Origin of the sequence: Mycobacterium sp. SMC-15, assembly GCF_045310925.1 — a bacterium.
Taxonomy (GTDB): domain Bacteria; phylum Actinomycetota; class Actinomycetes; order Mycobacteriales; family Mycobacteriaceae; genus Mycobacterium.
Window position 1 is genome coordinate 169,435 of sequence record NZ_JBJIAJ010000003.1, and the last position, 113,577, is coordinate 283,011.

Below are 113,577 nucleotides of genomic sequence, written 5' to 3' on the forward strand. Positions count from 1 at the left end.
AATCCCTGCTCGGGGTCGCCTACCCCGTCGTCCAGGCCCCGATGACCTACATCGCGCGCGCCGAACTCGCTGCGGCGGTGTCCGAGGCAGGCGGGCTCGGCGTGATCGAGACGCTGACCCCCGAAGGGCGGGCCGATCTGCAGCGAGTGCGTGAGCTCACCGACAAACCGGTGGCGGCCAACCTCATGATCCAAGGCTGGAAGAGCGACCCGTCGATCGTCGACGCCCTGGCTGAAGCCGGCGTGCGCCATGTCTTCACCTCCGCCGGTGACCCGGCGCTGTTCACCAAACTGCTGCACGATGCCGACATGACGGTGGTCCACGTTGTCGGCTCGCTCAAGGGCGCGCTCAAAGCCGCCGACGCCGGTGTCGATGCACTGGTGGTCGAGGGTGTGGAAGGCGGCGGTTTCAAGTCATTGCTGGGCGCCTCAACCATGGTGCTGCTACCGCTGGTCGCCGAGAACGTGGACCTGCCGATCATCGCCGCCGGCGGTATCTGCGATGCGCGGTCGGCTGCGGCATCGCTGGTGTTGGGCGCCGAGGGCGTGCAGATGGGCACTCGGATGCTGGCCAGCCATGAGGCCGCGGTGCACGCGAACTTCAAGGACGCAATCGTGGCCGCAAACGATTCCGGCACAGTGCTTCTCGATGTTCCCGGCAACCCCACGATGCGGGTTCTGCGGACCGGGCTGGCCGCCCGGGTTGCCGCACACGACCCGGATTCACGGCTGCTGGGCAAGATTACCGAGCTGTACTTCGACGGCGACATGGAGGCCAGCGTCGCCAACACCGGTCAAGTGTCATCCCGGATCGTCGATCTTCTGCCGGTGGCCGAGATCATTCGTCGCACGTGGGGCGAGATCGATGCGGTGCTGGACGGAGCACGAGCGCGAACCGAAAGTTTGTGAACCGCGCCCGGAGATGAGCTCGGAACGTCCATGATCATCCAATGGTTCGCCATGGTCGGATGGACGACGCGTGACCCTGCCCGATTCGGGGCCTGAATCCGGGCAGGATGCGCAGCGCCGCTCGAAGTTCTCACCCCTGCATCTGTTCGCCGTGCTCGGTGTCATCGCCGTCCCCGCGTTCGGCTGGTTCGGTCAACATTGGTCGGGCGCGACGACCGTGGTCGTGTACTGGTTCGAGAACGTCACGACGTGCCTGCTCGTGATGGCCCGCATCGCCGTGCACCAACGCCTGAACCCCAAGTACGGGCACTTCCGCTACCGGGGCCCAGGAACCGGTGGCCCGTCGAATTCTTCGTTCTTGAGCGGCTTCGCCCTCATCAGCCTGGCGTTCTGCGCTGCCCACGGAGTCTTCCTGGCGGCCATCCTCGCGCTGCTGATCCACAACCGTGCGCCCGAGCTTGCGATGATCGATCTGAACTGGCGCAGCGTTGGATGGGGATGCCTGGGCGTCTTGATGTTCCTGACGCTGGAATTCCTCACCGATCTGGTCGATCTGCGCCGATGGTCGTTCCGCGATATCGAGACCGCGGCCAACGTCGGCCTGGGCCGCGTCATGGTCGTGCACATGACCCTGCTGCTCGGATTCGCCGGGATCGCCGCGACGAACGCTCCCGGTGCGCTGTTCACGGTGTTCGTCGTGCTCAAGAGTCTTGCGGCACTCAGCGCAGTGGTTCCCCAATGGGAGCCGGCGAGGCCCCCACGCGCACTCAGCAGGCTGATGGATCGACTGCCGAACGTGCATCCCGGTGAACGATTCGAGGATTTCTGGGTGAAGGACCAAGCCAACGAGCGGGAGCGGCAACGGCGCAACGAGCAGCCCTGGAAGACCGCCAGGACCTAACGGAGTACGGCCGGGTTCGTCGCATCGGCATGGCCGGCCGCGCCGAACATGGCGACGGCCACCGCGCCCACGACCGCGGTGCAAAAGCCCAACGCCACTAACCAGCCCAGCCCGGCCCGCGCGGTATCCCCGAGCAGCGTCACCCCGACGATGCCGGGCATCACCGTCTCGCCGACGACCAGAGCCGCAACGGCGCCGTTGGCCGAACCCAGCTGCAACGCAACGGTAAACAGGTAGAAGCCACCGGCGCCGGCGATACCGATCGCCCAGAACGCCGGGTCCGTCAGCAGCACCGGCAATCGCAGCGGATCGACGCCGTCGATCACCCGAACCGCGATGGCCATCACTCCGTAGAGGCCACCGGAGACCAAGCCGGCTGCGACGGCGGCACGGGCTCCCAGCAGGCGAATGAGACCAACGCCCAGGGCGGCGATCAGCACCGCCAGCAACACCAGCGCCCAGTGCAGCCCCGATCCCGAAGTGTCGGTACCTGCCCCACCAGCGCTGAGCCCCAACACGCACAGCGACACAATCACCGTAGCGATCGCCACCCAATCGCGGCGGTGCAGACGAACGCCGAGCACAGCGATGCCCAGCACCGCGGTAACGATCAGATTGGCGCTGATGATGGTCTGCGACAGAAACAGCGGTATCAGCCGTGCCGAGACGACGCTGCCGGCGAAACCGATGACGTCGAGGGCCATCCCGGCGATGAACGCCGAGGTCAGCACCGCGTTGGCGGTCGAGCGCAGGGTCGGTCGGCCGTCCGCGGTGATGAGCGCCTCCTCCCCCTGGCCGGCGGCAGCAGAACTACGCGCGCCATAGGCCTGCAGGACCGTGGCCACCCCGTAGCCGAAACACGCCAACAGCGCGGCGGCCACCCCGATCAGCACGCCACCGACCTCATCGGTCCTGGATCGTGCGCGGCCCGGCCGAAATCCGCTGGGCGATCTCGCCGTATCGCTCGAAGCGCTCGGGATCGCCGAGTGCGTTGTACAGGACCAGCCGCGTCGCAACTCCCCCGTACTTGCCGATCAGATTGTCTGCCAACGCATCCCACGTCGACTCGGTGGCGAACGCGGCCAAGTGCTCGTCGCTGATCTGCGCCGCCATCCCAGCGAAGTCGCCCGCCTTCTGCTTCTCACGGATTCGGGCGGTGGTGCCGTCGAACCCGGCCTCATCCCAGATGAAGGCGTAATTGGGTGTGCTTCCGTAGAAGCTCAGGCTGGCCCGCGCGAACTCTCGTTCCTGGTGCCGCTCTGCATCGCTGTCGCCGACGATCGTCATCGCGGGCACGATGACGGCGACCTCCGGCGGGGAACGGCCTGCCCTCTCGGCTCCTTCGGCCAACTTCGGCACCACGTGACGCGCCAGGTAGCCGGGCTCGCCGAGCGGATGAACGTGCACACCGTCAGCCACCTCGCCGGCCATCCGCAACATCCATGGATTCACCGCCGCGACATCGACCTTGGGATCGGGCGCATCGATCGGGCCGGCACTCCACTGCGGGGTGATGAAATCCAGGTCGTAGAAGTCTCCGTGATGATCCAGCTTTCCCGTTCGGAAGGCGGCAAAACACGCCTTGACCGCGAGCACGTAGTCGCGCAGCCGAGGCCCGGGTTGGTCGAACGTCGCGCCGTAGCGCCGCACCACATGAGTACGTACCTGGGTGCCGAGACCGAGCCGGAACCTGCCACCGGTGGCCTCCTGCAGTTCCCACGCGGTGGCCGCCGTGACAAACGGACTGCGGGGAAAAGCAACCGCGACACCGGTCGACAGCTCCAGACCAGGCGCGGCCTGAGATGCGATGGCAGCGTTGAGATACGCGGTACGCCCCGCTTCGGTGAACAACAGACCGGAGAAACCCGCGGCCTGGGTGTTGCGGGCCAGTTCGCCGGCCTTCCCCAACGGCTGCGGTAGGGCCATGACGTCAATGTGCACCTGGGTGAGACTACGTGCCGAGTCCCGGCTGACGGGTCATCTTTACGTCTGTAACGTGGCGGTGGTGAAACCCACTCGGATGCATTCATTCGTTGCTGTTGCGGCCAGTCTCACGGCAATCGTCCTGCCCTTCGCGGCGGCAGGCACGGCGTCGGCCGCCGACACCTGCCCCACCGCCGCGCCGGCCGGCGGCGCGCCGGAATGGACGCTGACCGGGGCCACCGGCAGCGTCGCGGTCACCGGATCGACCGAAACGGCCGCGCCCCGGGTGGATGTGTCGACGCCGTTCAGCGTGACCTCGACCCAGGTACACACGTTGCAGGCCGGCAGCGGCCCGGTGGTTTCGAACACGGCCAAGGTGTCCGTCTGCTACATGGGCGTCAACGGACGCGACGGGTCGGTGTTCGACAGCAGCTACAAGCGCGGCGCCCCGGTGGACTTCCCGCTCGACGGCGTCATCCCCGGATTCCAGAAGGCGATCGCCGGCCAGAATGTCGGATCGACGGTTGCGGTGGCCATGACCTCCGCCGACGGCTACCCCGACGGCCAGCCCAGCGCCGGCATCCGGCAGGGCGACACCCTCATCTTCGCGATCAAGATCCTGGGCGCCTCAGGCTGATCCACGGTGGCGCTCGCCGAGGATATCGAGGCCGAGCGGGCGGAACTCACGAACTCGTTGAGCGCCGCCGGCGCCTCGGCGCGCGCCGGGTGCGGGTCATGGACCGCGCGAGATCTGGCGGCCCACCTGGCGGCCGAGGAACGCTTTGGCGGCATCTCGACGTTCATCGCGCGGTCGCTGGTGGCGCGCGGAATCGCTGTCCCGGCGCCTCCGAGAATGGTGGAGTTCGCGATTCGGCGTGAGCATCGCTACGGCTTCACCGACTTGATCGACCGGCTGCGGCGCCCACTGCCGCGACTGCTGCTCCGGTCGCGGGTGGCGCCACTCACGCTGTTCGAGTACTGGACCCATCACGATGACCTCGCCGCTGCCGACGGCGCCGACCACCCGGCGCCGGCAACACTGCGACAGGCCATCGCCCCACTGCTGCGCTATCAGCACGCAAGACTGCCCGCCGGTGCTGCGATGAGAGTCAGCACCGACGACGGCCAAGTTTTGGCATCCCTAGGCCCCCAGACGGATCAGGCGGTGCTGGTGCAGGGAACGCCGGCAAACCTGGTTCGCTGGTTGGCCGGGCGCCAGACGCGAGCCGACGTCGACCTGAGCGGTCCCGCAGCCCACGTGCAGGCACTACGAACGTTCACAGGCAACATATGAGGACCTGTTGCGTTGTCCCCCAACTGATTTAACGACCATTGCCAGGGTCCGCTGCATCCGGTAGCGTGCGCTCATGACCGATCGCAATCGTCGCTTCCTTCTCCGCGAACGCCCATCCGGCCGCATTGGGCCGGACACCTTCGAACTCAGCGAGCAGGCGGTGCCGGAGATCGGCGACGGCGAGGCGCTGGTGCGTGTCGACTGGATCTCGCTGGACCCGACCAACCGGATGTGGATCAACGAGACTCCGTCGTACCTGCCGCCGGTCGGCATCGGCGAGGTGATGCGCGCCGCCGGCCTCGGTGTGGTGGTCGCGTCGAAGAACCCGAACTATTCGGTCGGCCAGACCGTGCAGGGCCTGACCGGCTGGCAGGACTACGTGGTCGTCTCCGACACCATGCCGTTGTTCCCTGTCGACGTCGCGGACGGCGTCTCGCCCAGCGCTTACCTGGGCGCGCTCGGCATGACCGGGCTCACCGCCTGGATCGGGATCCGCGACATCGGCAAGCCGCAACCGGGCGAGACCGTCGTCGTCTCGGCCGCAGCCGGCGCGGTCGGTTCGGTGGCCGGTCAGCTCGCCAAGGCCGCCGGCGCCCGGGTGGTCGGGATCGCGGGCGGACCGGAGAAGTGTGCCCTGCTCACCGATCAACTCGGTTTCGACGCGGCGGTGGACTACCGCGCCGACGACTGGGCCCGCCAGCTTGCCGCCGCGACGCCCAACGGCATCGACGTCGACTTCGAGAACGTCGGCGGCGACATCATGGACGCGATCTTTGCGCGCGTGAACGTCGGTGCGCGGATCGCGCTCTGCGGGCTGATCTCGGGCTACAACGAGACCAACCCGCCGCCGGGGCCGCGCGCATTCGGCAACCTGCTGATCCAGCGCGCCACCCTGAAGGGCTTCATCGTCCTCGATCACTTCCTACGGGCACCGGAGGCCAACAGCGAGATCTCCGAGCTGATCGCCGCCGGCAAGCTCACCCCGCTCGAAACCGTCGTCGAGGGCTTCGAGCAGCTGCCGACCGCGATCAACATGCTGTTCGACGGCAAGAATGTCGGCAAGCTCGTGGTGAAGATCTCCGGATAGCGACACCGGGGCCACCCGGCCGGGCCGGGCTGTAGCGTTGCCAAGGTGAATTCGCGTATGCCTCGGTTCGTCACACTCGCCGTCGGTGTCACCTCGTTGGCGGCGGCGCTCGCCGGTTGTGGCGGTTCGGACAGCACCTCTTCGTCGAAAACGTCGTCGGTCACCGACCTGTTCCTGCCCCCGGGTGGCGAAACCGTCACCGCCTGCCCCGCCAAGCCGCCGGCGGAAGGCGTTGCGGCCGACTGGACCTTGAAGGGAGCCACCGGCAGCATCGCGGTGACCGGCTCCACGAACTCCGCCGCACCGAGCGTCGTCGTGACCGGGCCGTTCAAGGTCACCCAGACCGAGGTGCACACGTTGCACGCCGGCGACGGCCGCGTCGTCGGGGACCACGCAACGGTGTCGGTCTGCTACATGGGTGTCAACGGACGCGACGGGTCGGTGTTCGACAGCAGCTACGAACGAGGCAAGCCGGTCGATTTCGGTCTGGACCGCGTGGTCCCGGGATTCCAGAAGGCCATTGCGGGTCAGAAGGTCGGGTCGACGGTGGCGGTCGCGATGGTCCCGGCCGACGGTTATCCCGACGGGCAGCCGGCCGCCGGAATCCTGCCCGGCGACACGCTCGTCTTCGCGATCAAGATCCTCAACGCCTCCCGCTGAGCCTGGGCCGCCATGGAATCGAGCCGGGTGGATCGGTGGCTGTGGGCGGTGCGGATCACCAAAACCCGGCCGGACGCCGCCGCCGCGTGCCGCGGCGGACACGTGCGGGTCAACAACCGCCCGGCGAAGCCGGCGACGACAGTGTCGCCCGGTGACGTGGTGAGTGCCCTGGTGGGCGATCGCACCCGCATCGTCGAAGTGCTGCGGGTGATTCAGAAGCGGGTGGGCGCGGCCGACGCGGTGACCTGCTACCTGGACCGAACACCACCGCCCCCACCGGCATCCGCCACGGCGATGGCCACTCGGGACCGCGGCGCGGGACGGCCGACCAAACGGGATCGGCGGGTGCTGGACAAATGGCGGGCCCAACAGCGCTGAAGGTCACTGCGGATGCGTGGCCAGATACTCCCCCACCGGAATCCGCGACGACGAGACGTACCCGATCGGCAGCAGCAGATCACCGGCGGTGGTCCGGTAGTAGGTGTCCCAGCGGTAGTAGCTGGCGAACCCGGCCGGGTCGCCGCCCATCACCGCGGCGTAGTCGTTGACCGCCCGCACGTAGTAGTCGGAATGGTTGTATCCCCAGATCGCCTTGTCGCGATTGGTAGCAAAACCGTTGGCGGCCAACAGGCGACCGGCCGCCATGATGGCATCGCGCGGCGAGTGGATGTCGCCCCCGTTGCCGTAGGCCGCGAACGTCGACGGCAGGAACTGCATCGGCCCCTGGGCGGCGTCATCGCTGACGCCATTGATGCGGCCGAAGCCGGTCTCGACGAAGTTGATCGCCGCCAGGTAGTTCCACGGCACCCCGGACGCGGCCTCGGCCGCGCGGTAGCTGGCCATCAACTCGTTCGCCGGCACCGGCGGCACCACCCGCCACGGCGGCATGGTGTCTTTCGGGTCGGTGAGCGCCATGAGTGCACGACGCGCGTCGATGTTGCGGTCGTAGACCGCTTGCAGCGCCGCCGGGATCTGCGCGCGAGCGATCGCATCCCACTCGGGGTGCGCGCCCAGGGTGCGGTAGGCGACCTGTTGCCGACGGGCCGCGGCGGCCAGCACCTGCTCCGGCGACGAGGTGTTCCGCAACGCCTGATCGGCTGCGACCAGGTCAGCGGCCAGCGCGGCGGGATCCACGCCCGGTGCCGCGCCGGCGGGGAGCGCCGCCGTCATCGCGCAGCCGACGGCGATAACCAGGGAGGCGACCAAACGCCACAACCGTGCAACCATGCCGTTCATCTTCTCCCGTGAGCCGTCCCGAACCGCGCAGGGCGCCTGATCGGAGCGTCCCCGGATATCTAGAACACGTTTCGCTTTGCTCGTAGACCGACCAATCACCGCTGGTCACTTCCGCAAGCAGAGGACTAGCGACTGTTACATTGATGGCCGTTCAGCTCACGTCGTCAAGGGAGAGCGCATGACCACCACCAGCGTGACGACCGACGTTCTGGTCGTCGGGTACGGCGCGGCCGGTACCTCCGCCGCGATCACCGCCCGCGAACTGGGCGCCGAGGTCATCGCGGTCGACCGTGCCAACGGCGGCGGTGCCACCGCGATCTCCGGGGGCATCATCTATGCGGGCGGCGGCACATCGGTCCAGAAAGAAGCCGGTGTGCATGACACCGCCGAGCAGATGCTGGACTACCTGCGCCTGGAGGTCGGCGACGCGGTCCGGCCCGACACACTGCAGCGCTTCGTCGACGGCAGCCCGGAGATGATCGACTGGTTGCAGTCGCACGGGGTGCCGTTCAACTCCGGCCTGTGCCCCTACAAGACGTCTTTTCCCAACAATCGCTACTACCTGTACCACTCGGGCAGTGAGAACGCCGGAGCATTCCGCGCCCACACCCCGCCGGTGCAGCGCGGCCACCGCGCCTACGGCAAGGGCACCTCCGGCAAGAAGATCTACGCGCCGCTGGCCGAATCGGCCCGCAAGCTCGGCGTGGACTTCCGCCCGCACACCACCGTCACCGACCTGCTGCAGGACCCGTCGGGCCGGGTGGTCGGCGTGCGGGCCACCACCATGGGGCAGGCGCCCCGCCGCATCCAGCGCCGCTACGCCCGCCTGGCTGCGCTCTCGTCGAAACCCGGTGTCTACTACCCGCCGCTCCGCGCCGCGATGGACCGCCGCCTGGAGAAACTGCAACGGCGCTACGGCAAAACGATCGAGATCATCGCGCGCCGCGGGGTGATCATCTGCGCCGGCGGTTTCATCGCCAACACCGAATGGCGCAAGCGCTACGCACCGGAATTCAACGGTGGCCTGCCCCTGGGCACCAGCGGCGACGACGGGAGCGGCATCGCGCTGGCCCAGAGCGTCGGCGCGGTACCCGATCGCATGGACAACGTCTCGGTGTGGAAGTTCATCACGCCCCCCAGTGCCTTCATCTCGGCGATCATCGTCGACGCCGACGGCCGACGGGTGATCGACGAGTCCCGCTACGGCGCCGCCGTCGGACAGGCCATGGTGAAAAACCATGGCAGCCAGGGCTGGATCCTGGCCGACGCCCGCCTCATGTCGGAGGCCCGCCGCCAACTGCTCACCCAGACGTTGTGGTTCCAACGCGCCCAGGGCGCCGCGCTGATCTTCACCGGCGCCGTGCGCGGTGCCACGCTGGCCGAGGCGGCTCGGGCAGCAGGCATCGATGCCGAGGGCTTGGCAGCCACAGTCGCCGCCCACAACGACGCGATCGACTCCGGCACCGTCGACCCGGCCGGTAAACCCGCCGACTTCTGCCGGCGCATCGATCAGGGACCATTCACGCTGATGGACATCTCGGTGCGGCCCAACGTCTTACGCCCCACCCCCATGCTCACCCTGGGTGGCGTCCGGGTCTCCGAAGACACCGGCGCGGTGGTCGACGCCAACGACAATCCGATTCCGGGGCTCTACAGTGCCGGCCGCACCGCCATCGGCATCGCCTCGAAGTCCTACGTCAGCGGACTGTCGATCGCCGACTGCGTGTTTGCCGGACGCCGCGCCGGGGCCACCGCCGCTGCTCAACCCAGTTAGGCGGTCAGCCCAGCCGCCGAAGCGACGATCCAGGCCAGCTCCGGATAGAAGATGTCGCTGTGCGCGCCGGACGGCGGACCGCCCTTGATCACTATCGCCGAGGAGTCCACATTGAGGATGGCGCCCTTGGCAAAGGAATACGGGGTCCGCACTGCGCCGATGGGCTCGGTCGGTGCCTGGTAGGCGCCCAGCGAACCGATAGCGCGCCACCGGCCCAGCGGATCATCGTCAATGCCGGCACTGTCATCGCCGGCAGCGGCCGAGGCCAGCGGGTACATCACGCCCAGGGCCATGTCGTGGCTGGAATAACAGACAGTCAGCGGTCCGTCGACGCGGGATAGGCGCCCGGCCAGCGCGCCACTGGGGTGCGGGGACGAGAACGGAAGCTCATCGAGAAAAGCGAATCGGGAGAAGGCGCCCTCAAGCAGCGTGACCGACTTGACCGGGGACGGCGTGGAAGTTGGTCCGCCGGCCAGCGCGAAGGACACCACCCGGGCGCCGAAACTGTGGCCCACCAAGTGGATTCGCAAGGTGGGGAACCTGGCGGCGATAACTACCAGCAGTGGTCCGACGCCACGTTCCCCGACGACCCCGGCGCGGTTCTTCATCTGCCAGTAGGTCAGCTGACGCAGCGCCTGCTTGGCGCCGATCCACAGCTTCCTTATGCTGTCGCCGAGGCCCGCGCCACCGCCCCCGCCACCATCGCTGAGGTCGACGCCCGCGTCGGTCAGCGCGTCGGCGAAGCTCTCGAAGACGTCGTCAGCGCGTTTGTCGTCGTCCAACATGCCGGGCCGGGTGGGGTCGGCAGTCTCAGCCTCGCCATCGTCGAACCCGGCCCGCACCTTGTCGCTGAATTTGCGCATGGCCGTCAACATTTCGCCGCGCTGTTCCTGGTCAGGCTCCGTCGCCAGCAGTGTGGTGAGGTGGCGGAGCTCGGCGGCCCCCGACGGGAACAGGGAGACGAGGTCAGCCAACTGTTGTGGGCTCAGGCTTGGGTCGGCATCGAACGTCGTGGCGGTGTCATCCAACCCGGCAGCACCGGGTACCGCGCCACCGGGCGTGGGATCGAAGTCCGGAATGGGTTCGTCGCGCCACATCGCCGAAGGCCATCGGATTCCCAGAAAGCCGATGGTGCGGCCAGGGCCGAGTTGGTCATCGAGCAAGGCGGACCATCGCTGGTACAGCGAGGCGGCCGTCGCCTCGTCGTTGTTCCAGCCGTGGCTGAAGATCACCAGGTCAGCGACCTTGGCGGCCTCGAGTTGCTTCAGGAATTGCCTTTCACCGTCCTGGTCGACATCTCCTTTGGCATCGAATGACAGCGCCCAGGGTGTGGTGGTGCGTGTGGTCATGGTGGTGCCCCTTCGCCGATGTCACGGTGTTTGCAGTGCGCGCATGAGATCGACCAGACCTGCGCCTTGGAAACTCGGGTCACGATTGAGCGACGTCGCCGACGAGGTGAAGATTCGCTTGACCTCGTCGGGCTTCCCCACGAATTCGCGCTGTACCGAGAGAAATGCCGCGACGGCACCCGACACGTGCGGAGCGGCCATGCTCGTACCGCTGTCCTGGATGTACACCGCTGCGCCGTCGAACCCGTCGAGTTTGGCTTGCTGGATTCTGGTGAGGTTCTTGCCGGCAGCAGCCGAAGTGATCAGTTCGCCGGGCGCCACCAGGTCGGGTTTGGGCCGGCCGTCCCCGGTCGGCCCGCGCGAGGAGAAGTAGGAAATCCCGTTGGTGTGTGGCGAATCCCGGTGTGTCGAGCCAACCGTGATGGCTAAGTCGGCATTGCCCGGATCGTTGATCGTGATGGCGGCGCTGAATTGGTTGACATCGGACTTCTGAACATTGAGTTTGACGTAGCCAGAGTTTCCGGCCGCGACTACCACGACGACGCCGGTACGCACCAACCGGTTCACTTCCAGGCATAGCGGGCTCTGTCCGCAGGCGAACCACTCAGCGAGGAAGTCGTAGCCCAGGCTGAGATTGACGCCGTGGATTCTGCTCAGCTTGCCGGTGTCGCCGTTCTTCTCGCGGACGTAAGCCAGCGCATTGATCACCCTGGCAGTCCGCGCCGTGAGGTCACCGAGGCCGCCGAGTACCTTCAGGCTGACCAATTTTGCGTGCGGTGCAACGCCGTTGAGTTGTTCGAGGTCCACCGGACGCGGCGAGAGGATCGGGTCGGCACCCGCAACTGCCCCGTTGTTCCGTCGCCTCTCGACGGCGATCGCGTGGGGCTCGCCACTGTCAGGCTTCCACCGGGCCAGGCCGCCGGCGATGATGCCGGCCACATGGGTTCCGTGCCCGTCGTCATCGACGAGAGCTGCGGCAGGATCGCTGCTGCCGGAAACGAAGTCATGATGTAGGTCTGCCACCGACGGGTCACTGAGCGTGTGTTCACCCTGGAAGTGCGGGTGGGTGCCGTCGATACCGGAATCGATCACCGCCCACACGATGCCGTCACCGAAGGCTGCGAACGAACGTTGCGCGGGCACCGCCTTGACCGTCGTGGTGGAGACGTCGATCTGGCGGTGCACCTCGAAGTCGGGCCAGATGCGGAAGATGGCCCGGTATGGCCAGTCGCCGGCAGCCGAATCTGCCGTCGCGATGTTCTGCATCTGCGCCGGCGTCAGGTCACCAGACAGGTATTGATCGGCGATCACGGTCGGTTCACCCTGCGCACCAACAAATTTCCACAGGTTCTGGACTCGGGCGATCGCCCCGGCCAAGCCACCGGCGATGGCTGGGTCTGCGCCAAGCCCGTAGCGCAGATTCAGCTCGATCATGATCGGTTCAGGTTCATCCGCCGGCTGTTCATCGTCGACGAAGCCTGGCCCGGCGTCCCGGAACGACGACCTGAATGAATGCGTCGCTCGGAAGAGATCGAGATTTGCGGCGTGTTCTACAGCTGGCCGAAGCTTCCGTTGCAGTGGTGCGGTGACGACCCCGGGTTGCAACAGATCAGACGGAGGAGGCGCTTCTTCTCCGGTCGGTGCGGGAGCCGCCGCGACCAGAGCGCCGATCTGACATGCGGTGGCGTAGTGCTGACGACCCGCAGCGGTGGTACGTACCGCGCCCTTGAGTCGCCGCAGGTATTTCTGCTTTGTCAGCGCTTTGATGGCCTCGTCGACCCACCGCTCCCACGACGGCCGGGCACCGTCATAGAGCCGGTCCCCGGGCAAGAACGACGCCGCGAATTTGGCACCCACCATCTCCTTGACCCGGGTTGCGGTGGGCGGGGTGTCGGTTGTCTCTAACTCCAGCACTGCGCACATCACCCTTGCCGCCCAGGATATTTCGGGCGGCGGTGGATCCAGTTCACTGAATTCTGCGTGATCAGTCATGACGAGATCTACGCCGAGTGGCATCACCGCGGCGGTTCATCAGTGACGATCCGCAGACTGCCATGTCCCAACCCCATGTGATGCTGAGTGCTACGCAGGCGATACAGCTACCGTGCAAGCAACTTACTCCGCCACCATGCCCGTACACCGAGCATTCGCGGATTCACGACCCCGCCGCAAGCGCGGACAGCTATCGCTGCGCCTCGACGAAGTAGCCGCGCGGCACGTCGGGTCCAGCCGCTGCCGTCACCGACGGAAACCAGCGGTTCCACCGGTTACCCGGCCCCGCCACATCGGTCACCACGGCCGACCAACCGAATCGTTCGACGAGCTCCCCGGGCTCGTCCGTACCGAACAGCCACGGTGAACCCTGCTGTGCCATGGACTGCAGCAACGGCGCCATCGACGGCGCTTCCAGCAGCGTCTTGCCGACCACGTCATACAGCAGCACCGAGCCGGGCGCCGACAGCGCGTCGACACGGGCGAACAGGGCACGCACTGCGGACTCGTCGAGGTACTGCAGCAGACCCTCGATGAGCCAGACGCTGGGCGCGGCCGCGTCGAAACCCGCGGCCTCCAAGGCGGCAGGCCAGTCCTCGGCTAGGTCGATACCGAGCGGCACCCGCCGGCAACGCGGCTCATCGCCGGCGAGCAGCTCGGCTTTGGCCGCGATGACCGCTGGTTGATCGACTTCGTAGACGGTGCTGTGTTCCGGCCAGGGCAGCCGGTATGCCCGGGCGTCCATGCCGGCCGCCAGGATGACCACCTGGGTGACGCCGGCCCTCAGTAGGGCCTCGTCCCAGAAGCGGGTACGGACGACGATCTGCCAGGTCGACTGCTCACCCGAGTTGGCGATGGCCGCGTCCAGCATCCGCCGGCCATCCTCCCCCGCCAGCTTGTCGGCGAACGGATCGGTGAACAGGGCGTCATCGCGGGCGGATTCCTTGGCGCGGATCGCGGCGACGAGGATCCCGGTGCTGGCGACGGCTTCTCGGGTGCGGTACATGACCCCATCATCTGGGACGGCGGTGGCGGTTGGCTTGGATATTTTTGCCGCCGCTCACCCGCGCGGCGTCGTCGGCGAATCCTCGATCAGGTCAACGTGCCCGGCCAACCACGAACGACGCCGCAGGTACTGGGTGGGGGTGGTCGCGGTGAACGCGCGAAACTCCCGCACGAAGTGCGCCTGATCGAAGTACCCCAGCTCTGCTGCCAGGGCAGCACCCCGCGCCGCCCCACTGTCGAGGCGCGTGAGGGCGGCCTGCAGTCGCCGCACCCGCAGGTAGGCCTTGGGCGTAAGACCGACCTGGGCGCGAAACATGTTGATCAGCCGTTTGGGCGACGAGCCGGTGAGTGCGACCGCATCACCGACACGCATCGACGGATTGCGTTCCGCGCTGTCCAACACCGCGGTCACGTCACCGTGCAGAGCGAATTGCTTGTCCTGCAACCGATTCATGAGAAACGCTTCGAGCAGCATGACGCGTGCGGCAGCCGAGGAGGCTTCTGCCAACCGCTGGCGCAGCGTCACCGCCGCGCGCCCCCACAGCTCGCCCAGCCCGACGCAGGCATCCGTCAACTCCCCCTGCGCGATGCCGACGAACGGCCACGCGCCGCCGGAGCGAAAGTGCACGGTGATGACGGTCTGTGCCGTGTCGATCTGTGTCACGTAGGACGCGGTGCCGGCGCCGATGAAGAACGCGGGTGGCACGCTCACCCGGGTGCACGCATCGGCGCCGAAGAAGTCCACCTCCGGCCGCTCGCCGATATCGATGACGATGGTCGCCGCTCCGCGCGGCAAGGCGCGGCTCCGGTGCGGACCACCCGCACGGCGATCCCAGTACCCGAAGTAAGCGATGCTCTCCGACAGCGGCGGTCGGGGCCGAAACAGCTGCGGCTCCATCACCCCTCCTCGATGAGCCTGCGGAAACGTGCCGCCGGGAAAGTGGCCGCGCCCGCCGTGGTGACTCGCTCCACCAGGGCAAGGTCCGAGGTCGCCACGGTGATGTCCTGCGGTCGGTCGTCGGCCCGGACCAGCCGCGCAATCTCGTCGTCGGCGGAGTTGGCGCCTGGTCGTGGCGCCGCCGTGATCGTGACGGCGTCCGAGTCGATGGGCGGCGACGGCGGCTTTTCGAAGACCACCGTGACTTCCTGGCCGTGCGCTGCTGCCCAGACCTCGAGCTGTCGGGTCAACCGCACCATCGCGGCGTGGCGGTCCTTCCACCAGCCGTCAGGACGCGCACCGATCACGTTCATCGCGTCCACGATCCACCGCACCACTCCGACGGTACGGTGCAGCCATGAGCCTGCGCCACGACGATGCAGAGCGAAGCGATGAGGAGGAGTGGCGCCATGAGCCTGGTCAACTATGAGTGCCACGACCACGTCGCGACCATCACCTTGAACCGGCCCGAGGCCCGCAACGCCATCAACGGGGCGATGCGCGAGGACCTCAACGCCGCCTGGGACCGGTTCCGCGCCGAGGAGGACGCCTGGGTCGGGATTCTCACGGCCGAAGGCGACGTGTTCTGCGCCGGCGCCGATCTCAAGGACTCGGCGGGCGCGGTCGGCACCTTTCCCGGCACGTTCTGGGAGAAGCCCACGATCAACTCGTTCGAATCGGGCATGGAACTCTTCAAGCCGACGATCGCCGCCGTGCACGGCCCGTGTGTGGGCTACGGCCTCACCGGATTGTTGTTCTGCGACTTCATCATCGCCAGCACCGATGCGGTGTTCCGCTTCCCCGAAGTGTCCCTGGGAGTGCCCACCATCGTCGGGGCGATCCGGCTGCCGCAGCGGGTGGGCTGGGCCAACGCGATGGAGCTGTTGTTGACCGGGGAGCCGATCAGCGCGCAACGCGCCAAGGACATCGGCCTGGTGTGGAAACTCGTCGAGCCCGACGCGCTGCAAGACACCGCCCGAGCCTGGGCACACACCCTCACCAAGGCCGCTCCCCTGGCGCAGCGCGCCACCAAGGAAGTGGCGTGGCGCGGCACCGACATGAGCTGGATCGACGCCGTGCGGTTCGGCGAAACGATGCGCAAGGTGGCCGCAGCGACCGAGGACGTCGCCGAGGGACTACAAGCGTGGCGAGAGCAGCGGCCACCGCAGTGGCGGGGCCGCTGACTCCCGAACGGCCAGTGGGGCCTAGGCCCCGGCCAGTGCTGCCAGCGCGGCGTCGTAGTTCGGCTCCTGGCCGATCTCCGGCACCAGCTCGGTGTAGGCGACGTTGCCGTCTGCGCCGATCACCACGATCGCCCGGCCCAGCAGTCCGGCCAGCGGACCATCGGCGATGGTGATCCCGTAGTCGGCACCGAAGCTGTCCCGGAAGCCCGAGGCGCTGGTGACATTCTCGATGTCCTCGGCACCGCAGAACCGCTTCTGCGCGAACGGCAGGTCGTTGGAGACACACAGCACGGCCCCACCCGCGGCCGCCCGCTCGTTGAAGGTCCGCACGCTGGTCGCACAGACCGGGGTGTCGACCGACGGGAAGATGTTCAGCAGAACCGGCTTACCGGCGAACTGCCCACTGTCCACCACGCTCAGGTCGGTTCCGGTCAAGCTGAACGCCGGTGCTGCCGAACCGACGGCCGGCAACTCGCCTACGGTGTTGATCTGGTTTCCCTTTAACGTGATCTGCGCCATGGCAACAGTCTGCCAAGCGCGTCAACCTGCGTCCACGGCGGGCCGCTGTCGCCGCGCTCAGCGCCCGGCGGCCACCGGCTCAGGCTTCTCGTGGGGCTCCAAGATCGGCGGGACCGTCGCGGCGGCCACCACACTCAAATAAGCCACCGCAAAGCACAGCACCACGTACCAGAGACATCCCACCGGGTCGCCGTTAGCGGTCAGCCCGCCCGACGCATCCAGGTAGGCCGGCAGGGCCGTCAGCCACAGCACCGTCATGACCGACAGATACACCGCGGCGTAGCGGACCATCAGCGGGTTGTCGTAGCGACCGGCGGCAAACAGATTCAGCCGCAAGCGGCGCCACTGGATGATCAGGATCGGGATGGCCACCGCGGTCATGATGAGAAGTTCAGCGGCATAGGCGATCCCGGTCAGCCTCCCGTCAGTGGCGGCACCGAGCAGGGTCGCCGGCAGCGGCAGGATGCCGGTGCCGAGCGAGGCCAGCACGCCGATGACGATCGTCCGCCACAACACCTGCAGCCCACCGAATCTCCGGCCGTGATCGACCTGACGACCGACCAACAGTTGGACACAGAACGCCAGCGACGCCGGCCACAGCGCCGCGAACACCACCACGCTGCCCATCGGCACCGAGGTGAACATGGGTTGGTTCAGCGGGTTGTCCACCGACCATTCCCACCAGCGCAGCTGCGGGCCGAGGTGGTCGAAGATCTCATAGAAGGCGTGGTGGACAAAGCCCACGCAGATCGCGCCGACGATGACACCGTAGCGCCGGAACACGCCCAGGATCCGGACGATCTCGAAGGAGATGGTGGCCATCATCGGGTAGATCGCGACGATGTACAGCGGGAGGCGCCCCCACAGGAATTCGACGGTGAACACGTTGTGCGCGAACATCGTGTCGACTTGATCGGCGATGCCGAACGCCCCGGGAAAATAGAGCGGCGGTTCGATGATCAGCAGATAGGCGATCGCCCCGAACCACAGTGCCAAGTTGGTGGCATCGCCGCGGCGGTACCGGATGATCGCGTAGATCAGTGCCAGCACGGCACCGGTGATCACGGTGATCTCCAGGACCGGCAGCGTCCAGTTCTCCAGCTGCAGGGGGTTGCGGAATTCCAGCAGTCCCCCGGCCTCGCCGCAGGAGAAGCCCAGCGACTCGGCGAGGCGCTCGAATGTCGGGGCACACAAGTCGGGCATCAGGCGCTCTTCTCCTCTGCGGTGTACCACTTGGTCACGTCGTAGCCGTCGTCATAGCGGGCGAACCACTCATTGGCCAGGACCGGGATCTTTTCGTGAGCCGGTTTGTGATTGGGCAGCTGGCTGCGGATGATACCGGCTACCGCGGTGGCCATTTCGCGCTTTGGCAGATGTTTGAAGGCGTCGGCGACAGGACCCTCGTCCGCGGGCCAGCCGAACGGGACCCGCCGCCTCCACGCCTGCTTGGCGCGGTAGGTACTGAACAGTGACAGGGCGTCAACCTTGCGGTCCGCCAAGGGAACGTGCCGATTGAAGCCCTCGCACGCCACCTTGATCACGCTCATCACGTGCTTGAAGATCGACGGCGCCATCCGCATCCGGTACCACGGGTCGTTGATGACATGGTCGTAGATGATCAGCGCGGAGCTGCGGTGCTCGACTTCCTCGACGAAGTGCCACAAGAACAGTGACGCCACCCGGTCGTCGCCCGGAGCGAACAGGGTGTTGTCGTGGTCGAGCATCAGCTTGAAGACCGGGGTGAAGGTGGCCTCGAGGTCGGCGGTGTAGGCCAGCCGGTAGTCCAGTGATTTTTCGGCGGCCATCTTGTCGAACATGGCGTTGCACTCATCGACGGTCTCCTTGAGACCCGGGTAGGCCCTGACCAATGCCTTGGCATGGCCGCGGTGGGCCATGGAGTGCTGACCCTCCTGACGCACGAAGGCGTCGGCCTCTTCGGCGACCACCGGGTCGGTGATCAGCGGCATCGCCTCGGCGATCATGCCGCCGATCATCTTCTCGAAGCCGATCGCCAGCAGCGAGACAGCGTTGGCCATCGACGAGAACGCCGGGTTGGCTTCGTTCCACAAAAACGGCACGGGGTACTCGGCGAACGCGAACCGCAGTTTGCGCACGATCAGGTCGGTCATCACTACCTCAGCTCAAAACATACAACTGGACATCTTCGCGTATGATTGTTCGATGCACCAAGCTTGTCAAGCAGGCCACTGATGGCACGCCGACGGGGCTGGGGAGGCAACCCGCCACACACCGACGAAGAAGCCGGCCGGCGAATCATCGCCGCGGCCGTCGAGCTGGTCGCCGAGACCGGGTCGGCGGTGTCGCTGGCCGACGTCGCCACGTCACTCGGGGTGATCCGCCAGACGGTGTATCGCTACTTCCCCACCGCCGATGCGCTGATGCGCGCCGTGGCCATCGCCTCCGTCGACGACTTCCTCGACCGGCTCACCGAGCACGTGCACGGCATTCACGGCCCCGCCGACGCGCTCGCCGAAGGCGCCGTCTACACCCTCGATGCCGTAGCCCGCTCCCCACACCTGGGCGCCATGTTGTCGTCATCGTCGGCGCACAACCGAGAGATGGCCTCGCAAGAGGCCCGCGACTTCGGCATGCGGATGATCGAGCGCTTCGACGTCGACTGGAAGCGACACGGCTACGACGAAGCGGCGCTGCGCGAACTCGTGGAGTTCACCCTGCGGATCATGCTCTCGTTCGTCGTGGCCCCCAACGATCCGGATCGCTCCCCCGATGAGCTGCGCCGATTCCTGCGCCGCTGGCTCGGCGAAGCCGTCGCCGCCCAGCCGCGGCACGCCATCGACTGACCCGCCTCCCCATACCCCCTAGGGTTCTTCGGGAATATTCGTATACCCTACGGGGTATAGTATTCACGGAGAGTCCGAGTGGAGGGAATCGAGAGCTGATGGGTATGCGCGCGATCGTGAGCCGAGCCTGGGTCCCCGTCGTGGTCGCGTCGGCGGCAGTCGTCGGAACACTGGCCGTCATCAACCTGCGTGGCGCGTTCGGCGCCGACGAGATCTTCCGCTGGGACGGCAGCGGTTCGCAGGTGATCAACTCGATCAACGAAAAGCAGGTCCGCTACGAGGTTTTCGGGTCTGACACCGTGGCCGGCTCGGTGAGCTATCTGAACCCCGAGGCCCAGCCCGCGCAGGCGACGTTCACCGGCTTGCCCTGGAGCCACACCATGACCACCACAAGTCCATCTGTCATCGGCAATCTGGTCGCCCAAGGTGATGGCGACCAGATCGGCTGCCGCATCACGGTCAACGGCGCCGTCAAAGACGAGCAGCTGGCCACCGGGCACCACGCCCAGGTGTTCTGTCTGGTCAAAGGCGCATGAGCGGGCACGGCACCCCTCGCCCGGGGTATATGCGGGCGGTTCGCCGGCTGGCCTGGCCGCTGGTGATCTTCTGGCTGCTACTGACCGTCGGTCTCAACGTGCTGGTTCCGCCGATCGAGTCGGTGGCGCGCGAGAACGCGGTCACGATGTCGCCCCAGGACGCGCCGTCGATGATCGCGGCCAAGCACATCGGCGCCACGTTCGACGAATTCGACTCCGATGCCATGGTGATGCTGGTGCTCGAAGGCGAGACCGAGCTGGGTCCCGAGGCGCATCGCTATTACGACACCGTGATCGCCAAACTGGCGGCCGATCACGAACACGTCCAGCACATCGCGGACCTGTGGGGCGACCCGATCACCGCCGCCGGAGTGCAAAGCACCGACGGCAAAGCCGCCTACGCGCAGATCAACACCGCGGGTGATCAGGGCAGCACCCTGGGCAACGAGTCGGTCGACGCGGTTCGCAAGATCGTCGGCTCGGTCCCAACACCGGACGGTGTGAAGACCTATGTCACCGGCCAGGCCGCTCTGACCACCGATATGAACGAAGCCGCCGACAAGAGCATGCTCAAGATGATGGGCGTGACCGGAGTGGTCATCATCGTCATGCTAGCCATCGTCTACCGTTCCGCCGCCACCGTGGCGCTCGCGCTGGCGATGGTGGGCTTCGAGATGGGCAGTGCGCGTGGGCTCGTCGCACTCCTCGGGCACCATGGCCTACTGGGCTTCTCGACGTTCGTGGTCGCGATGCTGTCGTCGCTGGCGATCGCGGCCGGGACCGACTACGCGATCTTCCTGATCGGGCGTTACCACGAAGCCCGCAATGCCGGCGAAGACCCCGAGACCGCCTGGTACTCGATGTTTCGCGGCACCTGGCATGTCATCTTGGGCTCGGGACTGACGATCGCGGGCGCGTCACTGTGTCTGCATTTCGCCCGGCTGTCCTACTTCAAAGCCCTGGGCATCCCGTCGGCCCTGGGTCTGCTGGTGGTCATCGCCGGTGCGCTCACCGTGGCCCCGGCCATCGTCGCGATCGCCACCCGGCACGGTCTGCTGGAGCCCAAGCGGGTCGAGGGCCGCGGCTGGCGGCGGATCGGAACCGCCAATGTCCGCTGGCCCGGTGCGGTTTTCGTGGCGGCGCTATTGGTCACCCTGGCCGGGATACTGGCGGTGCCCAGCATGAAGATCAGCTTCAACGACCGTCACTACATCCCGGCTAGCCTGCCCGCGAACGTCGGATACGACGCAGCCGAACGTCATTTCAGCGCCGCCCGGATGAACCCCGACGTCCTGATGGTCGAAAGCGACCACGATCTTCGCAATCCTGCCGACATGATCATCTTGGACCGCATTGCCAAGAACATGTTTGCCACCCGCGGAGTGGAACGGGTGCAGAGCATCACCCGGCCGTTGGGCAGCCCGATCGACCACACCTCGATACCGTTTCAGGTCAGCATGCAGGCCGTCCCGATCCAGGAGAACCTGCAGTTCATGACCGACCGGCTGTCAGACATGGTCAAGATGAGCGACGACCTGGGCGCCACCGTCGACTCCATGGTGCGACTGCGCGACCTGGTCAACCAGATGAACAGCACCACCGACAAGATGAGCGTCGACATGGCCACGGTGACCGCGACCGTCGACGAGATCCGCGACCACATCGCAGATTTCGATGATGTAGTGCGCCCGATCCGCAACTACTTCTACTGGGAGCAGCACTGTTTCAACATCCCGGCGTGTGATGCGATCCGGTCGGTCTTCGACGCCTACGACGGCATGGACAAATTCAGCGAGGACATGCGGCCGCTGCTGGCCGACATGGCCGAGGTGAACACGGTGATGCCGCAGCTGGTCGGGCAGTTCGACCCGATGATCGCAGTGGCGAAATCCATGCAGGGCAGCCTGCTCGCGATGCATTCGAGCTTCTCCGGGTTGGTGACCCAGATGTCGAGGATGACCGACACGGCCACCGAGATGGGCCGGGCCTTCGACGCCTCCAAGGCGGACGACTACTTCTATCTGCCCCCGGAGGCCCTCGACAACCCCGACTTCCAGAAGGGCCTCAAGCTGTTCTTGTCCCCGGACGGTAAGGCGGCGCGGTTCATCGTCACCTACGACGCCGACCCGGCCACCCCCAAGGGCATCTCATTCGTCGAGCCGATGCTGGCCGCCGCTCACGACGCGGTGAAGGGAACACCGCTGACCGGCGCCAAGTTCTACCTCACCGGAACCGCGGCGGTGTACAACGACATTCAGACCGGCTCGACCTACGACATCCTTATTGTCGGGGCGGCGGCGGTGACGCTGATCTTCATCGTGATGCTGCTGATCACCCGGGCGCTGGTCGCCTCCGCGGTGATCGTCGGGACGGTGCTGCTGTCGCTGGGTGCGGCATTCGGCCTGACCGTGGTGGTGTGGCAGCACATCCTCGGGCTCCCCTTGAACTGGATCGCACCGGTGTTCGGGGTGATCATCCTGCTGGCGGTGGGCTCGGACTACAACTTGCTGCTGGTCTCCCGGTTCTCCGAGGAGATCGGCGCCGGGATCAAGACCGGGATCATCCGTTCGATCGGCGGAACCGGATCGGTGGTCACCGCCGCGGGCCTGGTGTTCGCCTTCACGATGATGTCGATGGCGGTCAGCGACCTGTATTCGATCGGTCAGGCCGGCAGCACCATAGGGCTCGGTCTGTTGTTCGACACCCTGATCGTGCGCTCGTTCCTGACGCCCTCGATCGCGGCGCTGCTGGGCCGGTGGTTCTGGTGGCCGCAAAACATCCAGAACACCCGACGAATCCGGATGGCGCCGACCCGGTCCCCCGCTGAAAGCGGCGCGCCCACTACCCCGCTGCCGGTGACCGCGGGATCACCGTAGGCCGAAAGTCGTACTGGGTGGCCGCGCCGCCGATCCCACCCCGTGCGGCCAGGCTGCCGAACGGCACCATCGGCGGCACCGCGGCCGCGTTGCCCATCCCCGCCGCCGGGGCCGCTACCCCGCCGACGGACGGCAGCGTCGTGGCCACCGGAGAGCTGGCCACACCCAGTCCGGTCCAGGCCGGCGGCACCGACAACGCGCCGATCGAAGCGGCTCGGCCCAACCCCGCGGTGGCCGCCGTTCCGCCGGAGAAGCCGGTCAGCGTCACGGTGGTCGCCGCGCCACCGGCGGAGCTGAGCAGGCCCGAGGCCGCCCCACCGGCGGCCGCCACACCCGCCGCGGCGCCCTTGGCCCCGTTGGAGCCGCCCATCAGCATCCGCATCAGCATGCTCATCGGCATCATGGCCATGCGCATCGGCATCATCAGCGAGTTCAGGCTCGACATCGAGGACGACATCGACCCGCCCGTCGAAGCCTCCTCGGTGGGTGCGGCCAGTGCTTGTAGGGCCGTCGGGGTCGTCGAGAGCAGTTGCGGCCCTTGCGACATCAATGCCTCGGTGTCGGTACCGGTGGTGGCGGCGGCCGACTGCGCGACGGAGGCCACCTGGCCCGCCTGCCGGGACGGGTCGGTGGTCTGCGGCGGCGAGGCGAACGGCGTGACCTGGGTGGCGACCGCCGACGCTCCGGCGTAGCCGTACATGGCCGCGGCGTCCTGTGCCCACATCTGAAGGTACTGCGCCTCGGTCGTGGCGATCGCCGCGGTGTTCTGCCCCAGGAGATTGGTGGCGATCAGCGTCTCCTGCAGGGTGCGGTTGGCGGCGATCAGCGGCGGCGGAACCGTTGCCGCGTGGGCGGATTCGTAGGCCGTGACGGCGGCGGCCAGTTGGGCGCCGGCCTGCTCGGCCTGTGCCCCGGTGGCACTGAGCCAGGTCACGTAGGGGCTTGCCGCGGCCGCCATCGTCACCGCCGAGGCGCCCAGCCAGGAACCACTCGTCAGACCCGCGATCACCGAACCGTAGGACGCGGCGGCGGAGTTCAGTTCGGCGGCCAAGTCCTGCCAGGCGGCCGCAGAGGCCAGCAACGAAGCCGGGCCGGGGCCGGCGTACATGCGCGCCGAATTGATCTCCGGCGGCAGGGCTCCGTAGTCCATTGCCTCCCCTTGTCTCTTGGCCGGCAATCGATCCGGCAAGATGCTTTAGGAAGGCTAGCTAGCTATTTTTGGCGCCCGACAGGTCTGCGCTGTGCGCCCGCTGTGCGCGCCCGCGGTGCTGTAGCAGCCACCTCAGCGCGCACCGAGCGTGCCCGCCACATACTGTTCGCGGCACGCGGTGCGGCCGAGTTTTCCGCTGGTGGTGCGTGGGATTGCCCCGGCAGGGACGAATCGGACATCGGCGGCCTTCACCCCGTGCACCCGCTGCACCTCCGCGCGGATTGCCTCGATCGCCGGCCTGGGGTCCTTGCGGCCGGTGCCGGTCGCGCGCTCGGCGACGATCACCAGCTGATCGGCGATCTCCACCGGCGCGGCGAATGCGACCACGTAGCCGCCACGCACCATCGGTGAGGCCGCCGCCACGGTGGCCTCGATGTCCTGGGGATAGTGGCCGCGTCCCCCAAGGGTCATCAGATCCACCGTGCGGCCGGTCACGTAGAGCTCACCGCCGGAATAGAAGCCCAGGTCGCCGGTGCGCAGCCATCCGCCGTCGGCCGGTGTCGGCCCGGTATGGCTGCCGTGGTCAAGCCGAGACCGCAGGCGGGCACCGAATGCGTGCCGGGTCTCATCGGGCCTGCCCCAGTAGCCGGCGGTGACGTTGTCACCCTGCAGCCAGATCTCACCGATGTGGCCGTCGGGCAATTCCGCGCCGGCCTCGGCGTCGACGATCACCGCCGACAGGCTGCGGGCGACCTGACCGCACGAGACCTGGGCCACCGCGCCCGGGGCATCGGCGGCCACCGGCGCCGCGCGGCCGGCACCGAGTTGATCACGGTCCACGTACAACACACTCGCCTGAGCGTCGGGAGCGATGGTGGCCACGAACAGCGTGGCCTCGGCGATCCCGTAGGACGGCTTGATGGCGGTGGACGGCAACCCATACGGTGCGAACGCCGCGTTGAAGGCGGTGATCGCCGCCATGTTCACCGGTTCGGATCCGATGATCATCACCACGTTGGCCAGGTCGACATCGGCACCCGGCGCTGGTAGGCCCCGCGCCGCGGTCAGCTCATAGGCGAAGTTGGGTGCGGCGGTGACCACCCGGCCCCGCCGCGATGCTTCCGACAGCGCGTTGATCCAGCGCTGCGGTCGGCGGATGAATGCCGTCGGCGATATCAGCGTGGAGTGCCCCCCGTAGACCGCCGGAAATCCGATCATCGACAGGCCCATGTCGTGATAGAGCGGTAACCAGCTGAGGCCGTGCGTGTTTCGGTCCAGCATGTCGATCGACAGGATCATCTGCAGCAGGTTGGTGGCAACCGAGCGGTGGGTGACCTGCACGCCGATCGGTGGCCGCGTGGTGCCCGAGGTGTACTGCAGATGCGAGACGTCGTCGACATCGATGTCGACGGGCACGAAGTCCTCCCCCGCCGAGTCCGGTATCTCATCGATGACCACCACACGGGGCTGCAACTGCTGGGGCAGCCTGCCCAGAAATTCGTCGACGATGCGCCGCACCGCAGCTGTCGTCAGGACCACGGCCGGAGTGGAATCCCGCAAGGCGGTGTCCAGTCGCTCGGCGTGCCCCGGGAGTTCGGGAGCGAACAGGGGCACCGCGACGGTTGCGCATTTGACGGCGGCATAGAACCCGGTGACGTAGTCCAGTCCCTGCGGCGCCAGGATCGCGACGCGGTCACCGGGGGCCGTGAGGCCTTGCAGGCGGGCGCCAACAGCGCGCAATCGCTCGCCGAGTTGTGTCCAGGTCAGCTCCACCGCCTGGCCCTCGACCTGGCCGGCATAGTCGAGGTAGCGGAATGCCATCGCGTCCCCCACATTGGCGATATTGCGATCGATCAGCGAGATCAGGGTTTCGCCCGGCGGCAGAACGATGCCGCCGTTGGAGTCCAGGCACTCCTCGATCTGGACCAGTCCTTTGCGGGCCGTCGGGCGCGGCATCTGCGTCATGCCCGCAGTCTAAGTCCCAGCTCTTTGGGCGAAGCCTGCTTCGAACGTCAAAGGACCTCCACCACAATGGAGTTGGTGCAGTGACCGATCACATAGCCGGTTCGCGCAGCGCCAGACTGATGAAGAGATAGCCCATGCAGATCAGCAGATTGAGCGAAGCGATCATCAGGCCGGCCACGATGAGCGCGTTCGTCAGTCGCCGCCGGTTGCGCCGTGCCCGGGCCAGTCGCTGCTCATGCTTCATCTCCGTGGCGGCAAGCGCGAACGCATAGTCGACCGATTCCGCCGACGCCAGCGGTGCACCGACCGCCATCTCACGAAGCCGAGCGGGCGGAATGCGGACGCCCACGCCGGCGAAGCGCCGGCTCATCCGACGGGCCGCCCAGCGGCCGACCACCACGGGCTGCGGCGCCTGCTCCCAGTGTTCTGCCCACCGGTCCGACCGGTACGTCATAAACCTTGAGTTTAGCCACTTCGGGCCACGAATCCGATGCCTTCGCGGCAGTTCTGCGGCATCAGCGGCGCCGTGCTGAAGATGTAGGCAAAACCGAACTATCGCTCAGCGTACGGCGGCACAATACGGGGAGGAAGCAAGCTGGGACCGCCGCATTGATCCGGTGAAAAGGGAGCGAAATTTCCATGACGACGATCGAGACGAACTCAACGGCGAGCACACCGGTCGAACGCGATGTCGACGCCGACGTCGCAGCTGTGCAGAAGTACTTCGACAGCCCTCGATTCGAAGGCATCACCCGTCTCTACAGCGCTCGTCAAGTCGTCGAGCAGCGCGGCACCATCCCCGCCGACTATCCGGTCGCTCGGGAGGCAGCCACCGCGTTCTACGCCCGGCTGCGTGAGCTGTTCGCCGCCAAGAAGAGCATCACCACCTTCGGGCCGTATTCGCCTGGCCAGGCGGTGGTGATGAAGCGGGTTGGCATCGAGGGCATCTACCTCGGCGGCTGGGCGACCTCGGCGAAGGGCTCCATCACCGAGGACCCGGGCCCCGACCTGGCCAGCTACCCGCTCAGTCAGGTACCCGACGAGGCGGCCGGGCTGGTGCGTGCCCTGCTCACCGCCGACCGCAACCAGCAGTACCTACGCCTGCAGATGACCGCGGAGCAGCGCGCCGCCACTCCCGCCGTGGATTATCGGCCGTTCATCATCGCCGACGCCGACACAGGCCACGGCGGTGATCCGCACGTGCGCAACCTGATCCGGCGCTTCGTCGAATCCGGTGTCCCCGGCTATCACATCGAGGACCAGCGGCCCGGCACCAAGAAGTGTGGGCACCAGGGCGGCAAGGTGCTGGTGCCCTCCGACGAGCAGATCAAGCGGCTCAACACCGCCCGCTTCCAGCTGGACATGATGGGCGTGCCGGGCATCATCGTGGCGCGCACCGACGCCGAGGCGGCCAACCTGGTCGAGAGCCGCTCCGACGAGCGCGACCAGCCGTTCATCCTGGGCACCACCAACCTGAAGATCCCGTCCTACAAGGCGTGTTTCCTAGCGATGACGCGGCGGTTCTACGACTCGGGCATCAAAGAGATCAACGGCCACCTGCTCTACGCCCTGCCCGAGGGCGAGTACGCCGAGGCGGACACGTGGCTGGAACGCCAGGGCATCACCGAGCTGATCACCACGGCCGCGAAGGGCTGGAGCAGCGACGGAAGTCAGTCGGTGGACACCCTCTTCGACGAGATCGAGTCGAAGTTCGTGGAGGCCTGGCAGTACGACGCCGGGCTGATGACGTTCGCCGATGCGGTCGCCGAGATGCTGGACTTCGCCGAGCGAGAGGGTGAGCCCAAGGAGATGACCGCCGCGCAGTGGCGCGAATTCTCTTTCCGCGCGCCGCTGTACACCGCGCGGGCGAAAGCTGCCGAGCTCAACGCCGACCCGGGCTGGGACTGCGACCGGGCCAAGACTCCCGAAGGCTACTTCCAGGTGCGCGGCGGCATCCCGTATGCGATCGCCAAGTCGCTGGCTGCGGCGCCGTTCGCCGACATTCTGTGGATGGAGACCAAGACCGCCGATCTCGCCGAGGCCCGCGAGTTCGCCGAGGCGATCCACGCGGTGTATCCCGACCAGATGCTGGCCTACAACCTGTCCCCGTCGTTCAACTGGGACACCACCGGCATGACCGACGACCAGATGCGGGCATTCCCCGCCGAGATCGGCAAGTTGGGCTTCGTCTTCAACTTCATCACCTACGGCGGCCACCAGGTCGACGGCGTGGCCTCCGAGGAGTTCGCGGCCACCCTGTTGCAGGACGGCATGCTGGCGCTGGCCCGTCTGCAGCGCAAGATGCGGCTGGTGGAGTCGCCGTACCGCACACCGCAGACGCTGGTCGGCGGGCCGCGCAGCGACGCTGCGCTGGCCGCGTCGTCGGGCCGCACCGCCACCACCAAGGCGATGGGCGCCGGGTCCACCCAACATCAGCATTTGGTGCAGACCGAGGTGCCCAAGAAGCTGCTGGAGGATTGGCTGGCGTTGTGGGCCGAGCACTATCAGCTCGGCGAGAAGCTGCGTGCGCAACTGCGGCCCACCCGTCCCGGATCCGACGTGCTGGAACTGGGGATCTACGGCGAGGGCGACGAGAAGCTCGCCAACGTGATCGTCGACCCGATCAAGGACCGGCACGGTCGCAGCATCTTGACGGTGCGCGACCAGAACACCTTCGCCGAGAAGCTCCGCCAGAAGCGGCTGATGGACCTGGCCCACCTGTGGCTGATCCACCGGTTCAAGGCTGCGGCGGTGCACTACGTCACGCCCACCCAGGACAACCTGTATCAGACGGAGAAGATGATGGAGCACGGCATCTTCAGCAGCGTCAACCAGGAGGTCGGCGAGATCATCGTCGCCGATGTCAACCAGCCGCGCATCGACGAGCTGCTGGCATCGGACCGGGCGGCGCTGGGCAAGCTGATCAGCAAAGAGGGCTAGCGCCGCCCCTCGGTAATGCGGTTGCCGGCACTAGTCCGGCCAAGCGTTGCCGAGAATCGTCTCGACGAAATCGCCGCGGACAAAGGACGGGTCGAAGTGCGCGAGTACGTCGGCGTTCACCGTGCCGAAAGTGCTGTCTGGGCGGTGCCGGACACCTTCGGTGAAAGCATGCAGGATCCGGCGTTTGAAGTCCGGCCGCGGGTGCGCGTCGGTCACCGCGTCGAGTAGGTGTGCCGGCAGCTCGGCGCGGCCGATCCCGAGCACATCGGTTTCGACGCCGGCGGTGACCAGAGCGATCTCCGGGTCCAGAAACTCCGGCACACCCGGGGTGGTGTGCAACGCGATCCCCAACCAGACCTTGCGAGCATCGGATTCGTTGATACCTGCCTGGCGCAGAAAGTCGCGGGCAGCGTTCGCGCTGTCCACCTCGAAGCGCAGCTGCGAACCGTGATAGCGCTCGGTCAACCCCAGGTCGTGAAACATCGCCCCCACATACAGCAGTTCCAAGTCGGGCGTCAGACCGCGTAGGCGCCCGTGCAGCGCTCCGAAGAGGAAAACCCGGCGAGAATGATGAAACAACAAATCGCTTTCGACATCGCGGATGTACTCGGTGGTTTCCCGCACCAGCGCGGTGTCGGGAATCGCAACGCCTGCGATGGTGTCAACTGCTCTGGTCATTGGTCTGACTCCTTTGGTTTCGAAACTGCTGTCTTCTAACGGCCGACGCTTCCGCCACCGTCCACCCGGATGATCTGCCCGGTGATGTACCCGGCGTCCTCGTGCAGCAGGAAGCAGATCGCGTGCGCGATCTCCGATGGCTTTCCGACGCGACCCATCGGGATGCTCTGCAGGAAAAGGCTTTCCCGCTCGGACCCGATCGGGCTTCGCTCCCGGTACATCTCCGTTTCAGTGGGGCCAGGCGCAACGGCATTCACGGTGATCCCCGTGGCGGCCAACTCGACGGCCCAAATCCGGGTACAAGCGTCTAGGGCCGCCTTGGCGGCGGCATAGGGCGTGCGTTCGGGGGTACCCAATGCCGTCAGGCTTGTGACGTTGACAATGCGGCCCCAGCCCCGAGTAAGCATTCCCGGCAACACGCTTTGGACGACCTGCACAGCCGTGCGCACGTTGAGGTCATAGGTGTCGAACAAGTCCTCGAGATCGACCGAACCGATTCGGCCGAACCGCGCGAAACCGACGTTGTTGACCACCGCATCGACAGGACCGTCGGCGAGGATCGCATCCAGAGTCGTTGCGGTCGCCGCGCGGTCGGCGAGGTCCACCGCGTAGAACTTGCCCGGGAAATCCTGGGGTGCGGTGCGGGCGATACCGATCGGCTCGACGCCGGCGTCGGCCAGGCGGTCTGCGACTGCCCGACCGATGCCCTTAGACGCACCGGTGATCAATATTCGCCGTGTCGGCGCGGTCTGGGACATCGGGGCTCCTCTCCTGCGGCGTGCTGTCTTCCAATCTTGGTCGTGGAACTGACAGATCAGCCATGGCTGATCGGCCGCGGATCCCACAGAATGCGACAGGGTCTAGTCCCGGCACGTGTGTCGGATTCTGTGGGTTTGACGGCGGAAATGACCGTCCAGTCCCGCCATCCTGCCCCGCAGACTGACTCAGAGCTCCTGGCAATGATCCGTCGATCAACCGGACCATCGGGTGAGAGGAGAACAAGATGCGCCTAGTCGTCGCGATGACCGGAGCAACAGGCGCCACCTTGGGTATCCGCCTGTTGGAAACGCTCGGAGAGCTGGGTGTGGAGACGCACCTGGTCCTCAGCGAGTGGGCACGAGCAACGATCAAGATCGAGACCGATACCACCGTCACCGATGTCCGAGCACTGGCCACCCACAGCTACAGCGCTAGGGATCTCGCAGCAGCCATTTCCAGTGGATCCTTCCGCACTGACGGCATGGTTGTGTGCCCGTGCAGCATGAAGACGTTGAGCGCCATCCGAATCGGCTTCAGCGACAACCTGATCACCCGCGCCGCCGATGTGACGCTCAAGGAGCGACGCAAGCTGGTTCTGGTTGCTCGGGAAGCGCCACTGAGCGAGATTCACCTGGAAAACATGCACTACCTGGCCCGTGCCGGCGCGGTGATTTTCCCGCCGACCATCGCCTATTACAGCCGGCCCAGCTCCGTCGACGAGGTGACCGACTACGTGGTCGGCCGCATCATCGATCAGCTCGGAATCGAACACTCGCTGATCAATCGTTGGAAAGACGATCCTGCAGCTCGGCTGGAGATCGTGAGGAGAGCGAAATGACTTCCGCAACAGGCATTCCCCGCCGCACCGCCGTCACTGAGCAAGTCGATACCGGTCCGGATATGCGTAGCTGGCTCGCCACCCTGGAGGCCGCGGACCAGTTGCGCCGCATTACCGTTCCGGTCGACTGGAACGAAGAGATCGGCGCTATTACCCGCGCCAACCTTTCCCTGGGCGGGCCCGCATTGCTGTTCGAGAACATCATCGGCCACAACAACACCCGATGCACCAAGCTGGTGACGTCGGCACTTGGGAGTCGGCGCCAAATCCTGCTGATGTTGGGGCTGCCCGAGGGCACCAGCGATTCACAGATCGTCGCACACCTTCGAGATACCTTCAGAAAGCCCATTTCGCCGCGCGTGGTCCAGACCGGTCCGGTCAAGGAGAACGTCGTCGAGGGCGCCGCCATAGACCTGAATGAGCTGCCAGTACCGAAGTGGCATGGCGAAGACGGCGGCCGTTACATCGACACCTACTGCGGTGTGGTCACCCAAGACAAAGGGACGGGCCGTGACAACATCGGCCTTTACCGGGGCATGATCATCGACCGCGACAAGATCGCCAAACTCCTGGTGCCGAGTCAGGGCTGGGGCGGTCATATGGCGGAGTACAAGCCGGAGCCGATGCCGGTTGCCGTCGTCTACGGTTGGCACGACGTGCTGCCGTTCTGCGCCGGCAGCCCCTTCCCGAAAAGCATCTGCGAATGGGACATGATGGGCGCCTTACTTGATCGTCCGGTCGATTTGGTTGCCTGCGAGTCAGTTCCACTACACGTACCGGCGTCCGCGGAGATCGTGGTCGAAGGGTTTATCGATCCGGACCCCGCCACTTTTGCTATGGAGGGCCCGTTCGCGGAGTACCCGGGTTTCATCGGCGATGCGGCGCCGGCGCCGGTCCTGCGCGTCACCTGCATCACCCACCGCAACGATCCGGTGCTACGTGGAACCCTCGAGGGCATTCGGCCCGGGATGTTGAACGAGGACAGCATCGTCAACTTCGCGCGATCGGCGATCACCTGGAACGCGCTTGACGATCTAGGGATCGGTGGCATCACCGACCTATGGATGACAGAGGTCACCAACGGTCAGAACACCCTGGTGCAGATCCAAAAGCGATACCGCGGTCATGCGCAACAGATCGCCGCGGCGCTATGGGGAACCGGCGGCGCAGTCTGGTTCCACAAGAACGTCGTGGTTGTCGAGGAAGACATCGATCTCCATGACCCGGCGGCGCTGGACTGGGCCTTGTCATACCGAGTCAACGCCGGCCTAGGCGACATCGCCTTCTTCGGACCGGGTTTCGGGTCATCACTGGATCCATCGACTCCGCCGGAGCACAACGACGCCAACAAGTACGGCGCCGGGGAATGGACCCGGGTCCTCGTCGATGCCACCCGCAGCTGGGAGGTCGCGCCCCGGGAGGTGTGGGGTGGGCGCCGCTTCCCGCCGACTGATCGGCTCGCTCCCGAACTGGAATCTCGTATCGCCGGCCGGTGGGCAGAATATGGGATCGGTATCCCCTACCTTGATGACGCGGGGCGCGAAATGCTGACTCTGGAGAAGCTGAGCAAGCGGTTTCCGGCGGTGTGAGCCCGTGGCAGCATTGGCCCCACGGTCTCAGCGGACCGTCGTGCGGAACCGATCCCGGTAGGCCTTCGGCGACACGCCTAAGTGGTCGGTGAATACCCGACGGAGAGTTTCGGGGCTGCCGAAACCTGCTCGGTGCGCGGATTCGGTGACGCTGTGGCCGGCATCGAGCGCGGCGCGGGCGGCATCGATACGTACCGTTTCGACGTAGCGTGCCGGGGTGGTCCCGAGCTCGGCCTGAAACAGCCTCGTCAGTTGACGGCTGCTCAAGGCGGCTCGCCGGGCGAGCGCATTCACGCTGTGGTCGGCGGCCGGGTCGGCCGCGACCGCATCGGTGACCCTGCGCAGCGCAGACTCCGGGGGCGGATCGGCCTCGACCAGCGTCGAGAATTGTGACTGTCCGCCTGCGCGTTTCAGATAGACCACCAACCATCGCGCGACCTCGCGAACCAACTTGCTGCCGTGATCCATTTCGACCAACGCCAACGCGAGGTCGATACCGGCTGACACGCCGGCCGAGGTGTAGACATCGCCATCACGTACGAAGATGGCGTCCGGCTCGACCGAGATGTCGGGGAATGCCCGCGCGAGCAGCCGGGCGTCGTGCCAGTGGGTGGTGGCACGACGGCCGCTGAGCATGCCGGCCTGAGCCAGGATGAACGACCCGGTGCAAATGGACGCCAAGCGCCGTGTTCGGCCAGCCAGCGATTTGACGGCTTCAACAAGTGCGGGGTCGATGGGGCGTCGGGGCAGATAATCACCGCCGGCGACCAAGACGGTGTCGGCGGAACCGATGGCGGCAAGGCTGTCGGTGACACCCAACCGTGCGCCGATCGAGGTTGTCACATCGCGGCCATCCACCGAGGCGATCTTGACCACGTAGTTCGCGCCAAACCGAGTGGCTTCGACGAAGACTTCTGCTGCCCCTGCGACATCGAGCATCGTCACCTCATCGAAGACGACGATCACCACCAGCCGCGACCCGGCACCGACGTCAGTCACGCAGCCATTATGTCGCGACTACGTCAAGCGGCGGATTCTGGCGGCTTTCAACGCCGGTATGAAGCATGGGCCGCAGAGCACCTTCGGCACCATGAACGCCGATGTCCTCGCTCATTTCGACCCCGAGTTCATGCCCGTCAACTTCGCCGAACTGATCCTCAACAACCCCTGGCCCGAGTAGGCCCCGAGAACGCGGCTAACCGCGGATCCCCGCAATGGTGTCGGCCAGTGTTTCCCGAGGGGTTCGGAACACGATGCCGAGCTCACGCTCGGCAGGGGTGTCATCGGATTCGGGCATCTGGGTGTAGTACTGCATCCCGGCCTCGGTGAACGGAGTCGAGATCGGCAGCACCTGCTCGACTTGATCCAAGACGCGGCCCGCCCAGCGCAGCGCGACGTCCGGTATCGGCAGCGCGACCATGGGCGAACCCGACAGCTCTTGCAGCAGGCTCGCCAACTCTCCCGGCGGTACCCGCTGGCCACCGGCCATGTAGCGGCGCGGGCCCCGGCCCGGCTCCAGCAGCGCGAGATGCATTGCCGCGAGGTCACGAACGTCGATCACCATCCAGGCACTGCCGCGCCCGGGGATGACATGCATCTGCAGCGCGGCGCGTACACCTTCGCCGGCCTCCCCCAGCCGGTCTCCGACCGGCGGCCCGAGCACCATGCCCGGATAGGTGATGTTGACGGGGGCACCTGCGTCCTGCAGTCCGCGCGCGTAGAGGTCTTCACGGGCTTTCGACTGTCCATATCCGTCAGCGCCCCCGGCCACCGGCAGGTCAGCCCGCAGCATCGTCAGTCCCGGGTGAAACAGCGCAGTGAAACTGGAGACGTGAATGATCGGGTCCAGCCCCAGCTCGACCGCTCCGCCGAGCACGTTGTGGGCGCCGGCCGAGTTCGTGGCCAGCATCTGCGCCGTCTGGCGTGGATCGGTGGCCACCACGGCGGCAGCGTGTATGACCGCATCGCAGCCGCGCAGAGCCTCGCGCACCGAGTCCGCGTCGGTGATGTCACCGACGACGTAGTCGGACACATCGACACCCAGCCGCTCCACGCTGCTGTGCAGCCCCGCGGGGTTTCGGACCAGGAACCGCACCCGGTGCCCGGCATCGGCGATCGCCTTGGCGGTCCAGCCTCCTACGAATCCAGTGCCACCGGTGATCAGTACGCGCATGGTGTCCATTCGCCAATACTGCTGAGGACAGCCCGATTTCGTCCGGTTTTGCGCTAAGTCCGTTTCGGCAGCTGTCCCGCGATCAACGGTGCGATCTTGTCGGCCATGTAGGCGTGACCGGCGTCGGTGGGGTGTACACCGTCCGGACCGATCAGGTCGGGCAGGCCGACGAACCACCGCTCGGCGAGCGGATCGACGAACTCCGCACCGACCACGCGCGCCTCGGTACTGAGGACATCGCGGATCCGCCACACGTTGCCCGGGACGTCGGCGGTGGGCCACGGCGGCCCGATCACCAGCATCCGCGCCCCCGGCGCGGTCCGGCGGGCCAAGCCCAGGGTGTCGGCGATCAGTCGGCCCAACTCGCCCGGATCGACGTCCTGGTCGTTACGCGAGCCGAAGAACACCACCAGCGCGTCGTCGGGTTGCACCGCGCGGCGGGTCAGGTCGCCGTACAGGGCGCCGCGGTTGCCGCGCACGCCGTAACCCGCACCGCCCTCGGCGGCCACGTCGGCACTGACGTACACCCCGCGGCCGGCCAGGTTCTGCCATGCCCGCTCGGTCCAGTTCGCCGCACCGCGGCCGGTGTCCTCGTAGCCGGCGGTGTAGGAGTCACCGACCACCGCAATCCGATTCGGGGAGGCACTCAGCGGCACCGTCTCGTAGTGGCGCGGCGACTCGTGATCGCGCGTCAGGTAACCGGTCCCTGCCACCACCGCGACGACTCCGGCCACCATCACGACGGCGAACGCCATCACCCGACTCACGGCTACCTCCCCCAATCAACTTCAGCGAAGACTAGCCGGAACCGCGACCTTGGGTTCGCCTAGGACACCGTCGTCCGAGTCGTTCGAATCGTCCAGGTCATCCAAGCCGTCCGGCTCCACCGGTTCGACCGCCAGGGGATCTTCGGTCGGTGTCACCTGGGCCGACTCGGGCCGGGCGCCGATCATCTTGCGCATCCAGTGCCGACCGGGCTCTTCAACAGCGTGGAACAGCAGCATCGAGAGCAGCGTCGCCGCCACCAGCAAGCCGCACACCATCCACTTGGCCGCGGTCGCCCCCTCGTCGAGCACAATCTCGAATTGCTGTGCCGCCCAATTCCAGGACGTGTGCACCAGCTCGTGGACCATGTACAGGCAGAACGAGATCTGCCCGCCGTAGACCATCACGCGGGTGGACAACAGCGCCGGAAGGCTGCCGATGCCGATCGCCAGGGCCATCACCAGCGGCACGAACAGCACATCGACCAGGCCGCCGCTGTCGTAGAGCCCCGAGATCGGGTGGCCGTCGAAGTAGTACAGGACACCGACCATCGCGACGATGAGCAGTGCGGAGCAATAGCCCGCGGCACGGCGGAACCGGTCCGTCGGGTTGATCTTGCGCACCGCGGCACAGGCCAGCGCGCCCGCGGTGAACTGCATGACGATGCGCGGCAACCAGCTCCACGGGCTGTAGAACTGGCCGGTCGCCAGCAACAGCAGCAGCGGCGGGAGCGAAGCGATGATCGCCAACGCCGCCAGCCCGCGCGCCGAGGTCACCCGCATCATCCGGTACACCGCCAGCACCAGCACCCCGAACAACAGATAGGCCAGCCACTCGGCACTGATCGACCAGGCCGGACCGTCCCAACTCGACCCGTCGAAGAACGGCTCGAACCACAACTGCACCAGCAGGACCTGGCGCACATAGCTGATCGCGGTGATCCGGCTGAGATCCTCGGTGGGGACATGCCCGACGTGCAACGTGAAGATGACCCACAGCAGCGCCAGGTGCATCGTGACCAGGTAAATCGGCCAGACCCGGGCCAGGCGCAACCACAAGAAGTGCACCGTGGCGCGTGCGGAGAACGTCTCCCCCATTCGCTCCAGGTAGTTCCAGGTCAGTACGAAACCACTGAGGATGAAGAACAGGTCGACGCCCTGAGCACCACGGTCGAGCACCGGGGCGAGCGCATCGCTCAGCTCCGGGGACGCCAATCGCAGCAAGGGCCGGAAGTGAAACAGCACCACCCACACCGCGGCGATGATGCGAAGCCCGGTCAGGGCCTTGATCTCTCCGCTGCGCACAACACTCTTTCGCCGGGTGATTCCGCATGTCCTGGCTGCCTCGGGTGCGGGCCCGCCGAGACGGCCCGGTGATCGGCAGCCGCAACCCGGTAGCCGGCAGCCATCGAAGACTAGCAGCGGGACCGTCCCGGGTGAAGTAATCAGCCGGGCACGTCGGCGACGATACCGACGGGGCGGTTGTGAATACTGTAGCGATGCCAGACGACTACCAGGTTGGGCGCGGAATCGCCGACATCACCGGCGAGCCGGCCGAGTGCGGAATGCTCGGCTACGGCGTGGCCTCACAGCAGACCGACGGACTGCACAACCGGCTGCGCGCGCGGGCGTTCGTCATCGCCGACGCGGCCGCCGGCACCCGGCTGCTACTGGTGGTCTGCGAGGTGCCGCTGCTGCTGGAAAGCGTGCACCACGACGTGCTCGAACGCCTGGCCGCGACCTATGGCGACCTGTACACGTTCCACAACGTGATGCTGACGGCGACGCACACCCATTGCGGCCCTGGCGGTTACTCCGACCACCGGCTCTACAACTCGAACACCAACGGGTTCCGGCACCAGACCTTCAACGCGATCGTCGATGGGATCTGCGAAGCCGTCGACGGGGCGCACGCCGACCTGGCTCCCGCCAGCTTGAGTCTTGCCGTGGGCCGCCTGCACGATGCCAGCAGCAACCGTTCGCCGTCGTCGTTCGCCCGCAACCCCGAGCCCGAACGCGCCCACTTCCCGGACAAGATCGACCCGCAGACCACCTTGCTGCGCATCGAGCGCGACGGCCGGCTGGTCGGTGCGGTGAACTGGTTCGCCACCCACGGCACGTCCATGACCAACCGCAACACGTTGATCAGCGGGGACAACAAGGGCTACGCCGCCTACCAGTGCGAACGCCTGGACCACGGCGTCGACTATCTGGCAGCCACGCCACCGGACTTCATCGCGGCCTTCGCCCAGACCAACTCCGGCGACATGTCGCCGAATCTGAACCATCGCCCCGGCAGCGGCCCCACCGAGGACGAGTTCGAGAACACCCGAATCATCGGGTCCCGCCAAGCCGCCGCGGCCACCGAACTGACGCTGGGGCACGGCACCGAGGTCACCGGGGGTCTGGACGCCCGCACCACCTACGTCGACCTGACGGACTTCGAGGTCCGGCCCGAGTTCACCGGTGACGGCCGGACCCACCGCACCGGGCCCGCGATCGCGGGCGCGTCGTGCCTGGCCGGCACCGACGAGGGTGCCGGCCCGTTGTACCCCGTGTTCAAGCAGGGCCGAAATCGCATCTTCGACGGCCTGGTCGCCAACACGGTGTTCCGGCTCTCCCCCCGACTGCGCGACGCGCAGGCGCCGAAGGGCGCGGTAGGGCCGGGAACCCGGCTGAACAAGGCGCTGTCGATGCTGATGCCCGAGGGCGGACCGGTGCAGCTGCTGCGCATCGGGCAGCTGTACCTGATCGGCATTCCGGCCGAAGTGACCATCGTGGCTGGTCTGCGGTTGCGCCGCACGGTGGCCGAGATCGTCGGCGCCGAACTGCGAGACGTGCTGGTGGCGGGCTACAGCAACGGCTATCTGCACTACGTGACGACGCCGGAGGAATACGACGAGCAGCGCTACGAGGGTGGCAGCACGCTGTTCGGGCGCTGGGAGCTGCCCGCACTGCAGCAGGTGGTGGCCGAGCTGGCCACGGCGATGCGGGAGCGGCGGCCGGCGCCCGAAGGCCGGCGCCCCGCCGAGCCGTCCCGCCGGCGGCGGTCACGTCGCCGGGCAAAACCGGATGCGCTGGCCGCCGGTCAGCGGTTCGGCGATGTCTTGGAAGCTCCACAGCCGGCGTACCTTCCGGGTGCCACGGTCTCGGCGGTGTTCGCCGGCGCGTACCCGAACAATGATCTGCACCGCGGCGGCACCTATGTGCGGGTGGAGCAGCAGAGCGGCGACGGGTGGACCACCGTGGCCGACGACAGCGACTGGTCGACGACCTTCCGCTGGCGACGCGCCGGCCGGCGCGGGTCGACCATCACCGTGACCTGGGCGATTCCCGAAAGCACCGCCGCCGGGCGGTACCGGCTTCGCTATGACGGCGACGCGTTGGACCGAGACGGGCGTATCAGTGCGTTCACCGGGGCAACCGAGCCGTTCGAGATCTCACCAAAGCGTTAATCGGCCGCCCAAGAGGCCTTAACTTCGCCGCATAACGTCGGGAAACATCGAGGTCGGCACAGCTGCCGACAACGATCGACATGGAAGGCGGGGGCTGGCATGGCAATCGAGATCACTACACGAGGCACTGCTCGGATCAACCCGGTCGTCGAGTGCGGCGAGGCGCAGATTCGGGCGCACTACCGTCACCTCGCGACGGTGATCGCGATCCGGGGCCGGATCGATGCCAGCAACGTGGACCAGCTCAGCGAACACGCCCGGCGCTTCGTCCTTGCGAAGGAGCCGCTGGTGCTCGACCTGAGCGGGGTCACCTCGTTCGCCGCCGCCGGCATCTGGCTGCTGTGCGTCCTGGACGGCGACTGCCGTGCCGCGGGCGTGGAGTGGACCCTCATCGAGAGCTCGCCGGTCCGGGAACTGCTCGGCGACTTCGACGAGGACGCCATGTTCCCGACGTCACGCTCGGTGGACCAGGCGCTGCACGCCCTTGCCGACGGCAACGACCAGCGCCGCCAGATGCTGCTGCCGCTGTTCCAGAAGTCGGCCTGAGATAGGTCGGAGCCTCGCCACCGCCCTGCGCTGGTGGCCGCCGGTCGGCGTGCTGGCGACATTGGCCCTCGGCTGGGCGGTGGGCCGCGGCTCGACACCCATCGATAACTGGTTCAGTCACGCCACCTTCACCCTGATCGGCGAGCAGCCCCGGTGGCTGCTGATCTTCACCAGCGGCTGGTTGGTGTTGGGGGTGACGGTGGCGTGCCTGGCGGTGGCCTTATCGCGCAGGCAGTGGGCTTTGGCGGCCGCGGTGCTGGCCTGCCCGTTCGCGGTCACCGTCGCCACCATGGCACTCAAGCATCTCTTCGACCGGCGTAATGGGCCCTACCTCGAATACCCCAGCGGCCACACCGCGCTGTTGGTGGCGGTGCTTGGCATGATGGTCGTGGTGGCCGGTTCGAAGGTGGCCCGACCGTGGGCCCTGACCGCAGCCGCGCTGGTCAGCCTGCTGGGCATGCTCGGGTTGGTGGCCTGCGGCTACCACTTCTTCACCGACACCGTGGGTGCGGCGATGCTCGCCACCGCGCTGGTCTGTGGAACGGCTCGGTTAACGTCTGCGCTGTGATCGTGCTGCTGCCCCCGTCGGAGACCAAACGCGCCGGCGGCGACGGACCACCGCTGCGCCTCGATGCATTGGCGTCTCCGGAACTCACCGGCCTGAGGGCGGAACTGGTCGACGAGCTGGTGGGTTTGGCCGCTGATCGCGCGGCCAGCCGCAGCGCACTGGGGTTGTCGGCGTCGCAGGACGCCGAGATCGAGCGCAACGCCGCACTGCGTACCGCTCCCACCGCGCCGGCGATCAACCGCTATACGGGCGTGCTGTACGAGGCACTGGACGTCGACTCGTTGCGCGGCGCCGCTGCCGCCCGGGCCGGCGCCCGGTTGGCCGTGGGTTCCGCTTTGTTCGGGCTGTTGCGGGCCACGGATCCGGTGCCCGCCTACCGCCTCTCGGCGTCCTCGAAGCTGCCCGGCCAACCGGGATTGGTCAAGCGCTGGCGGCCGGTGCTGGAACCGGTGCTGGCCGAGATCGCCGCGGCCGAGCTGGTCGTCGATCTGAGGTCCGGTTCCTATGCGGCACTGGCCGCCGTTCCGGGCTCCGTTCGCGTCGACGTGGTCGCCGAGCACCCCGATGGGCGACGAGTCTCGGTGAGTCACTTCAACAAAGCGCACAAGGGCCAATTGGCGCGGGTCCTGGCCACCACCAGGACCGAACCCGATGATGCCGCCGCGGTGGCCGCCATAGCTCGGCGGGCCGGGATGCGGGTGGAACGCGACGTCCGTCGGCTGACGATCGTGGTGGCCGCATGATCGGGAGGCTGGCCGCGATCGCGCTGATCATGGCGGGATCGGCTACCGGCCTGGCATCCGCCGCCCCGGCGGTGCCGCCGGTCAGCCCGAAGGCCGGCGCCGCCGGGTTCGTGGATGTCCGCACCGCGGTGCCGGACGCGATCATCGATCTGCGATATGCCACCGCGAACAACTTTGTGGGCGAACAGCTCTACCCGTCCAACGCTCGGTGTCTGGTGCACGAGTCGATGGCGCCGGGGTTGGCCACGGCGGGCGCCGCGCTGCGCAGCCGAGGCCGAATTCTGGTGTTCTGGGACTGCTACCGGCCACACAACGTGCAGGTGCGGATGTTCGAAGTGGTGCCGAACCCGAACTGGGTGGCCCGGCCGGGATCGCTGGCCCGCAGCCACGAGACCGGGCGGTCGGTCGACGTGACCACCGCCGACGCGTATGGGCGGCTGTCGGAGATGGGCACCGGATTCGATGACTTCTCGCCGGCCGCAACGGCATTCGCCGACGGGATCAGCGCTCGCGCCGCGGCCGAGCGGGCCGCCCTGCGTGACGCGATGAGTGCCGGTGGTCTGGCTGTGTATTCGGGCGAGTGGTGGCATTTCAACGGCCCCGGCGCCGACGTGGGGCGCCCGATCCTCGACGTGCCGGTCAATTAGGTGGCGGCGCCGCCAGGTGCCGTTCCACCGATTCGACCTTGGTGTGCATGGCGTCGACCGCGCCGTCTCGCCAGTCGGCTTTGATCACCGTGCTGACCCGAGGTGAGCGGGCCGCTACCGCTTCCACCGCCCGTTGCACCACAGCCATCGCTTCGGCCCAGGTGTCGCTTTCGATCACGGTGAACATGGAATCGGTGCGATTGGGCAGTCCCGACTCCCGAACGACGCGCACCGCTTCCGCGACGATCTCGCCGACTCCCTCCCCCACACCGAGCGGCGTAACCGAGAACGCAACCAAGACCGACACGCGACTCACCCCTCCCGGAAGGCACCACCGCAAGCCTACTTAGCATCGAGGCCGTGCGAGTTCTGGTCCAGCGTGTCTCATCGGCCCGCGTCAAGGTCGACGGTCAGACGGTCGGCGCGATCGAGCCGGACGGCCAGGGTCTGCTCGCTCTGGTCGGCGTGACCCACGCCGACGATTCCGCCACGGCGCGGCGGCTCGCCGAAAAGCTTTGGCAGTTGCGCATTCTCGACGATCAGAAGTCGGCAGCCGATGTGGGTGCGCCGATTCTGGTGGTCAGCCAGTTCACGCTCTACGCCGACACCGCCAAGGGGCGGCGGCCATCGTGGAATGCCGCGGCCCCGGGCCCGGTCGCCGAACCGCTGGTCGCCGAGTTCGCCGAGGCACTGCGAGGCTTGGGCGCGCAGGTGGCGACCGGGCAGTTCGGGGCGCATATGCAGGTGGAATTGGTCAACGACGGCCCGGTGACAGTGCTGCTCGAGCTCTGAGCCGAAACCGCACTGCGCCCGGTGCCGTGGACGCTAACGTGGCCCGATGAATACAGCCGCCAAGGTCCGTTGTGGCGTCTACGCCGTGATTGCCGTTGCCGCGTTGGTTGCCACCTGGAGCCAGAATCTGGCCTACCAAGGGACCGACTCGTTTTTCTCCCGGTGGCTGCCGGACACCGTAGTGACACCGGCATCACGCTCGATAACCGCCGACATCCTGATGCTGTTTCTGTCGGCGGCGGTGTTGATGGTCGCCGAGGCCCGCAAGCACAACGTGCGGTTCGTCTGGGCCTATATCTTCGGCGGCTTCCTCACTGCCATCAGTTTCACGTTCCCGTTGTTTCTGATCGCCCGCGAACGTCGGCTGGCCGCCGAGGGTGCATCGGCGCCACGGCTGGGTGCGCTCGATACGGCACTGCTGGCCGTGGTCACGCTGGTGCTGGTCGGCGCCACCCTGTGGGTCGATACGCGGTAGGGCCGCGACGGTCGGCGTTCCCCAGTGGCCACGGCTATCCACAGTTGGCGATCCTGTCAACAGACCTTGATCAGCCGGCTCCCCTGTCAGACCATCGAACTATTGTTCGATACATGGGTAGGAATGCGATCGCGGATCGGGACACCCTTCTGGGGTGCCTGGACGCGATCGAGGCCGCCTATGCCCAGCTCGAACAGTGCTCGCTGGATGCCTTGAATGCCGAGGAGTTGGTCGCGGTGCTGGCCCGCCGGGAAGCGTTGGCGTGGCGGGCACCGGTGGTCGATCACCGGATCCTGGCCCGGCTGGTCACCGACGGCGATCCCGGCGCTTTGGGGGCATGCTCGCTGACCAAGGCATTGGCCGAGCGGTTGCGGATCAGCAGCGCGAGCGCGCGGCGTCGATTAGCGGAGGCCGCTGAGTTGGGTCCACGCGCCGCGGTGACCGGGGAACCCTTGGAGCCGGCCTTGCCGGAACTGGCCGCCGCACAGGCTATGGGTCGGATCGGGCCGGAGCATATGGTGATCGCCCGCAAGGCGTTGGCGAAAATACCGGCCACGGTCAGCGCTACCTATCGCCAGCGGGCCGAGCGTGACCTCGCAGTGCTGGCGAGCCAATTCGGGCCGGAAACCTTCCAGCGCCTAGCCGAGCATCTGGTGGCCGTCCTGGACCCGGATGGGGATTTCACCGACCGGGAACGCCTGGCCCGGCGCGGGCTGCGGCTCGGCCGGCAGGGCATCGATGGGATGAGTTCACTGTCGGGGCGCATCACACCGGAGCTGCGAGCCACCCTGGAGCCGATCCTGGCCAAACTCGCCGCCCCCGGTATGTGCAATGCCGCCGACGAACAGCCCTGTGTCAGTGGTACCCCATCCCAGCAGCAGATCCAGCGTGATGATCGCCGACCCGATCAACGCACCCACGACGCCCTACTCGCCGCTTGCCGCGCAGTGCTCGCCTGCGGAGACCTCGGCCAACTCAACGGGCTGCCGGTGACCGTCATCATCTCGACCACCCTGGCCGAGCTACACGCCGCAGCCGGCCACGCACCGGTGATCGACTCCGCCGCCACCGGCAAGGCCCACACCGCCGGAGGGTCGCTGCTGCCGATGACCGATCTGTTGCGGATGGCCGGGCACAGTTACCACTACTTGAGCGTGTTCGACGGCAAGGGCCGGGCGCTCTGGCTGGGGCGTAGCAAGCGGCTCGCCTCAGCGGATCAGCGCATCGTGCTGCATGCCCGAGATCGCGGCTGCACGCGACCCGGTTGCACCGTATCGGGGTATTTATCCCAGGCGCATCATATCGAACAGGACTGGGCCCACAACGGACAAACCGACGTCGACGCCCTCGCGTTGGCGTGTGCACCCGATAACCGGATGGCGACCGAGCAAGGCTGGACCACCACCCTCGGAGACGACGGGCGCGTCGCATGGATTCCCCCACCGAAACTTGAACGCGGCCAACCCCGAACCAATCCCTTTCATTTCATCGAAGCCGTCATCGACTACCACACCCGGGCCAACCCAAAGCCTGACAATGATGGCGATCTGCCCGAGGAACAGCCACCGCGCATCGACGATTGGCCCGCAGCTGGGTGACTGCCGCAGCACTAACGGGGGCTCGGCGGCGCTGGCACGCTCGCCGAGACCGGGGACAGATAGACGCCTATAAGAGTGCGATGCCACCAGGCCCCGTCCCGTCGCCGCTCGGCCCACGTGGTGAAGCGGTACTCGTAGAGCAGAATCCGGACGAAATATGGTGGACTATCCGGAAATGGGTTGTAGCGCAACAGACGTAACGTGTCCCGGTCGTTGCGCAGTAACCGCTGCAGCAGCGCATCACGCCACGCCAACCCGTACCGGGGCGAGAGCGCGGCGAACCACATCAGCCAGTCCAGGCGAAGATGGTAGGGCGCCCATTGATGCGGAAGTCGGTCCACTGCACCGGGTTTTCCCTTGAACTCGTACTCCTGCCAGACGGTTCCCTCGGTGGGATCCGCCTCCGCCGTTCCCTCGATCACCAGCTCCCGACGGGAGCGGCCAACAGTCCCGAACGCGCCGTAGCTGTTGACCAGATGAAGCGGGTTGAAGCTGGCATTCATGCGCTGATTGCGCGATGCCATGTTGCGCACTGGCCAGTAGCTCAGTACCACGACCGCTGCCGCGTACACCATCACCAGCGCGGCGAACCACGTCGGGGCATTAGGCATCTCCGGGGGCTTCAGTCCCGAAATCGTTCCAGTGAACCACGATTCGTCGAGAGCCCCGGCGGCCAAAACGATCGTGATCCAGTTCAGCCAGGCGAAGTTGCCCGAGGCCACCAGCCACAACTGGGTGACGATGATGATCGCGGCGGCCACGCCTGCAATGGGCTGCGGAGCGAACAACCCGAACGGCACCGCCAGTTGAGCGACGTGGTTACCCGCGGCCTCTATGCGGTGCAACGGTTTGGGCAGCTGGTGGAAGAGCCAGCTCAACGGGCCGGGCATCGGCTGGGTCTCGTGGTGGTAGTAAAGGCAGGTCAGGTCGCGCCAGCAAGAATCGCCCCGCAGCTTGATCAGGCCAGCGCCGAACTCGATGCGGAACAGCAGCCAACGGGACAGCCACATGATGAGCACTGGCGGTGCAACGCGGTCGTTGCCCAGGAAGACGGCCAGCAACCCGCTTTCCAGCAGAATCGACTCCCAGCCGAACGCGTACCACGTCTGGCCGACGTTGACGATCGACAGATACAGCCCCCACAACAGCAGCCAGAGGGCCATCACCGCCCACAGCGGAACCAGTTCTCCAGCGCCCACCACCAGAGCCGCGGCCAGTCCCGCACCCAGCCAGCACACGAAAGCAAAGAACCGATCCGAGTAATGCAGATGAAAGATGCTGGGTGTCAGTCGAAACGGGCGGCGTCGCAGATGCTGCGGTACCGGCGTCATGCCGTGTTCGCCGATCAGGGCGCGGAACTGCCGTGCGGCGGCCACAAAGGCGATGACGTAGATGGCCGCGATCCCGCGTTCGAGGACCAGCCGTCCCAGCCAGTACCCGGAACCGCTCAACCACGCCCACTGTGTGCTCACACCTGCAACTCCTCGGTGTGATGTTCATACCACCGGTCGGGGCAGGAATCAGCCGGTTGACAGTGCGCGGTACAGCAGATGCATGGCCACCGTCGTCGAGCGTTCCCGGACGTCGGCCCGGTCCCCAGGCAACCTGGTGGTCCGCGTGGTCATCCGGCCGTCACCGAGCGCCACACAGAAGCACACCGTGCCCACCGGTTTGTCCGGCGTTCCGCCGCCGGGCCCGGCAATGCCGGTGATCGCCACGGCGGTGTCGGCACCGAAGCGGCGCAGCGCACCGGCGGCCATGGCCTCGGCCACCGGCTCGGACACCGCACCGTGTTCGGCGATCAATGCGGCGTCGACGCCGAGCAGTTCGATCTTCGCCTCATTGGAATAGGACACCACCCCGCCGGCCAAGTAATTCGAGGCGCCCGGTGGGTCGGCCAGCCGACCCGCCAGCAGGCCCGCGGTGCAGGATTCGGCGGTCGCGATCTGTCGACCGGACAACAACGCCGCCACCAGATCGTCGATCTGCGAACCGTCTTCGGAAAAGATCGCGCGCGAATGCCGCTCACGGAGCAATGCGAGCAACTGGTCGTAGGCGCCGGCGGCGTCCGGTTCGTAGCGCGTGACGATCTCCAGTTCACCGCGGCGCAGGCAGGTGGTGATCTCCAGCCGGTGGAAATCACCGATGACATCCTGCGCGTGGCGCAGCGTGTCAGCCAGGCCGGATTCGGGCAAGCCGAACATCCGGATCATCTGCTGCTCGTAATGCGTCCGCCCGGCCAGCGCCTCCTTCACCGCCGCCGTCTGTATCGCCTTGTGCCACATCGGCTGCAGCTCGCGAGGTGGTCCCGGCAGCACCACAACTGTCGGCGTGCCGGGCACCACCACGCCGGGCGCGGTGCCTACCGGGTCCAGGATCGTCGCGCCGGCCGGGACCATCGCCTGTTTGCGATTGGCTGCCCGGACCGTCGCGAAATCCGGAGCGCCCGGACCCGTGTAGCGCGCCATCATGGGTTTGATGATGTCGGCGATCCGGGCTTCCAGCTCGTCGTCGAGCACGACGTCACGACCGCAGAACCTGGCGACGGTCTCGACCGTCAGATCGTCGGCCGTCGGCCCCAGGCCGCCGCTGGTGATGATCAAGTCCACACCCTCGGCGGCCAGGAACCGCAGCTGACTCTCGATGTCCCTGGGCCGGTCGCCACAGATCGTGATGTGCGCCAACTCGACTCCCAGTTCCAGGAGCCGATCAGCCAACCACGGTCCGTTCCGGTCGGTCACACGTCCGGTGAGTACCTCGGTACCGGTGACGACGATTCCTGCGCGTGCGCTCACCGGTCCGAGATTACGCAGTCAGCGTCAGGGCAAGCCCGGAATCAGCATGACCTCCATCGGCGACGCCGGAGCAACCGGAACGGTCGGCAGATACCCGGTGGGTGCGAACGCCGTCGGCGCCGCCGCCACCGGCGCCGGACCGCCGAAGTTCGGCATCGGGAACGGCAGGACCGAGCTCAGGCTCGCCGGAAGGTTCCCCAAACCGGGCAGGCCGGTGGCCGAGGCCTGCTGCTGCGGCATCGCACTCGGCGACGGCGGCACGTTGAAGGTCGCGGTCGCCAGCGGTGCTTGGCCCGGCGTCGCGGGCGGAGCGAAGGTGGTGCCGCTCAAGGCCGACGTAGTGGTCTGCAGCAATTGCTGCGGGAGGCTCGTCGAGGACGCGACCATCTGCTCGACCACGCCGGGCAGCCCCGGGTTGATCGGCACCGTGTCGGCGTTGGCGGTGGCGCTGGACGCCAGCGCGGCAATGAACAGTCCCGCCGCGGCGCCGGCCGCGGCGGTCAGGTACTTACGGATTCGTGACATGGCTTTTCCCCAATCCCAACAACTACAAGGTCGGGACCGAAGTTAGCCGTGTGAAAACTGATGCCTGTGTGACACGAGGGGCGTTTATGCAACCGTTGCGAACCGGAGCCGCGGCAGTTACCGAGCCGGCGTCAGCGGGCCAACCAGCTCGCCGTCTTCGCGAGTTCGGTGGTGTAGGCCAGCAGGATGCCGTCCTCGTAGTGGGCCCCGCCATTGATGGTGGTGCTGTCGCGCCAAATCGCGTGAACCTGGTAGATCCCGCGGCTGTAGATATCGACACGCTCACGCTGGGTACGCCGCCAGCCTTGCTGCTCTGCCTTTTCCGACAAAGTTTCCCGCGCGTCGGTCGCGGTGGTCTCACTGGTCATGAAGCCGACCCTCTTTTCGCATAGGCCAAACACGCTATCAGCTGCCCAGATGCCTCCCCCTGCGGCGCGGCGCGACACCAGCCCGGTCGACGAGGCACCGACGTAACATCGACGGCGATGACCGCAGTACCGAGCGATCCGATCGCCGATGTCGCCCGAACCGAACCGGGCGCCCGGATCGGGGCGTTCTTCGACCTGGACGGCACGTTGGTGTCCGGGTTCACTGCCACCGCACATGCCGGCGACCGGATCCGCCGACGCCAAGCCCGTGCCGGTGAAGTGTTCGGCGTCGTCGAGGCTGCCGTGCGGTATCGCCTTGGACGCATGCAATTCGAACGATTGCTGGTGCGCGCGGCGGGTTATCTGCGCGGCGAGTCCATCAGTGAACTCGACGACGTCGGCGCGCGGCTGTTCTCCGACCACATCACCAGCCGGATCTATCCCCACATGCGCGAGATCGTGCGGGCGCATCAGCAGCGTGGCCACACCGTCGTGCTGAGTTCCTCGGCACTGACCATCCATGCCGAACCGGTGGCCCGCTTCCTGGGGATCGCGCAGGTGCTGTGCAATCGCTTCGAGCTCGACGACCGGGGCATCCTCACCGGTGACATCGTCAAGCCCGTGGTGTGGGGGGCGCAGAAGGCGGCCACCGTGCAGGAGTTCTGCACTGCCAACGGGGTCGACCTGGACCAGAGCTTCTTCTACGCCGATGGCGACGAGGACGCCGCTCTGATGGCGCTGGTCGGCCGACCTCGGCCGGTCAACCCCCGGCCCCGGCTGGCGGCGCTGGCCGCCCAGCACGGCTGGCCGGTACTGCGCATCACCGGCCCCGGTCGCACGGGCGGGCGGTCCTGGCGCCGCGCGGCCGATTTCGGGGTGGCGGTGCTGCGCGCATTCTCCACTCGCTGACCTACCCGATGCCCCAAGACACGATTGCCGGTAGTGTTAGGTTTCACCAGCACACCTAGGCCCGACTGGCCTCGTGATGCCGCATCTGGTACTTAATTAGAACACGTTTCACTTCGATCCCACGCCCCGTGAAGGAGTCCGTCATGCACACTCCCCTCTGCGACGAACTCGGCATCGAGTTCCCGATCTTCGCTTTTACCCACTGTCGCGACGTGGTCGTCGCGGTGAGTAAGGCCGGCGGTTTCGGGGTGCTGGGCGCGGTGGGCTTCACCCCGGAGCAGCTCGAGATCGAGCTGAAGTGGATCGACGAGAACATCGGCGACCACCCGTACGGTGTCGACATCGTCATCCCGAACAAGTACGAGGGCATGGACTCCGGACAGTCCGCCGAGGAACTGGCCGAATCGCTGCGCAAGATGGTTCCCCAGCAGCACCTCGACTTCGGCAAGAAGCTCCTCGCCGAACACGGCGTGCCCGTCGAGGGCGCCGACGCGGACAGCCTGCAGCTGCTCGGCTGGACCGAGGCGACCGCCACCCCGCAGGTCGAGGTGGCGCTGCAGCACCCGAAGGTGACGATGATCGCCAACGCGCTCGGGACTCCCCCGGCCGACATGATCAAGCACATCCACGAGGCGGGTCGCAAGGTCGCCGCGCTGTGCGGCTCCGCGCGACAGGCCCAGAAGCACGCCGCGGCCGGCGTGGACATCATCATCGCCCAGGGCGGCGAAGCCGGCGGACACTGCGGCGACGTGGGCTCGATCGTGCTGTGGCCCGAGGTCGTCAAGGCGGTCGCACCGGTGCCGGTGCTGGCGGCGGGCGGCATCGGTAGCGGCCAGCAGATCGCTGCGGCGCTGGCGCTGGGCGCACAGGGCGCCTGGACCGGTTCGCAGTGGCTGATGGTCGAGGAGTCCTCGAACACCGAGGCCCAGCACGCGGCCTACATCAAGGCCGGCAGTCGCGACACCGTCCGCAGCCGCTCCTTCACGGGCAAGCCGGCACGGATGCTGCGCAACGACTGGACCGAGGCGTGGGAAGCTCCGGAGAACCCGAAGCCGCTGGGCATGCCGCTGCAGTACATGGTCTCCGGTATGGCCGTGCGTGCCACGAACAAGTACCCGAACGAGAGCGTCGATGTCGCGTTCAACCCGGTCGGCCAGGTCGTCGGACAGTTCACCAAGGTGGAGAAGACCGCGACCGTCATCGAGCGGTGGATTCAGGAATACCTCGAGTCCACCAGCACCCTGGAAGCCCTCAACGAAGCATCGGGCGTCTGATCGGCTACCGCTCGGCGCGTATAAGCGGATGTGCGGCAACGCAGTAGAGGCCGAACACCGCGAAAGGCGCCAACAGCGGTAGCCAAGGAAGCCGCCATGGGAACACCGTCGCGACCAACCCCGCGGCGGTGAACCCGAGGGCGAAGATCGCTGTCGGTGGGGACACCGTGCCGGTGTGCCGCAACGCGAGGTAGCCGACCGCGGCCAGTCCGGCCGCCGCCGCGGAAACGTTGGGCGAATCGGCCAGGCCGATCGCGACGACGACGAGCAGCACCGCCGTCGTCGCCGCCACCCGCCACCGCAGCCCGAGTAGCACCGCGCCACCGGCCAGCAACGCCGCGGTCGCTGCCATACCCGAGGCACCCAAACCAGCGACTGCAACCATCGCCAGACCGCACAGGCCCGACAGCGCCAGCGGCAGGGGCCTGTCGACTCCGGACGAAAGCGTCATCACCGCACCGCCGCGGGCCTGCGCCGCTGCGTCACCACGCGCATCGCCTGCTCCAGCGGCTGTTCGTGCGGCCACGAGGCGACGTCAACGCCGACTGTGGCCATGTCGCGATACATGGCGCTGCGCTGCAACATCCAGATCCGGGCCACCAACGGATCCAGCTCAATCTCGAAGGGCGAGCCGGCCAGCACGTCGACGGCGAGGACCACGTGCCCCCGCTTGCGCAGATCGGTCAGCGCCAACGCGAATTCGGTGTCGAGCAGCGTGGAGAACGCGATGATCAGGGCGCCCGCCGGCACCGCGGCCCGGGGTGCCAACGTTCCGGTTGTCGACTCGATGCGGTCAGCGGCGCCCAGTACTGCATCGACGATGCGGTAGAACTGGCGCTGCCCGATCTCCGCGCCGACCCAGCGCGGGTGGCGGCCACCGAGAATGACGACTCCGGCACGATCGCCGTTGCGCAATGCGGTCTGCACCACCTGCGCCGCACCGAGTACCGACCGTTCGGTCGCCTCGGTCGCCGGGCCGGCGGGCTGCGGATACGCGTCGATCAGCACCACGACGTCGGCGCCACGATCGGTCAGCCGCCGGGTCACATGCAGGCTCCCGCGTCGCGCGCTGACCGGCCAATTCACCGAGCGCAACGGATCGCCGGGTACGTAGGCGCGGATGTCGGCGTATTCCACACCGCGGCCCGGGTGCCGGGTCAGGTGGGTTCCGACCCGATCGAGCAGGTCGCTGTGCGGGATCGGCGTGGCCTGTGGCGGCGCCGGTGGGAACACGGTGACCTCGGCGACGTCGACGGCTCCCCTCCCGACCAACAGACCGCCCCGGCCCACGGCATCCACGGTGGCGCGAATCGGATAGCGGCCCCAGCGTTCGGCCGTGGCAGTCACCGATTTTCGGCTTCCAGCCGCGGTCGACGACTTGGTGATCTCGAGTATGAGCGCCGGATGCGCCGTCACCGCCAGACTCAGGTCGATCAGATCGGGATCCGATGCCGTTGCGCCGACCGTCAATTCGACCGACTCGGTTTCGAAGCAACGTTGCTCCGCGGGCGTGGCCTGCACGCGCAACGCCGGAACTCCGCGCTGACTGTTCAGCGAGCACAGCACTGCGAGCAGCGGCGCGGCGAAAGCGATCAGCTGCCAACGCGATGCACCCACCGCCACCACCAGGGCCAGCGCGGCACCGGTGGCCAGCGCCTTGGCCAATGACGAAGCCCGCCAATGCATGACAACATCCACCTCATGGAAGTCGGAGGCATGCGTCACGTCGGCGTCGCCTCCGGAGTTCGCGGCACCGGCAGCCGCCGCAGCAGCTCCTCCACCACATCGGAGCCCTGGACGCGCCGTACCCACATCTCCGGCCTCAGCGTGATCCGATGGGCGATCGCCGAGGTGGCCAGCGCCTTGACGTCCTCAGGGATCACGTAGTCGCGGCCGAGCAGCAGGGCGCGGGCCCGGGCGAGCTGAACCAGGTCGAGTTCCGACCGCGGGCTGGCGCCCACGGCCACCTGCGGATGACGCCGGGTCCCGGTCGCCAGCGCCACCACGTAGCGCAGCACGTCGTCGTGCACGCTGACCTGTTCCACCGATTCGCGCATCGCCACCAGGTCGTCGGCGTCGACCACCTTGCGCACCGTCGGCAAGGCGGCACCGCGGTCCAGGCGCCGGCGCAGCATGGCCGCCTCCCCCTGCTCCGAGAGGTAACCCAGCCGCAGCCTGATCGCGAACCGGTCCAGTTGGGCCTCCGGCAGCGGGTAGGTGCCCTCGTATTCGATCGGGTTGTCGGTGGCCAGCACGATGAACGGCGACGGCAACCGATGTGTGTTGCCGTCGATGCTGACCTGGCCTTCGGCCATCGCCTCCAGTAGGGCCGCCTGGGTTTTGGGTGGTGTCCGGTTGATCTCGTCGGCCAACACCAGGTTGGTGAAGATCGGCCCGCGCCGGAACTCGAAGCGGGCCGAGGACATGTCGTAGATCGTGGTACCGAGTAGGTCGGCGGGCAGCAGGTCGGGGGTGAACTGCACCCTGATGAAGTCCAGTCCGAGCGCGGCCGCGAACGACCGTGCGATCAACGTCTTGCCCAGGCCCGGCAAGTCCTCGATGAGCACATGACCGCCGGCGAGCACCGTGGTCAAAATGAGGGTGAGCGCGGATCGCTTACCCACCACGGCCCGTTCGATCTCGTCGAGCACCGCGGTGCAGCGTTCCCCGGTGGTGGCCGCAGCGCCGGACAGCCCGGTGCTCATCGTTGCTCCAGGCGGCACAGGATCTCTTCCAGCACAGCGCGTCCCGGGCCGGGCCCACTGACTCCGGTCGGCGCGACATTGCCCGGATCCACCCACTGCCACAGCTGGTCGCCGAACAGTAGCGCCCCGGTGGCACCGAATGCCGCGGGATCCTTCGTCCTGCCCTGCCCGGTGGAGACCTCGAACCGACGCGCCAGGATCGGCCGCCAACGCCTGTCCCAGTCGGCCCTGGTCGATTCCGACCAGCGGATCCGCGCTTCGGTACCCGACAGCCACCGGTGCAACGCCTCACCGGGCTCATCGGTGGCCGCCGGGGCGGCGGGAGGTCCCGCGCCGCCCGTGGTCAGCAGGCGCCGGATCCCCACTGCCGGCAGTGCGACGGCAACGCCCGCCGCCCAGAGTAGAAATTGCCGCTGGTGGATCATCAGCGTCACCAGCTCAGCGCCGGTGATCAAGATGATGCCTTGCAGAGCAAGCGTTTTCATCGTGGAGTTCGCAGTTCGTCGAGAACCAGCCGCAGCGCTGCAACCGCGTCAGCACGATCGCGCTCGGTCATCAGGTGGACGCTGAAGCGTGCCTCGGTGAACAGCTCCACCAGCCGGGTCGCGTTGTGCGCCGGCAGGGCATGGTGTTCCACGGCCCGCGCCAGCACTTCGGTAGGTGTGTCGAAGGCGCGCGGCGCGATATCAGGAACCGTGCCGAGGTGTTGTTCCATCACCGCGTAGCAGGCGATGATCGCGGCCCGCGGCTCGCGGCTGCGATCGACGATCCGGGCCAGGCCGAGTTCCGCTGCCCGCGCCAGGTTCTCATCGGCGCTCGATACGTCCGCCGTCGGCGGAATCCCAGGGGTCACGGGCGGTGCGGGATCGGGTCGCCGGGCGCGTGCGGCGACGATCACCGTGACGATCACCGCCAGCAGCAGGGTGGCAACGGCCAGCAGGTAACCGGACATGCCACTGGCCGGCCCGCCGGGCACCGCCGGCGACGGCGGGGCCGGTGCTCCCGATGTGCCCGGCGGCGTCTCACCCGTGCCGGGAACCTCGGCCGGGAGCTCGATACGGAGCCCGGCGCCGAACTTCGCCAGCACCAGGACCGTCAGCAGCCATAACGCCAGCGCCGCCAGCACGATCAGCACCGATCGCCAGACCGGACCGCGGCTCGCTCCGGCGGTTGACGACAGCTGGCCGATGCTGCCGACCCGCGCACGGTGATGACGGGCCCGGTGCACGACAGCGACCGCGATGATGGTGCCCGACACCGCCAGCAAGACCGCCATCACGATCGGTTCGACCGTGCTTGCGGCAGTCGCTCGGCGCGGCTCGGGCGGCGCGCCGGGCAGGTAACCGCGCGTCGCGGCACCGGCCACGAGCAACAGCACGATCGGGGCGATCACCCGCACGGTCGTGCTGTCGCTACCGGCTTTCACCGGAACACCAGTCATCTGGGTTTCCCGCCGTGGCCGCGGCATTCCCCATACTGGCATGCGCGGGCTGGCAGCGGCCAGGATCGCGCCGAGGACAACTCGCCGGAAAGACCCGGTGTCGGTTCAGACCGGTCCGGTCACTCGGACTTCTCGTCGTGCCCGCCGAACTGCTTGCGCATGGCCGAGAGCACCTTCGCGCCGAACTCGAACAACTGGCGCGAGGCGAATCGCGCGTACAACGCGGTGGTGAGCACCGGCGCGGGTACGCCCTCATCGATGGCGGCGATGACAGTCCACCGGCCTTCGCCGGAATCAGAGACCCGACCGGCGAATTCCTCCAATTGCGGTGACTTCTGCAACGCACTGGCAGTCAGATCCAGCAGCCAGGAACCGATCACACTGCCCCGCCGCCAGACCTCGGTGACCTGCTCGATGTCGATGTCGTACCGATAGAACTCCGGATTGCTCAACGGCGCGGTTTCGGCATCACCCTGTTGATCCTGCTTGCCGATGTTGGCGTGGTGCAAGATGTTCAGCCCCTCGGCGATCGAGGCCATCATTCCGTACTCGATGCCGTTGTGCACCATCTTCACGAAGTGTCCGGCCCCCGACGGGCCGCAGTACAGATAGCCCTTTTCGGCTTGCGCGATCTCACCCTCGCGCCCCGGAGTGCGAGGGGCCGCGTCCACCCCCGGCGCCACGGTCGCGAAGATCGGCTCGACGTGGTCGAACGCCGGCCGGTCCCCACCGACCATCAGGCAGTAGCCCCGTTCGCGGCCCCACACCCCGCCGCTGGTACCGCAATCGAGCAGATGAATGCCCTTGTCAGCCAAGATCTTTGCGTGCGCGATGTCGTCGCGATAGTAGGAGTTTCCGCCGTCGATCACGATGTCGCCGGCCGCCAGTGTGCCGGCAAGTTCTTCGATGACGCTCGTGGTGATGGCACCGGCGGGCACCATCACCCACACCACCCGCGGAGCGGAAAGCTGCGCCGCGAGCTCGGCCAACGACGACACTCCGGTGGTGTTGGCCTCGGTGGCCAATGCGCTGACCGCGTCGGCGTTGTGGTCGTAGACGACGCATTCGTGACCGCCGTCGACCATGCGCCGAACGAGATTGGCGCCCATTCGGCCCAGTCCGATCATCCCCAGTTGCATGCTGCGTTGCTCCTTACCGTGAGCGGCCGTCCTCCGCTCGAAGCTAACGCACCAGTCTGGACAGAGCCTGACCGGCAGATGCGCCGGGTGCGCTTACCCGACCTGGGCGATCCCAGGCGGGAAGTAGGGGCCGATGCCTCCGGTGTAGATACCGGGCTGCCAGCCCCGCGCGCCCAGGCACAGCAGCGGCAGCCCGTCGGGTGATTGCGCGGCCGACTGCGGATTGGGGCACGGCGAACCGATCTCCTGCACCCCGTAGAGCGGGTAGGAGATCTGCCAGAAACCGGTGTCCTTGGCCGGGAACTGGTTGGCGATGAAGTGGCATGCCAGCGCTTGGCCGTTGGGGCCGTGGCCATAGGTAAAGCGCTCCCAGCTGAAGCAGGCGTCGCCCTGGCGCTGGCCATCGACCATGCCCGGCACGTCGCCGGGGTAGGCAGCGGCATCCGGCGCGGCGCTGATAGCGACGGCACTCGCGGCTCCCGCGATGAAAGCAGCTGCAGCTAGTTCACGAATCATTCTTCGCCCTCAGTCTGTCGATCCAGGCCACCCATCGGCGACGCGTCAGAGCCTAACGGGTGGTGGTCGCACGCCATCGCGAATCCGCCGAAACCCCGCGGGCCGGGCCCGCTAAAGTGCCGCGGGTGACCGGAAAGCAGTGGCAGCTCGACGCATCGCACGGCCAGCTACTGGTCCGCACCGATGTGGCGGGGCGAGCGGCAAAGATGGGCCATCGGCTCACCATCGTGATGGAGCGCTGGGAAGCAACCGTGTCATGGTCCGGCGACCGGCCGGCGGCGGTCGAGCTGGCCGTCGAAGTGGATTCGCTGCGGGTGTTGCAGGGTGACGGCGGAATGACACCGCTGACCGCGCCGGAGAAGACGCTGATCCGCAGCAATGCGCTCAAATGCCTCGACAGCAAGAAGCATCGGCTGATCCGGTTCGGGTCCAGCGACATCGCCCCGACCGACGACGGGTATCGGCTGACCGGCGAGCTGGAGATCCACGGCCGGCGCAAGCCGCACGTCCTGGAGGTTCGGGTGACCGGCGACCGACAGGTGAGCGGCGACAGCCGGGTGCTCCACAGCGACTTCGGTGTGCGGCGCTATTCGATGCTCATGGGAGCGATGCAGGTCGCCGACGAGGTGACGGTGTCCTTTTCGGGGGCAATCCCGGCCGACGCCTCCGGCGGTGCCTGACTCAGCGGCCGGGTAGGCCGAAAATGTGGTCCCGGATGCGTTCCCGCAATGATGGGACGCCATCCGGCGACGATTCCTGCAGGTCCGGGTCAGACGGTGCGTCCCACAGCGAACCGAACTCCGCGGGCGGCTCCTCCGAGGTCTCGGTCGGGGGCGCCGGCGCGGCAGGTGGCGGCAGGGCCGGGGCGGCCGCCGGTGGTGCGGCGGGCACGGCGACGCGCGCCACGGTCGCGTGCTGCGGTCGCGGCACATCCGGGTCAGCCCGGCCGGGGCCGAGCTGCAGGCTCAACGCGGCGGCCACCGACGCCACCAGTGTCACCGCTCCCGCCCCCAACATCAGCAGGGCTGCGGCGTAGGACAGCGACCGCACCCGGCGCCGACCGGCGTTTCCGGTCTCCAAGCCGGCCGCAGGCGCCTCCAGCGGTGCCGAGGTCAATTCGGCGTGCGGCGCCAGCGTCTGGGCCGCCCCGCGCGCCAGGGCCTGAAACGCTCCGCCCTGGACGAAGACCGGCATCGACAGCGCGGACTCCAACCGGCGCCCGAGCCGGTCCATGCCCCGCAGCGATCCGGCCACCATGAGCACTTCCGGCCGCTGATCGCCCGAGGCCAAGGTGTTGCCCAGCCAGCCGGGCACATCGTCGACGGCGCTGATCGGACACGCCGTGACGATCGGTTCCCCCGATTCGGGGTGGTCGGGCAGGACCAGGGTGGCCACACCCGATTCGACGACACATACCGCGGCCCGTGCGTGTCGCGGGCCGATTCCGCCGGCCAGCGATGCGGCGGCCTGGCTGTAGCGCACCGGAACCACGTGTTCGAAGTCCGCGTCCGCCAGCGACTCGAGCAGCAGTGCAGCCCCGACTGCGGCTTCATCGCTCCAGGTCACCGCCACGCCGTGCAATCGCTCGCTGCGCGAGGCCAGCATGGTGCGGACCCCGGCCGCCACCGCTGACGCCTGGGCCGCAAGATCCACCGCGTCGACTCCGGCGTCGCCGGCCGCGACACTTATTTCTTCACCGATAACCGTCGGGCAGCCCGAGCCCCCGGCGTCAGCCATGACCCAGCCGATGGTCGACGGCGTGATCGCCAGCCCCAGTACGGTGTCCAAAATCGCGCGCCCCAATCGTCCTGATCTGCGATGTCACCGCGTCTGCTCGGGGCCTTCACCGGGCCCGTCAACGGGATCGGCAGGGCGCCGGAACGGACCGGGGACAGCTCAGGACTGTGTGGTCTTGTCGGCTTACCGGAGGGGAGCCTACGCGTGTCGTCCGGCTTGTCCTAACCGGGTCCGAAGCGAAAATCGGGTATGCTATATGCGAGTCGGATCCCTAGACGGCCGCGTGACTTGCAAATTGCGGCCGTTGCTGCATGTAAGGGCCGATGCCGAAGTGGTGGCGCGCGTGGCGTCGCGATCGAGAGATTGAACGTTCCACAGCAAGACGACAAGGGGCAGGAATGACAGACGTGAGCAAGGGATTGCGCTGGGCACGCCGACTTTTGGTCGGCGCGGTAGCTGCCGCAGCGCTGCCGGGCCTGATCGGCCTGACAGGTAGCGAGGCAACCGCATCGGCGTTCTCCCGGCCTGGTCTGCCGGTCGAGTATCTGCAGGTGCCTTCGGCAGGTATGGGCCGTGACATCAAGGTCCAGTTCCAGCCCGGCGGCTCGGGCTCCCCCGGCCTCTACCTGCTCGACGGCATGCGGGCCCAGGACGATTACAACGGCTGGGACATCAACACCCCGGCATTCGAGTGGTACTACCAGTCGGGTATCTCGGTGATCATGCCGGTCGGCGGCCAGTCCAGCTTCTACAGCGACTGGTACAAGCCGGCTTGCGGCAAGGCGGGCTGCTCCACCTACAAGTGGGAGACCTTCCTCACCAGCGAGCTGCCGTCCTACCTGGCCTCGGAGTACGGCGTGAGCCAGAGCCGCAACGCCGCGGTCGGCCTGTCGATGGCCGGCGCGTCGGCACTGACCCTGGCCATCTACCACCCCAACCAGTTCACCTACGCCGGCTCGCTGTCGGGTTACATCAACCCCTCGGATGGCAAGAGCTGGATCGGTCTGGCCATGGGTGACGCCGGCGGCTACAAGAAGGAAGACATGTGGGGCCCGGACGACGACCCGGCCTGGTTGCGCAACGACCCGACCGTCAACGTCGGCAAGCTGGTGGCCAACAACACCCGCCTGTGGGTCTACTGCGGTAACGGTCGTCCGAACGAGTTGGGCGGCGACAACATCCCCGCGACGTTCCTCGAGGGCAACTTCATGATCGGTCAGAACAAGAAGTTCCAGGAGCTCTACACCGCGGCCGGTGGCAACAACGCGGTGTTCAACTTCCCGGACTACGGCACCCACAGCTGGGAGTACTGGGGCCAGCAGCTGCAGGCCATGAAGCCGGACCTGCAGAGTCACCTGGGCGCCAGCGGCGGCGGCAGCTAAGCCTGCACCGACCCGCAGCGGTCTTGCCACTGGGCCCCATCCGATTCCGGATGGGGCCCAGTGCTTTGCCGCCGATGGGTTACCGTGGCGTCGCCGACGTGGTTGGATGGCGAACATGCAGGGTTCGGCGACAGTTCATATGGCGGCCCCGGCCGAGCGGATCTGGGATCTGGTGGCCGACGTTCGCAACATCGGGAAGTTTTCTCCGGAGACCTTCGAGGCCGAATGGCTCGACGGCGCCGATGGACCCGCGGTGGGCGCACGATTCCGTGGGCATGTCCGGCGCAATGGGATCGGGCCGGTGTACTGGACCACGTGCCGGGTTACCGAGTGCGAACCGAACCGGGTATTCGGCTTCGCGGTGCTCGCCGGTGACCGCGCGGTGAACCGGTGGCGCTACGAGCTCACCCCCGCTGGGGATGGCACCGACGTCACCGAATCGTTCCAGCTGGCCAAGTCCTTCCTCACCACCGTGTACTACTACGTGTTTGGCGGTTTTCTGCGGCAGCGCAACAACATTCGCGACATGCGGCGCACCCTGGAGCGCGTCCGCGACGTCGCGGAAGGGCCGGCGCAGCCCTAACGGCTCAGTCCAGGCTGTCCGGGTCGGCCAGCGGCAGCAGCAGGAACGACGGGGTGGGACCGCCCTGATGCACCTGGTACAGCCCGCCAGCCAGCGCCCGGCGGGTGGACGCCGTCGGTACCAGGTGCGGAAAATCGTAGGTGGTCAACGTCAGTCGCAACCGGTGTCCTGGCGCGATCAGCGCCGCGGTCGGGAAGATCTCGATGTCGTAGCCGGTCAACTCCCCCGGTTCCACCGGTCGCACCGCAGCGCGGGTGCTGATGTGATGCGGGCGCAGCACGGTGCCATCCGGCAGGTACCAGGTACGGTCCGGATCCAACTCACGGTGCGAGCCGAGCAAGGCGCCCAGGGTCAGCGGGCGGTTGACCCCCTCGGGCGCGACGTCGTCGAGGTGCGCGACCCACAGCGTCTCGGTGGTGTCGGCGCTCGCCTGCACGCGCAGGGTGATCGGTCCGGCGATCAACGTCGGCGAGTCGAACGCCTCGGTGGTGTAGGTCAGCGCTCCGCGTTGCACCCGCCGGTTGTCCTGGTCATGGCGGGTACGGCCACCGGCCGCAGTGGTGGCGAAACTGTTCAGCCCCAACGACCACTGTTCGAGGCTGCGCCCGGATACCGGACCGTGGGAGCGGTACGGCAACGCGGCCAGGCTTTGTTCCTGCTGGGCGTCGACAGTCAAGCGGCCGGCGTGCGACAGGTAGAGCCGGGTCGGTGTCGCCGCGGGAATCGGGTATTCGCGGGTGTGGTACCAGCGGCGGTCGCCGATCGGCTGAAAGGTGAACGGCGATCCCGAAATGGCAGCGGCTGCATCGTCTTTCAGCCAATGGTCGAACCAGCGCAGCTGCAGGTCCAGCAGGTGCAGACCGTCGTAGTCCGAGACGTGGTACCACGGCCCCATCATCAGTTTGACTCGATCGGTCAGCGGTTGTCCGGGCTGCATCGGCGCATTCGCGGGGCGGCCGGTGTATGCGTTCTGTAGCGCCGCGTAGTTCAGCGGCGCGCCGCGCTGAAACGCGTCATGCCAGCCACCTGTGAGGAAGACAGCCACGTTGTTGGCGGCGATCTCGGGCAGCACTAAGTCCGGCCGCATGTCATCCCAGAACGGGCCGTCGTAGGCGGCGTCGCCGCCGGCGCCCGCCTCGGCGATCAATGGCCCGAAGTAGCCGCGCTGGTCTTTGCCGCGCTGGCGCACCGCCGCCAGCCCGCCGGCCCGGGGCCGCGAATGCGCTCCGGGGGTGAGGAACTCCAGCGCCGGGTTGATCACGTTGAGCAACGCGTAGATCGAGCCGTAGGCGCGCACCGTCCGCAGGTGCGATACCCCGCCCATGGCAGCGGCATCCCGATAGAAGTCGTTGGCGGCCATCACCGGGAAAATCGCCTTGAGCGGAGAGTCCGGTCCCACCGCAGCCGCGGTGAACAGCTGATTGATGGCCAAGTAGGAGATGCCGAACATGCCGACCCGGCCATTGGCGTTGGGCAGCGTCGAGGCCCAGGTGACCAGCTCGACGCCGTCCCGCGTCTGGTCCGGGCCGAACATCTCGAACGAGCCGCCGGATGCGCCGGTGCCACGGACGTCGACCATCACCTCGATGTAGCCCCGCTTGATCAGATGCGGCGAGGGACCGCCACCGATCTGAGCCGCCGGTGGCGGCGCCAACTTGCCGTAGGGGGTCACCGACAGCAGCACCGGGAACGGTCCTTCGGCGGGTGCGCCGGTCTCGGGAATCGTCGGGTAGTGGATGTTGGCGCGCAGTACGACACCGTCGCTCATCGGCACAGCGACATTGCGCTTGATCCCGACGCCGTAGCGCGCGGGCGGTGCGGTCCACTCCGGGCTCAGCGGCGAAGGGTTCGCCTTGCGGGTCCTAGGGGCGCGCAACTTACCCGCCACGACACCGGCTGCCCCCGCCGCAGCGGCTGCCGCCAGCACCCATCCGACTTTTCGCACCATCCGCAGATCAGCCATGGCCACCTCCGCACCAGACTCTAAACACCGCGCCCATCCCGCTCGGACACCTGTCCAGCACCGGCGTATATTCCGGCGTGTCATGTGCTTCGCCGGAAAGGGGCATCGGCATGCCGGCTGACGTCAAACACATCGTCACCGAGATGTGGAAGGCCTTGTCGCGTCGTGACTGGGAGGGGCTGAAACCCTTTCTGGCGCAAGACTGCATCTATGTCGACATGCCGGTGGGCCCGGCTGCGGCCGCCCGTGGGCCACACGACATCGTCAAGCGCCTCAAGATCGGTCTGGAGCCGCTGGCCGGATACGAGAACCACTCCGGCCTGCTGGTCGCCGAGGGCCCCGACGTGCTCTACGAGCACTCGGAGACATGGAGGTGGGCCACCGGAGAGACCGCGCTGCTGCGCTTCGTCACGGTGCACAAGGTGATCGACGGAAAGATCACGCTGTGGAAAGACTATTGGGACATGGCCGGCCTGACGGCCCACGCGCCGCCGACCTGGTTGGAAGAGTTTGCCGAGGCCGACATGTCGTGGATATTCGACGCGACCGGCCTGATCTGAGTCCGGATCAAGCCCTGCTGGGCAGGGTCAGCGAGCAGGCCTGTCCGATGTCCAGGGTGCGCAGCAGCCGCCCCATCCCCAGCCAGAGCGCGCACGACAGCGCGAGGTCGGCGAGCAGTTCGTCGCTGAGGTGCTCGGCGCAGCGCGACCAGAAGTCCTCGTCGTCGCGCAGGCCGGTGTGGTCGGTGGCGAAGCGGTGGGCGAACTCGGCGGCAAGCCGCTCCTGCGGGCTGTAGCCCGGCCAGGTGCGCCACTCCGACACGTGCTCGTACAGTTCCTCGTCGACCCCGGCCGCCGGGCCGTCGGCGTCACGGGTGTTGACGCACACCGTGCACTCGTTGTCGAAAGCGATCACCATGCGGGCCAGCTCGCGCGTACGCATCGGCAACCGGCCCTTGTTGTAGACCGCTGTGCTGAATCCGCCGATTCCCGCTGCCAGGTCAGGCGATTTGACCATCCAGCCCATCACGTCGTCTGCGGCGAATGTCCCGATTCGACTCATACTTAGCGATGCTAGCGGTCTTTGCGGTCACCCGTGGGCGGTGCTGGTGAACTCCGCCGACTCCCCCGCGTCGTCGGGATCGATGATGGCCCGGCGCGCGATCCGCTGCAGCGCGGCGGAAACCTCGACGCGATCCGGGCGGCCCTCGAAACCGGGCGAACGGGCGAGTTTGTCGACCACCCAGTCCTGCACCAGCGAGGACACGAACCCGACCTGGCGCAGACCGGCCCGGGTCAGACCGAGGTGATCGCCTTCGCGCAGTACATAGCCCTGAGCCACCAGCCGATCGACGGTGGGTTCGAGGATCTCGTAGGGCACCCGTAGCCGCTTGCCGATGTCGCTGAGCCGCGCGGTCCGGAACACCTGCGTGTACCGGTAGATCCGCAGCACCGTCCACAGCCCGGCGACGTCGAGCCGGCAGTCCGGCCGCAGTGCGATGGAGCGCAGCCGCATCCCCGGTTCGTTGTGCAACAGGCGCCCGATCGCGCTCTCCAGCAGATCGTCCGACGACGCGTTGGTGGGCATGCCGAACCCGTCGCCCAGGTCGACCGCGCTGTCGCGCAGCTCCTTGAGCGGAACCTCGCGCAGGAACAGGGCCAGCGCGAACCCGAGCAGCGCGACCGGCGCGGCGCACAAGAACACCTGCCCCAGCGAATCGGCATAGGCCGCCACGATCGGCTCCGCCTGCTGCGGCGAAAGTCGACGCACCGCCTCGGGTGAGTCGGCCGCGCCCGCGGCCAGCCCGGCGCCGCTCAGCGCCGGTCCCAGCCGGTGGCCGAGGAAGTTCACGAACAGCGACCCGAACACGGCCGCGCCGAAGGAGCTGCCGATGGTCCGGAAGAACGTGACCCCGGACGTGGTGACCCCGAGGTCGGCGAAACTCGAGGTGTTCTGCACGACGAGCACCAGAACCTGCATCGACAGCCCGATACCGGCTCCCAGGATCAGCAGGTAGACCGATTGCAGCAGCGCGGGAGTGGCGGCGTCCATCTGCGACATCAGCGCGAACGCGATCGTCATCAGGGCGGTGCCGACCACCGGAAAGATCTTGTAACGGCCGGTCCGTCCCACCAGGGCGCCGCTACCGGTGGAGGTCACCAACATTCCCACCACCATCGGCAGGGTGCGCAGACCCGAGGTGATCGCCGAAACACCGTCGACGTACTGCATGAAGGTGGGCAGGAAGGTCAGCGCACCCAGCATCGCGAAGCCGACGACGAACGCCAGCACACAGCAGACCGCGAACACCGGGTCGGCGAACAGCCGGATCGGCAGGATGGGCGCCGCAGCCCGGTTCTCCACCCAGACGAACAGCGCCAGTGCCAGCACCGACCCGCCGAACAGTCCGATGATCGCCGGTGATCCCCACGCATAGCGGCTGCCACCCCAGCTGGTGGCCAGCGTCAATCCAGTAGCGCCCAAACCGATCAACACGATCCCGGCATAGTCGATGACGGGCTTGGAGCGGCCCGCCAAGGCCGGGATCGCCACGCCGGCCACGATCAACACCACCACCGAAATCGGCAGATTGATCCAGAACGCCCACCGCCAGGTGAGGTAGTCGGTGACGTAGCCGCCCAGCAGCGGGCCGATCACGGTGGTGACCCCGAACACCGCACCCAACATGCCCTGGTAGCGGCCCCGATCACGCAGCGGAATGACTTCACCGATGAGTGCCGCGGCGGTGACGGTCACGGCACCCCCGCCGATGCCCTGCAGCGCGCGGGCGCCGACCAGCATCTCCATTGAGGCGGACAACCCGCACAGCACCGATCCGGCGACGAAGCACAACACGGCGGCCTGGAACACCCGCTTGCGGCCGAACAGGTCGCCGAGCTTGCCCGCCAGGATGGTCGCGATCGTCGACGTCAGCAGGTAGCTGGTGACAACCCACGACTGATGCCCGGCGTTGCCCAGATCCGAGACGATCGTCGGCAAGGCGGTCGCCACGATGGTCTGGTCGAGGGCGGCCATCAGCATGCCGAACACGATCGCGGTGAAGATCAGGTTGCGGCGGTGCGGACTGACCGGCGCAGGTCGCACATCGTCGGCGACCGGCGACGATGCGGTCATACTCGCCTTCCCGTCGGGGACGGAGGTGGGGTCAACAGCGGCGCTCCGCTGCGTCGATCACGACGGCGGGCGGGAGACGCACTGCGCCGAGTACAACGCCTCGCCGAGCTTGTCCATCAGCTCCAGTTGGGTTTCCAGGTGGTCGATGTGGGATTCCTCATCGGCGAGGATGGTCTCCAGAATCTGGGCGGTGGTGCTGTCCTGCTTCTCCCGGCACATGACGATCCCGGGCCGCAGCCGGTTGAGCACATCGATTTCCAGCGCCAGGTCACTCTCGAACTGTTCGCGCAGGGTCTGCCCGATCCGCAGGGACCCGATGCGCTGATAGTTCGGCAGGCCGCCAAGCACCAGAATCCGGTCGGTGACCGTCTCGGCGTGGCGCATCTCCTCCATCGACTCTTCGCGGGTGTGGCCGGCCAGTTCGGTGAAACCCCAGTTGTCCTGCATCTTCGCGTGCAGGAAGTACTGGTTGATCGCGGTGAGCTCACTGGTCAACTGCTCGTTGAGCAGTTTGAGAACCTCGGGGTCGCCTTGCATGATCTCTCCTCTGATGTGAAGAACCTCGCATGCCGGCCGCGACGGACGGGGCTTTAATCATCGCCGTAACGCGCCAAATTCAATCTAATGCAGGCCAGCGCCCGCAGTGGGCTGTTTACCCGCGTCTCGGCGCGTCGAATCGCCGCACCGCAACGGGGTCTTCGGGCGAGTGTGGGATCGCCGTACGTCACCGGACCCGTGCAAGGTGCGCCTTACTTAGGTTAGACTCTACTAATATGAGACTGGTTTCGCCCGACAATCGTGTCGGTATTTCGCGCGCCGGTCTCTCGCACCGCAACGATCCGCATTCGCTGGTGCTGGCGCTGGACTACCGCGTCGACGACGTGGGCCGGACGTGGTCGCTGATCGAGCAGGATCATTCCCCGCTTCTGGATCTGGGCGCCCGCCATGCGGTGCTCTACACCTCGGAGTTCGAGCCGGACCGGGTGCTGGTCACGATCGGCCTGCGGCATCGGGTATCGGTCAAAGAGCTGCTGCGCTCCCCCGCGATCTTCGCCTGGTTCGACCGCTCCGGGGTCAACGATCTGCCCGCGATCTTCGCGGGCGAGGTCACCGAGAAGATCAGCTTGGCTCAGTCCGGCGATGCGCCGCACGAACCGGACGGTTCGGAGGTGATCGTCGGCGCGGTTGCCACCATTGCCGACCCCGCGGACCTGATGGCCAAGGTGCACGCCGGGTTGGACCGGTTCGCCGGCGCGGGAGTGCGCAAAGTGTGGGTATATCAAGCAGTCGACGACGGTCATGAGGTGATGACACTGCTGGAAATCGACAGTGCGGCAAGCGCACAGCGATGGATCGACCACCCGGACACCGCCGCGGAGTGGATGTCCGGCATCGGAATCGGTGGTTACCCCCGGCCGTTCGTCGGGAAGTTCGCCACCTCGATCGATCTGATGGCGCCCGTGGGCGACGGTCGGTAGGGGTACCGCATGTACGTATGCCTGTGTGTCGGAGCCACCAATCAGATGGTGTCCGATGCCGTCGCCGCCGGGGCGTCGACGTCGAAAGAGGTTGCCGCGATGTGCGGTGCGGGTGGCGACTGCGGCCGGTGCCGCTGCACCGTTCGCGGGATCATCGAGGCCACGCTGGCCGCGACGCCCACCGCTGCCGACAACGGGGCACTGCGGCGCCTCGCGCTGGACATCAGCCCCGTCGGATCACACTGATTCGCCTCGCCGGCCGGTGAACTCGGCCAGCGCGTCGGCGTTGGCCTGACCACCCAAGAGTTCGGCGAAGAACGCGTTCTCCCGCTCGACCGCAGCCAGGGTCTCGGCCCGGGTCGGCTCGACCATCGCGCTCTTGACCGCCATCAGGCTGGAAATCGGCCGGGACGCAAGAACCTCCGCATGCCGACGAGCCTCGCCCAGGAGCCCGTCGGGCTCGCAGACCGCGAAGACCAAGCCCATCCGCAGCGCCTCGTCGGCGGTGATCCACTCCGAGGACATCAACAGCCAGGCCGCGTTCTGCCGCCCCATCAACTGCGGAAGCAGATAGGACGAGGCCGCCTCCGGGGCCACCCCCAGGCTGGTGAACGGACATTTCAGCCTGGCCGTCGAAGACATGAACGCCAGGTCGGCAAAGCCCAGGATCGTCGTTCCGATCCCCAGGCCCAGACCGTTGACCGCGCAGATCAGCGGCTTCGGGAAACGCCCCAGCGCGGTGATGAGACCGCGGAATCCGTGCTTTCCGGGCACGAAGCCCGGGTCGGTCACCATGGCCTGCATCTCGGCCAGGTCGGTACCGGCGCTGAACGCCCGCCCCGCCCCGGTGATCAGCACCACCGCGACCTCTGGGTCGTCCGCGGCGGCCAGCAGCGCCTCGGCCGTGGCGTCGTAGAGCGCCTCGTTGAAGGCGTTGAGCGCCTCGGGGCGATTCAGCGTCAGCGTCCGAACCCGGTCCTGGTCTTCGATCGTCAAGATCACTCGTGCAGCCTAAACGCCGCCCACCGACCCGAGACCGCGACGCTCCTCAGACCAGCTCGACCTGGTGACCCGCGGCGACGACGCGGCCGATGATGCCCGCCAGCCGCCGATAGGACTCGTCGCGTCCACTGGAGGTGCGAAACACCAGCCCGATCCGCCGGCCGGGCTGGGGCGGCGCGAAATAGGCCAATGCCAGGCCGTTGCGCTCCGCTTCGACCGCCACCGCGGTCTGCGGAATCAACGTCACCCCCAGCCCACCGTTGACGCACTGAACCGCGGTGGCCAGCGATGCGGCGCGGGTGGTGGCCAACTCCGCCCGCACTCCTGCGTTACGGCAGATCTCCAGCGTCTGGTCACGCAGGCAGTGGCCCTCGTCGAGCAGCAGCAACGGTAGGTCCGCCAGCGCGGTCGGCGGTACCCGGCGCTTGCCGGCCAGCGCATGACCGGGCGGCAATGCCAACACGAAATCCTCGTCGTAGATCGGTATTTCGGTCAGCCCGGCCACCTCAGCCGGCAACGCCATCACGGCCGCGTCGACCGCGCCCTCCCGCAGCCCAGTGAGCAGCCGTTCGGTCTGGTCCTCGATCACGCGCAGATTCAGGTCCGGCAGTTGATCGGACAATCCGGCCAGCACGGCGGGCAACACATAGGGCGCCACCGTCGGGATCAACCCGAGCCGCATGGCCCCCTGCAGCGGGTCGGCCACCCCGGCGGCGGCCGCCGAAAACTGCGCCGCCGCATCCAATACTGCGTGGGCGTACGGCAGCAACTGCTGCCCCTCGGCGGTCAGGAAGACCCGCCGGGTGGAGCGCTCGATCAGTTGGACGCCCAAGCCAGCTTCCAACGACGACAACGCCTGCGACAGTGTTGACTGGCTCAGGCCCAGGCCGGCCGCCGCGAGACTGAAGTGGTGCTTCTCCGCGACGGCGGTGAACGCCCGCAGCCCCGCCAGCGTCGGATGATAACTTGTATCGGCCATGCCGATTAGTATAGTGCAAAGCATCACCTTTCGTTTTTAATCAAGATGAGGCAGGATGGAGCCTGCGGGCGATCGACTCGCCCCGAACACCCTTAAAACTCAAAACCATGAGGAGTGACATGGCACTGCTGACCATCGGCGACCAGTTTCCGGCCTACAGTCTGACCGCGCTGGTCGCGGGCGATCTGACCAAGATCGACGCGAAGGGTCCCGAGGACTTCTTCACCACCATCACCAGCGACGACCACAAGGGCAAGTGGCGGATCATCTTCTTCTGGCCCAAGGACTTCACCTTCGTGTGCCCCACCGAGATCGCCGCCTTCGGCAAGCTGAACGACGAGTTCGCCGACCGCGACGCGCAGGTTCTCGGGGCGTCGACCGATAACGAGTTCGTGCACTACAACTGGCGCCTCGATCACGCGGACCTCAAGACGCTGCCGTTCCCGATGCTCGCCGACCTCAAGCGCGAGCTGGTCGAGGCCACCGGCGTGCTCAACGCCGACGGCGTCGCCGACCGGGCCACCTTCATCGTCGACCCCAACAACGAGATTCAGTTCGTCTCGGTGACGGCGGGATCGGTGGGCCGCAACGTGGACGAGGTGCTGCGGGTGCTGGATGCCCTGCAGTCCGACGAGCTGTGCGCCTGCAACTGGAAGAAGGGCGAGGCGACCCTGAACGTCGGCGAGCTGCTCAAGGAATCTCTCTAGATCGCAGCCGGATGAATCGCGCTCGCGGTGATGTCGAGCGCCAGGATGAGGAGGAACAGCGCCAATGAGTATTGAGAACCTCAAGAACGCGATTCCGGAGTACGCCAAGGACCTCAAGCTCAACCTGGGTTCGATCGCCCGCACCACGGTCCTGAACGAGGAGCAGCTCTGGGGCAGCCTGCTGGCCACTGCGGCGGCCACTCGCAACGCCACGGTGCTGGCCGAGATCGGGGCCGAGGCCGCCGACAACCTGTCGGCGGAGGCCTATCAGGCCGCCCTGGGCGCCGCATCGATCATGGGTATGAACAACGTGTTCTACCGTGGTCGGCACTTCCTGGACGGCAGCTACGACGACCTGAGGCCCGGGTTGCGGATGAACATCATCGGCAACCCGGGGGTCGACAAGGCGAACTTCGAGTTGTGGAGCTTCGCGGTCTCGGCGATCAACGGCTGCCAGGCGTGCGTTGCCTCCCACGAGCAGGTCGTGCGGGAGGCGGGCGTCGGCCGCGAGGCGGTTCTGGAAGCCCTCAAGGTCGCCTCGATCGTGGCCGGGGTGGCGCAGGCGGTCTTCGCCGCCAGCGCCGACCCCACCGCTACTTAGGCGTTCCAAGGCGGTCTAAGTCCCTATCGGCGCGCGCCGGGTGATACCCGGCCCGCGCCGTAGACTTTTGTCCTGTGACGCTCCGCGATGCCGACCGTGGTTTCCTGGCCCGCTGCGTCGAATTGGCCGGCGAGGCGGCGGCGCACGGCGACGATCCGTTCGGTTCACTGTTGGTCGACGCCGACGGCACGGTGCTCTTCGAGGACCGCAACCGCGCCGGTGACGGCGATGCCACCCGCCACCCTGAGTTCGCCATCGCCCAGTGGGCGGTGGCCAATCTCAGCCCGGCGCAACGTGTTCCGACCACCGTCTACACCTCCGGCGAACATTGCGCGATGTGCGCTGCGGCCCACGCCTGGGTCGGACTGGGCCGGATCGTCTACGCGTCGTCGGCGGCGCAACTGACCGAATGGCTGCGCGCTCTGCAGGTGCCGGCGGCCCCGGTGGCGCCGCTGCCGATCACCACAGTCGCCCCGCACGTAGTGGTTGACGGGCCGGCGCCGGAATTCGAGGAAGAACTGAAGGCGCTGTTTAGGGCCCGCTACCAAGGCCGGTAACGCGCACCACGCTCACTCTCGGGTAAGCCACGCCAGTCGGTCCAGTGTCACCGGGTCCTCCTGCCCGTCGTAGAAGCGGTCGAGCACCGCACGAAAGCCGCTGCAGTAGCAGTTGCCGGTGTGGCCGCCACCCTCACATGCCCGGCCGAACAATGTCATCGACGAACGCAGCTTGATGTCGTCGGGCCAGCCCAGAATCTCCTCGATGGACCGGCCGCTCACCGCGTTGACCAAGCCCACGCACTCCCGCAATCGCGGTCCCAGTACGCCGTGAGCCAGGTAGGCGCGGGCCTCGGCGGGCGACGCGATGCCGTAACGCTGGGCCATCGCGCTGGCCCCCAAGCCGGAGAGCTGCGGAAAGACGAACCACATCCAGTGGCTGCGCTTGCGGCCGGCGCGCAGCTCGGCCACCACGGTGTCGTACACACCGGCCTGTGCGTCGACGAAACGCTGTAGCCCAAAGGGGTCGGAAGTTCCGGCCATGCCATCAACCGTGGCACAGTTCGACGTACGGCAGGGAAGGAGTCAGCGATGTCGACGATCAGGCGGCGCGTTCCCAGGATCGGTGAACTTGCGCCACTGATCCGTTTCCGCAGGCCACGATTGAACCGCACGGCGCGGCGTCTTGAGACGGCCCTGACCGTCGAGGACCTTCGCCTGCTCGCCAAGCGTCGCACTCCCCGAGCCGCCTTCGACTACACCGACGGCGCCGCCGAGGACGAGATCTCACTGGAACGAGCCCGACAGGCATTCCGGGACATCGAGTTTCATCCGGCCATCCTGCGCGACGTCTCCAGCGTCGACACCAGCCGCGAGGTGCTCGGCGCTCCGGTGGCGTTGCCATTCGCGATCGCACCGACTGGCTTCACCCGGCTGATGCACACCGCGGGAGAGCTGGCCGGCGCCCGCGCCGCCGAAGCCGCCGGCATCCCGTTCTCCCTGTCGACCCTGGGGACCGCCTCGATCGAAGACGTCGCGGCGGCCGCCCCCGGCGCCCGCCGCTGGTTTCAGCTGTACATGTGGCACGACCGCGACCGGTCGATGGCGCTGCTGCGCCGCGCCGCCGACGCCGGCTACGACACCCTGCTGGCGACCGTCGACTGCCCGGTCGCCGGGGCGCGGCGGCGCGACTCCCGTAACGGCATGTCCATTCCGCCGGCGCTGACGCTGCGCACGGTCGCCGATGCCGCCGTCCATCCGGCGTGGTGGTTCGACCTGCTCACCACAGAACCGTTGTCCTTCGCGTCACTGGACCGATGGTCGGGCACCGTCGCGCAGTACATGGACACCATGTTCGACCCGAGCCTGACCTTCGACGACCTGGCCTGGGTCAAGTCCCAATGGCCGGGCCGATTCGTGGTCAAAGGCATCCAGAGCGTCGCCGACGCGCGCGCCGTGGTCGAGCTCGGTGTGGACGGCATCGTGTTGTCCAACCACGGTGGCCGCCAGCTCGACCGGGCGCCTATACCGTTTTGGCTGCTGCCCGAGGTGGCGCGCGAAGTTGGACGCGATACCGAGATCCTGCTGGACACCGGCATCATGTCCGGCGCCGACATCGTCGCCGCGATCGCGCTGGGCGCCCGCTGCACCCTGATCGGGCGGGCGTACCTCTACGGGCTGATGGCCGGTGGACAGGCCGGGGTGGACCGCGTGATCGACATCCTCGCCGAACAGATCCGGCGCACCATGCGGTTGCTCGGGGTCAGCGAACTGGCCGAGCTGTCGCCGCAGCATGTCACCCAGCTGCAGCGACTGATGCCCCGTCGGTAGTCGCCGCGTCTCGCCCTCAGAAGGCCGGCGCCCGCGTCACCAAGGCGGCGATCATGTCGGTGAGCACACTCGCCTCGTCGGTGATATGCGCACCGCAGGCCTTGACGTCGATCACCGTGTCCGCCACCGCATTAAGCACCCGCTGGCAGCCGTAGTCCTCGGAACCCAGGGTGTAGGTCTGGGAGATCCGCGGTGGATCACCCGCCTCGTCCCCGATGGTCCAGGTGTAGGTGTTGTGGTCGGGATAGGTCACGGTGACCGTCTGGCCCACACAGCCCCGCCACTTCGCCACCGACTGCTCGACGAACGCCACGGCCTGCCCGGAGTTCGGGGCGAAGGCCACAATGTCCTGGTCCACGAACGGCCGGCCGTTGACCCCGGCGCGTTGCAGGCCGCCCGGCTCTTCCAGCACCTTCCACGCCGCCCGCTGGACCTGGCTGTTCCGGTAGGTCTCGTCCAGGCCCGGGTAGAGAACACCCAGGCATTCCGGCTGTGACGCCGCTATCGATCCGGCCGGCTTCAGCGACTCGAGGTCGGCCTGCACGGTCTCCATCGCGGGGGTGGCCATCACGGCCTGTACGTCATCATCAGCGGCCAGGTTCGGCGTGGGGGCATCCGGCGAAGTGCGGGTGAGTCCGAACGCCAGCGCACCCGCAGCCGCCACCGCCACCACGGCGCCGGCCACCAGTAGCTTCTTTGCCGGCCGTCCTCGATGTCGTTCGCCGGCCCCGCCGGGATCCGTGCCGTGTGCACCGGCAGCAAAACCTCCGGTGTCCGGCCGGCTGAGCACCGGTCGCGGGCCGGTCACCGCGGCGACCGGCATGCCGACGGTGGCGGCGGTGAAGCTCGGATCGTTAGCGGCCAGGACGGCGTCGACATCGGCGCGGGTACGCACGGTGACGTCCGGCCGGTCGCGCAACCGGCACAGCAGCTGAACGATGTCGTTGCGCACGGTGGGGTCGTGGCAGTCCTCATCGAGTCGGGATCGAAGTTCTAGGACGAGTTCACCCTGCTTGTGGTAGCTCAGCTCGGATCCCGACAACTCCGAGGAGAGCCGCATCAGGTAGGCGAAGGGCACCATCGGTTCTTCGGGCAACTGTGCGGGCAGCGGTACCGCGCGGCGCGACAGGCTCTGCAGGGCGGCGACCAACCGGGCATGGGCGGCGCCGTCACGGATTCGGTAGTCGATAATCTGGGTCGCGGCCAGTGGGGTGACACGCACACTGTCGACCGGGCCGATCTGGACCGGCAGAACCGGCCGTTGCAACGCTCGTGCATAGGCGAGCTCGGCCTGACAGGGCTTGGACCGTAGCGAATTGTTGGACAACGCGACGACGAACACCGAGCAGCACCGAATTCGGTCCAGGATCGTCTGCCACCACGCCTCGCCGCCACCCAGCTCTTCGTCCAGCCACACCTGCTGGTCAGCGCTGCGCAAGACGGAAACCAGCGGATCGACCAACGCGCGATCCTGGCTGGCGTAACTGACAAACAGCATGATCCTCTCCAGGGCCGGCATGCGCAGAAGCGGACCGAATTGCTCTCCAGTTTGTCAGACTGAAGGCCGACATCGGTCGTCCTGCGTCCGGGTTAGTGTACGAGAGAACAGAGCGCTTTTGCGATGGGCCGAGCAGGCCCAGCAAAGAAAGCGCGGGAGGAGAAACGCCGATGACCGGTCGTGCGGCCGAATCGAGTGCTCCGGCAAAGCCCGGGCGCGAAGCCCCGCCGCCGGAGACCCTGCAGCACAAGGTTCTGACCGGTCTGACCGATCCCCACTGGTACTGGCTGCTGATCCCAGCGGGAATCATTGCCTTCGTGCTGGGCCTCTGGGGCTACGGCTCCTATGAGGGCGGCGGGCATTCGTACTCCGACGCGGTCTATGGCGCCGTCAAGTTGTTCTTCCTGCACGCGGCTCCGCAGCCGGAGAACCACGTGGGCCTCGCGTTGGACGTCGCCCGCTTCCTGGCTCCGGTGGTAGCCGGGTGGGCAGCGCTCATCGCGCTGGTGTCGGTGTTTCGAGACCGAGTCCAGCAGCTGCTTATTCCGTTCAAGAAGGGGCATGTGGTGGTCTGCGGTCTGGGCTACGCCGGGTTCGAATTCGTCCGCGCGCTGCGCGCGGCGGGATATCGGGCCGTGGTCATCGAGTCCGACGAGGCCAACCCTCGGATACGGACGTGCCGCAACTGGGGTTTCCCGGTCGTCATCGGTGATGCCCAGCTCAGCGCGACCCTCGAATCCGCCGGAACGCGGCGCGCGGCCCGGCTGCTCGCGGTGACTTCGGACAGCGTCGCCAACACCGAAATCGTCACGCTGGCAAGACGTTTAGCCGATGACTCCAAGAGCAGACGCCGGATCTTCGGCCGCTCGAGCAACGACCACTTGCGCTGCCTGGCACGCATCGAGGACCCCGGACTGTGTGTGCTGTTGCGGCTCGCGGAGTTCAACCGCGGCGACGACCGGTTGGTCGTCGACTTCTTCAACATCGACACGGTCGGCGCCCGACTGCTGCTGAACAGGCATCCGCTGCGGACCGCGCAACGGCCCCACATTGCGGTCGCCCACCTCGACGGTATCGGGTCGGGGCTGGTGTTCCAGGCCGCTCGCCAATGGCACCAGGAACGCGTGGGCGACCAGAGGTTGCGGGTAACGGTGATCGACGACCATGCGGCCGAAAAACTGGCCAAGCTGCTCGCCGATTACCCCGCCCTCGATGAGGTCTGCGAGTTCCGTTGCTCACCGGCCTCCGTGCGCGACATCGATCGGGTGGCACAGGACACCGACTGGCCTATTACCCAGGCCTACGTGACCGGTTACCACGATGAACGCAACGTCGAGTCGGCGTTGAACCTGCGTCGGGCCCTCGACAACGCGGTACCGGTGGTCACAACCATCTCACGCGCGTACGGCGTGGCCGACCTGCTCGAGGAGCAGGCGCTCGGCGGCTCGGGGGTCACCGTCTTCCGGACCTTGCAGGAGACCTGCACCGTGGAGCTCGTCGAGGGCGGATCGCTGGAGGCCGTTGCCCAGGAGATCCACCGCCGGTACTGCCTGATGCAACCCGCGGGTGCGCCGGCACCCCCGCCCTGGCCGGAATTGGCGGATGCGCTCAAGAACTCCAGTCGGGCCCAGGCTCGGCACATCGGGGTGAAGCTGCGCAGCATTGGATGCGTGATCGCGCCGCTGCGCAACTGGCACGCCAGGGACTTCCAGTTCACCGATGACGAGATGGACAAGCTGGGCACCATGGAGCACGACCGCTGGATGCAGGAGAAACTCGCCGCCGGTTGGACCCTGGGTGAGGAGGACCCGGTGCTGAAGAAGGACCCGCACCTGGTGCCGATGGCGCAGTTGCCACCCGAGGTCGCTGAGGTCGACCGGATCTTCGTGCGGGCCATCCCGGAGATGCTGGCGGCCGTCGGTCTGGAGATCATCGACGTGGCACAGACCGCGCCGAGATATCCGGTGCGCAGCCTTTTGCACTAGCAGTCGCGCAGGGCAGGTCACGCCGGGTTTTCGCCCCGGCGAATCCGGGTATATGCGCTGCTGTGATTGCCCACAAGGAACTGGTACGTCGGCTATTGCGGCGTGCGGGTACGACCTATGCCCAGGAGGCCGGCATCCGGTTGCGCAATCAACCGATGCCGCTGTTCCAGCTGCTGATGCTGTGCATGCTGGCCAGCAAGCCCATCGACGCCACCGTCGCTGCCCGTGCTGCCCACGAGCTGTTCAAGAGTGGGTTGCGCACGCCGCACAAACTCCTCGAAGCCGATCGACAGACCTTGATCGACGCCATGGCGCGGGCACACTACCGCCGCTATGACGAGAGCTCGGCCACCATGCTCGTCGAGTTGGCCGAAGCGGTGCAGACTGACTACGGCGGTGACCTTCGGCTGCTGGCCGAACGCAGTGGACGCGATGTCGCAGCGGCCACCGAAGCACTGAAGGCCTTCAAGGGCATCGGTGATGTCGGCGCCAGCATCTTTCTCCGCGAAGTCCAAGACGTCTGGCCGTGGGCCCGCTCCACCTTCGACGATCGCGCGCTGGATGCCGCGCGTGATCTCGGGTTGCCCAGTGATGCAAACCAACTCGGGGCACTGTCGCAGGGCCGCAATGCCGAACTCGCCGCGGCGCTGGTGCGCTACTCCGCCGACGCCGGCGTCCGCGAGCGACTGAGCGAATGACGAGCAGAGGACAGCACGTGTCTACATCGACCACGTTTGTGATCGTCGGCGCCGGCCTGGCCGGGGCCAGGGCCACTGAAGCCCTCGTCGACAAGAACTTCGATGGAACCATCGTGCTTGTCGGGGAGGAGCACCAGCTGCCCTACGAGCGCCCGCCACTGTCCAAGGAGTTCCTTGCGGGCAAGAAGACCCTTGACGACTTCACCGTGAAACCCGTGTCCTGGTATCGGGAACACGAGATCGACCTGCGGCTGGGCCTCCGCGTCATCGGCGCGGATCCGCCAGGTCGCAGCGTCACGCTGGCCGACGGCACCAGCCTCGGCTACGACAAACTGCTGTTGGCGACGGGCTCGCGGTCTCGGCGGATACCGCTCCCGGGCGCCGACGCCCCCGGCGTGCATTATCTGCGGACCGTCGAGGACGCGTCCGCGCTGGATTCGGCGCTGGCGGGCGGAGATTCGCTGGCGGTGGTGGGTGGGGGCTGGATCGGTATGGAGGTGGCCGCCGCCGCACGCCAGCGCGGAGTCGACGTCACCGTGGTGGAAAGCGCCGCCCTGCCGCTGCTGGCCGGCCTCGGCGCGGAGAACGCCGCGGTCTTCGCCGACCTGCACCGCGAGCACGGCGTCGACCTGCGTACCGGGTCGACGGTCGCCGAGATCACCACCGCCGGCGGTGCCGCCGCCGGCCTGCGGTTGGGCGACGGCTCGCAGATCCGCGCGGACGCGGTGCTCGTCGCAGTCGGCGCGCAGCCCAACATCGAACTGGCTGAGCAAGCCGGCCTTTCCACCGGTGACGGTGGCGTCCTGGTGGACGCCGGGCTGCGCAGCAGCGACCCCGACATCTACGCCGTCGGCGACATCGCGGCCGCGCAGCATCGATTGTTCGGCACCCGGATCCGCACCGAACACTGGGCCAACGCCCTCAAGCAACCCGCTGTCGCTGCGGCGGGCATGCTCGGCGAAGTGGCCGAATACACCGAACTGCCTTACTTTTTCACCGACCAGTACGACCTCGGAATGGAATACGTCGGCTATGCGCCGCACTACGCCCGCGTGGTGTTTCGCGGTGAACCCACCGGCCGCGAATACACCAGCTTCTGGCTCGACGACGACAATCGCGTGCTCGCCGGGATGAATGTCAACATCTGGGAGGGCCTCGACGACATCAAGGCCCTGATCAACGCCCAGGTCCCGGTCCATCCGGACCGGCTGGCCGACGCCGGGGTACCGCTGGGCGACCTGTCGAGTTAGGCGCCGGCGCCCGGGGGCTAACGCAACGTCGCGGTGCCGTCTTCGTGCACGTCGACCGCGGCACCAGCGATGTCCTCGCGCACGGTCGCTTCGGCGGAATCGGGGTCCCGGATCACCGCCAGGGTCCGTGCCCCGTCTGGGGTGCGGACCGCCAGGAACGCCTGCAGCGGCTGCCCGTCGCGGTCGAACGGTGTGGTCCAGGACTCCACCTCGCCGGCGCCCTGCCACTGCACCACCGATGGCCGGGTGGCCTGGGCGTCCACCTCGGGTTGCACGTCTTCCCAACGGAATCCGGCCGGCGGCGGCTGCGTTCCGTACACGCCGAAACTGTGTTTGGTCAGGTAACCGCCGTTGGCGGTGATCAGGCCGCGCCGCCCGGGATTGGCCACCAGCAGTTCTGCCAGGGTGGCGATCGAATGCATGACGTAGTTGTTCCACGGGCCACCGGCGAAGGTGAGCCCGCCGGTCACGGTCAGCGGTCGGCCGGGATCATCGGTGGGCAGCCCGAGTTCGGCCGCCGCAACCTGCACCGCGGACGGGAAACAGGAGTACAGGTCGACGTGATCGATCTCGCCGATACCGGCGACGCCGGCCAGCTCCAATGCCCGGGCCCCCGCGATCCGGATCGCCGGCGATCGGTGCAGTTCGGCGCGGTCGGCAATGGCGTAGGTGTCGTGGGCGTCGGCACCGGCCTGGGGGAAAACCCAGTTCTCGGTGGGGATCCGCAACTCGGTAGCGGTCTCGACCGAGGTCAGCACCAGCGCGGCCGCCTGATCGACCATGTTGTTGGAGTTCATCAACTTGGTGTAGGGCCAGCTGATCATCCGGTTCTTCGGGCCCGGCTGCCAGATCTCCTCTGCGGTGACCGGGTACCGGATCCACGCGTGCGGGTTGTCGACGGCGACCGCATTGAACCGCGACCACAGGTCACCGATGCGCCGGCGGTGGTCTTCGACCTTCTCCCCCGCGGCGATGCGCAACGCCTGTTCGAAAAGCGGATAGACGTAGGCGGGCCGGTCCAATCCGATGCGCTCTTCAGCCGGGCCGACCATCGGCACGTCTTCGCCTTCGCAGCGGGCCATCGGGACCGAGTCGTCCTGCTGCGTCCAGACCAGTTTCGCGCCGGCACGCCGCAGCCTGGTCCGGGTGCGCCACGTCTCGCCCCCGGCTACCAGCACCACGCCGGCTCGACCGTCGCGGATATCCAGGCAAGCCTGGTTCACCAGGGCCTGCGGCACGTTGCCGCCCACCGGGCTGTACCGGGTGGCGGGGCGCTGCGCCCCGATCCGCTGTCCGAGCAGTACGCCCGGATCGCGGTAGCGCGCCGAGAGCAGGTTGACCACCCGAATCGAGTCGACGGCGCGCAGCACCCGGTCGTGGGCGGCGTGGCGCGCCGCGGCCACCATGAGATCGACGGGTTCTATCGCGTCGGTGTCGTCGCGGTGGTTGACCTGGCCGTAGCCGATCAGCACCGGTGTCCGGGGGTCGACAGGCATGGACGTCAGACTAATCCGCGAGTTCCTGCGGCGGTCCCAGCTTCGCCTCTCCTCCGTCGAGCCTCGCTGAACCGCCGGCGAACAGCACGCCGTCGGCGATCAACCGGTCGGTCTCGCCGTCGTCGAGCCCGAGCAGCTTGCGGCAAATCTCCCGAGTGTCCTGACCGGGCAGCGGCGCGGGCCGCTGCGGCGCCACCGGGATGTTGCGGAAGGGGGCGGGGCCGGTTTCGGCCGGCAGCGGATGTTCGATCAGGGGGTGGGTCATGGGCGCGAACACCGCGCGGTGTGCCAGCTGGGGGTCGTCGGCGACGTCGGGCGGCCGGCTCATCGGCGCGGCGGCCACGCCGCGGCCCTGCAGCAGTTCGGCTACCCCGGCGGGGGTAAGGACCGCGGTGTGGCGGCCCAACGCCGCCGCCAGCTGCGCATGGTGGACCGCGCGACCGGCACCGATGCTGAAGCTTGACTCGCCGGCCAACGCGTCGTCACCGAAAGCCGCAGCGACAGCACGCATGTCGGCGTCGGTCCGGATCGAGATCACACACCATTCGTCGTCGCCGATGCACGGGCAGACCAGATCCACCGCGGTGTCCGGCTGGACGGCCGAGCCCGCGGCGCGGGCCACGTAGCTGGTGTCGAGCTGGTTGACCGCGGTCTCGGCCTGCGACACGTGGACGTGGCTGCCGGCGGCGGTGCGCCGGCTCGCGATCAGCGCGGCCAGCGCCCCGATCGCCGCGACTCGCGCGACCACATGATCGGGGAAGACCGTGGTCGCGTCGTAGAACGGATGGCGCTCCGTGTCGCTGGACCCCTCCGGGGCCGTCCACAGTGCGGTGACCCCGGTGGTGGCACGTACCAGTGGGCCGTACCCCATCCGGTCACTCCACGGCCCGGTCTCACCGAACGCGCTGCTCTGGGCGAGGACGATCCGCGGGTTGATATCACGCAAGGCATCGTAGGAAAAGCCCAGGGCGGCAAGTGTTCCCGGCTTGAAGTTGGCGAACACCGCGTCCGCGGCCCCGACCAGGCGAGTGAAGATCTCCTTGCCGGCCGGGCTGCGCAGATCCAGGCCGAGCCCGGAGTTGTTGCGGTGTGTCCAGGCGAATGACTCGCTCATCGCCGAACCGGGGCGGGCCTGCCGCAGCCCGTCGGGGTAGGCCGCACTCTCCACCTTGATGATCTCGGCGCCCAGGTCGCCGAAGAGCCGGCTGGCCTCGCCGCCGGCGACGATCACTCCCAGGTCGACGATCCGCAGACCCTCGAACGGCCGGGCGCCCACGGCGCCACCGAAGGTGTGCTCCGGCAACGGTTCGGCCAGCCATCCGGCGTCCGCCGTGCCGACGGTCGGGGCCGGGGTCCGAAAACCGGCGCGCTGGTCGTCGACCACGTAGTAGCCGGTCGGGATCACCGCGGGCAGCCCCGGGGCCAGCTCGGTCCGGGTGACCGCCGCCGCGGCCGCGAAGTGTTCCTCGGTCAGTACCTGCGCCGGATCGCCGACTGCGGCGATGGGCACACCGCGGGCCTGCCCGGCGGTGACCAGATCCGCCATGTCCTGGCCGGCGAACAGTTCCCGTATCAGGGCACTGATCTGCGGCCAGACCGCGAACCGTTCGCCGATCACGCCGAATTTGGGGTCGGCGTACTCGGCCGGCTCCCCCAGCCAGCTCCACAGTGCGCGCCACTGGCGCGGCGACATGACGCAGAGCCGGACGTAGCCGTCGCGGCACGGGTAGATCGGGTAGGCGTCCTGGTTGCGGGGCCGCCCGCGCCAGCGGCTTGATGCGCGTTGGGCCGCGGCGACCTGGCCGTGCGCGCCGAATATCGGGTCGAGCACGGTGGCCACCGCATCGAACCGGGAGAAGTCGATGTAATCCCCGGTTCCGCAGCGCAACCGGTTGTAGTAGGCGACCAGCACCGCCCAGGCAGCCTGCACCGCCGCGGTCGCCGAGGCGATCCCGTCGGGCGGCAATACCGGGGTCCCGGTGGTGGGGCCCGACCGGGACAGGGCGCCGGAGAGTGCGTAGAGCACCGCGTCGGTGGCCTGCCATTGTGAGCGCGGCCCGCTCGTCCCGAAATCGGTGACCGACATCGTCACCAGGTGAGCGAACCGGTCGGCCAGCTCACCACAGGAGGTCCCGAAGTCCGCGGCGCGGCCCGGCAGGCCGCTGTCCACCACGATGTCGGCGGTGCTCGCCAACTCCTCGAAGCGGCGGCGGTCCCGCTCGTCGATGGGGTCCAGGGTGATGCTGCGCTTGTTGGCGTTGTGCAGCGCGAATGCGATGCTCACACCGCCCAGCAGCGGAGCGGCGGCACGCGCCGGACTGCCGCCGGGGGGTTCCACCTTGAGCACATCGGCCCCCAGATCGGCGAGCAACCGGGTGACCGCGTCGGCGTCGCCGCCGGCCAGATCGAGCACACGAACCGATTTCAGCAGCACGCAGTCAGGGTAATGAATCGGTTGCCGGGTTCGGAGTTGGGCGCGACAATGGAAAAGGTGAGTGCAGCCAACGCGACTCCACCTAAGCCCACACTCTCCGACGATGAACTGGCCCGCCTCGATGCCTACTGGCGGGCCGCCAATTATCTCTCCGTAGGCCAGATCTATCTGCTGGACAATCCCCTGCTGGCCGAGCCGCTGCGGGCCGAGCACGTCAAGCCCCGACTGCTGGGGCATTGGGGTACTACGCCGGGGCTGAACCTGCTCTACCTCCACCTGAACCGGATCATCCGGGACCGCGACGCCGACGTCGTCTTCGTCACCGGGCCCGGCCACGGCGGACCGGCGCTGGTCGCCAACGCCTACCTCGAGGGCACCTACAGCGAGGTCTACACCGGCATCGGCGAGAACGTCGACGGGCTGCGGAAGTTGTTCCGGCAGTTCTCTTTTCCCGGGGGGATTCCCAGTCACGTGGCGGCCGAGACGCCGGGCTCCATCCATGAAGGCGGCGAGCTCGGCTACGCGCTGGTGCATGCATTCGGTGCCGCCTTCGACAACCCGCAACTGGTGGTCGCCTGCGTGATCGGCGACGGCGAGGCCGAGACCGGACCGCTGGCTGCCAGCTGGCACGCGAACAAGTTTCTCAACCCCGCCGTGGACGGCGCGGTGCTGCCGATTCTGCATCTCAACGGCTACAAGATCGCCAATCCCACTGTGCTGGCTCGTATTCCGCAGCCAGAATTGGAGTCGTTGCTACGCGGTTACGGGTACCGGCCGATCACCGTCGCCGGCGACGACCCCGCCGTCGTACACCAACTGCTCGCCGCCGCCCTCGATGACGCGTTCGACGACATCGCGGCGATCCAACGAGCCGCGCGCGCCGAGGGCTCGTCGATGCGGCCGGTGTGGCCGATGATCGTGCTGCGCACCCCGAAGGGCTGGACCGGACCGAAGGTGGTCGACGGACAACAGGTGGAGGGAACCTGGCGGGCACATCAGGTGCCGCTCGCACAGACCCGTACCGACCCCGAGCATCGCCGCCAACTGGAGGACTGGCTCCGCAGCTACCGCCCGGCGGAACTGTTCGACTCCTCCGGACGCCTGGTGCCGGAGCTGTCGGCGCTGGCGCCGCGCGGGCACCGGCGGATGAGCGCCAACCCGCATGCCAACGGAGGGCTGCTGCTGCGCGATCTGGACCTGCCTGATTTCCGCAACTACGCGGTGCCGGTGACCGAGCCCGCGACCGAGATGCATGAGGCCACTCGGGTGCTCGGCACCTTCCTGCGCGATGTCATCGACCGCAACCGTGACCGGTTCCGGTTGATGGGTCCGGACGAAACGGCCTCCAACCGGCTCTCGGCGGTCTTCGACACGACCGACCGGGTCTGGTTGTCGCAGACCGTTCCCGGTGACGATCACCTGGGCCCGGACGGGCGAGTCCTGGAAGTGCTCTCGGAGCACCTGTGCCAGGGCTGGCTGGAGGGCTATCTGCTGACCGGCCGGCACGGGCTGTTCAACTGCTACGAGGCGTTCGTGCACATCGTCGACTCGATGTTCAACCAGCACGCCAAGTGGCTGGCCGTCAGCCGCGAACTCCCGTGGCGAGCGCCGATCGCCTCGCTGAACTACCTGCTGACCTCCCACGTCTGGCGCCAGGACCACAACGGGGCGTCGCACCAGGATCCCGGGTTCATCGATCTGGTCGCCAACAAACGGCCAGAAGTGGTGCGGGTTTACCTGGCGCCGGACGCCAACACGCTGCTGTCGGTGGCCGATCACTGCCTGCGCAGCCGGAACTACGTCAACGTGATCGTCGCCGGCAAGCAGCCCGCTCTGACCTACCTGGATATGCCGGCAGCGGTGGCGCACTGCACTCGCGGACTGGGGATCTGGGACTGGGCCGGCACCACCACCGGTGAGCCGGACGTGGTGCTCGCCTGCGCCGGGGATATTCCGACGCTGGAAACCCTGGCCGCCGCCGACATTCTGCGCGATGAACTGCCCGATCTCGCCGTGCGGGTGGTCAACGTCGTGGACATCATGCGCCTGCAACCGACGACCGAACATCCGCACGGGTTGCCGGACAACGAGTTCGATGCGCTGTTTACCCGCGACAAGCCGGTGATCTTCGCCTATCACGGCTACCCCTGGCTGATCCACCGGCTCACCTACTCGCGGGCGAACCACGACCAGATGCATGTGCGCGGGTACCGCGAACGCGGCACCACGACAACACCGTTCGACATGGTGATGCTCAACGATCTGGATCGCTTTCACTTGGTGATGGACGTCATCGACCGGGTGCCGCGGTTGGGCGGTCGCCACGCGGTGCTGCGCCAGCAGATGGTCGATGCGCGAATGGCGGCGCGGCTCTACACCCGCGAGCACGGGGAAGACGATCCGCGGATCACCAACTGGACCTGGCGATCGGGCGCAGACCCCAGCGGCGGGGAGATAAGGTGACGGCCATGACTGCTCACCCCGCACCGGTCCGGATGCCCCGCAAGGCGATGTCGTTGCTCCTCGGCGCCCTCGTCGCGTCGGCCACCCTCGCCGGTGCCGGGCCGGCCGGCGCCACGCCGGACCACACCAAGGTGCCGGTCCGCTACGACCTCACCGGTACCGGGGTCGCCAGTTACATCACCTACCAGGGCCAGAACGGTCAGGCGCACGCCACCAACGCCCCCCTGCCGTGGTCCATTCAGCTGACCGGCTCGATGACGAACGCGGCCAGTCCGGCGTCCTACTCGCTGAGCGCCCAGAGCGCCGGTCCCGGCGCCCTGACCTGCACGGTCACCGTCAACGGCAAGGTGGTCAGCGAGAACACCGCCACCGGCAACCCGGCGCGGGTGCTGTGCGAGACGCACGGCCCCAAGTAGGCCGAGTCTGACCCGTCGGTAGGGCGTCCCCAATGACGCCACCGCCCCCGAAGCGCCGTCGCGCGTAGAATTCGGTCCAATGTCTGGCCACGAGTTCGCGGTGCCCTGGGGGCGGCACCCATTGGTGTCGCAACTCTCGGCGCTGAATCACTTCCGCGCCTTCGTCGACGTCGCCGTCGTCGTGGTGGTACTGGCGCTCGCCAATTTGATCGCCCACTTCACCACCCCGTGGGCCGCGGTTGCCACTGTCCCGGCCACCGCGGTCGGCTTGATCGCCCTGGTCCGCTACAACGGCCTGAGCTGGAGCGAGCTGGGCCTGGGCCGCGCGCATTGGAAGGCCGGCTTTGGCTACGCGCTGGCCGCGGTAGTGGTCGTGGTGTCGGTGATCGCGATCGGCGTGATGCTGCCGGTGACCCGGCCGATGTTCTTGAACAACCACTACGCCACGGTTTCCGGTGCGCTGGTGGCATCGATGGTCGTCATCCCGCTGCAGACCGTGATCCCCGAGGAGTTGGCGTTTCGCGGTGCGCTGCACGGCGCACTGCACCGGGCCTGGGGGTTTCGTGGGGTGGCCGCGGCCGGCTCGCTGTTGTTCGGCCTGTGGCATGTCGCCACCTCCCTGGGTCTGACCAGCAGCAACGTCGGATTCACCCGCATTCTTGGGGGCGGGTTCTTCGGCATGCTGGCCGGCGTGACGCTCGCGGTGCTGGCCACCGGGGCCGCGGGTTTCGTGTTCAGCTGGTTGCGGCGGCGCAGCGGCAGCCTGATCGCGCCCATCGCGCTGCACTGGTCGCTCAATGGCGTCGGGGCGCTGGCGGCCGCACTGGTGTGGCAGGTGTCTGGCTGAGCCCCGGCGGTTCAGCGAGGCTCGACGAAGGAGAGCCGAAGCTGGGACCGCCGCATGAACCCCGCATAGCGCCCCGGTTCAGACCAACAGCACTGCCGCACCGGCGATCCGGCCCGCAGCCAGGTCCGCCAGGGCCCGGTCCGCCTCGCCCAGCGAGTACACCGGCGTGGTCACGTCGATGTGGTGCGCGGCGGCGAAGTCGAGGAAAGCGTGGGCATCCGCGCGAGTGTTGGACGTGACCGACCGGATCTGACGCTCACGGAACAGGTGACGCTGGTAGTTCAGCGGTGGGATGTCGCTGAGATGGATGCCGGCAATGGCCAGGGTTCCGCCGGCGTCCAGTGCCTGACAGGCGGGCAGCACCAGCTCGCCGACCGGCGCGAACAGGATCGCGGAGTCCAGCGGCACCGGTGGCGGATCCGCGGCTCCCTGGGCCGAGGCAACGCCCAGCTCCAGAGCCAGTCCCCGCGCACGTTCACCGCGGGTCATCACGTGTACCTCGGCGCCGCTGGCGAGGGCGACCTGCGCGGTGATGTGCGCACTGCCCCCGAACCCGTAGATCCCCAGCCGCCCACCCGGGGGCAGGTCGGCTCGCTGCAAGGACCGGTAGCCGATGATGCCCGCGCACAGCAACGGCGCCAACTCGGTGTCGCTGTAGCCGCCGGGCAGGCGCAGCGCGAAAGCCGCTGGCACGGTGGCGAATTCGGCATAGCCGCCATCGTCATCCCAGCCGGTGTAGCGCGACTGCGGGCAGAGGTTCTCGTCGCCTCGCCGGCAGTAGCGACATGTTCCGCAGGTGTGTCGTAGCCAGGCGATTCCGACCCGGTCCCCCACCGCGAACTCGTCACCGACCTCGGCACCGACCTCGACGACTTCGGCGACCACCTCGTGGCCGGGGATCACACCGGTCCGGTGTACGGGAAGGTCTCCTTCGGCGACGTGCAGGTCGGTGCGGCACACGCCGCAGGCATGCACGGCCACCAGCAGTTCCGTGGGCTGCGGTCGCGGCACCGCGGTGCTGACCCGCTCGAGTGGTCGGTTGGCTATCGGGCCGGGCCGTTGGACACGCCATCCCGCCATCGACACACCGGCCATCTGCGACGCCATAGACCTATGGTGCGCGTTCGAGAGCCGGGACGGCTACCTGCGGCGAGCCAGTCCGACGACCCACAGCAAGATGATGGCCCCGCCCAGCGAGACGAAGAAGGTGAACCACCTGCGGCCGTGCTCAACGTCGACACCGAGCCAGCCGAGCAGCATGCCGCCGATGAATCCGCCGATCACCCCGATCACGACGTTGAGCAGGATCCCCGATCCGCCGCGCTTCATGATGCGGTTCGCCAACCAGCCGGCGACGCCGCCGATCAGGACATACGCCAGCCAGCTGACCGACGTCGGCGTGGACAGTGCAGCAGCGAGGTAGCTTCCGGCCATGGGCGTGATCAGCGGGGTTTACGCAGCAGGTGCCGGGGCCGGGGCCGGGGCGGGGGCCGGGGCGGGCGCGGGTGCCGGAGCGGGCGCCGGTGCCGGGATTCCCGGAATGCCCGGCGCCGGTGCGGGCGCTGCTTCCGCGGGGGGCGCGCCCAGCGGCCGGATGGACTCGGCCAGCGCGATCGCCGCGTTGGTGTCCACCGGATTGTTGGCCGTGCCCAGCCACACCACGAACCACCGCTCGGCCTGCGGGCCGGTGCCCTCGGCCGGCGGCACACCGATCACGCCGCTCCAGATCTGGCCGACCGGCTTGGCCGGGTCGGTGAACTTGACCTCGTAGTACGACGCGCTGCCGGTCAGGCCGCCCCCGGTGAGAGGCGCGTTCACCTGGTTGGCGCGGGTTCCCGGGTAGGGCATGAAGAACTCGCCCATGTCCGATCCGAGGCGGGTCGCGGCCTTGGCGTTGTCCGCCTCAGCGCTGGCGTACAGCCGCTGGTCGAGCTTGCCGAGCACGATCCTGGTGTCGTTGGCCACCGGCGCCGGTTGCCCCGGCAGCATCGGCTCGCCGGTCTTCTTGCTCAACAGCGACGAACCGTATTCAAGGTGGCTGGTGTCGGACTGCACCCAGCCGCCCGGCAGCACGAAACTGAACCCGCCCGCGACGTCGTCGACGCGGCCCACCTCGGGAGCGGCGGGCTCGGCGGGCGGAGCCGGGGCGTTCGGGTCGGCTGCCGGGGCATCCGCGGAGGCCGGGGGTGCGGGGGGCGGCGGCGGCACCGGGTCCGCGTATACCGGCGCCGCAACGGCGAACGCCAACGCACCGGCGACCGCGGTCGCGGCCATCGCCCGAATTCCCCTGGAGGTCAGGTCCACCTGCTTCATGGCAGAAAAACCTACCGCGTTGCCATCGCTACGCAAGTTACGCCGTGCCGAGGTGTGTCGCGCGCAGCGTCACTTCCTGGGCTTTGACCCCCAGCCAGACCGTCTCCCCCGGCGTCAGGCGCAGTTCCGCCGCCGCGTCTGCGGTGATGTCTGCCGCCAGTCCCGGCGCACCGTCGGGCTGGTCCACACCGCGCACCTGAACCGTGCTGCCGCGTACCGCGAGTTCGGCCACGGTCACCGCCAGGAGATTGCGCGGACTGCCGTGGCGCGGCGGCTCCCGGTACACCGCCACCGCCTGAGGTGTGCTGACCGCGACTGCCGGCCGGCCCGCGCTCACACCGTCATCGGCGGTCCCGTACCACTTGTCCCCCCACCCGGTGCGCAGTACGCCATCGCCGTCAAGGACCCCCGCCACCAGATTGAATCCGGCGATCTGTGCCCCGAACCGACTACGTGGCGCGGCCAATACATCTGCGGTGCGACCGATCTCAGCGACCCGGCCGGACTCCAGCACCAGCACCCGGTCAGCCAACGCGAATACGTCGAGGAGGTCGTGGGTGACCAGCACGGTGGTGCGACCGGCCGCACTGAGCACGTCGCGAAGCACGGTGCGTACCGCGGCCGCCGCTCCCACGTCGAGCCCGGCCAGTGGCTCGTCGAGCAACAGCACCTCCGGTTCGGCGGCCAGCGCACGCGCGATCGCGACCCGCTGCGCCTGCCCTCCCGAGAGCCGCCGCGGCCGCCGCTCGGCCAGCCCCTCGGCGTCGACCGCGCGCAACCACGGCGCCGCGACCGCCCGAGCGTGCCCCCGGCGCCGGTCGAGGCGACGCCCGCGCCCCGACCCGAACGCCACATTGGCCGCCACATTCAGATGCGGGAAAAGCAGCGGATCCTGCAGCAGCAACCCGACCCGGCGCTCGCAGGTGGCCACCTGCACCCCGGCCCGGGTGTCGGTCAGCACCCGATCACCCGTGCGAACCAGTCCTTCATCGGGCCGCAGCAGACCCGCGATCACATGCAGCAGGGTGGACTTGCCGGCGCCGTTCGCCCCTAAGACCGCCAACACTTCGCCCGGCGCAACGCTGAACCGCACGTCCAAGCCGCGCTGCGCCATCACCGCCACCACGCTGAGCCCCCCGGACTCGGCGGTCATCTGATCCCGCCCAGTCGCCGAACGCCCAGTCCCAGCACCACCACTGCGGCGACAGCCACCAGCAACAGCGACATCGCCGCCGCGGCGTCGGCATCCGACACTCGCTGTAGATAGATGGCCAACGGCAACGTCCGGGTGACGCCTTCAAGGGAGCCGGCGAAAGTCAGCGTCGCCCCGAATTCCCCGAGGGAGCGCGCGAATGCCAGCACCGCTCCCGAGATCAGGCCCGGAGTCAGCAGCGGCAGCGTGACCCGCCACCACACCGCGCTGGGCCGGGCACCCAGCGTGGCCGCCACCGTCTCGTAGTCGGCGCCGGCGGTCCGCGCCGCGCCTTCCAGGGCGATCACCAGAAACGGCAGCGACACGAATGTCTGTGCCAGCACCACCGCGGTGGTGGTGAACGCGATATGGATTCCGGCGGCCTCCAGATAGCGTCCCAGCAATCCGAGCCGGCCGAATGCGTACAGCAGGGCAATTCCACCCACCACCGGTGGCAGGACCAGCGGCAACAGCACCAGCGGCCGTAGCAGGCGCACCACCCGCGCATGGCTGCGCGCCAGCACCAACGCCATCGGCACGCCGAGCAGCAGACACAGCACCGTGCTGGCCGCGGCGGTGCGCAGGCTCAGTCCCAGCGCAGTGGTGGCCGACGGACTGCTGATCAGCGACCAGAAATGTGGCCAGTCGACTTTGGTTGCAATCCCCACCAGCGGCAACACCACGAACGCCGCACCGATCGCGGCGGGCACATAGACCCAGCCCGGCAGGTGATCAGGCCGGCCGACCACGGCGGGTCAGGGCTTACCGAAACCGGCCGCGTGCAGCACCTTGCGCCCCGCCTCACCGGTGACCAGATCGACGAACGCGCGGGCCGGCCCGGGCGACGGCGCTTCCCGCAGCAGCACGATCGGGTAGGTGTTGACCGCGCCGGCAGCCTCGGGGAACTCGATGGTGGCCACCTTGTCTCCGGCGTGTTGCGCATCTGTGCGATAAACCACACCGGCATCGGCCTGGCCGGTGGTGACCTTGTTGAGGACGTCGGTGACGTCGGGTTCCTCGCTGACCGGTGTGACCGTGACTCCGGTGGCCTCTTCGACTTTCTGGGTCGCCGCGCCGCACGGGACCGGCGATTGACACACCACCACGGCGAGTCCGGGTTCGGCGAGATCGGCGAAGGAGCGCACCCGGTGCGGGTTGCCGGGGGCCGTCACGATCACCAGCGTGTTCGTGGCGAACGGCACCGCCGCGCCGTCCAGCAGGCCGGCCTGCGCGACCTTGTCCATCTGGGTGGTGTTGGCCGAGGCGAAGACGTCGGCGCGCGCCCCTTGCGTCAGTTGGGTGGCCAGGTCTGACGATCCGGCGAAGTTGAAGGCCACCGCCACGCCGGGATTGTCGGTTTTGAACTGCTCGGCGATCTCGGTGAACGCCGGCTCCAGTGATGCCGCGGCGAACACCGTGATCGTCGGCGTCGCCGGCCCGGAGCTACAGCCGGCCAGTCCCGTCGCCAGCATGACCGCCACCGCGCCGCAGACCGCCTGGGTACGCCCCATGGTCAGGCAGCCTAGCGGCGATCGCAAGCGCTGCGAAGCAGCGCGCCGCGGGTCGACGCCGTCAACACAGCGGCGATCGCAAGCGCTGCGAAGCAGCGCGCAGCGGGCCGGCGCGGGGCGCACCCCGGACCGTGGCCGGATCGTGTCTGTGCCGAGTTCCGCCCCATCCCCGAAAACCGGCTACCGTCCAGTAACATAGCTTCCAACACGAGGAGGATCTACCGATGGATGTGCTGGTCACCGGTGGTGACACCGACTTGGGTCGCACCATTGCCGAGGGTTTCAGCGAGGCCGGGCACAAGGTGACGCTCGCCGGCCTGCGGGGCCCCGAGCTCGAGGTCGCCGCCAAAGAACTCGACGCCAACGCGGTCGTCTGCGATAACACCGACCCGACAAGCATGCTGGCTGCCCGCGGACTGTTTCCGCACCACCTCGACACCATCGTCAACGTCCCGGCACCACGTTGGCAGGGCGGCGACCCCCGCGGCTACACGCTGGCCGACCAGGCCACCGCTTGGCGCAGCGCGCTCGACGCCACCGTGCTCTCGGCGGTGCTGACCGTCGGGACCATCGGCGACCACCTGCGCTCGGGCGGCTCGATCATCTCGGTGCTGCCGGACAACCCCGGCGACGGCAGTGCCGACGCGGCGGTCAAGGCCGCCTTGTCGAACTGGACCGCCGGACAGGCCACCACCTTCGGCACCCGCGGGATCACCGTCAACGTGGTAGCCGCCGGCGAAGGCGCCCGCCCGGGCTACGACGGGCTGACCCGCGTGCCGCCCACCGGGGCCGCTGAAATCGCCCGTCTCGCGGTGTTTTTGACCTCGCCGGCTGCCCGGCACATCACCGGCCAGACGCTGCACGTCGGTCACGGAGCGCTGGCCTGCTTCAGCTGACTGTGACGGGAGTGGCTAATCCCACAACCACTGGATGCGGTGACCGCCTTTTAGGTCGACTAGCGTATTGGGGGAACGCAGTCACCGTCGAGGAGCAACCGGATTCCCATGAGCGCCCAGCCTGAAGTCACTGCGCAGCAGAGCCGACGCCACCAGGTCGTCATCATCGGCTCGGGATTCGGTGGGTTGACCGCGGCGAAGAAGCTCAAGCGGGCCGACGTCGACGTCAAGCTGATCGCCCGTACCACCCACCACCTGTTCCAGCCGCTGCTGTACCAAGTTGCGACGGGCATCCTGTCCGAGGGCGAGATCGCACCGTCCACCCGTGTCGTGCTGCGCAAGCAGCGCAACGCCCAGGTGCTGCTCGGCGACGTCACACGCATCGACCTGGCCGGCAAGTTCGTCACCTCCGAGGTGCTCGGCCACACCTACGACACCCCGTTCGACAGCTTGATCATCGCGGCCGGCGCCGGGCAGTCCTACTTCGGCAACGACCAGTTCGCCGAGTTCGCGCCCGGCATGAAGACCATCGATGACGCCCTGGAGTTGCGGGGTCGCATCCTGAGCGCCTTCGAGCAGGCCGAGCGGTCCCGAGACGAGGCCCGGCGGGAGAAGCTGCTGACCTTCACCGTGGTCGGCGCGGGCCCCACCGGTGTCGAAATGGCCGGGCAGATCGCCGAATTGGCCAATTACACACTCAAGGGCGCGTTCCGCAACATCGACTCGACCAAGGCGCGGGTCATCCTGCTCGATGCCGCTCCGGCCGTGCTGCCGCCGATGGGCGAGAAGCTGGGTGCCAAGGCAGCCGAGCGGCTGCAGAAGATGGGCGTGGAGATCCAGCTCGGCGCCATGGTCACCGATGTCGACCGCAACGGGCTGACCGTCAAGGACGCCGACGGCAAGATCCGGCGGATCGAGTCCCAGTGCAAGGTGTGGTCCGCCGGTGTGTCGGCCAGCCCGCTGGGCCGTGATCTCGCCGAGCAGTCTGACGTGGAGCTCGACCGCGCCGGGCGGGTCAAGGTGTTGCCGGACCTGTCCGTGCCGGGTCACCCGAACGTCTTCGTGGTCGGCGACATGGCGGCCGTCGACGGTGTCCCCGGTATGGCGCAGGGCGCCATCCAGGGCGCCAAGCACGCCGCCAGCACCATCAAGGCCGAGCTCGGCGGCGCCGACCCGGCCGACCGGGAGCCCTTCCAGTACCTGGACAAGGGTTCGATGGCCACCGTGTCCCGGTTCTCCGCGGTCACCAAGATCGGGCCGCTGGAGTTCAGCGGTTTCCTGGCCTGGCTGGCCTGGTTGGGGCTGCACCTGATCTACCTGGTCGGGTTCAAGAACAAGATCAGCACCCTGCTGTCGTGGAACGTGACCTTCCTGAGCACCCGGCGCGGACAGCTCACCATCACCGAGCAGCAGGCCTTCGCCAGAACCCGGCTGGAACAGCTCGAAGTGCTGGCGGCCGAGGCACAGCGCGGTGCGGAGCGCGCGGTCAGCTAGCGACGGTCCGCCGTCATCGGCCGGCCTAATCCGACAGGTTCTGCAACCGGACCTGGCCGCGGGCGAGCATCCGCTGGTCGGCGTCGGTGATCGTCACCAACCACAACTGCTGGCGTCGGCCGCGATGGATGGGGGTGGACGCCGCGTAGACGGTTCCGGACGAGACCGCCCGCAGGAAATCGGTGTTGTTGTTGACCCCGACCACGGTGCCGGCCGCGTCACCGCCGTCGCGGTGGAGCCAGGTGTGCGCCGAAACGCTGGCCACGCTTTCGATGATCGAGCAGTACACGCCGCCGTGCACGATGCCCGCCGGCTGGCAGAGTTTGGGCTGCAGCTCCAGCTGGGCGTGCGCGCCGTCCGGGCCGATCTCGGTGTAGACCAGGCCGATCTCTTTGTCGAAGGGCGCAGAGAAATCGGACGGAACTCCGGTGGCAGCCATGTGATGGTTTTACACGATGCCCGCCCGGCCGATCCGTTCCCCTCACACCGGGGTCGCAGCAGACCCTCAGCTTCTGATACGACGCCCGGTAGTAATTAAGGGTAGGCTTGCTCCGTTGCCCGGGGAGTTGATAACAAACATGGCGAAACAGACCCATTTAGGGGACTTGGAACGTGCGGTGATGGACCATCTGTGGTCGTCGCCGGAGTCTCAGACGGTGCGCGAGGTCCACGAAGCGCTGTCAGTGCAACGCGACCTGGCCTACACGACCGTGATGACGGTCCTGCAGCGACTGGCCAAGAAGAATCTGGTGTCGCAGATTCGCGACGACCGCGCGCACCGCTACACACCGGTCCGGGGCCGCGACGAACTGGTCGCCGGGCTGATGGTGGAAGCACTCGATCAGGCTGCTGACTCCGGTGACCGCCGGGCTGCACTGGTGCATTTCGTCGAACGGGTCGGTGTCGACGAGGCCGATGCGTTGCGGCGTGCACTGGACGAACTCGAGGCCAAACACCGCATTCGGCTGCCAGGTAGCGGCCGACCCGCTTCCTGAGGGAGACTAACAGCGTGTCCGCGCTGGCCTTTTCCATCGTCGCGCTGTTGCTCGTAGGGCCGGTCCCCGCCCTGCTGGCGCGCGCCGACTGGCCGCTACGCGCCCCCCGGGCCGCGCTGGTGCTCTGGCAGGCCATCGCGATCGCCGCTGTGCTGTCGGCGTTCAGCGCGGGCCTGGCCACCGCGAGCCGCCTGCTGATGCCGGGCCCGGACGGCCGACCCACCTCAACGATCCTCGGCTCACTGGACCGCCTGGGTTGGGGGCTGTGGACCTTCTACGTCGCGGTCTTCGCCTTGACCCTGATGGTCGGGCTGCGCCTCACGTGGACGGTGTTGCGGGTCGCGATCCGCACCCGGCAGCGCCGGGCCCACCACCGCATGCTCGTCGACCTGGTGGGTGTCACCGACCGCCCGCCCGCCGTGCGCACCAGCGGCCTGCGGATTCTGCAGGTGATGCAGCCGCTCGCCTACTGCCTGCCCGGGGTGCGAAGCCGGGTGGTGGTCAGTTCGGGCACGCTGCACGCGCTCGGTGACACCGAGTTGGCGGCGCTGTTGTGCCATGAACGAGCTCATCTGCGCGCCCGACATGACCTCGTGCTGGAGGCCTTCTCGGCCGTGCACACCGCGTTCCCCTGGTTCGTGCGCAGCGCCAGCGCCCTGGACGCGGTGCGGCTGTTGATCGAACTGCTCGCCGACGACGCGGCCGTGCGGGTGGCCGGCGCCCCTCCCCTGGCCCGCGCCCTGGTGACCTGTGCCTCAAGCAAAGTCCCCACCGGCGCGCTGGCGGCCGGCGGCACCAACACGGTGCTGCGCGTGCAACGGCTGTCGGGGCGGGGCAACAGCCCGGCGCTGGCCGCCGCCGCCTATTCGGCCGCGGCCGGGGTGCTGACGGTACCCACGGTGGCGCTCGCGGTACCGTGGCTGACCGAGCTGCATCGACTGATCGCGGGGTAACCCGCGCCACCCGGCCTGCCGGGATCGAATCACCTACCACCGAGAGGCGAATACATGAGCGCGTCGGAAGTTGTTGGCACCGCCCAGATCGGCGTGACCGGACTGGCAGTCATGGGATCCAACATCGCGCGCAACTTCGCCCGCCATGGCTACACCGTGGCACTGCACAACCGGTCGGTCGCCAAAACCGACGCGCTGCTCGACGCATACGGCTCCGACGGAAATTTCGTGCGCAGCGAATCGATTCCGGAATTCCTTGCCGCACTTGAGAAGCCGCGGCGCGTGCTGATCATGGTCAAGGCCGGTGACCCGACCGACGCCGTGATCAACGAACTCGCCGACGCGATGGAGCCCGGCGACATCATCATCGACGGCGGCAACGCGCTCTACACCGACACCATCCGCCGGGAGAAGGCGATGGCCGCGCGCGGCCTGCACTTCGTGGGGGCGGGTATCTCCGGCGGTGAGGAGGGCGCGCTGAACGGGCCGTCGATCATGCCGGGCGGCCCCAAGAAGTCCTACGAGTCACTGGGCCCGCTGCTGGAGGAGATCTCCGCCCACGTCGACGGGGTGCCCTGCTGCACCCACATCGGGCCGGACGGCGCGGGACACTTCGTGAAGATGGTGCACAACGGCATCGAGTACTCCGACATGCAGCTGATCGGTGAGGCCTACCAGCTGCTGCGCGACGGTCTTGGGCTCTCGGCGCCGCAGATCGCCGACGTATTCACCGAGTGGAACGCCGGGGAGCTGGACAGCTACCTGGTGGAGATCACCGCCGAGGTGCTGCGACAGGTCGACGCCAAGACCGGCCAGCCGCTGGTCGACATCATCGTCGACGAAGCCGAGCAGAAGGGCACCGGACGCTGGACCGTGAAGTCCGCTCTGGACCTGGGGGTTCCGGTCACCGGCATCGCCGAGGCGGTGTTCGCCCGGGCGCTGTCGGGCTCGGTCCCGCAGCGGCGCGCCGCGGCGGGACTGGCCGCCGGGGCCCTCGGCGAGCGGCCCTCGGACGCGGCCCGATTCACCGAGGACGTCCGCCAGGCCCTGTACGCCTCCAAAATCGTCGCGTACGCGCAGGGCTTCAACCAGATTCAGGCCGGCAGCGCCGAGTACGGCTGGAACGTCACCCCGGGAGACCTGGCGACGATCTGGCGGGGCGGCTGCATCATTCGCGCGAAGTTCCTCAACCGCATCAAAGAGGCCTTCGACACCGACCCCGACCTGGTGAGCCTGCTCGCCGCGCCGTATTTCCGCAGCGCAGTCGAGGCCGCCATCGACTCCTGGCGTCGAGTGGTGACCACGGCGATCAGCCTGGGTATTCCGGCCCCCGGTTTCTCCTCGGCCCTGGCCTACTACGACGGGCTGCGGACCGAGCGGCTGCCGGCCGCCCTGACCCAGGCCCAGCGCGACTTCTTCGGCGCCCACAGCTACGGCCGGGTGGACGCGGAAGGCAAGTACCACACGCTGTGGAGCGCCGACCGCAGCGAAGTGCCGGTCTAGGGGCCTAAACCAAGAGGCGCAGTACGGCGTCGGTGAAGGCCTGCGGGTCCTCGACCTGTGGGTAATGCCCCAACCCGGGCAGCTCGACGACGTCGGCTGACGGGCGCAGCTGCCGCAGGCCGTCCAGCACATTGGTGGTGGCCACCGGATCGCCCAGCCCCCACACGAAGCCCAGCGGCTTGGGCCAGTCGCGCACCGCGCCGTGCCAGCGCTGGGCATACCGCACCCGTTCGTCGAGATAGGCGGAGAGCAGGTGTGCAATCCGGTTTCCGCCGTTGTGGGTCAGCATGGCCCACTGTGCGGCGGCCTCATCAGCGGTCAGCGGATGATCCGGGCTGAACAGCCGGCCGAAGCCGCGAATGAAGCTGCGCCGGTTGGTCAGTCGGGCGGCGACGCCACCGAGCGGGCCGCGCAGTATCTTCTGGATCGGCCGCAGGCTGGCCCGCTCCAAGATCACGCTGCCGTTGGTCAGCACCGCGCGTGCCAGGTCGAAGGTCAGGTTGCCCTCAAGGTCGCGCGCCAACAGTTCGGTGGCCACCGAGGTGCCCATGTCGTGGGCGGCCAACACCACCGGACCCGTTGTTCTCGATGCCACCACCTGCTCCACCAGGTCGGCCTGCTCGAACAGGCTGTAGCGATGCGGACGCGGCTTGTCCGACAAGCCGAACCCGAGGAAATCCATCGTCAGCCAGGACCGACCGGAAAGCCGGGCCACGACCGACCGGAAATCATAGGAGCAGGACGGAAAGCCGTGCAGCAGAAGAATGGTCGGCCCATCCCCCACGCCTGATCGCACAAACACCCGGCCTGCGCCGGTAGGCACCCACCCGCCGCCGTCATGCCACTCGCTGACACTGCTTCGCCACGCCGTATTCGTCATCGCGGTCATTGTGCGCTGTGCCTCAGATCAGCGCCAGCAGATCGGCAAGTGCCGAGCCGCTCGCGTCGGCCGCCCCGAGGTTCGCCAACGCATCGGTGATGTCGTTGAACACCGCCTCGGGGAATCCCAGGAAGGTCGCGCTGATGTCGTGCAGTCCGGTCTGCAGCGCGTCACCGATCGTGGTGGTGTCGCCGCCGAGCAGGGCCTGGTAGAGGTTCCACGCGGCTACCTGCGGTGTGGTGATCAGATCCCGCACGTCCATGATCAGCTTCGTCAGCAGCCCCGGGTCCTCGGGGACGGCGATCCCGTCCCAGCTGACCAGCGTCCAGCCGTCGGTGGGGTTGCCTTCGATCTGCACAATGCCGGTGTTGGGCAACATCGGTGATCCGTCGTCGTTGGCGAACATGGTCTGCAGCGTCAACGGCAGCAGCAGTGAGATGTCGGGGTTCTTGACGTTGAGCGCCACCCAGGCGGCGATGTCGGCTTCGTTGTTGAAGGCCACCGCGGTGATGTCGCCGTTGTCGCTGACGACCGGATTGGCCATCGCGGCGCTGTACATGGCGTTGACGGCGCCGGTGAAGTTCTGGTTCATCACCACCCCGTTGGGGTCCTCGACCGAGCCGGGGATGGGCGCCAGCACCAGTCCGAACAGCGTCCACAGCATCGGCGTGAACTGGTAGAGGAAGCCGGACAGGCTGGCGATCGGTTGGCCGGCGTAGATGCCGCTGTCGATCTCGTTGAGCCCGGACAGGATCTGCGTCGTCATGTGCTCCAGGTCGGCGAACGGCGCAGCGGTGTCCATGTCTCTGATGGCTTGTCCGGAGAAGATCCCCGCGACGTGGTCGCCGAGTTCGTCGTGAAGCTTGTTCGCCACGGCCTGCGCCTGCTGCACGCCGAGATCGCTGAGCGGCGGGCCGGGATGGTCTGGTGAAGGGGTGATGACATCGTTGAACGGCGGCATTCGCTGCCCGTGCCGCACGATATCGATGACGATGTCTTGGGCCTCGCCGCTGGTGAGCGTAATGCCGGAGACCGCGCCACCGGGTTGCGCCGGCGGGACGACGGCTATGACACCGGCTCCGACGAGGGCGACACCGGCGGCAATCGGAGAGATCGAAGATATCTGCATGGCGTCTACCTCCTAACCGAGATTTCCGATGGCGTCGACGATGTCGGTGAACACCGACCCGGGGAACTGGACCAGTGCCGAGCCGACGTCGTCGAAGCCGGTCTGCATCGCATTCATGATCGTCGTGGGATCGCCGCCGAGGATGGCCTCCCAGGTGTGCCAGAGCGCCGCTTGCGCCGGCAGCATCACGTCGCGCACGTCGACGAACAGCGCGCTCAGCAGATCCGGATTCTCCGCGATGGCGTGCCCGTCCCAGCTGACCAGCTTCCAGCCGTCGGTGGGGTTGCCCTCGACTTCGACGACGGCGGTGTTGGGCAGGAAAATGGTTGTCTGGCCGTTCGGGACACTGTTTGCCTCTTTGATGAGGTTCAGGAAGAACGGCAGGTCGGGGTTGTCGACGTTCTGCATCACCCATGTGAAGATCGATGCTGTGCTGGTGAACGCGACATCGGTGACCTGGCCGTTGTCGCTGATGACGTCGCTGTTGGCCAGTGCGTGGTCATACATTGTTTGAACACCGTCGTCGAATCTTTCACCCATGACGATCCCGTTCGCGTCGTGCGAGCCCGGGGCTGACAGCAGTGCCAACCCCAGCGGCGCTCCCAACGTCCAGCCGCCCACGGTCAGAAAGCCCAGGCGGCCGCCGAGGCTTTCGATGGGATCGAGCGCGTAGATTCCGCTGTCAACCTCGTCGAGTTGGGGCAATAACTGTGGGGTCATGCCCACCAGCTCAGCGAACGGCGCGGCGGTTTCCGTCACCCGGAGACCCTGCCCGGTGAAGAGGCCGGCGACCTGGCCGAGTTCGCTGTAGAGCTGGTTCCCGACATCGGACGCCTGTTCCTGTCCGAGTTCGCTGAGCGGAGCCCCGGGATGATCCGGGGAGGGGGTGAGCATGTTTTCGTACGGCGAGATCATCTCTGCGTGCCGCACGAAGTCGATAACGATGTCTTGGGCGGTGAGCTGGATGTCGAATGCGGCCGCGGCCGCCGGTGGCGACGACGCCGCGACCGGGACGACGGCGATGCCACCGGCCAGCGCGGCGCTGGCGGTGAGGGACAGAACGTGGCTTGCCTGCATGGCGCCTACCTCTTTTGGAGTTATCGAGTTCAGCAATGTTTCAGCTATTTCTCAGTTTGGGCAGCGCTATTCAGTCGCAAGCGAGCTAACTGCAATAGGGCCAGATCATCACGCAGTCGACTGCGGGTTCTTCAGTTGCCGTGCCCGCGCCGTCCACGATCACGTTCGATGCTGCGCAAGAGCGCTTCGTATCTCGCTCTGCACCCCCAAGGGGTTACGCCGCTTCGGCGTCGGAGATCGTCAATCGAACCGGAAGGTCGAAGCTCGCCGATCTGCTCGTCAGCAGATAGCCCCGTCAAATTACCTGTGCTGCAATCCAAGACAGAGCACCAAGCCGAGCCTTCGCGGCCGAATTCGAGTCGGATTGGGCGGGTTACGATCCCCGGTTGCGCCACTGCCGGTGCAGTTTGCGCTGCAGGTATCCCTCGACGGTGCATTCCCGCCGCTCCAGCCTCGCTTCGATCGCCTGTCGGCGGACGCCACGACCGACCACCGGGGGGACGCAAGAAGCCGCAACCGGGGCCGCGGTGGCGGCGCCTCGCTGGTTGCAGCTAACTGTCATCTCCGCTCCCTTAAAAGTCTCCATGAGTTTAACCGACTAACCTGCTGTGAGGAAGATCAATTTTTCATTCGGTTGATATCGCGTCAGGTGGTGTCCGTCGTCATGCTGGCGGTAGCGTGGCTGACCGGGCCGAAACGGATCCGGCCGGTGCGTGGTGAAGGCCGGCTCATGACATGTGGAGGCGAACAGATGGGCTCTTCGGAACCCGACAGACCGGTGGTGGTCGCCCAATGAGGTTCGTCAGCGGATACGACCCCACCCATGACCTGACCTATAACGACGTCTTCATCGTCCCCAACCGCTCGGCCGTCGACTCACGCCTGGACGTCGATCTGGCCACCCGCGACGGGTCGGGCACCACGATCCCGGTGGTGGTGGCCAATATGACCGCGGTAGCAGGCCGGCGGATGGCCGAGACGGTTGCTCGGCGTGGCGGGATCGTGGTGCTGCCCCAGGATCTGCCGATCGATGCCGCGAGGCACACCGTGGCGTTCGTGAAGAGTCGAGACCTGGTCGCCGACACCCCCGTCGTCCTGTCCCCCGAGGATTCGGTGTCCGACGCGATGGCCTTGATCACCAAACGCGCGCACGGCGTCGCGGTGGTGCTGGTCGACGGCCGGCCCATCGGGTTGGTCACCAAGGCGTGCTGCGAGGGCGTGGATCGCTTCACCCGGGTCCGCGATGTCGCGGTGGCCGAGCTGATCAGCGCGCCCGTCGGCACCGATGCGCGCACGGTGTTCGATCTGCTGGAGCACTCGCCCGTCGATGTCGCGGTGCTGACCAATCCCGACGGCACCCTGGCCGGCGTCGTGACCCGCACCGGCGCGATCAGGGCCGGGATCTACACCCCCGCCACTGACGCGGAGGGACGGTTGCGCATCGCCGCCGCGGTGGGTATCACCGGCGATGTCACGGCCCGGGCCGCCGCCCTGCTGTCGGCCGGGGTGGACCTGCTGGTCATCGACACCGCCCACGGACACCAGGAAAAGGCCCTACAAGCCATCCGCGCAGTCGCGGCGCTGCATCCCGGCGTGCCCGTTGTGGCCGGCAACGTGGTGTCGGCCGACGGCACCCGCGACCTGATCGCCGCGGGGGCCGACATCGTCAAGGTCGGCGTCGGCCCGGGCGCCATGTGCACCACTCGGATGATGACCGGAGTGGGCCGCCCCCAGTTCTCCGCCGTCCTCGAGTGTGCTGCCGCGGCGCGCGAACTGGGCGCCCACGTGTGGGCCGACGGTGGAGTACGCCATCCCCGAGACGTCGCGCTGGCCCTGGCCGCCGGGGCGTCCAACGTGATGATCGGCTCCTGGTTCGCCGGGACCTACGAGTCCCCCGGCGATCTGATGTTCGACCGCGACGACAGGCCGTACAAGGAAAGCTACGGAATGGCGTCCAAACGCGCGGTGGCTGCACGTACCGCCGCTGACAGTGCGTTCGACCGCGCCCGCAAAGCACTCTTCGAGGAAGGCATCTCGAAGTCGCGGATGGCCCTGGACCCCGAACGCGGCGGCGTCGAGGATCTGCTGGACCACATCACCTCAGGCCTCCGCAGCACCTGCACCTACGTCGGAGCTGCCGACCTGGCGCAGCTGCATGACCGAGTGGTGGTTGGGGTGCAGTCGGCTGCCGGATTCGCCGAGGGCCATCCGCTACCGTTCGGCTGGTGAGACCCACACGGCGATGAGTATCCGATGAGCCTGGTAGTCACAGTGGCCAGCCTGCTGGCGTTCGCGGTCCTGACCCTGGGCACCGCGGTGTTCGTGGCCGCCGAGTTCTCCCTGACCACCCTGGAACGCAGTGTCGTGGAGGCCAACGCCCACCGCGGCGGCCGTCGCGACGCCTACATCCAAGACGCCCACCGCACGTTGTCCTTTCAACTGTCCGGCGCCCAACTGGGCATCTCGATAACAACGCTGGCGACGGGCTATCTGGCCGAACCGGTGCTGGCCCGCTGGCTGCGCCTTCCGCTGGCGGCGGCGGGCCTGCCCGAGCGGATGACTGCCGGCGTTGCGCTGTTCCTCGCCCTGGTGATCGCGACGTCGTTGTCGATGGTCTTCGGCGAGTTGGTGCCCAAGAACCTGGCCGTGGCGCGCCCGCTGCCGATCGCCCGCGCGGTGGCCGGGCCGCAACTGCTGTTCTCCCGACTGTTCGCGATCGCGATCAGGGTGACCAACGGGACGGCAAACCGCATCCTGCGTCGGTTCGGGATCGAGCCCGCCGACCGGCTGGCCTCGGCGCGCTCGGCGCGCGAACTGGCGTCGCTGGTGCGCAATTCGGCGCGCAGCGGTGCCCTCGACCCGACAACCGCCGCTTTGGTGGAGGGTTCGCTGCGATTCGGTGCCCTGACCGCCGCCGAGCTGATGACGCCGCGGTCCAAGATCGTGAGCCTGCAGGCCGACGACACCGTCGCCGATCTGGCCGCGGTCGCCATCGACACCGGTTTCTCCAAGTTTCCGGTGGTCGACGGCGATCTGGACGCCACCGTCGGCATCGTTCACGTCAAGCAAGTGTTCGCGGTCCCCGTCGCCGATCGCGCATCCACCCGGGTCACGGCCGTGGCCCAACCGGTCGCGGTGGTGCCCTCTACCCTCGACGGCGACGCCGTGATGGAGCAGATCCGGGCCAACGGACAGCAGGCTGCCATGGTGGTCGACGAATACGGCGGCACCGCCGGGATGGTGACCGTCGAAGACCTCATCGAGGAGATCGTCGGTGATGTCCGCGACGAACACGACGACGCCACTCCCGACGTGGTGGCCTCCGGCGGCGGTTGGCAGGTATCGGGCCTGCTGCGCATCGACGAGGTGGCCGCCGCCACCGGCTACCGCGCACCGGAGGGCTCCTACGAAACCATCGGCGGACTGGTGTTGCAGGAACTCGGCCATATCCCGGCCGCCGGGGAGACCGTCGAGCTGACCGCGTTCGACCCCGACGAGCTCTCCACGCACCCACCACGCTGGCTGGCCCGGGTGGTCCGGATGGCCGGCCGGCGCATCGATCTGCTGGAACTCACCCGGCTGGGGGCAGGCGATGGCTGATCTGTTCAACATCGCGCTGACCGTGCTGCTGATCGCGGCGAACGCCTTCTTCGTCGCCGCCGAGTTCTCGCTGATCTCAGCACGACGCGACCGGCTCGAGGCGCTGGCCGAACAGGGCAGGCAAAGTGCGGTTACGGTGATCCGGGCCGGTGAGCAGCTGTCACGAATGCTGGCCGGAGCACAATTGGGCGTCACGGTGTGCTCGATCCTGCTCGGCCGCATCGGTGAGCCGACTGTCGCCGACCTGCTTACGCCGGCGTTTCGGCTGGCCGGAATCCCGGATCCGCTGCTGCACACGGTGGCGTTCGTCGTCGCGTTGACGATCGTGGTGGCGCTGCATCTGCTGTTGGGCGAGATGGTGCCCAAGAACATCGCACTGGCGGGCCCGGAGACGGCGGCGATGCTGCTGATCCCGCCCTACCTGGTCTACATGGCCGCTGCCCGGCCGTTCATCGTGTTCTACAACTGGTGCGCCAACGTCACTCTGCGCGCCATGCGGGTGGAGCCCAAGGACGAGCTGGAGATCACGGTGTCCACCGTCGAGTTGAGCGAGATGATCGCCGAGTCGGTCTCGGCGGGTCTGCTCGACCTCGAGGAATACACCCGGTTGACCCGCGCCCTGCAGATCCGCACCCGGGTGGTCGCCGATGTCGCGCTGCCGATCGGCGACATTCGCGCCGTGCCGGTGGCGAGCGCCGGACGCGGCCCGACCGTGGCCGCGATCGAAAAGGCCTTCGCTCAGACCGGTTACTCCCGGTTCCCGGTCGTCGACCAGGACGAATTCGTCGGCTACCTGCACATCAAGGATGTGCTGTTGCTCGGCGAGACCTCCACCGGGTTAGGCGCCGCTGCGGACGCCGTTGTCGACGTCGCCGCGGTACGGCCCCTGCCGCGTATCCCCGCCTCCCTGCCGCTGGCCGATGCCTTGTCACGGCTGCGGCGTCTCAACAGCCATCTGGCTTTGGCGGTCGCCGAGGACGGTACAGCGGTGGCGATGGTAACCCTCGAAGATATGGTCGAGGACGTCGTGGGCACCGTACGCGACGGGACGCACCGTGTTTGACCTGGCGGAACGGGTTCTGGACGGCGTGCAGTGGCAGCCCCGGGCCGCGGCGTACCGGCAACGACTCGAGGACTTCCTGGCCCCGCAGCTGCGCCGGATCGCTGACGGCGACCCGGTGCCGAAATTCCTGTTCAGCTATTACAGCCTGCGGCCGGCACAGTTGCGCAGCTGGAATCCCGGTTTCGGCGTGACGCTCGCCGGGCCGGAGGCGTTGCGCCACTATGGCGGACGGCGCGGCTACGCGGTACGCGGCGGCCAGGTCGGTGTCGCCGAGGAATACTTGCGTGAGCGAGTCGACACCGTGACGTTCGTCGCAGGGCTGTTACGCGCCACCGCTGCGCGGCCGGCTCAGCTGAACTGCTTCGGCCTGCACGAGTGGGCGATGGTGTTTCAGGGCGACAGCGTGCGCCACGGTCATGTACCGCTGCGACTGAGTGCTGCCGAAACCGACGCGGTGGTCGAGTCAATTCCGCTGCGCTGCACCCACTTCGACGCCTTCCGTTTCTTCACTCCCGCCGCGGTGCCCCGCAATGCCGGGGCGCCGAGCCGGGCCACCCAAATCGCTTGGGAGCAGCCGGGTTGCCTGCACGCCAACATGGACCTCTACAAGTGGTGCTACAAGCTGGGGCCGCTGATCGACTCCGAACTACTCCTCGCCTGCCTTCAGCTGGCCGCGTCGGCGCGCGAGCTCGACATGCGCGCCAGCCCCTATGACCTGAGCGACTACGGTTACGCACCGATCACCATCGAAAACGCGGCCGGCCGTGCCGAATACGTCCGCCGCCAAAGCGAGATCGCACAGCGCGCCACGCCGCTGCGGGCGGCTCTGCTGGACCGGTGTGACCTGCTGACAGAATTCGCCGGATGCGAATAGCCTCGCGACCTGCCGGTAAGGTGGTAGATCGGCTATGAGGGAGGAAATCATGACGGACCGGGTGTCGGTGGGCGACTTGCAGGTCGCACGCGTGCTGTATGACTTCATCACCGACGAGGCGCTGCCGGGCACCGGTGTCGACCCCGACAGCTTCTGGGCCGGCGTGGACAAAGTCGTCACCGATCTGACGCCCAAGAACCAGGAACTGCTTGCGCGTCGCGACGAGCTGCAGGCGCAGATCGACAAGTGGCACCGGCACCGGGTGATCGAGCCGCTGGACACCGAGGCTTACCGGGCCTTCCTCACCGAGATCGGCTACCTGCTGCCCGAACCCGAGGACTTCACCGTCAGCACGGCCGGTGTGGACGACGAGATCGCGGTGCAGGCAGGCCCGCAGCTGGTCGTCCCCGTGCTCAACGCCCGGTTCGCGCTCAACGCCGCCAACGCACGCTGGGGCTCGCTGTACGACGCGCTCTACGGGACCGACGTGATCAGCGAGGACGACGGAGCCGAGAAGGGCACGTCGTACAACAAGGTGCGCGGCGACAAGGTGATCGCCTACGCCCGTAGGTTCCTCGACGACTCCGTGCCGCTGGCCAACGGCGCCTGGACCGAGGTCAAGAGCTTCGCGGTCACCGACGGCGCGCTGGTGGTCACGCTCGGCGACGGCCTCGAGACCGCAGTCGCCGCACCCGCGGAATTCGTCGGCTACACCGGCGAGGCCGCAGCGCCGTCGTCGGTGCTGCTGTCCCACCACGGCCTGCACGTCGAGATTCTGATCGACCCGGAGTCACCGGTCGGATCCACCGACGCCGCCGGCATCAAAGACGTGGTGCTCGAATCGGCTGTCACCACGATCATGGACTTCGAGGACTCGGTGGCCGCGGTCGACGCCGAGGACAAGGTGCTCGGGTACCGGAACTGGCTAGGACTGAATCGGGGCGACCTGTCCGAACAGGTCCGCAAGGGCGACAAGACCTTCACCCGCACCCTGGCCGCCGACCGTGAGTTCACCGCACCGGACGGGGGAACCCTGACCCTGCCGGGCCGCAGCCTGATGTTCGTCCGCAACGTGGGTCACCTGATGACCAACGATGCCATCGTCCGGAGCTCCGACGGCGCGGAAGACCGAGAGGTGTTCGAGGGCATCCAGGACGCGTTGTTCACCGGGCTGATCGCCGCGCACGGCCTGACCGCCTCCGACGACAACGGGCCGCTGGTCAACAGCCGCACCGGATCGATCTACATCGTCAAGCCCAAGATGCATGGCCCCGATGAGGTCGCCTTCACCGCCGAGCTGTTCAGCCGGGTCGAAGACGTCCTGGGCCTGCCGCAGAAGACCCTCAAGATCGGCATCATGGACGAGGAGCGGCGGACCACGGTCAACCTGCGGGCGTGCATCAAGGCCGCCGCCGACCGGGTGGTGTTCATCAACACCGGCTTCCTGGACCGCACCGGAGACGAGATCCACACGTCGATGGAGGCCGGGCCCATGGTCCGCAAGGCCAGCATGAAGTCGCAGCCGTGGATCCTGGCGTACGAGGACAACAACGTCGACGCGGGGTTGGCCACCGGCTTGACCGGCCACGCCCAGATCGGCAAGGGCATGTGGGCGATGACCGATCTGATGGCCGACATGGTCACCCAGAAGATCGGCCACCCGCGCTCGGGTGCCAGCACCGCGTGGGTGCCCTCTCCCACCGCCGCAACCCTGCACGCGATGCACTACCACCAGGTGGACGTCTTCGAGGTGCAGAAGGAACTGGCCGGAAAGCGGCGCGCCACAATCGATGCGCTGCTGACCATTCCGCTGTCCGAAGGCCTGGCCTGGGCGCCCGACGAGATCCGCGAGGAGGTCGACAACAACTGCCAGTCGATCCTCGGCTACGTGGTGCGCTGGATCGACCAGGGTGTGGGTTGTTCGAAGGTCCCCGACATCCACGACGTGGCGCTGATGGAAGACCGTGCCACGCTGCGGATCTCGTCTCAGCTGCTGGCAAACTGGCTGCGGCACGGGGTCATCACCGCCGACGACGTGCAGTCCAGCCTGGAGCGGATGGCCCCGGCAGTGGACCGCCAGAACGCCGGTGACGCGAGTTACCTGCCGATGGCACCCGACTTCGAATCCAGCATCGCGTTCGCGGCCGCCCGCGAGCTGATCCTGTCCGGGACCACCCAGCCCAACGGCTACACCGAGCCGATCCTGCACCGGCGTCGGCGGGAGTTCAAAGCCCAGGCCGGTATCTGATCCGGCGCAGATCTTCAGTGGACAACACCGTGGCCGGACAACTGACCAGTCGGAGAGGACGCACCCACCGTGGGTAGGCACAGTTTCCCCGGCCCGGACGATTCCGCAGATGAGCCGTTGGGGGGCGAGGAACCCGACGACAGCCACCTGTCCGGCGGACCCGAGCTCTTCGGCCTCGGCGACCCGGACGACGACGACTACGTCGACGACTATCACGACGCGTTCTACGACGAGACGTTCCCCGCCGGTGGTGACGCCGGATATCGCGAGCCACGATACGACGATGCGGGATACGACGATGCCGACCCGGCGCAGTACATGCGTCGCGGCGGTGAACCCGATGAGGAATCGCGTTACCGCACCGGTCCTTTCGGGGCCATCGGCGGCGTCAACGGGGAGTCATCGGTATCGGATCAAGACGAGCCGCGCGGTGGCCACCGCGATCTCGACCGGTGGCGCCGGCATCGCAACGACTCGGGGACGCGCGGTGTCAGCGTCGGCGTGGTCGCCGCACTTGTCACGGTGATCGTTGTGGTGGGTGCGGTGATCCTGTGGCGCTTCTTCGGCAATTCACTGTCACATCGTTCCGCCGACGCCGCAGGCAACTGCGCAGCCGGCGATCTGACGGTTGCCGTCGTGGCAGATCCATCGATCGCCGACCATGTGCAGGGTTTCGCCGACAGGTTCAACAAGACCGCGAAGCCCGTCGGCGATCGCTGCGTGTCGGTGCAGGTCAAGCCGGTCGATTCCGATGCCGTCGTCAGCGGTTTCATCGGCGACTGGCCGGCGCAACTCGGGCAGCGCCCGGCGCTGTGGATCCCTGGCAGTTCGGTCTCCACGGCTCGGCTGCAGGCCTCCGCGGGGGCGGAAACGGTCAGCGACAGTCGGTCGCTGGTCACCTCGCCGGTGTTGTTGGCGATTCGTCCCGAGCTCAAAAGCGCACTACAGAAGCAGAGTTGGGCGAGTCTGCCGGACCTGCAGACCGATCCTGACGGCCTGGGCCGGCTCGGGCTGGCCGGCTGGGGGCCGCTGCGGCTGGCGCTCCCGATCGGCGGTAACGCCGATGCCGCTTTCCTGGCCGGCGAGGCGGTGGCTGCGGGTGTCGCCCCCAAGGGCGCCCCGATCGTTGACGGGGTCGGCGGTGTACATCGGCTCGCGGGCGAGCAGCCGAAGCTCACCGATTCTTCGCTCGCCGAGGCCATGAACGTGCTTCTGCGCCAAGGAAATCTTGCCTCCGCACCGGTGCACGCGGTGGTGACCACCGAGCAGCAACTGTTCACCCGCGGCCAGTCGCTGTCGGACCCGGCGACAGAGCTGAGCTCCTGGCGGCCGCCGGGACCGGTGCCGGTCGCCGACTACCCCACCGTGCTGCTCGCCGGCTCCTGGTTGTCGCAGGAGCAGGTCAGCGCCGCCAGCGAGTTCGCCCGCTTCGCCCGCAAACCCGACCAGCTCGCCGAGTTGGCCAAAGCCGGATTCCGCGTTGAAGGCGTCGAACCGCCGAGCAGCGAGGTGACCGGTTTCCCGGCGGTGTCAGACACCCTGTCGGTCGACGACGATGCGACGCGCGCCGCCCTGGCGGGCGCCCTGACCACGTTGCCGGGCAGCGCGGCGGTCACGGTGATGCTCGACCAGTCGATGACCACCGACGAAGGCGGTAAGAGCCGGTTGGCCCATGTGATCGCCGCCCTGGATCAACGGATCAAGGCCCTGTCCCCGACTTCGTCTGTGGGCCTGTGGACCTTCGACGGCACCGAGGGCCGCAATGTGGTCACCGGGGGTCCGCTGGACGAGCCGCTCAACGGCGGGACCCGTGCGGAGACCTTGGTCAGCGAGCTCAACGAGCTGAGCTCGACGCCTGGCGGCGCGGTGTCGTTCACGACGTTGCGCCTGGTGTACAACCAGGCGTTGGCCAACTATCACCCCGGACAGGCCAATTCGGTACTGGTCATCACGGCGGGTCCGCATACCGACCGGACCTTGGACGGCACTGGGCTTCAGGATTTCATCCGGGCCAACATCGATCCGGAACGACCGGTGGCCGTCAACGTCATCGACTTCGGCGCGGACGCCGACCAAGCGACCTGGCAGTCGGTGGCGTCACTTTCCGGTGGCACGTACCAGAATCTGCGCGGGGCGAACTCCCCCGAACTGGCCGGCGCGCTGAATTCGCTGCTGAGCTGACGCACCCTGGGCCGGCGCCCTACCGCGCTACCCGCCCAGCGCGTCCAGGATCTGCTGCGGCACGGTGACCAGCAGTTCGGTGATCATCCCGCCGAACGAGCCGACACTGATGCTGGCCAGGTCCAGGTTGCCCAAGCCGAGATCGTCGAGCAGCTCACCCAGGTTCAGGTTCGACAGGTCACCGACCAAGTCGCCGAGGTTCAGCGGCAGGTTGTCCAGGCCCAGGCCGCTGATCAGGCCACCCAGGTCCAGGCCGTTCAACAGTCCGGTGACGTCGATTCCGAGCAGCCCGCCACCGAGTCCGCCCAGCAGGCCGCCCAGCGTCAGGTCACCGGTGGAGTCGGCGAAGCCGAGACCTTCCAGGATGCCGCCGATGGTGAGGTCGCCGGTCGGCAGCGAGACCCCGAGAGCGCCCAGCAGCGAGCTGACCGTCTCGTCGATGCTCTGACCGCCTAACAGGTCACCGAAGGTGACGGTGTTCAGCGCGTCGATCAGATTCTGCGGGGTAAGGACTACGGCACCGAGAACCTCTTGCAGAAGGGGACCGACCAACGGCAGGCCGTTGATGATGCCTGCCAGAACCGAGTTCAGGATGCCGGTGATATCGGTCAGCACACCTCCCGGCAGCCCGCCGACCAGCGATCCCAGCGAGGTATCGACCAGGCCGCCGAAGCCCAGATTCGTCAGTAATTGGGCCAGGCCGAGGTTGATCTCGGTGTTGATGCCGAACGCGTTCAGCACGTCGTCGAGGCTCAGGCTGTTCAGGTCGACGTCGGTGTCCAGGCCCAGCCCGCTCAGGATGCCGGTCAAGCTGAGGCTGCCCAGGCCGAGGTTGCCCAGGCCCAGAAAGTCCAGCAGTCCGCCCAGGTCGGTGACGTTGCTGCCCAGCTTCAGCAAGTCACCCAAACCGTCACCGCTGATCCCCAGCTGGGTGAGCAGTCCCCCCAGGGTCAGATCGCCCAGGCCGAGTTGGTCGATCAGGGCCGCGAGGTTGACGTTGGTCAGATCCAGGTTGCCCAGCCCCAGTGCGTCCAGCAGTTTGGTCAGGTTGAGGTCGACCTCCAGGTTCTGCTCCGGCGCCAGGATGCCGTTGAATGCCGGGATGTTGATGATGCCGCCGAGCAGACTCAGGTTGTCCTGGCCGTTCAGGTAGGCGTTGAGCACGGTGGCCGGCGCGTTGAGCAGCGCGGTGAAACCGGTCGCCGGGTCGCCCAGCTCGGCCATCACGCTGCTGAGCGCGTTCAGGGTCGCCGCCTGCGACCCCAGATTGGCGATCAGCAACTCCATTGCCGGCGCCAGTTGCACCGACACCGTCGCCGGCAGCGAGGTGATGTCGGTGTCCACCGTCGGGGTGAGGTCGGTGAAGGCACCGATCACGCCGAGCGGGTTGGTGAACATCGCGGTGAAGACCTGGAAGATCCCGGACCAATCGGCGTGCGCACTGATGTTCTGCACGTTGTCCCAGGTATTGGTGAACAACTCGGTGTAGGTGGTGGTCAGTGCAACGGCGGGTGCGCCGGCTGGTGAGAGCGCCGGCGCAGAAGACGGCGCCACCGGCACGACCGCGAGCATCCCGGCGCCCACGACGGCGACACCGGCTGTGAGGTACGGACGAAGAGTGAGGTGTTGCATGATCTCTCCTCATATGATGTTAATCACGATTCGGATGAGGTCAGCGTAAACCTATTTGAGGTCGAACTTGAGATTTCGCTGAATTTTCTCCGTATTGCGGGTGCGGCGTCCCACAGCACCCCGGCGCGCGAATTCGACCGATCTGAGGTGGCTACGAAGCGGACCTGGTGCCTAGCCGCCCAGCATGGCGAGCAGCTGCTGCGGCATGCTGACGAACAGTTCGGTGAACGTCCCACCGAAGGCGCCGACGCTGGCGCCGGCCAGATTCACTTGGCCCTGGGCGAAGCCCTCGAGCAGGTCGGCGAGGTAGGGGTTCACCCAGTTCCCGACCAGGTCGCCGAGGTTGAGCGACAAACCGTCGAGCCCCAGAAAGCCGACCAGGTCACTCACATCCAGACCGTTCAACAGCCAGGTGAGGTCCAGCCCGAGCGGACCATCGATCAGGACGTCGCCCAGCGCACCCCCGAGCCCACTGAGCACATCGCGCAGCGTCAGGTCGCCGACGGAATCGGTGAAGCCGAGGTCTACCAGGATGCCGCCGATGGTCAGGTTGCCGGCCGACAGCAACGCGCCGCCCACATTCCCCAGCAGTGAACTGACGCTGTCACCGAGCTGCAGGTCGCCCAGCAGATCGCCGACGGTGAAGGTGTTGAGCAGGGTTTCCAGGCCGCTGGCCCCCAGCAGGTCGCTCACCAGCCCAGTCAGCAGCGGCCCCACCAGGGGAACAGGGTCGAAGAGGTCGGCCGCGGTCGCGTGGAGCCACCCGAGAAGCTGGGTCAGCAGCCCGACTTCCGACAGCAGGCTGCCGAGGTGTTCGCCGGCGAGGTTGCCGTCGCCAAGGCCGACCAGAAGGTGGCCCAGCCCCAGCGGGATTGCGGCGTCGACCCCGAACGCGCTCAGCACGTCCGCGAGGCGGAAGTTGCCGAGTTCGAGGTCGAGGTCCAGATCCCGGTAGAAGTCGGTGTTGGGGCCTAGGTCACCCAGGAGGGCGGTCAGGCTGTAGCGGCTCAGACCCAAGTCGCCCAGGCCCACGAAGTCGAGCAACTCCCCCAGCGTGCTGACGTTGGTGGTCAGCTTCAGCAGATCCCCGACACCGTCGTCACTGAACCCCAGCCCGCTGAGCAGGCCCCCCAAGGTCAAGGTGCCGGAACGGATCTGGTCGATCACGCCGTCGAGGTTCAGGTTGCTCAGATCCGGAGTGCCCAACCCCAGCATCTCCAGCAGCCTGGACAAATTGAGGTCGATCTCCAGGCTCTGCTCGGGCGCCAGAACCCCGTTGAACGCCGGGATGCTGATGATGCCGCCCAGCAGGGACAGGTTGTGCTGGCCGTTGAGGTAGGCGTCAAGCAGGGTGGCCGGCGCGTTGAACAGCGCGGTGAATGCGGTCTTGGGATCGCCCAGGTCGTCGACCACGCCGAACAGCGCGTCCAGGGTCGCCACGTGCGATGTCAGACCCGCGATGAGCAATTCCAGCCCCGGCGACAGCTGCACCGCGACCGTGGCCGGCAGCGACGCGGTGTCGGTGTCCACGGCCAGCGTGAAGTTGCCGGCCGCTTCGATGACCCCGGCTGGATTGGCGAACAGGGCGGTCAACAACTGCGAGATCGCCGACCAGTCCGCGTTCGCGCTGATGCGCTCGATGTTGTCGCGCGTGTTGGCAAACAGGTCGCCGTAGGAGGTGGTCAGCGCCACGCCGGGCGAAATCACGCAGGCCCGCGGTGGCACCGTGACCGGGGCGACCGTGACCATCCCAGCGCTCACGAGGGCGATGCCGGCGGTGAGACAGGAGCGAGACTTGGGCTCCTGCACGAGTCCTCCTAGGCGCGAACCTAAACCATGAATTGGATAAGGGCGATCCTAGACTCTTTTTTGCTGCGGCTGAGACTTTGCTGTCTGTTTACCCAATGCGGGCGACTCAGCCGAAGGCCTCCACCGGCGGGCACGAGCAGACCAGGTTGCGGTCGCCGAACGCACCGTCGATCCGGCGCACCGGCGGCCACACCTTCGGTCGGAATCCGCGGCCCAGCGGGTAGGCCGCCTGCTCCCGGGTGTAGGGGTGCTCCCACTTGTCGACCATCAGACACTCGGCCGTGTGCGGGGCCCCGCGCAGCGGGTTGTCCTCAACCGTCCATTCGCCGGAGCCGACCCGGTCGATCTCGCCGCGAATAGCGATCATCGCTTCGCAGAACGCATCGATCTCAGCCAGACTCTCGCTCTCGGTGGGCTCCACCATCAGAGTTCCGGCCACCGGGAAGCTCATGGTCGGTGCGTGGAAACCGTAGTCGGCCAACCGTTTTGCGACATCATCGACGGTAACGCCGGTGTTCTTGGTGATCTCCCGCAGGTCCAGGATGCATTCGTGGGCGACCATGCCGTTCTCACCGGTGTAGAGCACCGGGTAGTGCTCGTCCAGCCGGCGGGCGATGTAGTTCGCCGACGCGATCGCCGTCAGCGACGCCGCACGCAGACCGTCGGCACCCATCATCCGGATATAGGCCCAGGTGATCGGCAGGATCGACGCGGACCCATAGGGAGCGGCCGACACCGGATGCCCGCCGGGCAACTCGGCGGCCAGCGGGTGCCCGGGCAGGAACTCGGCCAGGTGCGCGCGCACCGCCACCGGCCCGACGCCGGGGCCGCCGCCCCCGTGCGGAATGCAGAAGGTCTTGTGCAGGTTCAGGTGGCTGACGTCTCCGCCGA

Annotated in this window: 108 protein-coding genes and 1 pseudogene (2 of these 109 cut by a window edge); 53 read left to right on the forward strand and 56 right to left on the reverse strand. The window is 67.5% G+C overall.

Features of this window, described 5'->3' with window-relative positions; genetic code table 11:
• Together ACJH71_RS05820 and ACJH71_RS05825 are read left to right on the forward strand one after the other, a co-directional pair.
• Positions 1–908: the 3' portion of an NAD(P)H-dependent flavin oxidoreductase gene (locus ACJH71_RS05820; RefSeq protein ID WP_406757066.1), read on the forward strand. It extends 16 nt beyond the left edge of the window; only the last 908 of its 924 coding nucleotides appear in the window; its start codon lies off the left edge, out of view; the stop codon is at positions 906–908.
• A 70-nt stretch (positions 909–978) separates the two neighbouring features.
• On the forward strand, positions 979–1,809 hold the full coding sequence (locus ACJH71_RS05825) for a DUF6498-containing protein (protein WP_406757067.1): 831 nt from the start codon (positions 979–981) through the stop codon (positions 1,807–1,809).
• Here the strand turns inward: ACJH71_RS05825 and ACJH71_RS05830 are convergent.
• Both ACJH71_RS05830 and ACJH71_RS05835 read right to left on the reverse strand, forming a co-directional pair.
• Entirely contained in the window at positions 1,806–2,702 is an 897-nt protein-coding gene (locus tag ACJH71_RS05830; protein ID WP_406757068.1) for a hypothetical protein, read from the reverse strand. The genes ACJH71_RS05825 and ACJH71_RS05830 overlap by 4 nt on opposite strands.
• A gap of 10 nt (positions 2,703–2,712) precedes the next feature.
• The gene (locus ACJH71_RS05835) at positions 2,713–3,750 is read right to left on the reverse strand and encodes a TIGR03617 family F420-dependent LLM class oxidoreductase (RefSeq protein WP_406757069.1); all 1,038 of its coding nucleotides are present in this window, start codon (positions 3,748–3,750) and stop codon (positions 2,713–2,715) included.
• A 79-nt stretch (positions 3,751–3,829) separates the two neighbouring features.
• Between ACJH71_RS05835 and ACJH71_RS05840 the strand changes: the two genes are divergently transcribed.
• The 5 genes from ACJH71_RS05840 (at position 3,830) to ACJH71_RS05860 (ending at position 7,151) form a co-directional block, all read left to right on the forward strand.
• Complete coding sequence (locus tag ACJH71_RS05840) at positions 3,830–4,369, forward strand: FKBP-type peptidyl-prolyl cis-trans isomerase (protein ID WP_406757266.1); 540 nt, start codon at positions 3,830–3,832, stop codon at positions 4,367–4,369.
• A 6-nt stretch (positions 4,370–4,375) separates the two neighbouring features.
• Positions 4,376–5,026, forward strand: a complete 651-nt coding sequence (locus ACJH71_RS05845; protein WP_406757070.1) for a maleylpyruvate isomerase family mycothiol-dependent enzyme — start codon at positions 4,376–4,378, stop codon at positions 5,024–5,026.
• 73 nt (positions 5,027–5,099) lie between these two features.
• The gene (locus ACJH71_RS05850) at positions 5,100–6,113 is read left to right on the forward strand and encodes an NADP-dependent oxidoreductase (protein ID WP_406757071.1); all 1,014 of its coding nucleotides are present in this window, start codon (positions 5,100–5,102) and stop codon (positions 6,111–6,113) included.
• A 57-nt stretch (positions 6,114–6,170) separates the two neighbouring features.
• On the forward strand, positions 6,171–6,773 hold the full coding sequence (locus ACJH71_RS05855; RefSeq protein WP_406757267.1) for an FKBP-type peptidyl-prolyl cis-trans isomerase: 603 nt from the start codon (positions 6,171–6,173) through the stop codon (positions 6,771–6,773).
• A gap of 12 nt (positions 6,774–6,785) precedes the next feature.
• Positions 6,786–7,151, forward strand: coding sequence for an RNA-binding S4 domain-containing protein (locus ACJH71_RS05860; RefSeq protein ID WP_024441306.1), 366 nt, complete (start codon positions 6,786–6,788; stop codon positions 7,149–7,151).
• A 3-nt stretch (positions 7,152–7,154) separates the two neighbouring features.
• On the opposite strand, the gene ACJH71_RS05865 is transcribed toward ACJH71_RS05860, so the two are convergent.
• Positions 7,155–7,943, reverse strand: coding sequence for a transglycosylase SLT domain-containing protein (locus tag ACJH71_RS05865; RefSeq protein ID WP_406757268.1), 789 nt, complete (start codon positions 7,941–7,943; stop codon positions 7,155–7,157).
• A gap of 244 nt (positions 7,944–8,187) precedes the next feature.
• On the opposite strand from ACJH71_RS05865, the gene ACJH71_RS05870 reads away from it, so the two are divergent.
• Positions 8,188–9,783 carry an FAD-binding protein gene (locus ACJH71_RS05870; RefSeq protein WP_406757072.1) on the forward strand — a complete coding sequence of 532 codons (1,596 nt, stop codon included), beginning with the start codon at positions 8,188–8,190 and terminating at the stop codon, positions 9,781–9,783.
• On the opposite strand, the gene ACJH71_RS05875 is transcribed toward ACJH71_RS05870, so the two are convergent.
• The 5 genes from ACJH71_RS05875 to ACJH71_RS05895 all read right to left on the reverse strand — a co-directional run bounded on the left by ACJH71_RS05875 (position 9,780) and on the right by ACJH71_RS05895 (position 15,401).
• Positions 9,780–11,132 carry a serine-threonine protein kinase gene (locus ACJH71_RS05875; protein WP_406757073.1) on the reverse strand — a complete coding sequence of 451 codons (1,353 nt, stop codon included), beginning with the start codon at positions 11,130–11,132 and terminating at the stop codon, positions 9,780–9,782. The genes ACJH71_RS05870 and ACJH71_RS05875 overlap by 4 nt on opposite strands.
• 21 nt (positions 11,133–11,153) lie before the next feature.
• Complete coding sequence (locus ACJH71_RS05880; RefSeq protein ID WP_406757074.1) at positions 11,154–13,124, reverse strand: S8 family peptidase; 1,971 nt, start codon at positions 13,122–13,124, stop codon at positions 11,154–11,156.
• A 190-nt stretch (positions 13,125–13,314) separates the two neighbouring features.
• A complete protein-coding gene (locus ACJH71_RS05885) occupies positions 13,315–14,130 on the reverse strand; it encodes a class I SAM-dependent methyltransferase (RefSeq protein WP_406757075.1) in 816 nt (271 codons plus the stop codon).
• A 54-nt stretch (positions 14,131–14,184) separates the two neighbouring features.
• Complete coding sequence (locus tag ACJH71_RS05890; RefSeq protein WP_406757076.1) at positions 14,185–15,030, reverse strand: helix-turn-helix domain-containing protein; 846 nt, start codon at positions 15,028–15,030, stop codon at positions 14,185–14,187.
• A complete protein-coding gene (locus tag ACJH71_RS05895) occupies positions 15,027–15,401 on the reverse strand; it encodes an NYN domain-containing protein (RefSeq protein WP_406757077.1) in 375 nt (124 codons plus the stop codon). Before ACJH71_RS05895 ends, ACJH71_RS05890 begins: the two co-directional genes overlap by 4 nt.
• A 75-nt stretch (positions 15,402–15,476) precedes the next feature.
• Here ACJH71_RS05895 and ACJH71_RS05900 point away from each other — a divergent pair, with 75 nt between their 5' ends.
• Positions 15,477–16,250, forward strand: a complete 774-nt coding sequence (locus tag ACJH71_RS05900) for an enoyl-CoA hydratase/isomerase family protein (protein WP_406757078.1) — start codon at positions 15,477–15,479, stop codon at positions 16,248–16,250.
• Positions 16,251–16,271: 21 nt separating this feature from the next.
• Here ACJH71_RS05900 and tpx read toward each other — a convergent pair whose 3' ends face one another.
• From tpx to ACJH71_RS05915, 3 genes are read right to left on the reverse strand one after another with little or no spacing between them, the layout of a single operon-like run.
• Positions 16,272–16,769, reverse strand: coding sequence for a thiol peroxidase (gene tpx, locus ACJH71_RS05905; protein WP_406757079.1), 498 nt, complete (start codon positions 16,767–16,769; stop codon positions 16,272–16,274).
• Positions 16,770–16,826: 57 nt separating this feature from the next.
• On the reverse strand, positions 16,827–17,972 hold the full coding sequence (locus tag ACJH71_RS05910) for a hypothetical protein (RefSeq protein WP_406757080.1): 1,146 nt from the start codon (positions 17,970–17,972) through the stop codon (positions 16,827–16,829).
• A complete protein-coding gene (locus ACJH71_RS05915) occupies positions 17,972–18,898 on the reverse strand; it encodes a metal-dependent hydrolase (RefSeq protein WP_406757081.1) in 927 nt (308 codons plus the stop codon). Before ACJH71_RS05915 ends, ACJH71_RS05910 begins: the two co-directional genes overlap by 1 nt.
• A gap of 81 nt (positions 18,899–18,979) precedes the next feature.
• Here ACJH71_RS05915 and ACJH71_RS05920 point away from each other — a divergent pair, with 81 nt between their 5' ends.
• The 3 genes from ACJH71_RS05920 (at position 18,980) to ACJH71_RS05930 (ending at position 23,003) form a co-directional block, all read left to right on the forward strand.
• The gene (locus ACJH71_RS05920; RefSeq protein ID WP_406757082.1) at positions 18,980–19,591 is read left to right on the forward strand and encodes a TetR/AcrR family transcriptional regulator; all 612 of its coding nucleotides are present in this window, start codon (positions 18,980–18,982) and stop codon (positions 19,589–19,591) included.
• Positions 19,592–19,695: 104 nt separating this feature from the next.
• The gene (locus ACJH71_RS05925; RefSeq protein WP_406757083.1) at positions 19,696–20,127 is read left to right on the forward strand and encodes an MmpS family transport accessory protein; all 432 of its coding nucleotides are present in this window, start codon (positions 19,696–19,698) and stop codon (positions 20,125–20,127) included.
• The gene (locus tag ACJH71_RS05930; RefSeq protein ID WP_406757084.1) at positions 20,124–23,003 is read left to right on the forward strand and encodes an RND family transporter; all 2,880 of its coding nucleotides are present in this window, start codon (positions 20,124–20,126) and stop codon (positions 23,001–23,003) included. The genes ACJH71_RS05925 and ACJH71_RS05930 overlap by 4 nt, the downstream gene beginning before the upstream one ends.
• On the opposite strand, the gene ACJH71_RS05935 is transcribed toward ACJH71_RS05930, so the two are convergent.
• From ACJH71_RS05935 to ACJH71_RS05945, 3 genes are all read right to left on the reverse strand, one after another.
• A complete protein-coding gene (locus tag ACJH71_RS05935; RefSeq protein ID WP_406757085.1) occupies positions 22,969–24,153 on the reverse strand; it encodes a PPE family protein in 1,185 nt (394 codons plus the stop codon). The two genes, ACJH71_RS05930 and ACJH71_RS05935, sit on opposite strands and share 35 nt — an antisense overlap.
• 132 nt (positions 24,154–24,285) lie before the next feature.
• Positions 24,286–26,118: a fatty acyl-AMP ligase gene (locus ACJH71_RS05940; protein WP_406757086.1), complete on the reverse strand. Its 1,833-nt coding sequence runs from the start codon at positions 26,116–26,118 to the stop codon at positions 24,286–24,288.
• 88 nt (positions 26,119–26,206) lie between these two features.
• On the reverse strand, positions 26,207–26,572 hold the full coding sequence (locus ACJH71_RS05945; protein ID WP_406757087.1) for a hypothetical protein: 366 nt from the start codon (positions 26,570–26,572) through the stop codon (positions 26,207–26,209).
• 185 nt (positions 26,573–26,757) lie between these two features.
• Here ACJH71_RS05945 and aceA point away from each other — a divergent pair, with 185 nt between their 5' ends.
• Entirely contained in the window at positions 26,758–29,058 is a 2,301-nt protein-coding gene (gene aceA / locus ACJH71_RS05950; protein WP_406757088.1) for an isocitrate lyase ICL2, read from the forward strand.
• A 30-nt stretch (positions 29,059–29,088) separates the two neighbouring features.
• Here the strand turns inward: aceA and ACJH71_RS05955 are convergent, their stop codons facing one another.
• Together ACJH71_RS05955 and ACJH71_RS05960 are read right to left on the reverse strand one after the other, a co-directional pair.
• Positions 29,089–29,736, reverse strand: a complete 648-nt coding sequence (locus ACJH71_RS05955) for an HD domain-containing protein (protein WP_406757089.1) — start codon at positions 29,734–29,736, stop codon at positions 29,089–29,091.
• 35 nt (positions 29,737–29,771) lie between these two features.
• The gene (locus tag ACJH71_RS05960; protein ID WP_406757090.1) at positions 29,772–30,494 is read right to left on the reverse strand and encodes an SDR family oxidoreductase; all 723 of its coding nucleotides are present in this window, start codon (positions 30,492–30,494) and stop codon (positions 29,772–29,774) included.
• 245 nt (positions 30,495–30,739) lie between these two features.
• Between ACJH71_RS05960 and ACJH71_RS05965 the strand changes: the two genes are divergently transcribed.
• The gene (locus tag ACJH71_RS05965) at positions 30,740–31,333 is read left to right on the forward strand and encodes a UbiX family flavin prenyltransferase (RefSeq protein WP_406757091.1); all 594 of its coding nucleotides are present in this window, start codon (positions 30,740–30,742) and stop codon (positions 31,331–31,333) included.
• Positions 31,330–32,922: a UbiD family decarboxylase gene (locus tag ACJH71_RS05970; RefSeq protein ID WP_406757092.1), complete on the forward strand. Its 1,593-nt coding sequence runs from the start codon at positions 31,330–31,332 to the stop codon at positions 32,920–32,922. Before ACJH71_RS05965 ends, ACJH71_RS05970 begins: the two co-directional genes overlap by 4 nt.
• Positions 32,923–32,949: 27 nt before the next feature.
• On the opposite strand, the gene ACJH71_RS05975 is transcribed toward ACJH71_RS05970, so the two are convergent.
• Positions 32,950–33,921, reverse strand: coding sequence for a GlxA family transcriptional regulator (locus tag ACJH71_RS05975; protein ID WP_406757093.1), 972 nt, complete (start codon positions 33,919–33,921; stop codon positions 32,950–32,952).
• A 25-nt stretch (positions 33,922–33,946) separates the two neighbouring features.
• Here ACJH71_RS05975 and ACJH71_RS05980 point away from each other — a divergent pair.
• Positions 33,947–34,102, forward strand: a pseudogene (locus tag ACJH71_RS05980) (diguanylate cyclase); the annotation flags it as partial.
• Between the two features lie 15 nt (positions 34,103–34,117).
• Here the strand turns inward: ACJH71_RS05980 and ACJH71_RS05985 are convergent.
• From ACJH71_RS05985 to ACJH71_RS05995, 3 genes are read right to left on the reverse strand one after another with little or no spacing between them, the layout of a single operon-like run.
• A complete protein-coding gene (locus ACJH71_RS05985) occupies positions 34,118–35,095 on the reverse strand; it encodes an NAD-dependent epimerase/dehydratase family protein (protein WP_406757269.1) in 978 nt (325 codons plus the stop codon).
• A 53-nt stretch (positions 35,096–35,148) separates the two neighbouring features.
• Entirely contained in the window at positions 35,149–35,862 is a 714-nt protein-coding gene (locus ACJH71_RS05990) for an Rv0518 family GDSL lipase (protein WP_406757094.1), read from the reverse strand.
• 21 nt (positions 35,863–35,883) lie between these two features.
• Positions 35,884–37,164, reverse strand: coding sequence for an acyltransferase family protein (locus ACJH71_RS05995; RefSeq protein ID WP_406757095.1), 1,281 nt, complete (start codon positions 37,162–37,164; stop codon positions 35,884–35,886).
• 194 nt (positions 37,165–37,358) lie between these two features.
• Between ACJH71_RS05995 and ACJH71_RS06000 the strand changes: the two genes are divergently transcribed.
• The 5 genes from ACJH71_RS06000 (at position 37,359) to ACJH71_RS06020 (ending at position 41,818) form a co-directional block, all read left to right on the forward strand.
• Positions 37,359–39,314 (forward strand): neutral/alkaline non-lysosomal ceramidase N-terminal domain-containing protein, encoded by a 1,956-nt coding sequence (locus ACJH71_RS06000; RefSeq protein ID WP_406757096.1) that lies wholly within the window; start codon positions 37,359–37,361, stop codon positions 39,312–39,314.
• Between the two features lie 99 nt (positions 39,315–39,413).
• Positions 39,414–39,860 carry an STAS domain-containing protein gene (locus ACJH71_RS06005; protein ID WP_406757097.1) on the forward strand — a complete coding sequence of 149 codons (447 nt, stop codon included), beginning with the start codon at positions 39,414–39,416 and terminating at the stop codon, positions 39,858–39,860.
• Between the two features lie 49 nt (positions 39,861–39,909).
• A complete protein-coding gene (locus ACJH71_RS06010) occupies positions 39,910–40,428 on the forward strand; it encodes a phosphatase PAP2 family protein (RefSeq protein ID WP_406757098.1) in 519 nt (172 codons plus the stop codon).
• Entirely contained in the window at positions 40,425–41,171 is a 747-nt protein-coding gene (yaaA, locus tag ACJH71_RS06015; protein ID WP_406757099.1) for a peroxide stress protein YaaA, read from the forward strand. The genes ACJH71_RS06010 and yaaA overlap by 4 nt, the downstream gene beginning before the upstream one ends.
• Positions 41,168–41,818 carry a M15 family metallopeptidase gene (locus ACJH71_RS06020; protein ID WP_406757100.1) on the forward strand — a complete coding sequence of 217 codons (651 nt, stop codon included), beginning with the start codon at positions 41,168–41,170 and terminating at the stop codon, positions 41,816–41,818. Before yaaA ends, ACJH71_RS06020 begins: the two co-directional genes overlap by 4 nt.
• On the opposite strand, the gene ACJH71_RS06025 is transcribed toward ACJH71_RS06020, so the two are convergent.
• On the reverse strand, positions 41,811–42,125 hold the full coding sequence (locus tag ACJH71_RS06025) for an MTH1187 family thiamine-binding protein (protein WP_406757101.1): 315 nt from the start codon (positions 42,123–42,125) through the stop codon (positions 41,811–41,813). The two genes, ACJH71_RS06020 and ACJH71_RS06025, sit on opposite strands and share 8 nt — an antisense overlap.
• Before the next feature lie 53 nt (positions 42,126–42,178).
• Here ACJH71_RS06025 and dtd point away from each other — a divergent pair, with 53 nt between their 5' ends.
• The 3 genes from dtd (at position 42,179) to ACJH71_RS06040 (ending at position 44,683) form a co-directional block, all read left to right on the forward strand.
• Positions 42,179–42,610 carry a D-aminoacyl-tRNA deacylase gene (gene dtd / locus ACJH71_RS06030; RefSeq protein ID WP_406757102.1) on the forward strand — a complete coding sequence of 144 codons (432 nt, stop codon included), beginning with the start codon at positions 42,179–42,181 and terminating at the stop codon, positions 42,608–42,610.
• Between the two features lie 46 nt (positions 42,611–42,656).
• A complete protein-coding gene (locus tag ACJH71_RS06035; RefSeq protein WP_406757103.1) occupies positions 42,657–43,085 on the forward strand; it encodes a DUF2834 domain-containing protein in 429 nt (142 codons plus the stop codon).
• A gap of 113 nt (positions 43,086–43,198) precedes the next feature.
• Complete coding sequence (locus ACJH71_RS06040) at positions 43,199–44,683, forward strand: HNH endonuclease signature motif containing protein (RefSeq protein WP_406757104.1); 1,485 nt, start codon at positions 43,199–43,201, stop codon at positions 44,681–44,683.
• A gap of 11 nt (positions 44,684–44,694) precedes the next feature.
• Here the strand turns inward: ACJH71_RS06040 and ACJH71_RS06045 are convergent, their stop codons facing one another.
• From ACJH71_RS06045 to ACJH71_RS06060, 4 genes are all read right to left on the reverse strand, one after another.
• Positions 44,695–46,155, reverse strand: a complete 1,461-nt coding sequence (locus ACJH71_RS06045) for a lipase maturation factor family protein (protein ID WP_406757105.1) — start codon at positions 46,153–46,155, stop codon at positions 44,695–44,697.
• Positions 46,156–46,203: 48 nt separating this feature from the next.
• Entirely contained in the window at positions 46,204–47,478 is a 1,275-nt protein-coding gene (locus ACJH71_RS06050) for a competence/damage-inducible protein A (RefSeq protein WP_406757106.1), read from the reverse strand.
• 24 nt (positions 47,479–47,502) lie between these two features.
• Positions 47,503–48,003 (reverse strand): hypothetical protein, encoded by a 501-nt coding sequence (locus ACJH71_RS06055; protein WP_406757107.1) that lies wholly within the window; start codon positions 48,001–48,003, stop codon positions 47,503–47,505.
• A gap of 131 nt (positions 48,004–48,134) precedes the next feature.
• Complete coding sequence (locus ACJH71_RS06060; RefSeq protein ID WP_406757108.1) at positions 48,135–48,371, reverse strand: hypothetical protein; 237 nt, start codon at positions 48,369–48,371, stop codon at positions 48,135–48,137.
• 117 nt (positions 48,372–48,488) lie between these two features.
• Here ACJH71_RS06060 and ACJH71_RS06065 point away from each other — a divergent pair, with 117 nt between their 5' ends.
• Positions 48,489–49,280, forward strand: a complete 792-nt coding sequence (locus tag ACJH71_RS06065; RefSeq protein WP_406757109.1) for an HAD family hydrolase — start codon at positions 48,489–48,491, stop codon at positions 49,278–49,280.
• A 143-nt stretch (positions 49,281–49,423) separates the two neighbouring features.
• Positions 49,424–50,554 (forward strand): nitronate monooxygenase, encoded by a 1,131-nt coding sequence (locus tag ACJH71_RS06070; RefSeq protein ID WP_406757110.1) that lies wholly within the window; start codon positions 49,424–49,426, stop codon positions 50,552–50,554.
• A gap of 4 nt (positions 50,555–50,558) precedes the next feature.
• Here ACJH71_RS06070 and ACJH71_RS06075 read toward each other — a convergent pair whose 3' ends face one another.
• From ACJH71_RS06075 to ACJH71_RS06105, 7 genes are all read right to left on the reverse strand, one after another.
• A complete protein-coding gene (locus tag ACJH71_RS06075; RefSeq protein WP_406757111.1) occupies positions 50,559–51,005 on the reverse strand; it encodes a hypothetical protein in 447 nt (148 codons plus the stop codon).
• Complete coding sequence (locus tag ACJH71_RS06080; RefSeq protein WP_406757270.1) at positions 51,005–52,240, reverse strand: DUF58 domain-containing protein; 1,236 nt, start codon at positions 52,238–52,240, stop codon at positions 51,005–51,007. The genes ACJH71_RS06075 and ACJH71_RS06080 overlap by 1 nt, the downstream gene beginning before the upstream one ends.
• A 35-nt stretch (positions 52,241–52,275) precedes the next feature.
• Positions 52,276–53,259, reverse strand: a complete 984-nt coding sequence (locus tag ACJH71_RS06085) for an AAA family ATPase (RefSeq protein WP_406757112.1) — start codon at positions 53,257–53,259, stop codon at positions 52,276–52,278.
• A complete protein-coding gene (locus tag ACJH71_RS06090) occupies positions 53,256–53,744 on the reverse strand; it encodes a hypothetical protein (protein ID WP_406757113.1) in 489 nt (162 codons plus the stop codon). Before ACJH71_RS06090 ends, ACJH71_RS06085 begins: the two co-directional genes overlap by 4 nt.
• Positions 53,741–54,700 (reverse strand): DUF4129 domain-containing protein, encoded by a 960-nt coding sequence (locus ACJH71_RS06095; RefSeq protein WP_406757114.1) that lies wholly within the window; start codon positions 54,698–54,700, stop codon positions 53,741–53,743. Before ACJH71_RS06095 ends, ACJH71_RS06090 begins: the two co-directional genes overlap by 4 nt.
• A 119-nt stretch (positions 54,701–54,819) precedes the next feature.
• Positions 54,820–55,917 carry a phosphogluconate dehydrogenase (NAD(+)-dependent, decarboxylating) gene (gnd, locus tag ACJH71_RS06100; protein WP_406757271.1) on the reverse strand — a complete coding sequence of 366 codons (1,098 nt, stop codon included), beginning with the start codon at positions 55,915–55,917 and terminating at the stop codon, positions 54,820–54,822.
• Between the two features lie 15 nt (positions 55,918–55,932).
• The gene (locus tag ACJH71_RS06105; protein WP_406757115.1) at positions 55,933–56,355 is read right to left on the reverse strand and encodes a hypothetical protein; all 423 of its coding nucleotides are present in this window, start codon (positions 56,353–56,355) and stop codon (positions 55,933–55,935) included.
• A 125-nt stretch (positions 56,356–56,480) separates the two neighbouring features.
• Between ACJH71_RS06105 and ACJH71_RS06110 the strand changes: the two genes are divergently transcribed.
• Positions 56,481–57,035, forward strand: a complete 555-nt coding sequence (locus ACJH71_RS06110; RefSeq protein WP_406757116.1) for a YceI family protein — start codon at positions 56,481–56,483, stop codon at positions 57,033–57,035.
• A gap of 1 nt (position 57,036) precedes the next feature.
• Here ACJH71_RS06110 and ACJH71_RS06115 read toward each other — a convergent pair whose 3' ends face one another.
• A complete protein-coding gene (locus tag ACJH71_RS06115; RefSeq protein WP_406757117.1) occupies positions 57,037–58,143 on the reverse strand; it encodes a hypothetical protein in 1,107 nt (368 codons plus the stop codon).
• Between the two features lie 347 nt (positions 58,144–58,490).
• Here ACJH71_RS06115 and ACJH71_RS06120 point away from each other — a divergent pair, with 347 nt between their 5' ends.
• Complete coding sequence (locus tag ACJH71_RS06120; RefSeq protein WP_406757118.1) at positions 58,491–59,474, forward strand: esterase family protein; 984 nt, start codon at positions 58,491–58,493, stop codon at positions 59,472–59,474.
• Positions 59,475–59,580: 106 nt separating this feature from the next.
• Complete coding sequence (locus ACJH71_RS06125) at positions 59,581–60,057, forward strand: SRPBCC family protein (protein WP_406757119.1); 477 nt, start codon at positions 59,581–59,583, stop codon at positions 60,055–60,057.
• 4 nt (positions 60,058–60,061) lie between these two features.
• Here the strand turns inward: ACJH71_RS06125 and ACJH71_RS06130 are convergent, their stop codons facing one another.
• A complete protein-coding gene (locus ACJH71_RS06130) occupies positions 60,062–61,825 on the reverse strand; it encodes a CocE/NonD family hydrolase (protein ID WP_406757272.1) in 1,764 nt (587 codons plus the stop codon).
• Between the two features lie 305 nt (positions 61,826–62,130).
• On the opposite strand from ACJH71_RS06130, the gene ACJH71_RS06135 reads away from it, so the two are divergent.
• Positions 62,131–62,580, forward strand: a complete 450-nt coding sequence (locus ACJH71_RS06135) for a nuclear transport factor 2 family protein (RefSeq protein ID WP_406757120.1) — start codon at positions 62,131–62,133, stop codon at positions 62,578–62,580.
• Positions 62,581–62,587: 7 nt separating this feature from the next.
• Here the strand turns inward: ACJH71_RS06135 and ACJH71_RS06140 are convergent, their stop codons facing one another.
• The 3 genes from ACJH71_RS06140 to bfr are packed head-to-tail and all read right to left on the reverse strand — an operon-like array spanning position 62,588 to position 65,692.
• A complete protein-coding gene (locus ACJH71_RS06140; RefSeq protein ID WP_406757121.1) occupies positions 62,588–63,082 on the reverse strand; it encodes a carboxymuconolactone decarboxylase family protein in 495 nt (164 codons plus the stop codon).
• Positions 63,083–63,109: 27 nt separating this feature from the next.
• A complete protein-coding gene (locus ACJH71_RS06145) occupies positions 63,110–65,155 on the reverse strand; it encodes an MDR family MFS transporter (protein ID WP_406757122.1) in 2,046 nt (681 codons plus the stop codon).
• A 57-nt stretch (positions 65,156–65,212) separates the two neighbouring features.
• Complete coding sequence (bfr, locus tag ACJH71_RS06150) at positions 65,213–65,692, reverse strand: bacterioferritin (protein ID WP_046285450.1); 480 nt, start codon at positions 65,690–65,692, stop codon at positions 65,213–65,215.
• Between the two features lie 236 nt (positions 65,693–65,928).
• Between bfr and ACJH71_RS06155 the strand changes: the two genes are divergently transcribed.
• Both ACJH71_RS06155 and ACJH71_RS06160 read left to right on the forward strand, forming a co-directional pair.
• Positions 65,929–66,633: a fatty-acid--CoA ligase gene (locus tag ACJH71_RS06155; RefSeq protein WP_406757123.1), complete on the forward strand. Its 705-nt coding sequence runs from the start codon at positions 65,929–65,931 to the stop codon at positions 66,631–66,633.
• Positions 66,634–66,642: 9 nt separating this feature from the next.
• Positions 66,643–66,879, forward strand: a complete 237-nt coding sequence (locus ACJH71_RS06160; protein ID WP_308486722.1) for a bacterioferritin-associated ferredoxin — start codon at positions 66,643–66,645, stop codon at positions 66,877–66,879.
• On the opposite strand, the gene ACJH71_RS06165 is transcribed toward ACJH71_RS06160, so the two are convergent.
• Complete coding sequence (locus ACJH71_RS06165) at positions 66,871–67,635, reverse strand: enoyl-CoA hydratase/isomerase family protein (protein ID WP_406757124.1); 765 nt, start codon at positions 67,633–67,635, stop codon at positions 66,871–66,873. The genes ACJH71_RS06160 and ACJH71_RS06165 overlap by 9 nt on opposite strands.
• 46 nt (positions 67,636–67,681) lie before the next feature.
• The gene (locus tag ACJH71_RS06170; protein ID WP_406757125.1) at positions 67,682–68,614 is read right to left on the reverse strand and encodes a hydrogen peroxide-inducible genes activator; all 933 of its coding nucleotides are present in this window, start codon (positions 68,612–68,614) and stop codon (positions 67,682–67,684) included.
• A gap of 119 nt (positions 68,615–68,733) precedes the next feature.
• Between ACJH71_RS06170 and ACJH71_RS06175 the strand changes: the two genes are divergently transcribed.
• The 3 genes from ACJH71_RS06175 to ACJH71_RS06185 all read left to right on the forward strand — a co-directional run bounded on the left by ACJH71_RS06175 (position 68,734) and on the right by ACJH71_RS06185 (position 70,479).
• Positions 68,734–69,321, forward strand: a complete 588-nt coding sequence (locus ACJH71_RS06175; protein WP_308486719.1) for a peroxiredoxin — start codon at positions 68,734–68,736, stop codon at positions 69,319–69,321.
• 64 nt (positions 69,322–69,385) lie between these two features.
• The gene (locus ACJH71_RS06180) at positions 69,386–69,922 is read left to right on the forward strand and encodes a carboxymuconolactone decarboxylase family protein (RefSeq protein WP_046285444.1); all 537 of its coding nucleotides are present in this window, start codon (positions 69,386–69,388) and stop codon (positions 69,920–69,922) included.
• A 74-nt stretch (positions 69,923–69,996) separates the two neighbouring features.
• Positions 69,997–70,479 carry a deaminase gene (locus ACJH71_RS06185; RefSeq protein WP_406757126.1) on the forward strand — a complete coding sequence of 161 codons (483 nt, stop codon included), beginning with the start codon at positions 69,997–69,999 and terminating at the stop codon, positions 70,477–70,479.
• Between the two features lie 12 nt (positions 70,480–70,491).
• Here ACJH71_RS06185 and ACJH71_RS06190 read toward each other — a convergent pair whose 3' ends face one another.
• Positions 70,492–70,962: a DUF1810 domain-containing protein gene (locus tag ACJH71_RS06190; RefSeq protein WP_406757127.1), complete on the reverse strand. Its 471-nt coding sequence runs from the start codon at positions 70,960–70,962 to the stop codon at positions 70,492–70,494.
• Between the two features lie 48 nt (positions 70,963–71,010).
• Between ACJH71_RS06190 and ACJH71_RS06195 the strand changes: the two genes are divergently transcribed.
• Positions 71,011–72,249, forward strand: a complete 1,239-nt coding sequence (locus ACJH71_RS06195) for an alpha-hydroxy acid oxidase (RefSeq protein ID WP_406757128.1) — start codon at positions 71,011–71,013, stop codon at positions 72,247–72,249.
• 16 nt (positions 72,250–72,265) lie between these two features.
• Here ACJH71_RS06195 and ACJH71_RS06200 read toward each other — a convergent pair whose 3' ends face one another.
• The gene (locus tag ACJH71_RS06200; protein WP_406757129.1) at positions 72,266–73,747 is read right to left on the reverse strand and encodes a sensor domain-containing protein; all 1,482 of its coding nucleotides are present in this window, start codon (positions 73,745–73,747) and stop codon (positions 72,266–72,268) included.
• 170 nt (positions 73,748–73,917) lie between these two features.
• On the opposite strand from ACJH71_RS06200, the gene ACJH71_RS06205 reads away from it, so the two are divergent.
• From ACJH71_RS06205 to ACJH71_RS06215, 3 genes are all read left to right on the forward strand, one after another.
• Complete coding sequence (locus tag ACJH71_RS06205; RefSeq protein WP_406757130.1) at positions 73,918–75,732, forward strand: NAD-binding protein; 1,815 nt, start codon at positions 73,918–73,920, stop codon at positions 75,730–75,732.
• A 62-nt stretch (positions 75,733–75,794) separates the two neighbouring features.
• Positions 75,795–76,430, forward strand: a complete 636-nt coding sequence (locus ACJH71_RS06210; protein WP_406757131.1) for an endonuclease — start codon at positions 75,795–75,797, stop codon at positions 76,428–76,430.
• A 17-nt stretch (positions 76,431–76,447) separates the two neighbouring features.
• Positions 76,448–77,680, forward strand: coding sequence for an NAD(P)/FAD-dependent oxidoreductase (locus tag ACJH71_RS06215; RefSeq protein ID WP_406757132.1), 1,233 nt, complete (start codon positions 76,448–76,450; stop codon positions 77,678–77,680).
• Positions 77,681–77,697: 17 nt separating this feature from the next.
• Here ACJH71_RS06215 and ACJH71_RS06220 read toward each other — a convergent pair whose 3' ends face one another.
• Both ACJH71_RS06220 and ACJH71_RS06225 read right to left on the reverse strand, forming a co-directional pair.
• A complete protein-coding gene (locus ACJH71_RS06220; protein ID WP_406757133.1) occupies positions 77,698–79,176 on the reverse strand; it encodes an acetyl-CoA acetyltransferase in 1,479 nt (492 codons plus the stop codon).
• A gap of 10 nt (positions 79,177–79,186) precedes the next feature.
• Complete coding sequence (locus ACJH71_RS06225) at positions 79,187–81,628, reverse strand: CoA transferase (protein WP_406757273.1); 2,442 nt, start codon at positions 81,626–81,628, stop codon at positions 79,187–79,189.
• Between ACJH71_RS06225 and ACJH71_RS06230 the strand changes: the two genes are divergently transcribed.
• The 3 genes from ACJH71_RS06230 (at position 81,623) to ACJH71_RS06240 (ending at position 85,336) form a co-directional block, all read left to right on the forward strand.
• Positions 81,623–84,073, forward strand: a complete 2,451-nt coding sequence (locus tag ACJH71_RS06230) for a phosphoketolase (RefSeq protein ID WP_406757134.1) — start codon at positions 81,623–81,625, stop codon at positions 84,071–84,073. The genes ACJH71_RS06225 and ACJH71_RS06230 overlap by 6 nt on opposite strands.
• Before the next feature lie 5 nt (positions 84,074–84,078).
• Positions 84,079–84,489 (forward strand): MmpS family transport accessory protein, encoded by a 411-nt coding sequence (locus ACJH71_RS06235; protein ID WP_406757135.1) that lies wholly within the window; start codon positions 84,079–84,081, stop codon positions 84,487–84,489.
• A gap of 79 nt (positions 84,490–84,568) precedes the next feature.
• Positions 84,569–85,336, forward strand: coding sequence for a lysostaphin resistance A-like protein (locus ACJH71_RS06240; protein ID WP_406757136.1), 768 nt, complete (start codon positions 84,569–84,571; stop codon positions 85,334–85,336).
• Between the two features lie 78 nt (positions 85,337–85,414).
• On the opposite strand, the gene ACJH71_RS06245 is transcribed toward ACJH71_RS06240, so the two are convergent.
• Genes ACJH71_RS06245 through modA form a run of 6 tightly spaced genes read right to left on the reverse strand, consistent with a single transcriptional unit; the run spans position 85,415 to position 90,352 of the window.
• Positions 85,415–86,443, reverse strand: coding sequence for a zinc-binding alcohol dehydrogenase family protein (locus tag ACJH71_RS06245; protein ID WP_406757137.1), 1,029 nt, complete (start codon positions 86,441–86,443; stop codon positions 85,415–85,417).
• A gap of 33 nt (positions 86,444–86,476) precedes the next feature.
• Positions 86,477–86,770, reverse strand: coding sequence for a GlsB/YeaQ/YmgE family stress response membrane protein (locus ACJH71_RS06250; protein ID WP_406757138.1), 294 nt, complete (start codon positions 86,768–86,770; stop codon positions 86,477–86,479).
• An 18-nt stretch (positions 86,771–86,788) separates the two neighbouring features.
• Positions 86,789–87,649: an alanine and proline-rich secreted protein Apa gene (locus ACJH71_RS06255; protein WP_406757139.1), complete on the reverse strand. Its 861-nt coding sequence runs from the start codon at positions 87,647–87,649 to the stop codon at positions 86,789–86,791.
• A 37-nt stretch (positions 87,650–87,686) separates the two neighbouring features.
• Positions 87,687–88,802 (reverse strand): sulfate/molybdate ABC transporter ATP-binding protein, encoded by a 1,116-nt coding sequence (locus tag ACJH71_RS06260; protein ID WP_406757140.1) that lies wholly within the window; start codon positions 88,800–88,802, stop codon positions 87,687–87,689.
• Positions 88,799–89,590 (reverse strand): ABC transporter permease, encoded by a 792-nt coding sequence (locus tag ACJH71_RS06265; protein ID WP_406757141.1) that lies wholly within the window; start codon positions 89,588–89,590, stop codon positions 88,799–88,801. Before ACJH71_RS06265 ends, ACJH71_RS06260 begins: the two co-directional genes overlap by 4 nt.
• Before the next feature lie 6 nt (positions 89,591–89,596).
• Positions 89,597–90,352, reverse strand: coding sequence for a molybdate ABC transporter substrate-binding protein (gene modA, locus ACJH71_RS06270; protein WP_406757142.1), 756 nt, complete (start codon positions 90,350–90,352; stop codon positions 89,597–89,599).
• Between the two features lie 224 nt (positions 90,353–90,576).
• On the opposite strand from modA, the gene ACJH71_RS06275 reads away from it, so the two are divergent.
• Together ACJH71_RS06275 and ACJH71_RS06280 are read left to right on the forward strand one after the other, a co-directional pair.
• Positions 90,577–91,248: an SDR family oxidoreductase gene (locus ACJH71_RS06275; RefSeq protein WP_406757143.1), complete on the forward strand. Its 672-nt coding sequence runs from the start codon at positions 90,577–90,579 to the stop codon at positions 91,246–91,248.
• A gap of 108 nt (positions 91,249–91,356) precedes the next feature.
• Positions 91,357–92,742, forward strand: a complete 1,386-nt coding sequence (locus ACJH71_RS06280) for an NAD(P)/FAD-dependent oxidoreductase (RefSeq protein WP_406757144.1) — start codon at positions 91,357–91,359, stop codon at positions 92,740–92,742.
• 25 nt (positions 92,743–92,767) lie between these two features.
• Here ACJH71_RS06280 and ACJH71_RS06285 read toward each other — a convergent pair whose 3' ends face one another.
• Positions 92,768–93,181, reverse strand: a complete 414-nt coding sequence (locus ACJH71_RS06285; protein ID WP_406757145.1) for a PaaI family thioesterase — start codon at positions 93,179–93,181, stop codon at positions 92,768–92,770.
• Between the two features lie 139 nt (positions 93,182–93,320).
• Here ACJH71_RS06285 and ACJH71_RS06290 point away from each other — a divergent pair, with 139 nt between their 5' ends.
• Genes ACJH71_RS06290 through gndA form a run of 3 tightly spaced genes read left to right on the forward strand, consistent with a single transcriptional unit; the run spans position 93,321 to position 96,193 of the window.
• Complete coding sequence (locus ACJH71_RS06290) at positions 93,321–93,737, forward strand: BlaI/MecI/CopY family transcriptional regulator (protein ID WP_406757146.1); 417 nt, start codon at positions 93,321–93,323, stop codon at positions 93,735–93,737.
• A gap of 14 nt (positions 93,738–93,751) precedes the next feature.
• Positions 93,752–94,690, forward strand: coding sequence for a M56 family metallopeptidase (locus ACJH71_RS06295; RefSeq protein WP_406757147.1), 939 nt, complete (start codon positions 93,752–93,754; stop codon positions 94,688–94,690).
• Positions 94,691–94,744: 54 nt separating this feature from the next.
• The gene (gene gndA, locus ACJH71_RS06300) at positions 94,745–96,193 is read left to right on the forward strand and encodes an NADP-dependent phosphogluconate dehydrogenase (protein WP_406757148.1); all 1,449 of its coding nucleotides are present in this window, start codon (positions 94,745–94,747) and stop codon (positions 96,191–96,193) included.
• 4 nt (positions 96,194–96,197) lie between these two features.
• On the opposite strand, the gene ACJH71_RS06305 is transcribed toward gndA, so the two are convergent.
• Genes ACJH71_RS06305 through ACJH71_RS06315 form a run of 3 tightly spaced genes read right to left on the reverse strand, consistent with a single transcriptional unit; the run spans position 96,198 to position 99,279 of the window.
• Entirely contained in the window at positions 96,198–97,073 is an 876-nt protein-coding gene (locus ACJH71_RS06305) for an alpha/beta fold hydrolase (protein WP_406757149.1), read from the reverse strand.
• A gap of 22 nt (positions 97,074–97,095) precedes the next feature.
• Positions 97,096–98,202: a histidine phosphatase family protein gene (locus tag ACJH71_RS06310; RefSeq protein ID WP_406757150.1), complete on the reverse strand. Its 1,107-nt coding sequence runs from the start codon at positions 98,200–98,202 to the stop codon at positions 97,096–97,098.
• 12 nt (positions 98,203–98,214) lie between these two features.
• Positions 98,215–99,279, reverse strand: a complete 1,065-nt coding sequence (locus tag ACJH71_RS06315; protein ID WP_406757151.1) for a histidine phosphatase family protein — start codon at positions 99,277–99,279, stop codon at positions 98,215–98,217.
• A gap of 792 nt (positions 99,280–100,071) precedes the next feature.
• Here ACJH71_RS06315 and ACJH71_RS06320 point away from each other — a divergent pair.
• From ACJH71_RS06320 to ACJH71_RS06345, 6 genes are all read left to right on the forward strand, one after another.
• Positions 100,072–101,508 carry a GuaB1 family IMP dehydrogenase-related protein gene (locus tag ACJH71_RS06320; RefSeq protein WP_406757152.1) on the forward strand — a complete coding sequence of 479 codons (1,437 nt, stop codon included), beginning with the start codon at positions 100,072–100,074 and terminating at the stop codon, positions 101,506–101,508.
• 24 nt (positions 101,509–101,532) lie between these two features.
• Positions 101,533–102,879 carry a hemolysin family protein gene (locus ACJH71_RS06325; RefSeq protein WP_406757153.1) on the forward strand — a complete coding sequence of 449 codons (1,347 nt, stop codon included), beginning with the start codon at positions 101,533–101,535 and terminating at the stop codon, positions 102,877–102,879.
• Positions 102,872–103,942, forward strand: a complete 1,071-nt coding sequence (locus tag ACJH71_RS06330) for a hemolysin family protein (protein WP_406757154.1) — start codon at positions 102,872–102,874, stop codon at positions 103,940–103,942. The genes ACJH71_RS06325 and ACJH71_RS06330 overlap by 8 nt, the downstream gene beginning before the upstream one ends.
• Positions 103,935–104,816, forward strand: a complete 882-nt coding sequence (locus tag ACJH71_RS06335) for a 3-methyladenine DNA glycosylase (RefSeq protein WP_406757155.1) — start codon at positions 103,935–103,937, stop codon at positions 104,814–104,816. The genes ACJH71_RS06330 and ACJH71_RS06335 overlap by 8 nt, the downstream gene beginning before the upstream one ends.
• Positions 104,817–104,865: 49 nt before the next feature.
• Positions 104,866–107,064, forward strand: a complete 2,199-nt coding sequence (locus ACJH71_RS06340) for a malate synthase G (protein ID WP_406757156.1) — start codon at positions 104,866–104,868, stop codon at positions 107,062–107,064.
• A gap of 69 nt (positions 107,065–107,133) precedes the next feature.
• Positions 107,134–109,245, forward strand: coding sequence for a hypothetical protein (locus tag ACJH71_RS06345; RefSeq protein WP_406757157.1), 2,112 nt, complete (start codon positions 107,134–107,136; stop codon positions 109,243–109,245).
• A gap of 27 nt (positions 109,246–109,272) precedes the next feature.
• On the opposite strand, the gene ACJH71_RS06350 is transcribed toward ACJH71_RS06345, so the two are convergent.
• The 3 genes from ACJH71_RS06350 to gcvP form a co-directional block, all read right to left on the reverse strand.
• Positions 109,273–110,877, reverse strand: a complete 1,605-nt coding sequence (locus ACJH71_RS06350) for a hypothetical protein (RefSeq protein ID WP_406757158.1) — start codon at positions 110,875–110,877, stop codon at positions 109,273–109,275.
• Between the two features lie 171 nt (positions 110,878–111,048).
• Entirely contained in the window at positions 111,049–112,638 is a 1,590-nt protein-coding gene (locus ACJH71_RS06355; RefSeq protein WP_406757159.1) for a hypothetical protein, read from the reverse strand.
• 154 nt (positions 112,639–112,792) lie between these two features.
• On the reverse strand, positions 112,793–113,577 hold the end of the coding sequence (gene gcvP / locus ACJH71_RS06360; protein WP_406757160.1) for an aminomethyl-transferring glycine dehydrogenase. 2,047 nt of this gene lie beyond the right edge of the window; 785 of the gene's 2,832 nt are visible here — the last part of the coding sequence; the start codon falls outside the window, past its right edge; it ends in the stop codon at positions 112,793–112,795.

Bases quoted from the DNA above. Each gene is read 5' to 3' on its own strand.
- ACJH71_RS05960 (WP_406757090.1), bottom strand. From the start codon at position 30,494: ATGTCCCAGACCGCGCCGACACGGCGAATATTGATCACCGGTGCGTCT.
- ACJH71_RS06190 (WP_406757127.1), bottom strand. From the start codon at position 70,962: ATGGCCGGAACTTCCGACCCCTTTGGGCTACAGCGTTTCGTCGACGCA.
- ACJH71_RS05945 (WP_406757087.1), bottom strand. From the start codon at position 26,572: ATGACGTACCGGTCGGACCGGTGGGCAGAACACTGGGAGCAGGCGCCG.
- ACJH71_RS06350 (WP_406757158.1), bottom strand. From the start codon at position 110,877: ATGCAACACCTCACTCTTCGTCCGTACCTCACAGCCGGTGTCGCCGTC.
- aceA (WP_406757088.1), top strand. From the start codon at position 26,758: ATGACGACGATCGAGACGAACTCAACGGCGAGCACACCGGTCGAACGC.
- ACJH71_RS06170 (WP_406757125.1), bottom strand. From the start codon at position 68,614: ATGGCCGATACAAGTTATCATCCGACGCTGGCGGGGCTGCGGGCGTTC.
- ACJH71_RS06220 (WP_406757133.1), bottom strand. From the start codon at position 79,176: ATGCCTGTCGACCCCCGGACACCGGTGCTGATCGGCTACGGCCAGGTC.
- ACJH71_RS06120 (WP_406757118.1), top strand. From the start codon at position 58,491: ATGACAGACGTGAGCAAGGGATTGCGCTGGGCACGCCGACTTTTGGTC.
- ACJH71_RS06330 (WP_406757154.1), top strand. From the start codon at position 102,872: ATGGCTGATCTGTTCAACATCGCGCTGACCGTGCTGCTGATCGCGGCG.
- ACJH71_RS06305 (WP_406757149.1), bottom strand. From the start codon at position 97,073: ATGACGAATACGGCGTGGCGAAGCAGTGTCAGCGAGTGGCATGACGGC.
- ACJH71_RS06135 (WP_406757120.1), top strand. From the start codon at position 62,131: ATGCCGGCTGACGTCAAACACATCGTCACCGAGATGTGGAAGGCCTTG.
- ACJH71_RS05885 (WP_406757075.1), bottom strand. From the start codon at position 14,130: ATGTACCGCACCCGAGAAGCCGTCGCCAGCACCGGGATCCTCGTCGCC.
- ACJH71_RS06160 (WP_308486722.1), top strand. From the start codon at position 66,643: ATGTACGTATGCCTGTGTGTCGGAGCCACCAATCAGATGGTGTCCGAT.
- ACJH71_RS06315 (WP_406757151.1), bottom strand. From the start codon at position 99,279: ATGCAGGCAAGCCACGTTCTGTCCCTCACCGCCAGCGCCGCGCTGGCC.
- bfr (WP_046285450.1), bottom strand. From the start codon at position 65,692: ATGCAAGGCGACCCCGAGGTTCTCAAACTGCTCAACGAGCAGTTGACC.
- ACJH71_RS05900 (WP_406757078.1), top strand. From the start codon at position 15,477: ATGAGCCTGGTCAACTATGAGTGCCACGACCACGTCGCGACCATCACC.
- ACJH71_RS06035 (WP_406757103.1), top strand. From the start codon at position 42,657: ATGAATACAGCCGCCAAGGTCCGTTGTGGCGTCTACGCCGTGATTGCC.
- ACJH71_RS06130 (WP_406757272.1), bottom strand. From the start codon at position 61,825: ATGAGCGACGGTGTCGTACTGCGCGCCAACATCCACTACCCGACGATT.
- ACJH71_RS06325 (WP_406757153.1), top strand. From the start codon at position 101,533: ATGAGCCTGGTAGTCACAGTGGCCAGCCTGCTGGCGTTCGCGGTCCTG.
- ACJH71_RS06275 (WP_406757143.1), top strand. From the start codon at position 90,577: ATGGATGTGCTGGTCACCGGTGGTGACACCGACTTGGGTCGCACCATT.
- ACJH71_RS06245 (WP_406757137.1), bottom strand. From the start codon at position 86,443: ATGGCGTCGCAGATGGCCGGTGTGTCGATGGCGGGATGGCGTGTCCAA.
- ACJH71_RS06145 (WP_406757122.1), bottom strand. From the start codon at position 65,155: ATGACCGCATCGTCGCCGGTCGCCGACGATGTGCGACCTGCGCCGGTC.
- ACJH71_RS05965 (WP_406757091.1), top strand. From the start codon at position 30,740: ATGCGCCTAGTCGTCGCGATGACCGGAGCAACAGGCGCCACCTTGGGT.
- gndA (WP_406757148.1), top strand. From the start codon at position 94,745: ATGAGCGCGTCGGAAGTTGTTGGCACCGCCCAGATCGGCGTGACCGGA.
- ACJH71_RS06205 (WP_406757130.1), top strand. From the start codon at position 73,918: ATGACCGGTCGTGCGGCCGAATCGAGTGCTCCGGCAAAGCCCGGGCGC.
- ACJH71_RS06095 (WP_406757114.1), bottom strand. From the start codon at position 54,700: ATGACTGGTGTTCCGGTGAAAGCCGGTAGCGACAGCACGACCGTGCGG.
- ACJH71_RS06310 (WP_406757150.1), bottom strand. From the start codon at position 98,202: ATGCAGATATCTTCGATCTCTCCGATTGCCGCCGGTGTCGCCCTCGTC.
- ACJH71_RS06230 (WP_406757134.1), top strand. From the start codon at position 81,623: ATGAATCGGTTGCCGGGTTCGGAGTTGGGCGCGACAATGGAAAAGGTG.
- ACJH71_RS05880 (WP_406757074.1), bottom strand. From the start codon at position 13,124: ATGACTGATCACGCAGAATTCAGTGAACTGGATCCACCGCCGCCCGAA.
- ACJH71_RS05985 (WP_406757269.1), bottom strand. From the start codon at position 35,095: ATGCGCGTACTGATCACCGGTGGCACTGGATTCGTAGGAGGCTGGACC.
- ACJH71_RS06020 (WP_406757100.1), top strand. From the start codon at position 41,168: ATGATCGGGAGGCTGGCCGCGATCGCGCTGATCATGGCGGGATCGGCT.
- ACJH71_RS06005 (WP_406757097.1), top strand. From the start codon at position 39,414: ATGGCAATCGAGATCACTACACGAGGCACTGCTCGGATCAACCCGGTC.
- ACJH71_RS06055 (WP_406757107.1), bottom strand. From the start codon at position 48,003: ATGTCACGAATCCGTAAGTACCTGACCGCCGCGGCCGGCGCCGCGGCG.
- ACJH71_RS06040 (WP_406757104.1), top strand. From the start codon at position 43,199: ATGGGTAGGAATGCGATCGCGGATCGGGACACCCTTCTGGGGTGCCTG.
- ACJH71_RS06255 (WP_406757139.1), bottom strand. From the start codon at position 87,649: ATGAAGCAGGTGGACCTGACCTCCAGGGGAATTCGGGCGATGGCCGCG.
- ACJH71_RS06340 (WP_406757156.1), top strand. From the start codon at position 104,866: ATGACGGACCGGGTGTCGGTGGGCGACTTGCAGGTCGCACGCGTGCTG.
- ACJH71_RS05925 (WP_406757083.1), top strand. From the start codon at position 19,696: ATGCGCGCGATCGTGAGCCGAGCCTGGGTCCCCGTCGTGGTCGCGTCG.
- ACJH71_RS05940 (WP_406757086.1), bottom strand. From the start codon at position 26,118: ATGACGCAGATGCCGCGCCCGACGGCCCGCAAAGGACTGGTCCAGATC.
- ACJH71_RS06180 (WP_046285444.1), top strand. From the start codon at position 69,386: ATGAGTATTGAGAACCTCAAGAACGCGATTCCGGAGTACGCCAAGGAC.
- ACJH71_RS05875 (WP_406757073.1), bottom strand. From the start codon at position 11,132: ATGACCACACGCACCACCACACCCTGGGCGCTGTCATTCGATGCCAAA.
- modA (WP_406757142.1), bottom strand. From the start codon at position 90,352: ATGGGGCGTACCCAGGCGGTCTGCGGCGCGGTGGCGGTCATGCTGGCG.
- tpx (WP_406757079.1), bottom strand. From the start codon at position 16,769: ATGGCGCAGATCACGTTAAAGGGAAACCAGATCAACACCGTAGGCGAG.
- ACJH71_RS05970 (WP_406757092.1), top strand. From the start codon at position 31,330: ATGACTTCCGCAACAGGCATTCCCCGCCGCACCGCCGTCACTGAGCAA.
- ACJH71_RS05855 (WP_406757267.1), top strand. From the start codon at position 6,171: ATGCCTCGGTTCGTCACACTCGCCGTCGGTGTCACCTCGTTGGCGGCG.
- ACJH71_RS06090 (WP_406757113.1), bottom strand. From the start codon at position 53,744: ATGAAAACGCTTGCTCTGCAAGGCATCATCTTGATCACCGGCGCTGAG.
- ACJH71_RS06070 (WP_406757110.1), top strand. From the start codon at position 49,424: ATGCACACTCCCCTCTGCGACGAACTCGGCATCGAGTTCCCGATCTTC.
- ACJH71_RS05910 (WP_406757080.1), bottom strand. From the start codon at position 17,972: ATGCCCGACTTGTGTGCCCCGACATTCGAGCGCCTCGCCGAGTCGCTG.
- ACJH71_RS05865 (WP_406757268.1), bottom strand. From the start codon at position 7,943: ATGACGGCGGCGCTCCCCGCCGGCGCGGCACCGGGCGTGGATCCCGCC.
- ACJH71_RS06240 (WP_406757136.1), top strand. From the start codon at position 84,569: ATGTCTGGCCACGAGTTCGCGGTGCCCTGGGGGCGGCACCCATTGGTG.
- ACJH71_RS06060 (WP_406757108.1), bottom strand. From the start codon at position 48,371: ATGACCAGTGAGACCACCGCGACCGACGCGCGGGAAACTTTGTCGGAA.
- ACJH71_RS05920 (WP_406757082.1), top strand. From the start codon at position 18,980: ATGGCACGCCGACGGGGCTGGGGAGGCAACCCGCCACACACCGACGAA.
- ACJH71_RS05955 (WP_406757089.1), bottom strand. From the start codon at position 29,736: ATGACCAGAGCAGTTGACACCATCGCAGGCGTTGCGATTCCCGACACC.
- ACJH71_RS06200 (WP_406757129.1), bottom strand. From the start codon at position 73,747: ATGCTGTTTGTCAGTTACGCCAGCCAGGATCGCGCGTTGGTCGATCCG.
- ACJH71_RS06280 (WP_406757144.1), top strand. From the start codon at position 91,357: ATGAGCGCCCAGCCTGAAGTCACTGCGCAGCAGAGCCGACGCCACCAG.
- ACJH71_RS06155 (WP_406757123.1), top strand. From the start codon at position 65,929: ATGAGACTGGTTTCGCCCGACAATCGTGTCGGTATTTCGCGCGCCGGT.
- ACJH71_RS06105 (WP_406757115.1), bottom strand. From the start codon at position 56,355: ATGATTCGTGAACTAGCTGCAGCTGCTTTCATCGCGGGAGCCGCGAGT.
- ACJH71_RS05850 (WP_406757071.1), top strand. From the start codon at position 5,100: ATGACCGATCGCAATCGTCGCTTCCTTCTCCGCGAACGCCCATCCGGC.
- ACJH71_RS06085 (WP_406757112.1), bottom strand. From the start codon at position 53,259: ATGAGCACCGGGCTGTCCGGCGCTGCGGCCACCACCGGGGAACGCTGC.
- ACJH71_RS06175 (WP_308486719.1), top strand. From the start codon at position 68,734: ATGGCACTGCTGACCATCGGCGACCAGTTTCCGGCCTACAGTCTGACC.
- ACJH71_RS05935 (WP_406757085.1), bottom strand. From the start codon at position 24,153: ATGGACTACGGAGCCCTGCCGCCGGAGATCAATTCGGCGCGCATGTAC.
- ACJH71_RS06320 (WP_406757152.1), top strand. From the start codon at position 100,072: ATGAGGTTCGTCAGCGGATACGACCCCACCCATGACCTGACCTATAAC.
- ACJH71_RS06125 (WP_406757119.1), top strand. From the start codon at position 59,581: ATGGCGAACATGCAGGGTTCGGCGACAGTTCATATGGCGGCCCCGGCC.
- ACJH71_RS06195 (WP_406757128.1), top strand. From the start codon at position 71,011: ATGTCGACGATCAGGCGGCGCGTTCCCAGGATCGGTGAACTTGCGCCA.
- ACJH71_RS06065 (WP_406757109.1), top strand. From the start codon at position 48,489: ATGACCGCAGTACCGAGCGATCCGATCGCCGATGTCGCCCGAACCGAA.
- ACJH71_RS06075 (WP_406757111.1), bottom strand. From the start codon at position 51,005: ATGACGCTTTCGTCCGGAGTCGACAGGCCCCTGCCGCTGGCGCTGTCG.
- ACJH71_RS06080 (WP_406757270.1), bottom strand. From the start codon at position 52,240: ATGCATTGGCGGGCTTCGTCATTGGCCAAGGCGCTGGCCACCGGTGCC.
- ACJH71_RS06000 (WP_406757096.1), top strand. From the start codon at position 37,359: ATGCCAGACGACTACCAGGTTGGGCGCGGAATCGCCGACATCACCGGC.
- ACJH71_RS05930 (WP_406757084.1), top strand. From the start codon at position 20,124: ATGAGCGGGCACGGCACCCCTCGCCCGGGGTATATGCGGGCGGTTCGC.
- ACJH71_RS06290 (WP_406757146.1), top strand. From the start codon at position 93,321: ATGGCGAAACAGACCCATTTAGGGGACTTGGAACGTGCGGTGATGGAC.
- ACJH71_RS05915 (WP_406757081.1), bottom strand. From the start codon at position 18,898: ATGACCGACCTGATCGTGCGCAAACTGCGGTTCGCGTTCGCCGAGTAC.
- ACJH71_RS06260 (WP_406757140.1), bottom strand. From the start codon at position 88,802: ATGACCGCCGAGTCCGGGGGGCTCAGCGTGGTGGCGGTGATGGCGCAG.
- ACJH71_RS06140 (WP_406757121.1), bottom strand. From the start codon at position 63,082: ATGAGTCGAATCGGGACATTCGCCGCAGACGACGTGATGGGCTGGATG.
- ACJH71_RS05860 (WP_024441306.1), top strand. From the start codon at position 6,786: ATGGAATCGAGCCGGGTGGATCGGTGGCTGTGGGCGGTGCGGATCACC.
- ACJH71_RS05840 (WP_406757266.1), top strand. From the start codon at position 3,830: ATGCATTCATTCGTTGCTGTTGCGGCCAGTCTCACGGCAATCGTCCTG.
- ACJH71_RS05870 (WP_406757072.1), top strand. From the start codon at position 8,188: ATGACCACCACCAGCGTGACGACCGACGTTCTGGTCGTCGGGTACGGC.
- ACJH71_RS06250 (WP_406757138.1), bottom strand. From the start codon at position 86,770: ATGGCCGGAAGCTACCTCGCTGCTGCACTGTCCACGCCGACGTCGGTC.
- ACJH71_RS06285 (WP_406757145.1), bottom strand. From the start codon at position 93,181: ATGGCTGCCACCGGAGTTCCGTCCGATTTCTCTGCGCCCTTCGACAAA.
- ACJH71_RS06235 (WP_406757135.1), top strand. From the start codon at position 84,079: ATGACTGCTCACCCCGCACCGGTCCGGATGCCCCGCAAGGCGATGTCG.